This is a genomic window from Chryseobacterium flavum (assembly GCF_003385595.1).
Lineage (GTDB): Bacteria > Bacteroidota > Bacteroidia > Flavobacteriales > Weeksellaceae > Chryseobacterium > Chryseobacterium flavum.
The window spans coordinates 57,672-173,014 of record NZ_QNUE01000001.1; the positions used below are offsets into that span (position 1 = coordinate 57,672).

At 39.7% G+C, this 115,343-nt stretch carries 85 protein-coding genes and 1 pseudogene (2 of these 86 cut by a window edge); 22 read left to right on the top strand and 64 right to left on the bottom strand.

What is annotated here, in order from left to right; genetic code table 11:
* The 3 genes from DRF59_RS00280 to DRF59_RS00290 all read right to left on the bottom strand — a co-directional run.
* Window positions 1–1,596: the 5' portion of a reprolysin-like metallopeptidase gene (locus DRF59_RS00280; protein ID WP_115956305.1), read on the bottom strand. The gene continues 1,443 nt to the left of window position 1, outside the view; 1,596 of the gene's 3,039 nt are visible here — the first part of the coding sequence; the start codon lies at window positions 1,594–1,596; its stop codon lies beyond the left edge, outside the window.
* Window positions 1,597–2,291: 695 nt separating this feature from the next.
* On the bottom strand, window positions 2,292–3,713 hold the full coding sequence (locus DRF59_RS00285; protein ID WP_123873637.1) for a tetratricopeptide repeat protein: 1,422 nt from the start codon (window positions 3,711–3,713) through the stop codon (window positions 2,292–2,294).
* A 124-nt stretch (window positions 3,714–3,837) separates the two neighbouring features.
* Window positions 3,838–5,403: a tetratricopeptide repeat protein gene (locus DRF59_RS00290; protein ID WP_115956307.1), complete on the bottom strand. Its 1,566-nt coding sequence runs from the start codon at window positions 5,401–5,403 to the stop codon at window positions 3,838–3,840.
* 164 nt (window positions 5,404–5,567) lie between these two features.
* On the opposite strand from DRF59_RS00290, the gene DRF59_RS00295 reads away from it, so the two are divergent.
* Window positions 5,568–6,056 (top strand): GNAT family N-acetyltransferase, encoded by a 489-nt coding sequence (locus tag DRF59_RS00295; RefSeq protein ID WP_115956308.1) that lies wholly within the window; start codon window positions 5,568–5,570, stop codon window positions 6,054–6,056.
* 87 nt (window positions 6,057–6,143) lie between these two features.
* On the opposite strand, the pseudogene arr reads toward DRF59_RS00295, so the two are convergent.
* The 5 genes and pseudogenes from arr to DRF59_RS00320 all read right to left on the bottom strand — a co-directional run.
* Window positions 6,144–6,524: pseudogene (gene arr, locus DRF59_RS21245) on the bottom strand (NAD(+)--rifampin ADP-ribosyltransferase); the annotation flags it as partial.
* A gap of 494 nt (window positions 6,525–7,018) precedes the next feature.
* On the bottom strand, window positions 7,019–7,558 hold the full coding sequence (locus tag DRF59_RS00305; RefSeq protein WP_241505449.1) for an HD domain-containing protein: 540 nt from the start codon (window positions 7,556–7,558) through the stop codon (window positions 7,019–7,021).
* Window positions 7,559–7,949: 391 nt separating this feature from the next.
* Window positions 7,950–8,135 carry a hypothetical protein gene (locus tag DRF59_RS00310; RefSeq protein ID WP_115956311.1) on the bottom strand — a complete coding sequence of 62 codons (186 nt, stop codon included), beginning with the start codon at window positions 8,133–8,135 and terminating at the stop codon, window positions 7,950–7,952.
* A gap of 39 nt (window positions 8,136–8,174) precedes the next feature.
* Window positions 8,175–10,340 carry a DNA ligase D gene (gene ligD / locus DRF59_RS00315; RefSeq protein WP_206606734.1) on the bottom strand — a complete coding sequence of 722 codons (2,166 nt, stop codon included), beginning with the start codon at window positions 10,338–10,340 and terminating at the stop codon, window positions 8,175–8,177.
* 337 nt (window positions 10,341–10,677) lie between these two features.
* The gene (locus DRF59_RS00320) at window positions 10,678–11,127 is read right to left on the bottom strand and encodes an Hsp20/alpha crystallin family protein (RefSeq protein ID WP_115956312.1); all 450 of its coding nucleotides are present in this window, start codon (window positions 11,125–11,127) and stop codon (window positions 10,678–10,680) included.
* A gap of 308 nt (window positions 11,128–11,435) precedes the next feature.
* Between DRF59_RS00320 and DRF59_RS00325 the strand changes: the two genes are divergently transcribed.
* Window positions 11,436–12,005, top strand: coding sequence for a YciE/YciF ferroxidase family protein (locus DRF59_RS00325; RefSeq protein WP_115956313.1), 570 nt, complete (start codon window positions 11,436–11,438; stop codon window positions 12,003–12,005).
* Between the two features lie 413 nt (window positions 12,006–12,418).
* Here the strand turns inward: DRF59_RS00325 and DRF59_RS00330 are convergent, their stop codons facing one another.
* Together DRF59_RS00330 and DRF59_RS00335 are read right to left on the bottom strand one after the other, a co-directional pair.
* Window positions 12,419–13,018: a porin family protein gene (locus tag DRF59_RS00330; RefSeq protein WP_115956314.1), complete on the bottom strand. Its 600-nt coding sequence runs from the start codon at window positions 13,016–13,018 to the stop codon at window positions 12,419–12,421.
* Between the two features lie 824 nt (window positions 13,019–13,842).
* Window positions 13,843–14,229: a hypothetical protein gene (locus DRF59_RS00335; protein ID WP_115956315.1), complete on the bottom strand. Its 387-nt coding sequence runs from the start codon at window positions 14,227–14,229 to the stop codon at window positions 13,843–13,845.
* Between the two features lie 289 nt (window positions 14,230–14,518).
* On the opposite strand from DRF59_RS00335, the gene DRF59_RS00340 reads away from it, so the two are divergent.
* The 5 genes from DRF59_RS00340 to DRF59_RS00360 are packed head-to-tail and all read left to right on the top strand — an operon-like array spanning window position 14,519 to window position 20,026.
* Complete coding sequence (locus DRF59_RS00340; RefSeq protein WP_115956316.1) at window positions 14,519–15,526, top strand: LacI family DNA-binding transcriptional regulator; 1,008 nt, start codon at window positions 14,519–14,521, stop codon at window positions 15,524–15,526.
* 53 nt (window positions 15,527–15,579) lie between these two features.
* Window positions 15,580–16,494 (top strand): carbohydrate kinase family protein, encoded by a 915-nt coding sequence (locus tag DRF59_RS00345; RefSeq protein ID WP_115956317.1) that lies wholly within the window; start codon window positions 15,580–15,582, stop codon window positions 16,492–16,494.
* Between the two features lie 11 nt (window positions 16,495–16,505).
* Window positions 16,506–17,750, top strand: a complete 1,245-nt coding sequence (locus DRF59_RS00350; protein WP_115956318.1) for a sugar MFS transporter — start codon at window positions 16,506–16,508, stop codon at window positions 17,748–17,750.
* Between the two features lie 5 nt (window positions 17,751–17,755).
* The gene (locus DRF59_RS00355; protein WP_115956319.1) at window positions 17,756–19,165 is read left to right on the top strand and encodes a carbohydrate porin; all 1,410 of its coding nucleotides are present in this window, start codon (window positions 17,756–17,758) and stop codon (window positions 19,163–19,165) included.
* 18 nt (window positions 19,166–19,183) lie between these two features.
* Complete coding sequence (locus DRF59_RS00360; protein ID WP_115956320.1) at window positions 19,184–20,026, top strand: sugar phosphate isomerase/epimerase family protein; 843 nt, start codon at window positions 19,184–19,186, stop codon at window positions 20,024–20,026.
* Here DRF59_RS00360 and DRF59_RS00365 read toward each other — a convergent pair.
* On the bottom strand, window positions 20,023–20,688 hold the full coding sequence (locus DRF59_RS00365) for a Crp/Fnr family transcriptional regulator (protein ID WP_115956321.1): 666 nt from the start codon (window positions 20,686–20,688) through the stop codon (window positions 20,023–20,025). The two genes, DRF59_RS00360 and DRF59_RS00365, sit on opposite strands and share 4 nt — an antisense overlap.
* Before the next feature lie 261 nt (window positions 20,689–20,949).
* Here DRF59_RS00365 and DRF59_RS00370 point away from each other — a divergent pair, with 261 nt between their 5' ends.
* The 12 genes from DRF59_RS00370 (at window position 20,950) to DRF59_RS00425 (ending at window position 32,320) form a co-directional block, all read left to right on the top strand.
* Window positions 20,950–21,423 carry a Dps family protein gene (locus DRF59_RS00370; protein WP_115956322.1) on the top strand — a complete coding sequence of 158 codons (474 nt, stop codon included), beginning with the start codon at window positions 20,950–20,952 and terminating at the stop codon, window positions 21,421–21,423.
* A 54-nt stretch (window positions 21,424–21,477) separates the two neighbouring features.
* Window positions 21,478–22,173 (top strand): LytR/AlgR family response regulator transcription factor, encoded by a 696-nt coding sequence (locus tag DRF59_RS00375; protein WP_002978774.1) that lies wholly within the window; start codon window positions 21,478–21,480, stop codon window positions 22,171–22,173.
* Window positions 22,174–22,285: 112 nt separating this feature from the next.
* A complete protein-coding gene (locus tag DRF59_RS00380; RefSeq protein WP_115956323.1) occupies window positions 22,286–24,493 on the top strand; it encodes a hybrid sensor histidine kinase/response regulator in 2,208 nt (735 codons plus the stop codon).
* Window positions 24,494–24,505: 12 nt separating this feature from the next.
* Window positions 24,506–25,564: an NADH:flavin oxidoreductase/NADH oxidase gene (locus DRF59_RS00385; RefSeq protein WP_115956324.1), complete on the top strand. Its 1,059-nt coding sequence runs from the start codon at window positions 24,506–24,508 to the stop codon at window positions 25,562–25,564.
* Window positions 25,565–25,586: 22 nt separating this feature from the next.
* Entirely contained in the window at window positions 25,587–26,138 is a 552-nt protein-coding gene (locus tag DRF59_RS00390; RefSeq protein WP_241505450.1) for an antibiotic biosynthesis monooxygenase, read from the top strand.
* A 201-nt stretch (window positions 26,139–26,339) separates the two neighbouring features.
* The gene (locus tag DRF59_RS00395) at window positions 26,340–26,897 is read left to right on the top strand and encodes a hypothetical protein (RefSeq protein ID WP_115956325.1); all 558 of its coding nucleotides are present in this window, start codon (window positions 26,340–26,342) and stop codon (window positions 26,895–26,897) included.
* A gap of 125 nt (window positions 26,898–27,022) precedes the next feature.
* The gene (locus DRF59_RS00400) at window positions 27,023–28,069 is read left to right on the top strand and encodes a cupin domain-containing protein (RefSeq protein WP_115956326.1); all 1,047 of its coding nucleotides are present in this window, start codon (window positions 27,023–27,025) and stop codon (window positions 28,067–28,069) included.
* Window positions 28,070–28,074: 5 nt separating this feature from the next.
* A complete protein-coding gene (locus tag DRF59_RS00405) occupies window positions 28,075–28,767 on the top strand; it encodes a YoaK family protein (protein ID WP_157967424.1) in 693 nt (230 codons plus the stop codon).
* 4 nt (window positions 28,768–28,771) lie between these two features.
* Window positions 28,772–29,233, top strand: a complete 462-nt coding sequence (locus tag DRF59_RS00410; protein WP_110011604.1) for a redoxin domain-containing protein — start codon at window positions 28,772–28,774, stop codon at window positions 29,231–29,233.
* A 2-nt stretch (window positions 29,234–29,235) separates the two neighbouring features.
* A complete protein-coding gene (locus DRF59_RS00415) occupies window positions 29,236–29,754 on the top strand; it encodes a DsbA family protein (RefSeq protein ID WP_115956328.1) in 519 nt (172 codons plus the stop codon).
* Window positions 29,755–29,805: 51 nt separating this feature from the next.
* Window positions 29,806–30,627 (top strand): alpha/beta fold hydrolase, encoded by an 822-nt coding sequence (locus DRF59_RS00420; protein ID WP_115956329.1) that lies wholly within the window; start codon window positions 29,806–29,808, stop codon window positions 30,625–30,627.
* A gap of 133 nt (window positions 30,628–30,760) precedes the next feature.
* Window positions 30,761–32,320 (top strand): sigma-54 interaction domain-containing protein, encoded by a 1,560-nt coding sequence (locus DRF59_RS00425; RefSeq protein WP_115956330.1) that lies wholly within the window; start codon window positions 30,761–30,763, stop codon window positions 32,318–32,320.
* Here DRF59_RS00425 and DRF59_RS00430 read toward each other — a convergent pair.
* The 18 genes from DRF59_RS00430 to DRF59_RS00515 form a co-directional block, all read right to left on the bottom strand.
* Window positions 32,299–32,940: a TMEM175 family protein gene (locus DRF59_RS00430; RefSeq protein ID WP_115956331.1), complete on the bottom strand. Its 642-nt coding sequence runs from the start codon at window positions 32,938–32,940 to the stop codon at window positions 32,299–32,301. The two genes, DRF59_RS00425 and DRF59_RS00430, sit on opposite strands and share 22 nt — an antisense overlap.
* Before the next feature lie 122 nt (window positions 32,941–33,062).
* A complete protein-coding gene (locus DRF59_RS00435; protein ID WP_115956332.1) occupies window positions 33,063–34,415 on the bottom strand; it encodes a sigma-54-dependent transcriptional regulator in 1,353 nt (450 codons plus the stop codon).
* A 12-nt stretch (window positions 34,416–34,427) separates the two neighbouring features.
* Window positions 34,428–36,695: a tetratricopeptide repeat-containing sensor histidine kinase gene (locus DRF59_RS00440; protein WP_115956333.1), complete on the bottom strand. Its 2,268-nt coding sequence runs from the start codon at window positions 36,693–36,695 to the stop codon at window positions 34,428–34,430.
* A gap of 45 nt (window positions 36,696–36,740) precedes the next feature.
* Complete coding sequence (locus DRF59_RS00445) at window positions 36,741–37,406, bottom strand: YoaK family protein (protein WP_115956334.1); 666 nt, start codon at window positions 37,404–37,406, stop codon at window positions 36,741–36,743.
* Between the two features lie 4 nt (window positions 37,407–37,410).
* Entirely contained in the window at window positions 37,411–37,884 is a 474-nt protein-coding gene (locus tag DRF59_RS00450; RefSeq protein WP_115956335.1) for a Dps family protein, read from the bottom strand.
* Between the two features lies 1 nt (window position 37,885).
* A complete protein-coding gene (locus tag DRF59_RS00455; protein ID WP_002978758.1) occupies window positions 37,886–38,311 on the bottom strand; it encodes a DoxX family protein in 426 nt (141 codons plus the stop codon).
* A 12-nt stretch (window positions 38,312–38,323) separates the two neighbouring features.
* On the bottom strand, window positions 38,324–40,213 hold the full coding sequence (locus DRF59_RS00460) for an amidohydrolase (protein WP_115956336.1): 1,890 nt from the start codon (window positions 40,211–40,213) through the stop codon (window positions 38,324–38,326).
* A gap of 6 nt (window positions 40,214–40,219) precedes the next feature.
* On the bottom strand, window positions 40,220–40,963 hold the full coding sequence (locus DRF59_RS00465; protein ID WP_115956337.1) for a M17 family peptidase N-terminal domain-containing protein: 744 nt from the start codon (window positions 40,961–40,963) through the stop codon (window positions 40,220–40,222).
* Between the two features lie 20 nt (window positions 40,964–40,983).
* Window positions 40,984–42,327, bottom strand: coding sequence for an alginate export family protein (locus DRF59_RS00470; RefSeq protein WP_241505451.1), 1,344 nt, complete (start codon window positions 42,325–42,327; stop codon window positions 40,984–40,986).
* A gap of 64 nt (window positions 42,328–42,391) precedes the next feature.
* Entirely contained in the window at window positions 42,392–43,024 is a 633-nt protein-coding gene (locus tag DRF59_RS00475) for a hydrolase (protein ID WP_115956339.1), read from the bottom strand.
* Between the two features lie 32 nt (window positions 43,025–43,056).
* Window positions 43,057–43,968, bottom strand: coding sequence for an alpha/beta fold hydrolase (locus DRF59_RS00480; RefSeq protein ID WP_115956340.1), 912 nt, complete (start codon window positions 43,966–43,968; stop codon window positions 43,057–43,059).
* Window positions 43,969–44,101: 133 nt separating this feature from the next.
* Complete coding sequence (locus DRF59_RS00485) at window positions 44,102–44,590, bottom strand: MaoC family dehydratase (RefSeq protein WP_115956341.1); 489 nt, start codon at window positions 44,588–44,590, stop codon at window positions 44,102–44,104.
* A gap of 27 nt (window positions 44,591–44,617) precedes the next feature.
* On the bottom strand, window positions 44,618–45,439 hold the full coding sequence (locus DRF59_RS00490; protein ID WP_115956342.1) for an alpha/beta fold hydrolase: 822 nt from the start codon (window positions 45,437–45,439) through the stop codon (window positions 44,618–44,620).
* 311 nt (window positions 45,440–45,750) lie between these two features.
* The gene (locus tag DRF59_RS00495; RefSeq protein ID WP_115956343.1) at window positions 45,751–45,957 is read right to left on the bottom strand and encodes an ArsR family transcriptional regulator; all 207 of its coding nucleotides are present in this window, start codon (window positions 45,955–45,957) and stop codon (window positions 45,751–45,753) included.
* Window positions 45,958–45,998: 41 nt separating this feature from the next.
* Entirely contained in the window at window positions 45,999–46,799 is an 801-nt protein-coding gene (locus tag DRF59_RS00500) for an HAD family hydrolase (RefSeq protein WP_115956344.1), read from the bottom strand.
* 76 nt (window positions 46,800–46,875) lie between these two features.
* Window positions 46,876–47,925, bottom strand: coding sequence for a UDP-glucose--hexose-1-phosphate uridylyltransferase (locus tag DRF59_RS00505; protein WP_115956345.1), 1,050 nt, complete (start codon window positions 47,923–47,925; stop codon window positions 46,876–46,878).
* Complete coding sequence (galK, locus tag DRF59_RS00510) at window positions 47,909–49,093, bottom strand: galactokinase (RefSeq protein WP_115956346.1); 1,185 nt, start codon at window positions 49,091–49,093, stop codon at window positions 47,909–47,911. Before galK ends, DRF59_RS00505 begins: the two co-directional genes overlap by 17 nt.
* Before the next feature lie 167 nt (window positions 49,094–49,260).
* Window positions 49,261–50,133, bottom strand: coding sequence for an AraC family transcriptional regulator (locus DRF59_RS00515; protein ID WP_115956347.1), 873 nt, complete (start codon window positions 50,131–50,133; stop codon window positions 49,261–49,263).
* A gap of 156 nt (window positions 50,134–50,289) precedes the next feature.
* Between DRF59_RS00515 and DRF59_RS00520 the strand changes: the two genes are divergently transcribed.
* Window positions 50,290–50,886, top strand: a complete 597-nt coding sequence (locus DRF59_RS00520; protein WP_115956348.1) for a hypothetical protein — start codon at window positions 50,290–50,292, stop codon at window positions 50,884–50,886.
* Window positions 50,887–51,010: 124 nt separating this feature from the next.
* Here DRF59_RS00520 and DRF59_RS00525 read toward each other — a convergent pair whose 3' ends face one another.
* Genes DRF59_RS00525 through DRF59_RS00550 form a run of 6 tightly spaced genes read right to left on the bottom strand, consistent with a single transcriptional unit; the run spans window position 51,011 to window position 60,969 of the window.
* Window positions 51,011–53,044 (bottom strand): alpha-glucuronidase, encoded by a 2,034-nt coding sequence (locus DRF59_RS00525; RefSeq protein ID WP_115956349.1) that lies wholly within the window; start codon window positions 53,042–53,044, stop codon window positions 51,011–51,013.
* Between the two features lie 28 nt (window positions 53,045–53,072).
* Complete coding sequence (locus DRF59_RS00530; RefSeq protein WP_115956350.1) at window positions 53,073–54,047, bottom strand: glycoside hydrolase family 43 protein; 975 nt, start codon at window positions 54,045–54,047, stop codon at window positions 53,073–53,075.
* A 21-nt stretch (window positions 54,048–54,068) separates the two neighbouring features.
* On the bottom strand, window positions 54,069–55,178 hold the full coding sequence (locus tag DRF59_RS00535; protein ID WP_115956637.1) for an endo-1,4-beta-xylanase: 1,110 nt from the start codon (window positions 55,176–55,178) through the stop codon (window positions 54,069–54,071).
* A gap of 10 nt (window positions 55,179–55,188) precedes the next feature.
* Window positions 55,189–56,634 carry an MFS transporter gene (locus DRF59_RS00540; protein WP_115956351.1) on the bottom strand — a complete coding sequence of 482 codons (1,446 nt, stop codon included), beginning with the start codon at window positions 56,632–56,634 and terminating at the stop codon, window positions 55,189–55,191.
* A gap of 27 nt (window positions 56,635–56,661) precedes the next feature.
* Complete coding sequence (locus DRF59_RS00545) at window positions 56,662–58,566, bottom strand: sialate O-acetylesterase (RefSeq protein WP_115956352.1); 1,905 nt, start codon at window positions 58,564–58,566, stop codon at window positions 56,662–56,664.
* 27 nt (window positions 58,567–58,593) lie between these two features.
* A complete protein-coding gene (locus DRF59_RS00550) occupies window positions 58,594–60,969 on the bottom strand; it encodes a glycoside hydrolase family 127 protein (RefSeq protein WP_115956353.1) in 2,376 nt (791 codons plus the stop codon).
* Window positions 60,970–61,483: 514 nt separating this feature from the next.
* Between DRF59_RS00550 and DRF59_RS00555 the strand changes: the two genes are divergently transcribed.
* Together DRF59_RS00555 and DRF59_RS00560 are read left to right on the top strand one after the other, a co-directional pair.
* The gene (locus DRF59_RS00555) at window positions 61,484–62,170 is read left to right on the top strand and encodes an NUDIX hydrolase (protein ID WP_047422617.1); all 687 of its coding nucleotides are present in this window, start codon (window positions 61,484–61,486) and stop codon (window positions 62,168–62,170) included.
* 650 nt (window positions 62,171–62,820) lie between these two features.
* Entirely contained in the window at window positions 62,821–64,542 is a 1,722-nt protein-coding gene (locus DRF59_RS00560) for an RICIN domain-containing protein (RefSeq protein WP_115956354.1), read from the top strand.
* 405 nt (window positions 64,543–64,947) lie between these two features.
* Here DRF59_RS00560 and DRF59_RS00565 read toward each other — a convergent pair whose 3' ends face one another.
* The 29 genes from DRF59_RS00565 to xylA all read right to left on the bottom strand — a co-directional run.
* On the bottom strand, window positions 64,948–66,675 hold the full coding sequence (locus DRF59_RS00565; protein WP_115956355.1) for a sodium:solute symporter family transporter: 1,728 nt from the start codon (window positions 66,673–66,675) through the stop codon (window positions 64,948–64,950).
* Between the two features lie 3 nt (window positions 66,676–66,678).
* On the bottom strand, window positions 66,679–67,836 hold the full coding sequence (locus tag DRF59_RS00570) for an aldose epimerase family protein (RefSeq protein ID WP_115956356.1): 1,158 nt from the start codon (window positions 67,834–67,836) through the stop codon (window positions 66,679–66,681).
* 16 nt (window positions 67,837–67,852) lie between these two features.
* Window positions 67,853–69,349, bottom strand: coding sequence for an L-arabinose isomerase (araA, locus tag DRF59_RS00575; protein ID WP_115956357.1), 1,497 nt, complete (start codon window positions 69,347–69,349; stop codon window positions 67,853–67,855).
* A gap of 39 nt (window positions 69,350–69,388) precedes the next feature.
* Entirely contained in the window at window positions 69,389–70,099 is a 711-nt protein-coding gene (locus DRF59_RS00580) for an L-ribulose-5-phosphate 4-epimerase (RefSeq protein WP_115956358.1), read from the bottom strand.
* Window positions 70,100–70,126: 27 nt separating this feature from the next.
* Window positions 70,127–71,827 carry a ribulokinase gene (locus DRF59_RS00585; protein ID WP_115956359.1) on the bottom strand — a complete coding sequence of 567 codons (1,701 nt, stop codon included), beginning with the start codon at window positions 71,825–71,827 and terminating at the stop codon, window positions 70,127–70,129.
* A 128-nt stretch (window positions 71,828–71,955) separates the two neighbouring features.
* The gene (locus DRF59_RS00590) at window positions 71,956–73,944 is read right to left on the bottom strand and encodes an alpha-L-arabinofuranosidase C-terminal domain-containing protein (protein WP_115956360.1); all 1,989 of its coding nucleotides are present in this window, start codon (window positions 73,942–73,944) and stop codon (window positions 71,956–71,958) included.
* Window positions 73,945–74,006: 62 nt separating this feature from the next.
* Entirely contained in the window at window positions 74,007–76,640 is a 2,634-nt protein-coding gene (locus DRF59_RS00595) for a glycoside hydrolase family 3 C-terminal domain-containing protein (protein ID WP_115956361.1), read from the bottom strand.
* 398 nt (window positions 76,641–77,038) lie between these two features.
* Entirely contained in the window at window positions 77,039–79,777 is a 2,739-nt protein-coding gene (locus tag DRF59_RS00600; protein ID WP_115956362.1) for a T9SS type A sorting domain-containing protein, read from the bottom strand.
* A 270-nt stretch (window positions 79,778–80,047) separates the two neighbouring features.
* Window positions 80,048–82,570 (bottom strand): glycosyl hydrolase 115 family protein, encoded by a 2,523-nt coding sequence (locus DRF59_RS00605; RefSeq protein WP_115956363.1) that lies wholly within the window; start codon window positions 82,568–82,570, stop codon window positions 80,048–80,050.
* 17 nt (window positions 82,571–82,587) lie between these two features.
* The gene (locus DRF59_RS00610; RefSeq protein WP_115956364.1) at window positions 82,588–83,805 is read right to left on the bottom strand and encodes an SGNH/GDSL hydrolase family protein; all 1,218 of its coding nucleotides are present in this window, start codon (window positions 83,803–83,805) and stop codon (window positions 82,588–82,590) included.
* Between the two features lie 26 nt (window positions 83,806–83,831).
* Window positions 83,832–85,769, bottom strand: a complete 1,938-nt coding sequence (locus DRF59_RS00615; RefSeq protein WP_115956365.1) for a glycoside hydrolase family 97 protein — start codon at window positions 85,767–85,769, stop codon at window positions 83,832–83,834.
* A gap of 2 nt (window positions 85,770–85,771) precedes the next feature.
* On the bottom strand, window positions 85,772–87,148 hold the full coding sequence (locus tag DRF59_RS00620) for a glycoside hydrolase family 43 protein (protein ID WP_115956366.1): 1,377 nt from the start codon (window positions 87,146–87,148) through the stop codon (window positions 85,772–85,774).
* Window positions 87,149–87,316: 168 nt separating this feature from the next.
* On the bottom strand, window positions 87,317–88,723 hold the full coding sequence (locus DRF59_RS00625) for a glycoside hydrolase family 43 protein (protein WP_115956367.1): 1,407 nt from the start codon (window positions 88,721–88,723) through the stop codon (window positions 87,317–87,319).
* A 13-nt stretch (window positions 88,724–88,736) separates the two neighbouring features.
* Window positions 88,737–90,755, bottom strand: a complete 2,019-nt coding sequence (locus DRF59_RS00630; RefSeq protein WP_115956368.1) for an NPCBM/NEW2 domain-containing protein — start codon at window positions 90,753–90,755, stop codon at window positions 88,737–88,739.
* 131 nt (window positions 90,756–90,886) lie between these two features.
* Entirely contained in the window at window positions 90,887–92,260 is a 1,374-nt protein-coding gene (locus DRF59_RS00635; RefSeq protein ID WP_115956369.1) for a glycoside hydrolase family 43 protein, read from the bottom strand.
* A gap of 16 nt (window positions 92,261–92,276) precedes the next feature.
* Window positions 92,277–94,724: a glycoside hydrolase family 31 protein gene (locus tag DRF59_RS00640; protein WP_206606735.1), complete on the bottom strand. Its 2,448-nt coding sequence runs from the start codon at window positions 94,722–94,724 to the stop codon at window positions 92,277–92,279.
* Window positions 94,725–95,016: 292 nt separating this feature from the next.
* Complete coding sequence (locus DRF59_RS00645) at window positions 95,017–96,942, bottom strand: alpha/beta hydrolase-fold protein (RefSeq protein ID WP_115956370.1); 1,926 nt, start codon at window positions 96,940–96,942, stop codon at window positions 95,017–95,019.
* A gap of 93 nt (window positions 96,943–97,035) precedes the next feature.
* The gene (locus tag DRF59_RS00650) at window positions 97,036–98,640 is read right to left on the bottom strand and encodes a glycoside hydrolase family 43 protein (protein WP_185144892.1); all 1,605 of its coding nucleotides are present in this window, start codon (window positions 98,638–98,640) and stop codon (window positions 97,036–97,038) included.
* Window positions 98,641–98,727: 87 nt separating this feature from the next.
* Entirely contained in the window at window positions 98,728–100,446 is a 1,719-nt protein-coding gene (locus DRF59_RS00655; RefSeq protein WP_115956371.1) for a glycoside hydrolase family 43 protein, read from the bottom strand.
* A gap of 38 nt (window positions 100,447–100,484) precedes the next feature.
* Complete coding sequence (locus tag DRF59_RS00660; RefSeq protein WP_115956372.1) at window positions 100,485–102,968, bottom strand: glycoside hydrolase family 95 protein; 2,484 nt, start codon at window positions 102,966–102,968, stop codon at window positions 100,485–100,487.
* Window positions 102,969–103,005: 37 nt separating this feature from the next.
* Window positions 103,006–104,280, bottom strand: coding sequence for an MFS transporter (locus DRF59_RS00665; RefSeq protein WP_115956373.1), 1,275 nt, complete (start codon window positions 104,278–104,280; stop codon window positions 103,006–103,008).
* 4 nt (window positions 104,281–104,284) lie between these two features.
* Window positions 104,285–104,917, bottom strand: a complete 633-nt coding sequence (locus DRF59_RS00670) for a bifunctional 4-hydroxy-2-oxoglutarate aldolase/2-dehydro-3-deoxy-phosphogluconate aldolase (protein WP_115956374.1) — start codon at window positions 104,915–104,917, stop codon at window positions 104,285–104,287.
* Window positions 104,914–105,927, bottom strand: a complete 1,014-nt coding sequence (locus DRF59_RS00675) for a sugar kinase (protein ID WP_241505452.1) — start codon at window positions 105,925–105,927, stop codon at window positions 104,914–104,916. Before DRF59_RS00675 ends, DRF59_RS00670 begins: the two co-directional genes overlap by 4 nt.
* On the bottom strand, window positions 105,917–107,335 hold the full coding sequence (gene uxaC / locus DRF59_RS00680) for a glucuronate isomerase (RefSeq protein WP_115956375.1): 1,419 nt from the start codon (window positions 107,333–107,335) through the stop codon (window positions 105,917–105,919). The genes DRF59_RS00675 and uxaC overlap by 11 nt, the downstream gene beginning before the upstream one ends.
* 225 nt (window positions 107,336–107,560) lie before the next feature.
* Window positions 107,561–108,376, bottom strand: a complete 816-nt coding sequence (locus DRF59_RS00685; RefSeq protein ID WP_115956376.1) for an SDR family oxidoreductase — start codon at window positions 108,374–108,376, stop codon at window positions 107,561–107,563.
* Between the two features lie 32 nt (window positions 108,377–108,408).
* Complete coding sequence (gene uxuA, locus DRF59_RS00690) at window positions 108,409–109,584, bottom strand: mannonate dehydratase (RefSeq protein WP_115956377.1); 1,176 nt, start codon at window positions 109,582–109,584, stop codon at window positions 108,409–108,411.
* A 79-nt stretch (window positions 109,585–109,663) separates the two neighbouring features.
* A complete protein-coding gene (locus tag DRF59_RS00695) occupies window positions 109,664–111,622 on the bottom strand; it encodes a RagB/SusD family nutrient uptake outer membrane protein (protein ID WP_115956378.1) in 1,959 nt (652 codons plus the stop codon).
* Between the two features lie 12 nt (window positions 111,623–111,634).
* Window positions 111,635–114,529, bottom strand: a complete 2,895-nt coding sequence (locus DRF59_RS00700) for a SusC/RagA family TonB-linked outer membrane protein (protein WP_115956379.1) — start codon at window positions 114,527–114,529, stop codon at window positions 111,635–111,637.
* Between the two features lie 92 nt (window positions 114,530–114,621).
* A protein-coding gene (xylA, locus tag DRF59_RS00705; protein ID WP_115956380.1) for a xylose isomerase crosses the window boundary here: on the bottom strand, window positions 114,622–115,343 show its 3' portion. The gene runs 607 nt beyond the window's last position; 722 of the gene's 1,329 nt are visible here — the last part of the coding sequence; its start codon lies beyond the right edge, outside the window — the gene reads right to left on this strand; it ends in the stop codon at window positions 114,622–114,624.

Genomic DNA, 115,343 nt, shown 5'->3' on the forward strand with positions numbered 1-115,343 from the left:
TGCATAATTCAGTTCTCTTGGAATATAGGAAACGGTCTCCCAGCCCTGCTTGTCAGTCAATACACCATTCAGTACAGATTCCAGTTTAGGAAAATACCTTCTGCTGCTCGCTGTTCCGGGTAATGATCTTGCAATAGCTCCCTCAGCATTATACCCCCAGCCACTGTCTCCTGATATTGTATTTCTGTCTCCAACGCTGTTATATTGTTCCCAGGTATATTTTACAGGGTCATTTTCAGCATCTGTAACCGTAGCTTCCAGATAATAAGCAGTTCCTTTCGGGATATCATAGCTTGCCAGTGGCGTAATGACAGGGGGAGTATTTGTTGTAATATCTGTAGCTATACCACATCCGGGTTTATTTTCCAGATTATTCAACACCTGCGAAATAGATTTGTAGTGAAAATATCCATCCATATTAGCCTGAATATTATCCTGGGTAATTCCGGGATACCCCATAATGGTTGTTCCACCCCACGGTTCCACATTGGCTCCGGTAGCTTCAGTTCTCATAGAAAAAGTATGATTGGCTCCCAGCTGATGCCCCATTTCGTGTGCAGCCATTAAATCAAAAACTTCTCCTACCGGATCCGGGCTCATGGAAAAAGCAGATCCTTTTGCCAGTGCATTATTATTCGGAGGACTTGCACATATAATTCCTATTCCACCTGCATTTCCGTTTCTGCTTCCGCCTACATTCCTGTGAAATACGTGTCCTATGTCATAATTGGCATCCCCTATTTCGTTTGTCAGTAATCTCTGCAGCTGTAAATTAAGTGACGGATCACCTTGTGCTGCCGGCGGAGTATAAAAATCTGCTGCAGGATCTGTATAAAGTATTCCCGGAAGGTCCTGAACGATAAAATGCGCTCCGAAGTCTCTTTCAAACACTCCGTTTATTCTGGTCATTGTATTATTGATTGCAGTAAGTGCACCGGCAGCGTTTCCTCCATGAAACTGGGTATATTCCCCTGTCGCCGCCAATGCCATTCTGAATGTTCTGTATTTTGTATTGGCAGGCCTGTTTGTGATACCTACACCGGAAAGTGTTTGCTTCCCATTATATTCCAATGACTTTATAGCCTTAATATCATGCTCCTCTGTATCACATTCAAAACCATGAACTCCTCCCTCTTCTTTCGTTTTATAAAAAACACCATACGTTTTTTTATCTGTACTGATCGGCTCAATAAACTGAAATATTCCGTCTTTGATAATCATAGACTGCATTTCTGTCGGAGACGTACTGAATCTTACATACTTTCCGGGATCATCCACTCCAACTCCTACATATGAACCCAACTGATATTTATCAATCAGTGATTTTTCCATAACCGGGTTACTGTATACCGCAAATTTTTCAATCTTTCCTTCTGCTGTTGGCAGGGAAATAATAACTGCTCTTGCTCCCTTTCCTGTTTCTACAGCATCCTTTAACATATTTCTCAATGCCTGTAGGTCAACGTTATAAGAATATTGAACTTCAATGCCCCTTCTGATCTGCGAATCTTTTTGTGAAGCAGGTTCCCATCGTTGTCCAAACATGCTGGTAAGCCCTGCGGCTAGAGTACTAATCAATAGAATTTTTCTCTTCATAAATTTTTACCTGTTTTTGTTATATTAAAATAGTGGTTATACTTATCGGAATTTACTTATATTACCATTTAAACACGTAAATAGGCATTTTAATGTAAATTAATATCTAAAAAACTTAAATACATATATACTTAGCAAACAAATACATCACCAAATGATGATTAACAAAACTATATTTTATATTAAAAAAAGCATAAAAACAGAATACTACACACATACCTCATTACTTTAATTTACTGAATATCAGAAAATAATAAAATATTAATTTTTATTAAAAAACTTCTTTCCTACAATACTTTCTATATGGTCTGGTACTACTAAAGATTTAAATGATATCTGTTCAATCCTGAAATTCATTAGAAAAGAAAGCAAAAAATCAGACTAATCCGATAAATACAAACACAGAAATCACAATAAAAAGATTGCATTTCAATAAAAAACAGTTTATATTATTAATTTCAATAAAATTTACTGATTCATTTTCACGGTGAATAGAAATAAATACAACGGTGAATAGAAATAAATACAACACTGAAATTCAATGAATTAAACACATGTAGTACCTGTGTAGTATAGTTTTTTTTCCCCTTTTGTCAGAAAATCTTCAAATTTGAAACAAGACCACGAAAAACCAGGTGGCGAAAAAAGAATATTTCGAATAACTGTCTGACATGAGAAATCAGGCAGTTTTTTTATTAGTTTATATCATCAAAAAACTGATAAATATCTGTTTCGGCAGGAATATATAACCGCTTCCTGATTCTGTATTTTTTTTGCTGAACTGTTTTATGCTGAACAAATGTATAGCGTGCAATATCTTTAGAGGTAAAATGCAGCTTAAGCATGGCACAAAAGATAAGCTCTGAATTTTCAAGACCGGGATTAACCTCCAGAAGCTTACTGATAAAACCCGGATAAGCTTCTTTAAACTGAGCCAGAAAAGCCGGATCATTCTCTCTTGCCAGTTTTAAAATTTCTTCATGCTTTTTATCATTCATCAGAAACTTTAATTCCTCTGCTTCTATTTTAAGTACAGATCTCTTCTTGCGTAAGGAACTGATCACCCGCCAGGCATATACTCCTGAAAAAGAAACAATAAGAATTGTAAAGATGATTGTCCACCGAAGATTGTCAGCATATTCTTCTGAGTCTTCTTTTGCCATTTTTATAAAAGACTCCATATCCTGGTTGATGGTCTTTAATATGGAAAAATTATTTCTGTTCTTAGCCTCAGTATAAGCATTCAGATAGAAATAAGCGCTTTCTTTATCACCTTTTCTATCATACAGAGTCCGGAGGTCATTGTAGATATATTTACTGTAATATGCATAGATACGCTTTGTTTTTTTGTCTATTTCCAACGCTTTTTTTAAAGATTCCTCTGCTTTATCGTATTGTCCGTTTGTAATATAATACTCCCCTAATATGGTATAGGTATACAGTGCAATACCATCAGCTTTTCCTCTTATTTTTGTTTTATCCAGGGCCATCATGAGATATTTATATGCAGAATCCTTTTCCTGATGCATATATATATAATCACTAATGGCGCATTCTGCAAGGCCGGTATCGTCAAATTTTCTTGCTTTCTGAAAAAAGTGCAATGCCTGGCTATACTGTTTTTTTTGTATGAAATAAGTGCCTTGTCTGAGATAGATATTAAAAAGCAAATCGTCTTTTAAGGGTGAACTCCTCACATTTTTTATATGGCTTGCAGCTTCATTATTATATTCAAAAGCTTTATCAGGTCTTTTAAGTTCAAAATTGAAACGTCCATATACATTATAAAATCTGGCCTTATGAATATCATTTTTAGATTTTTTCAGAATATTCATGGCCTTATCAAAAAGGATCTGCGACTTTTGGTAATTTTCAAGAGAGATATTCACCTCAGCAAAGTTGATATAACACAATGCTTTTCCTTCATTATAATTTAATCTCTCCGCTGCCATATAATATTTCCTGTTAAGGCTGACCAGGGAATCATATTCGCCTGCAAGCCTGAACTTTTCATTCAGCTTCAATAAAGGGGTATCAAAGCTTTGCTCATATTTCCGGGGATCAGAGTTACATGAAAGAAAAATAGTGAATAATGTCAAAAGAAAAATACGCATCATCTTTTTATATTCTGTAATAAAGTATCTTATATCACTGTAAAAATCAGCTTTTATATATTGGTATTCATTTTTTATGTAATGTTTCAATGGAAACAAAATTTAATGTAAAAGCTGGTACAGACAGCTATGATCCAATTCTTTCGAAGAATTCATAAATATCTTCATCGGCAGGAATATTCAATCTTTTTCGTATCCTGTATTTTTTCTGCTGGGCAGATTTATGTTGTACAAAAGTATATTCTGCAATTTCTTTAGACGAAAAACGAAGTTTAAGCATAGCACAAAAAGTCAGTTCAGAGTTTTCAAGCTCAGGATTTATCTTTAAAAGTGTATTCACAAAATCCGGATATAACTCTTTAAATTTCAGCAGAAATGCAGAATCATTTTTCTGGGCCAGTTCAATAACTTCCTGCAGCATTTTCTGATACACATGGTCTTTCAGCTCATCAGTTTCCTCTTTGAGTACTTTCTTCTTCAGCCTGAGATGTTTAATGATCTTATGAATATAAATTCCGGAAACGGTAACAAAAGTGATGGATAATGCAATCAGTAAAGGAAGGTCATTTTTACGCCAGTCTGATTCTTTTTTCATCTCTGAAATCAGGCCTTCTGTGGTTTTGTTCATTGTGGCAAACCGTTCTGCATCCAGCCTTCCTTCTTCTTCCATATATTTCTTTAAATAGAAGTACGCTTTCCCTCCGTCATTTTTCTTTTTGTACAGTTCTGCCAGGGATTTGTACACCCCTTCTATATGAGAAGAATAGGTACGTCTTGTCTTTATATTGATTTCAAGAGCTTTTTTAAGGGCTTTTTCTGCAGCCTCATTATCATCAATCTCATTATAATAATATCCCATCGTATAATATACCCAGAGAGATTCCACATCACTTGTTTTTTCCTTTAACATCTTTTCCTTAGCTAACGAGATATAAGTTCCGGCAGCATCCGGCTGTTTGTTAAACAAATAATATTGGGCAACCATACAATTACTGTAAGCCGAATTTTCAAGGTTATTCCCTTTAAGAAAGCTTTTTATAGAGGTTCCGGACCATCCTTTCCAAGCGAAATAAATTCCCCGGTTTATATATACCCTTGCAATCAGTTTATCTCTGAGGTCTGATTTTTTTGCACGTTTCAGATAGTATAAAGCTTTATCATTATTCCGGATTGCTTTATCATATAATTTAAGATGTAAAAAATATAAGCTGTAATCATTAAAGAATCTGGCCCGGTGATAGGCATCATCTGAATGTTCGAGATCCCTGCCTGCCTTATTGAAGAAAAAAGAGGCTTTTTCATAGTTTCCGGAGGAAACATTCACTCCCGCAATATTAAGATAACAAAGCCCTTTACCTTCCTTATACTTCATTTTAGCGGCCTTTTTTAAATATTCTATATTGAGGCGGATCAAAGATTCATATTCACCGGAAAGCTGCAGTTCTTCATTCTGTGTTAACAGAGAAATATCAAAAGCTTTTTTTTCTTTATCCTGATTTGTCTTACGGCATGAAATTAAAAATAATAACCCTGTGAAAAGCATACAGATCACAGCTTTCCCTATCAGTTTCGAATATATTCTATTATTTTTAAACAGCAGTACTTCCAATTCTAATCTTTTCTTATCAACTATTGCGTATGTACAAATACCAACCTGGTCATACCATAGTGCAATAATACTAAAAACAACCATCTGACAAATCTTTATAATTATGATTTGTAATTTGTGTTATAAATATACATAATTATCACCCGAAATAAGAAAAAATAAACTAATTATATACATTATCTTGTTAAAATTACGGCTAATCGTATATAGTTCATAAACTAATTGCATATTTGTATAAATTTCCGGATATGAATATTGAATACCGTAATCTATTACCCGACGAAAGCAAAGTCTATAGAAAAATCAGGCTGGAAAGCCTGGAAAAATTTCCTGAAGCATTCGGAACAGCGTATAAAGATGCTTTGAAGACTGAGAAATTCCGTATTGAATCTGATATAGAACATCAGACCTTAGAAAGGTTTGTATTTGGAGCCTTCACAAATGGCCTGCTGGTAGGTATCTGTGCATTTGTTAAAGATGAAAACAATACCGGCAATATTTATCAGATGTATATTCAACAGGATTATCAGGGGAAGAGAATGGGACAAGGACTTATAGAGGCTGTTCTAAATGAAGCTTATAAAAGATTTAATGATATTGAAATTACGCTGGGGGTAACAAGCAGGAATAGTAAAGCCTACAACCTATACAGAAAAATAGGCTTCAGAGACATAACAAACAGTACTTCAAACGGTTCCGCCTGCAGTATAGTTATGAAGCATACTAAAAATACATAAGTATTCTTTAGCAGATAAAATAATCAGGAACAAAAATGGTTATATACAAATCAGGAATAAAAGATATGGCAATACTTTATTTCTGCCTTAGTTTATGATCTCACCTTTATTATCAGCCAGTTTTTCACGAAATTTTTGAAGCTCTTCGGGAGCCGGCCTAAGCCAATCCTTAACTTCCCCGACAATTTTAAGCGGTGATTCCGAACGATAGGAACGTGTAGGATTACCCGGGAATTTTTTATCTGTCAGGTTGGGGTCATTCTCATAATCACCGGTTGGTTCAACAATATACACTCGTTCAGGGGCCTCACCTTTGGCTAATGAGGCAGCAAGCCCGGCACCATTTACCAAACCTGTAAAATAAATATGATTCATTCTGAAATCAGATTTATAATTGGAATTTCCACCGGGAGTCAATACATCCCCAATATTTAAATCAGCCTTTGTTCCATGATAAAAAGGACCTTTATCAGAAGGATTGTTTTTAAATTTCTTTGCTGATTCTGCATTCTCTGTTGCTTTGGCTGTTTCTCCCAGTTCATTATAGCATTCAGAAATTTTGGTATAAAGAGAGGGTAAAGCACTGTTAACGGTATCATCTTTCATTTCCAGGGCGTATTTCAGAGCTTTCTTTAGCCATTGTAATCTGTCTGAAGCGGACTTCTGATGTCTGGATACATAATATGCGGCAAGAAATCTTTCAAGGTTATCTGCTGCTGCTTCCCAGCCTTGTAAGAAAAGCCGGTACGCTTCTTCAGGTCTGCCTTCATCTTCCATATTCATCCCCTGAATACATAGTTTAACCACATTATTGAATGGTGAAAATTCCATATTGTTATTTTTAATTCCTGATATTTTGTGAGCAATATCAGTCAGCTCCTACCTTGTTTTTTCAGGGTTAAAATTTAAGCAAAAATATTAAGCGGTAATCATCTTATTTTTCACATGATTTTACCGCTGTGCTATTTTGAATTCAACTTTCTGAGTTCTTCTCTAACCAAAGAAACAGCTTTTTCTCTAAGCTTATACTCCCCTTTTTTCAATGCGAGAAGAATATCGTCACATTCAGTTAAAAACCGTTTGGCAAACAACGGGTCATTTTGAGAAATTTCCCGGGCATTATCAATAATATCAGCATATTTTATGGTTTGGGCATCCGCACTGATTGTTTTAAGACGCTTTATTTCCAGGCGCTTCCGTTGAGATCTGTTCAATGCAGAGAAGTCTTTTTTCACATAAACATCGGTTAATTCAAGAACCATTTTTATGGTGAGGTTCTGATCTTCTGCATTCATGTAATGACTCAGGAAAAATAATATTTCATTGCCGGTAACCGGAGTATCCTCAATAACGTCATGTAATATTGCCGCAGCCAGTACCGGCAATTTATCCGTGTATGGTCTGCAAATCTCCATTACAATATAACGGTCCGTATTATATTTCCGGGTCTGCACTCCATGCGCCCTATCAGCAAATTCAATAATTTTTTGTATGACTTCCATTGTTTCCATACGATAAATGTGGGTGAAAAAGATAAACACTGTTATAACCGGATATTTCACCTTTTATGATTATGATCATAAAGTCTAGTATAGTCTATGCTTACATTTGTTCTAAGGAGTTAAAATTGATCTTATATTCTCAAGATCCAATAAACCTTCCGAACGGAGGGTTTATTGTTTTTACAACCATCAACACTACACCCCCGGTTTTCAGGCAACACAACTGCATCAATGTTATAAAATACTTCTCCTAATGATCAGGATCATAAAATTCATGAAAATATTAGTATAATTTAGATTTATCTTTAATACATGTTTTTATCTTACTTACATCCAATAAGCTTTCCGTTCAGGAAAGCTTATTTTCATAATCATTCATTCGCAGTTTTTGTCAGCTTTCATCTTTAGTATTCTTTACCAGGCTGATTCCTGCAAAAAAGAATAACAGACCAATGATCCCCACAACAATAAGGGTCATATTGCCTACACCTTTATTGATAAGGCCGTTTCCAACATATAAAAGACCTCCGATACCTAAAATAGTCAGTATGGTTCCAAATATCCGTTTTACATTCATGGTGATAAATATTTATGGTTTAGTATTACAATAACAGGTTTATTGAAAGTTTTCAATCACTTTTCTGAGATCGATTCCTTTTCCAAGTACAGGTTTAAAAATATCGCCCTCACTGTTCATCCGTTCAATGGCATTGAAAATATGGAAATCAGAGATCTTCAATCCCTTTTTCACTTCATCCCAATGAAGGGGCATAGATACTGTAGCTCCGGGTTTCGGCCGTACTGAATAGGCTGCCGCTATGGTTGCATGTGGCCTGTTTTGCAGAAAATCAAGGTACATTTTCCCTTTACGGTCTTTAATAGCACGTTCTATACTGGTATAATCCGGCAGCTCCCGGTTCACCAGCGTCACTATGATTCTTGCAAATTCCTTGGATTGCTCATAAGTGTACTTATTGCCCAGGGGAATATAGATATGAAGTCCTGTAGAACCACTTGTCTTACAATAACAGGGAACTCCCATTCCATCAAGGATCTCCTTTGTTACCTTTGCCGCTTCTATAACTTGTTCAAATGAATTTTTATCAGGGTCAAGATCAATGATACAAAATGTTGGATTGTCCGGTTTTTTGATCGTACTGTTCCAGGGATTCATCTCAATACACCCCAGGTTTGCCATATATAAAAGGGTTGCCTCATCTTTTCCTACAAGATAATGCCTGTCCCTTTCATCTGTTTCACTATGGTATAAGAAGGTTTCTGCCCAGTCAGGAGCAGTATTGGTTACATCTTTAAAGTAGAATCCCTCCTCTGTTATCCCATTGGGGAACCTGTTCATGCTCTGTGGCCGGTCTTTTAAATAAGGTAATATAAACGGAGCTGCCTGGTAATAATAATTGATAAGATCACGTTTTGTAATTCCTTCTTCCGGCCAGAAGATTTTATCAAGATTGGTGAATTTCAGTTCATGTTTACTGACCTTTCTCACCTGGCTTTTATCTTTTGGATTCAGCAAAGTTTTGCGGACAGGTTTTCCACGGGGTTTAATCAGATTGCCGGAAGGTCCGTGTAATAATTTTTCTGAAGACGATTCATGTTCAAGAACAACTTTATCTGCGCTTTTATCTTCTCTCATCCCATTAAAGGACGGATGCCTCATGACCCCATCTGCCGTTATCTCTGTAAAACTGACCTCACAGACCAGTTCGGGACGTAACCAGGTTACCGTGGCATGTGGAGGATCAGGTCTGAACCTGGAAGGTTTATTAACATCCGGCTCTCTGTCAAATGGAGTATTGCGGGTAATCAGGGGACTGAACATCGCCATCATTTCCTTCTGCAGTTTGCTATTAAACCCGGTACCAACTTTACCGGTATAGACCAGTTTTTTGCCTTCATAAACACCAACGAGAATGCTACTGAACAGTTTTTTGGAATCATCATTCAAAGTGTATCCGCCAATAACTACTTCCTGCCTCTTACTGGCTTTAATTTTTAACCAGTCCCTCGAACGGTTACCGGCATGGTAAATACTGTCGATACGCTTGGCCATAATTCCTTCCAGTCCAAGCTTTCTGGCTTCTTCCAAAAAAGTAATCCCTGATATTTTAAAGTATTCACTCAGCAGTATCACATTGCTTTTCGGAAGGACATCTTTCAGGATAATTTTGCGGTCAAGCAAGGGCAGCTCTTTCAGATTTTTACCCTCATACCACAAAATATCAAAAACGTAATAAACAAGATCACCGTCCGCCTCACTCCTCCAGTTCTGAAGAGAACCAAAATCAGCCGTTCCGGAGTGTCCCAGAACAACCAGCTCTCCATCCAGCACCGCTTTAATGTTAAGTTTCTGCAGTTCATTATAGACAGGATAGAACTTTTCGCTGAAGCTCTTATTATTTCTTGACTTCAGCTCAACCTGATCTCCGTTCATAAAGGCTACTGCACGGTAACCGTCCCATTTCAGTTCATAAATCCATCCATCATCATCAAATGGATTATCAATCAGGGTTGCAAGCATTGGTTCTACTTCAGTATAGAAAGCCTGTTCCGGTGCTTTTTTTAGCAAAGAAGACGTGATATTACTTTTGGTATTTTCCCGGACAGGTATTCCATCAAGCTGTCCGGCCATGATCTCCACTGCCTTTTTAGCTTTCTTTGTTTCAGCCGCCAGTATTGTCCTTTTCTTATCTGAAGATTTGCTTTGAGAACTTTTTTTTCGGTTTCCGGATACACTCATAAACATAATATTAGGATTGGACATTGATCTAAATTTATCATTCTAACCTAAAGTAATCATACTATAGCTCGAGCCGTTAAGTGGTCCGGTCAATGGTGCCCCAACCCTTAACTTATCCTTTAAATACCTGATTTATCTGCTTACAATCCAATGATCAGCACTGTACCTGATCTTTAATTATTTACATGGCAATGTATTATTTTACCCATGCGTGTATTATTAAAATTTTGCAAAAATTAAGCCGTTTACAAAACACATCGTCCAATTTTTTTTCAGCATCCTGGAACAAGCTGCCTGCAAAATAAAAAATTAGCCTCCTTAGAGGCTAATTACAATTTTATGATCATGACAGATTAATATCCTAGGATATTTCTATTAACCGTGGTGGTTTTTGCTTGGCTGTTTCTTTCTTCGGAATAGTTAAAAGCAGTAATCCATTCTCATATTTTGCCTGAATATTCTCCTGATCCACCACATCCCTCGGCAGTTCAAAACTTCTTTGAAAAGATTGGTAACTGAACTCCCTTCGGGTGTAATTTCCTTCTTCTGTTTCGTGATTATCTTCTTTTGAAGAAGAAATAGTAAGAAGGTTACCATCAAGTTTAATCTCAAAATCATTTTTTTCCATTCCGGGAGCAGCTACTTCCACTTCATAAGCATCTGCATTTTCCCTGATATTGACTGAAGGAACAGTCGTACTTGTCGATGAATAATTATTGTTTCCCCAATTAAAAAGTTCACGATTAAAAAAATCATCGAAAAGATTAGGAAAAACTGAAGAATTGTTCCAATTTCTTTTAATAAGATTCATAATAATGTTCTTTTACAGTTAAACAATTATTTATAAACACATCAGCCGGCCAGCTGTTTATATAATATAATCAAAAAAAATACCATAAAAAAAATGTGATTTTTTTTCAGAAAATCTGTCAAAATTTCACTTTATGTACACCTGTTATCAAACCCGCATTTAAACTACAAATCAGGCGGGCCAGCAACCGATGAAAGGACCTGATCTCTTACTCAATTACTTATGCAAACTATGAATACCTGTTTCCATCGTTTAAAAAATGGTCTTAGAATTGTAGCAATTAAAACAATCACACTAAATCTAATATTATGGCAACGAAAACTGTAACAAGAAAAAAAACAGCAAAAAGTTCAACGGCTAAACCGGCCGCAAAAACGCCAATGAAAAAAAATGCTTCAAAAGAATTGAAGGATCTCTTTGAGGATGGCCTGAAAGACATCTACTGGGCAGAAAAAGCATTGGTAAAAGCCCTGCCAAAAATGCAAAAAAATGCAACAGATAAAAAACTTAAGGCAGCCATTGAAAATCACCTGTTAGAAACAGAGGTTCATGTAAAAAGAATTGAAGAATGCTTCAAATCACTCAAGAAAAAAGCACAGGCTAAGAAATGTGATGCGATGCAGGGACTTCTTGATGAAGGAAAAAGTATCATGGAAGAAACGGCTCCCGGGGCTGTAAGGGATGCAGGTATAATAGCTGCTGCACAAAAAGTAGAACATTATGAAATTTCCAGCTACGGAACATTGGCAGCATATGCCAAGATTCTTAAAGAAAATACCTGCTTAAAAAATCTTCTGGCAACGCTTAATGAAGAGAAAAAATGTGATAAACTTCTGACAAAAGTGGCTGATACGGGATTAAATTCTAAAGCTTTGTAATAGCTGTATTATTTAAAAAACAAGTTTTTTTGTATAAGCTAAAAGAGCTGCCCTGTTTTCCGGCAGCTCTATGAGTATATAAGCGTATTAATTATTTCACGGGCTTTTCAGTTTTTGGAAACAAAATACTTACTGAAATTTATCCGCAGGTTTTATCATTAAATTTTCGTCTTTCCTTATAAACAATATCCAAATCCAGTCAACTGATGCTAAGCGGTCAGTTGTTACGGTCACAAATTTAGATTGAGGAGTGCTTAATAAATTTGCGTCTGTAACATTGAAAAAGTAACCTTTATAAAGTCCGAATACGCTGTCATTTGTTTTGTACCATCCAAGGTCTTTAGCAATTTTCTTTGCTTATGGAAAAATCATTTGTTATTAGTTTAGTAATAGTGTTCCCCTCTTAAACCTTCTTAAAAATAATAATTCAGGCCTAACTGGAAATTCGTGTTTTTAGTACCGTCGTCAAGTCCATTTTTTACAATATTTGACAAACCGGCAATGTAACGGACATTCACCCCTAAGTTTGAAGTAAATTTATATCCCAGACCTATTCCTAATCCGAAATTAAAAGTTTCAAAAGAGTCTTTATTATCTGCCTTATAGGTACTGCCATTAACATCTCCTTTAGCCTTGGCACTAACGAGCAGTCCAAACTCAGGACCTGCTTCAAGATAAAACTCAGGAGTGGCATTGTACTGAACCATTACGGGAACATTAATATAACCGAGGGTCTGCTTCATATTCGTTACAGTGATCCCTCCTGAACTGTAGCTGCCTTTTGCTTTTGCTCCCTGTTGACTGTACAGAACCTCGGGCTGAATACTGAATGCTTCAGAAACCGGGATATTTACAAATGCTCCGGCATGAAATCCGAATTGTGATTTAGAATCACTTGCAGTTACGCTCGAAAGGTTACCCCCAGCTTTAATACCGAAACGTGGTCCGTCTGTTAATTGAGCGAATGTCATAGTACCTATAACTATACATAAGCTTGATAATAGTTTTTTCATAGTTTATTTATAAAAATTAGTTTTAATATTTCTCATTATTTTTAATTTAAGGTATTATATCAACAACATGCTTTCTGGCTTAATAGTAATTGGTTCCGTATTAAATATTTAGTTTAATCTAGCATTATTTTTGTCATTCATATTTCTAGAAGTCATTCTATGTTCAAACATATGAGCTTATATTTAAATGGTATGTTGTCTGATTATAAGTCAGGTTAATTATGAAGTTTTGATAATATTTAAGGCCTTTATAACCCGCACAAAAGGTAGGGAATTTTCCTTTTTGTGTATAATCAGAATATAGTATGGGAAACGGTACTATTTCTTTTCTCTCATTACAGTTTTTTTGCTAGGCAAACTTATGGGATATAAAAATGCTCTGCAACCCGTAAAATCACGGAAATAAATTCAGGGTTTAAACGGGGAAAATATTAAATGGCTTCATTACTTTTATTTGTGTTATTTGAATTTCAGTTGTTTTTCTTTACAGTAAGTTTGGAGCTTCAATGCAACAAAGGCGTCGTATGAATTTTATAAAATATTATTAATATTTACAAATATTTCTTTGTTTGCAAATGTTTGTCTTGTTTTTTAGAATGGTCATAGGCAATTCCCTGACCGATCGTTTGGGTTTCCATAGGTGTTTTTTAGTTAAAAGATTTTTACAATATAGTCATTTTCTAAAATAAATAAAATACGGAAATCCATAACTAAAAAACGGACAAGTCATATTTTATGGTTGTCCGCTGATATATTACTACAATATCTAATCCTATATTGCTGTATCTGATGATAAAATAAAAATTTTTGAAGATCACATCTTATTAACGATTCTGTAAGCGTGTGGTTTTCGTACCCCGTGCCAGCCCGATACAATATAAACACATCCAGCGTCCTTCATTACTGGCTGCTTCGGAATCAAAAATATACATGCCTTTACTTGATATATATTCTCTCTGGCTCAGCGAATTTCCTCCTGATACATCAGTTATATAAATAATGGTTCCTTCCTGTTCCGCTCCATATAAATTATTTCCTTTGTCTGTAAGTTCTGCAAGTGTCAGCCTTGGAGGAAGTAATCCATCAATCATTAAAACCTCTTTCTTCGCAGTCACATCAAGGGTTGCTTTAGGCTTGTCGGTATTAATACCTGTCTGGGCATGCAAGAAAGAAGCGGTTACGAAAAAAGTAATGTTTAAAAAAGTCTTCATAGTTTTAGGTTCGTTATAGTTGGCTGTATAAAGTGTAAAATTTCTTACAATAGAACTATTTTAAAAATTTATTTGAATAAACGTTTAACCAAATTTAATACTGGCTGTATATAAATTTAACATTTCGTTCATACTAAAATCCATAAAATACACTAAACACATGTAAATCAATACGTTATTTTTCATCTAAAAAACCTGCCAAAATTACATTTTTTTTTAAAATTACCAAATAAAATGACCTATTGTTTTTTTACTATTTTCTGAAATATTTTTGTGCATTAAAAATTAAATGAAAAGGTCATCCATAAAAGATATTGCTAAGCTGGCAGGAGTTTCCGTAGCCACCGTATCTTATGTTCTTAACAGAAAGGAAGGACAGCGTATCAGTGAGGAGACCCGGAAAAAAATTTTTGAAATTGCTGAAACGATTAACTATACTCCCAATAAAATCGCAAAAAGCCTTAAAACCAATAAGACAAAGCTGCTGGGGCTCATCGTTGCAGATATTTCCAACGACTTCTATTCCCATATGGCAAGGAATCTGGAAGATAAAGCTTTAAAGTTGGGCTATACCCTGATCATCGGCAGTTCTGATGAAAATGCAGAAAAATTTGAAAGACTTACCCAACTATTTTCACAGCAGCAGGTAGACGGAATGATCGTTGCTCCTGTAGCAGGATCAGAAAAGACACTTGAAAACCTTATTGATATTAAATATCCTGTTGTAACGATTGACAGATATCTTAAAGGTGTTTCTGTTCCCGGAATTACCATTGATAACCAGGAGATTGCAGAAAGTACAGCCAGCCTGCTTCTTAATAAGAACTTTGACAAAATGATCTACGTTGGCTATGAAACTGATCTTCCACACCTTCTGGACCGCCAGCATGGCTTTGAGAAAGCGGTAAGTTCTTCCAGCAAAACAATTGAAATACAATATCTTCTGGTAGGATTGGAAAATATTGTACAGGAGGTACATTCTAAGCTTGAAAGTGCGTTGGGGAAAACTCCAGAAAATACTGCGTTATATTTTTCCAGTAATAAACTTGCGGTAGCAGGGCTTTCCTATCTCGTTAAAAACAATATAAAAGTCCCGGAACAGGTCTCAGTATTGGCATTTGATGAAACGGATGCCTATGACCTTTTCCCTACGGAGATTACCTACATCCAGCAGCCGATTGAAGAAATGGCTGAAGAGGCTATCAAGCTTCTGGACGGGCAAATCACTGATTATACGGCAACCGGAAAAAGAATAACATTATCCGCCAAACTGGTTGCCAAAGCATCTTTAAAATAATCAAATCTATATCAATCATTTTTTTAATTATCAACTTAAACGTTTAACCTATTATGACAAAAAATAAATTAAATCACGTGGTATGTTTCGGAGAGGTTCTGTGGGACATCTTCCCTTCCGGATCCAGAGCTGGCGGTGCGCCATTTAATGTTGCCTACAACCTTTTCAAAATGGGAATTGACACCAAAATGCTAAGCCGTATAGGAAATGATGAATTAGGGTACCGTCTTCTTAACCAAATTCAGGATTGGGGAATAACAACAGATTTCATCCAGGTAGACCAGGAAAAGGCTACAGGAACTGTAATTGCTGATTTTGATGAGCATGGAGAGGCTGCATATAATATTGTACAGGATGTTGCCTGGGATTATATTCAGCCACTGCCGGAGCATAAGGAACTGATACAAAATTCAGAAGCATTTGTTTTTGGAAGTCTGATCACAAGAAATGAAGCATCCCAAAATACACTATTGCAACTTTTGGAATATTCAAAGTTCAGGGTTTTTGATGTTAATTTCCGCCCTCCTTTCATCGATTTTGAATTCATTAAAAAATTATTGTACAAATCTGATCTTGTTAAAATGAATAAGGCAGAGCTCAGAACAATTCTTGAATATCTCGGTGAAGACTATATTGATGAAGATATCAGTATTAAACATCTTCAGGCTTATTTCAACCTGAATGAAATTGTCCTTACCAAAGGAAGTAAAGGCGCAAGATATTTTGTGGAGGATACTGCCTATAATTTTCCTGCTGTCCATATTGAAATTGCAGATACGGTAGGTAGTGGTGATTCTTTTCTGGCCGGCTTCCTGTCTAAAAGAATTCAGGGAAAATCTCCGGAAGAAATCATGAAACAGGCAACTTCACTGGGAGCCTTTATCACTTCGAAATCAGGAGCATGTCCGGATTATACCTATGAAGAATTCAAGGCATTCAGAGAAAAAAACAGCTGTAAAACCTCTTAAAAACATACGATATGAATACTCCAAAATTTACAGATAAGAAATACTATATCATCCTGTCCTTTGTTACCTCCTTATTCTTTTTCTGGGCTATTGCCCTTACCATGGGTGATGTTCTGAATAAGCATTTCCAGAACGTTCTTCACATTTCGAAGTCCAAATCAGGGCTGGTACAGCTTTCTATTTTTGGGGCATATGCATTGATGGGCGTTCCGGCAGGCCTGTTTATGAAAAAGTTCGGTTATAAATTAGGGGTCATCCTGGGACTTTCATTGTTTGCACTGGGATCTTTTTTGTTTATTCCGGCAGCCAATACTTCTTCTTTTAACTTTTTCAGATTGGCTCTTTTTGTTCTTGCAATGGGAATGGCAACCCTTGAAACAGTAGCCCACCCTTTTGTAGCCGCTTTGGGGGATGAAAGAACAAGTGATCAGAGAGTTAATTTCGCTCAGTCTTTTAATGGTTTGGGAGCCATTATCGGCCCTTTGTTGGGAGGATATTTCATTTTCGGGACGCCTGATTCCGGATCAGGATCTTTGGATTCAGTAAAAAATCTTTATACATGGATTGGGATTGTCATTCTCGCGATTACCATTATTTTCAGCTTTATCAGAGTGCCGGACCTTAAAGATCCTCATGCGGAAGATATCATCATTTCAGAAAATGAAAAAGGAGAAGATGTTTCCGTATCAGATCCTCATGCACCGCTTTATAAGCAGAGGCATTTTATATTTGCAGTCATTGCCCAGTTTTTCAATATTGCTGCACAGGGTGGAACATGGGCTTATTTTATCAATTACGGTGTCGAAAAAATGCACCTTCCGGAGATACAGGCTTCCTATTATTTTTCTTTGAGCATGGCAATGATGATGATCGGAAGATTTATCGGAACCTTCCTGATGAAATTCATTGCTCCCAACAAACTGCTGGCGATCTTTACAGCCTGTAATATCGTTCTGTGCCTTATTATTTCACAGAGTTTCGGATGGGTATCATTTATAAGCCTTATTTTGCTCAACCTTTTCCTCAGTGTGATGTATCCTACCATATTCAGTCTTGGGCTTAAAAGATTAGGATCTAAAGTTCAGCAGGCTTCCTCATTCCTGGTTATGGCAATGTTTGGAGGAGCTGTTTTCCCACCGATCATGGGAAGAATTGCTGAAAAAGATATTGCTCATGCATATCTGCTTCCTATTCTATGCTATGTTGTTATTTTATTATTTGCATTAAAGTACTACAAGCCTAAAACACTTAAATAATCCCTATGAAAACAAAGCTTTTATTAGCCTGGCTCATGTTACTTACATGTGCTGGCAGGGAAATTAATGCCCAGATCACGATAACCAATAAAAAATTTTCCTTCGGAACAACCGGAAGAATCGGAGCCGGTTATTCTCCGAATGCCGATGGAAAAACAGGAAGACAGCTGAATCTGAACAATCAGGGATCTTTAGGAGGCAGAATGGATCAGGGAGATTACGTAGATTTTTTACCAGCCTTCCATTTTAGCCCGGTGGTGAACGGTGACAGTACAAAAAGTACAAAGATCGATATGCAGGCAAGACTGAGCTTTTATTCAGGAGGGACTTTTCTGGGAAATGTAGACTCAAAATCTAATCAGGGGATGATTATTGCCTTGCCGGAAGCCTTTGTTGAAGCAAGAAACATTATGGGAAGTGACTGGGATGTCTGGGCGGGATCAAGATGGCTGAGATATGATGACATTCACATTGCAGATTACTTTTATTTTGATGACCATTCCGCAACCGGTTGGGGACTAAGACATAAAAACACAAGGTTTTCAATGTTTTTCCCGGCAGCTATTGATACTGCAGCCAGCAACTCCACTCCATATTCATACACCAATGTGATCAGCGGATCAAAAAACCTGATCTACAGACAGAGAGAAGTTTTTGTCCTTGAGCAGACCCTTCCATTTAAAAATACAAAGCAAAAGCTGAAATTACTGGCAGAATTTCATCATGTAGAAAAATCAGGGGAAAATTCTGTAGAGCAATATCCATCGGATCAGGGCTGGGTTTTTGGAGCTAAATTAAATTCAGATATTCCAATAACAATTCCGGGTTCATTCAATCAGATTTCTGTAAGATACGGGACAGGAATTGCCAATGGAGGTGATAATGGTAATACACAGACCTGGCGAACCTACGGAGCTCCTGATGAGATCACAAAAACATACAAAGGAGCTTACTCTTTTACGGTTGTTGAACATTTCCTCTGGAATATTTCAAACCGATGGTCGCTTAATCCCTATGCTGTTTTCACCAAAAGTAAGGGAGGATCAACCAGTACTGATAAAGCGATGGACTATTATAACCGTGAAATTTTCAACAAAAAAACAGAGTTTAATACGGGAATCAGAGCCACTTATTATTACAACAACTGGTTTCATATTCTCTCCGAGTTTCACTATGCAACCCGTAAAAACGGAACCCAGGATGCAGCATCAATGATGAAGCTGGTTTTAGCTCCTACCATCGTACCTACCGCTGAAAGAAGCGTCTGGGCAAGACCCCACATCCGTTTTATTGCAGAAGTATCAAGATATAATGATGAGGCTATGAAAAGTCTTTACTCACCGTTTTTACAGCAGTCAGGAGCCAAAAGATATGGGACTTATTTCGGAATACGAACAGAATGGTGGATTTTTTAAATTAAATAAAAAAAAATAATGAATATAAAATTAGGGGCTTCCCTACTCTCCTGGATCACTCCGTTATGGAATGCGGAATCAGGAAAATATGCGATAGAAAAAACGGCTCAGGCTGGCTTTGATCTGATCGAAATTCTGCTGCCCGGATCAATGGATTTTGATGCCAAAACCGTAAAAAAACAACTGAAAGACAACCATCTGGAAGCAGTATGCTCACTGAACCTTCCCAAAGATGCTCACATTGCGTTTTATCCCAAAGCAGCGGAAAAGCTTATCAAAAAAGCCATCGATAAAGTATATGAACTGGAAACCCATCTTCTGGCTGGTGTCCTGCATGGCGGAATCGGTGTTTTTACAGGAAAACCACTTACAGAAAACGAAAAAGAAATCATTGCTGATGTGTGGTGCCATGTGGCGGATTACGCCCAAACCAAAAGTATCGATATTGCCATAGAGCCTATTAACCGCTATGAATCCTATGTCTGCAATACGGCAGAAAATGTCCTGGAACTTATAAAGAAAACAGGCAAAAATAATCTTTTCCTCCACCTTGATACCTTTCATATGAATATTGAGGAAAATAATTTTTATGATCCGATTATCAATTCCGGAAAAATGCTGAAGCATATTCATGTTACAGAATCTCACCGGGGCATGCTGGGAGAAGGGACCATCAATTGGGAAGAGTTTTTCTCAGCATTGAAAAAAATCAATTTTGAAGGAAATCTGGTTCTTGAAAATTTCAGCTCTTCAATTCCGGGAATGCAGGAAAAGGTTTCACTATGGCAGAAATCCCCCTACAATGCTGAAGAGCTGGCTGAAGGCAGTCTTGTTTTTTTAAAGAAGCATTTAAAAAACTAATCAATATTCAATGATGATTCATTCCCATATTTCACGGCTATTATCTCAATAGCCGTTTTGTGTTGGATAATACGGCCTTCATTAACTAGCTTTTTAAGAACCCGGCTTATCACTTCTCTGGATGTTCCCAAAGCTGATGCAATATCTTTATGGGTAATTTTTACAGGATTATATCCGGTAATAACAGCACGCTGACTGATATAATTAAACACTCTGGTATCCAGTTTATGAAAAACAGCATCATTCACCATGTTCATCAATGCAGTAAAGCGGCTATCGTATTCGTTATAGAAAAAATTATTCATCCCCGGAAAACTGCTCATCAGCGTAAGCAGGCTGGAAACAGGAATCAACAGAGCCCTGGATGATTCTTCAGCGCAGGCATATATGGAACTTATACAGTTTTTGAATATAGAAGCAAAGGTCATAATACAGCTTTCACCCGGTTTCATATAATAATATAAGAGCTCTCTTCCTTCGTTAAGGGTAAAAACCTTTACAGAACCTTTGATCAGAATAGGTACATAATGAATTCTTTGTCCCGGGCTTACAATCTCTGTTTTAGATTTTATATCAGTGATTACACTGCATTTTTCAAGTTCACGGATAAAGTCTGATCCAAGGAATCCAAATTTTTCAGTAATAAACTGGTTATTTATCATAAAGTATTCTATTGCTTTAGTAATTTTTTATGTTCAAAGGTGAAAAAAGAATGCAAATTTATTTTTAAAGAGTATTTAAAGTACAATATACCGATAAGTTTTTTCTATTTCAGATATCAATGTACAAATGTCTAAAGAATTTTGCCCGCCCATTCAACGAGTCTTTCTGCCCGTTCATCGAAATTTCAGGCAGTTTTGTTGTGTTATTACAGACCTTTACATCAGAAAAAAGCAATAATGCCCAACTAAAATCTTATTATTATGAAAACAAAAATCGGAATTACAGAAAAAAACACAGAAGCTGTTGCAGAACAATTAGCAAAATTATTAGCAGACGAAACACTGCTTTACATCAAAACAAGAAATGCCCACTGGAATGTAACAGGAGATAACTTCCACGCCAATCACATTTTCTTTGAAGAACAGTACAAGCAACTGGATGAACTGATGGACAGCGTTGCAGAAAGAATGCGTAAAATCGGACATTATGCACCGGCGACTATGAAAATCTATCTGGAACTGACTCATTTAACGGAATACAGTGAAAGAACAAACGATGGCCTCGGATACATGAAAGATTTATTAAGTGACCATGAAAGCATCATTGAATTTCTCCGCGGAAACATCACTCCATTTGCAGAAAAGTACAAAGATTATGGTACCAGTGATTTTATTACAGGCCTGATGGAAACCCATGAAGAAATGGCCTGGATGATCCGCTCCTATTTCAGATAACATAAAATAAAAAAGTTATAATTATATTTGTGTGAATCATAAACAACTATACCTATGAAAGCCTTAATCGTGGATGATAATGATATTGCAAGAACAACATTAGCCCATCTCGCCAAACAGGTTCCGGATCTTTCCATTGTCAGCGAGTTTTCCAATGCTATAGAAGCTTACCATTATCTTCAGTCCAATTCCGTCGATCTGATATTCCTTGATATAGAAATGCCGGAAATGACAGGGATTGAACTCACGAAAACCCTTTCCGGTAAAGAGACCATCATCATTTTCACGACCTCAAAAAAGGAATATGCGCTGGAAGCGTTTGAACTTAATATTGCAGATTACCTTCTGAAGCCCATTATGCCGGTAAGATTTCTGCAGGCTGTAAGCAAGGCACAGACGATTCTTGAAAGCAGAAAAGAAAATGTGGAAATCACAAGGGATGAGTTTCTTTTTGTAAGGGATTCCAATATTACAAGGCGCTTAAAACTGGATGATATTTTCTACGCAGAAGCCATGGGTGATTATGTAAAATTTTACACCAAGGAAAAGATGTTTGCCATTCACGGTAAAATGAAAACTGCCGAAGAACGTCTTCCCAAGGATCATTTTATAAGAGTTCACCGTTCCTATATTGTTTCTGTAGGCAAAATTGACACCCTTCAGGACGGCGGTATTATGATCAACGGCAAATTCATTCCCGTAGCGGATGCGTACCGTAAGGCACTCAATACAAGAATGAATGTCTTTTAGCATGACAGATATATGGCATGTTTGTCCATCTTTTGATCTCTATTTTTGAATGGGCCCGGAGTAATCCCGGCTCTTCACCGGAACTTTTTATCTTAAAATCAGACCGTTATTTATGAAAAACATATCTTCAGTAATGGATAACAAACGATTCAGCTATTTTATTATCCTGACTTTTATTGCGGGCTCACTCCTATTGATAGCGGTTCAGCTCAATTCTGCAGGAAATACCAAAGCGCTGATTCAGAATAACAATACCTTGCTGAGCGAATTGCGTTCAAGCAATCATTTACGGGAGATTGACCGTGATATTCTGGGGGTGGAAAGCAGAATCAGAGCTTCCATTGCAACGAATGATACCACCCATCTTGAAGGCATCGACCAAAAAATCAGTCAGATTGAAAATTTCCTGGATTCTCTTTCCAAAGACAATGTAAACGCCGAAGAAGAAAAGCTGATCCACAGGTTAAGTGTTCTTGCCATGGAAAAGAAAACAACCAAAGATAAACTCCTGCACCGTTATCTTTCTGTTGGAAACATGGATGATAATACCTCCATTGCCAATCCGCGTGCAAGAAAAATTTCTAATGAAATCACCAGCATCACAGCTAAAATATATGAAAGCAGAAAGCTGAATATGGTTGAACTCAGCCAGAAAAGTGAGGAAATGGGGCAGAAAGCAAGATTTTATGACATTTCAATATTGGTCTTACTGATTTTGGGAGGTTCTGTCGTTGGATATCACATTCTTCGTCAGTTTAAACGCCAGAGATTACTCATAAGCGAACTTGATATTGCAGAGAAAAAAGCGTTGGTAGCAGCACAGACCAAAGAAAATTTCCTTGCCAATATGAGCCACGAAATCAGAACTCCTTTAAGCGGAATTCTCGGGTTTACCAATCTGCTGCAAAAACGCCCACTGGATGAAACTTCAGCAGAATTTGTTTCTTCAATACAACGTTCCGGGGAAAACCTGATGGCGATCATTAATGACATTCTGGATTTATCCAAAATAGAAGCCGGGATGATGCGCATTACCCCTGGAATTTTCAGCATCAACGGTCTGGTTAATTCCGTAGAAACATTTTTTACAGAACGGGCGAGAGAAAAAGGACTTACCATTTCCAGTACGATTGATCCTTCCATTCCTGACACATTGGTGGGAGATGCCACAAGACTGACCCAGATTTTAGTGAACCTCATCGGAAATGCCATAAAATTTACCCATCAGGGAAATATTTCTGTTGAAATCTACAGTAAGCAGCAAACAGAGAAGGAAGCTGTTCTGGGATTTAAAATTTCAGATACCGGAATTGGAATTGACAAAGAAAAGCTCACTGAAATCTTCGAAAGATTCAACCAGGGAGAAGATTCAACGACAAGAAATTACGGAGGAACAGGATTAGGCTTATCCATAGTGAAAAGCCTAATTGTACTGCAAAACGGAAACATCGAAGTAAGCAGTGAACAGGGCAAAGGAACTACATTCCATTTCTATATTCCTTACGGAATTGCTGAGGAACAGCTTACTGTCATTCCAACTGTTGATCCCCACTATTTTAAAGATAAATCCAATACGCCCCTGAAAGTACTGGTGGTTGATGATAATGTGATCAATCAAAGCCTGATGAAACATCTGCTCTCCCAGTGGAATATTGATTTTCATATTGCATCGAATGGTCTTGAAGGAGTAAGCTATCTCAAAAGCAATGCATGTGATCTGGTTTTAATGGATATACAGATGCCGCAGATGGACGGATATGCAGCTACCCAAAAAATACGGGAAGAACTCAGACTGGATATTCCGATCATCGCAATGACCGCCCATGCGCTGGCAGGGGAAAGAGAAAGATGCCTGAGCCGTGGGATGAGCGAATATATTCCTAAGCCTGTCAATGAAGAAGAGTTGTTTATGCTGATTTCGAAACTCGGGTTTAAAGAAAATAATAAAAACGAAAAGAAAACCGAAAATCCATCATCTGACCATCAGTATATTGATCTCACTTATATGCAGACGGTAAGCGGCGGCGATAAAAGCTTCGAACAAATGGTCACTCAACAGTTTATTGAGAATATTCCCGATCATCTACAGAAATTGACAACAGCTTATGAAAACCGGGATTTTCCAGGGATGAAACTGTGGGCTCATGATCTGAAATCCAGCATTGCAATCATGGGATTACATCCTCTGTTAAAGGAAAAACTTGATATTCTTGAAACAGCATCAGCAGAAAGCTCTGATCTGCAAAAAATACTGACAGTAGTACAGAACGTTTTGTTGAAAGCCGTTTCTGAAGCTGAAGCATTTTCAAAAACAATTTAAAAATAAGAAAAAATGAATTTATTCTCGCCTATACACATTCGCAATCTTACCTTAAAGAACAGGATTGCACTATCTCCTATGCAGCAATACAGCGCTAAAAACGGAATCCCGGGCAACTGGCATCTCGTTCACCTTGGAAGCAGGGCCGTTGGCGGTGCAGGATTGATTCTTACCGAATGTACAGCCGTTTCAGAAGAAGGTCTGGCTACATTATCCGATGTAGGGATCTGGAACGATGAACAGAAAAATGCCTGGAAAAACATCGTAAATTTTGTGCATGAACAGGATGCAAAAATAGGGGTTCAACTCTGGCATGCAGGAGGAAAGGGCAGCCTGAAACATCCCAATGAAAGAATGAAACCTCTCACTCCGGAAGAAGGAGGCTGGACGGTAAAATCATCTTCTGCCCAGGAATTCAACGGAGTTTTTGCAGAAGAGCTCACCATTGATGAGATACAGGAACTAAAGACTAAATTCGTTAAAGCAGCCCTTCGTGCCATTGAAGCAGGCTTTGATACCATTGAACTTCATGCGGCACATGGTTACCTGTTCCATCAGTTTTATTCCGCAGTGATCAACAAAAGACAGGATGAATATGGCGGAAGTTTTGAGAATAGGATCCGTTTTCTTGTAGAAACTGTTCAGGAAATCAGGAAAGTTATTCCTGCTGAAATGCCTCTGTTTGTAAGAATTTCTGCAGTTGATTATATAGAATCAGATGAAGCATGGGCTCTGGAAGACAGTATCAGGCTTTCGGAAATCCTTAAAGGAAATGGTGTAGATTTCATCACGGCATCCGGCGGAGGATTTACCAATGTAAGCAAGAATAAGGTATTTCCGGGATATCAGGTTCCTTTTGCAAAAGCGATTAAAGAACAGACCGGGATTTTAACAGGAGCTGTCGGAATGATTACCGAAGCAGAACAAGCCAATGGGATTATTACCAATGGGAATGCAGATCTGGTGATCATCGCCCGGGAACATCTGAGAGATCCTTATTTTGCCATTCATTCTGCTAAAGCATTAGGTGCTGAAACAGAAATTCCGTGGCAGTATAAAAGGGCATATTAAATTAACCAGTAAAAAATCAGTTATGGAAAATCAGGGTGCTTCAGTAGTCATTACCCATCATATTCTGGATGGAAAACAATCACAGTATGAAAAATGGCTGGACGAAATTATTCCTGTCACCAGGCATTCGGAAGGCTTTATTGATCTTCAGATCGTTCGTCCGATTCCTGATCTGACTTTTGTGTACACTGTCATTATCCGTTTTGATACGATTAACAACCTTAAAAGCTGGATGGAGTCGGATAACCGGAAAAAACTCATTGAGAAAGCCAATCCGATGTTCAGGAAAAACGACCATTACCAGATCAGATCCGGGCTTGATTTTCTTTTTACGACAGAAAATGAAGGGAATAAAGTTCCGGTACGCTGGAAACAGTTTCTGGCAACCTGGTCTGCCATTTATCCGCTGTCTGTTCTTATTCCTGCTTTGATCATTCCTTTTTTACGATTTTTACATATTCCGCCCAATCATTATTCTGATGGATTCATCAATTCCGGAATCATTGTTTTTCTGATGGTATTTGCTGTGATGCCCAATTATACCAGGCTGATCAAAAAATGGCTGTATCAATAACCCTATTTAAAAATTATCCTTCATCAATCACTGTAACCCACAGTGATTTTTTTGTTTTCATAGTGTTCACCCTGTTACCATTTGAACACCACCAGCTTATTCAACGATACTTTTCGCCTGTTGAGCGAACGGCAGGCAAAATTAAAATGACCGGTTTGTAGCTTTACATCATCAATAACATAACAATCAAAATCAATTATTATGGAAATCTTACAAACTCCCGAAAATGCCTTATCGCATTCAAGTGTAAACGCCATCATCAATGCACCCATTGAAAAAGTAAATATCGCAGACTGGCTGCTTAATCTGCCGGATGCGGAATACCAGCGCTGCTCTACCCAGCATATCGGAGCTGCTATTTCAGTTACTTTTGACGGTAAGCCAGTGTCTTTAAATGTAGAAACGATTGGAGATGCACTGATGGTTCAGCATTATGTTGCAGATGTTCACCGTCCCGATTACTGCCGCATGCTTTCGATCTCTGATTCAATTACAAAAAACGGACGTACAAAAGTTCAGGTCTTATGGGAACTGAAAGTAACAAAGATTGATGAAAAGACCTGTCTTTACACCAATGAAATTCATGCGACAGCCACTCCCGAAATGTTTGAATATCTGAAAGAACACGGAATCAACCTTGCAGATGCCGCTGCATCCAGACAGGCAGCTTCTGACGCCCATAATCATGAGGAAACCCCGAATTTTGCAAAAAGCATTGAAAATAAAGCACTGACAGGTCAATATAACCAGCCTTTTTAAAAAATGGCAGAACCTCTATATCCTCAACGACTCATTTTGCCTTTTCACCGAATGACATCAAGTAAAAGTAAAATTCAGGAGTAGCTTTACAATAGCAAAAAGAATTAATCACAAAAAACAATACTATGAATCCATCATCATTAAGTTTCAGATACGAATTAGAAAAAAAAGAACCGCGTACCAGTGACGGTGGAACAACAAGAGGTGCTTCCGTAAAAGAATTCCCTGCTTCTGTAGGTATTGCCGGAGTTTCCATGAGATTACAGCCCGGAAGCATGAGAGAACTTCACTGGCATGCCAATGCCGCAGAATGGGCGTATGTGATTTCAGGAACGGTACGTACCACCATTATCCATCCGGACGGACGAAGTTATACCGATAATTTTGAACCGGGTGATGTCTGGTATTTTCCAAAAGGTTACGGACACTCCATTCAGGCTACAGGAACAGAAGAATGTCATTTTATCCTGATTTTTGACAACGGTAATTTTTCAGAAGACCATACCTTCAGCGTTACAGATTTTGTTTCAAGTATGCCTCCTGAAATTGTTGCACAGAATTTAGGTCTGAGCCTTGAAGAAGTGGCAGAACTTCCGCAGAAAGAGGTTTACTTCGCAGCAGGAGTTGTTCCGGATGAACTGTCCGTGAATGCTGCAGCCCGTCCCGAGGAATCAGATATTGAACTGACTAGCCTGCACCGCTATCCTCTGCATTCCCAGCAGCCAAGAATCATTCCCGGTGGTGGTCTGCAAAGATTGGTTACCCGTAAGGAATTTCCGATCAGCACCACAATGGCGGGTTCTATATTGGAACTGCAGCCTGGTGCTTTAAGAGAAATGCACTGGCATCCCAATGCGGACGAATGGCAGTATTTTATCTCCGGACAGGCAGAAATGTCGGTGTTCCTGGCAGAAGGAGTTTCTGTGACGGAGCAGTTCAATGCAGGTGATGTTGGCTATGTGCCTATGGGAGCCGGGCATTATATCAAAAATACAGGAGATACGGTCTGTAAAGTCTTAATCGGATTTAATAACGGTACCTACGAATCCATTGATATCAGCGAATGGCTGGCAGGAAACCCTAAAGATGTGGTCATCACCAATTTCGGACTGAAGGAAGGAGAAATAGAAGAATTTCCCGAAAAGAAAATATTCATCAAACCTGGAAAATAGCGCCTGTGCTACCGGAAACAAAAATCCTGCTCACTAACAAGACCGTCAGAACGCAGGAGAAACTGGCAGTATTCCTTGCTTTTATCGCAGGATATACAGATGCTACAGGGCTGATACGATGGAAAACCTATGTTTCTTTTATGAGTGGCAATACGACCCAACTAGGAGCAGCTGTTTTCAGTGAAAAATATGGTGTTATCATCAGTTCTGCCATTGTAATCAGCTTTTTTCTGGCGGGGATTTATACAGGAACGTGTCTATCATTATCAAAGAAGCTCAGAAGCACAAAGATGATCTTCTATACGGTTTCCGGCATCATGATCCTTTACAGTATCACTGATTACTATGAGCATATTGCCAATGAAGTGTCTATAGCTGTTATCGGTTTCTCTATGGGTCTTATGAATACCATTGTCACATCGGTAGGTAACCAAAAGATCAACACCGATTTTGTGACAGGAACTTTAAACAGCCTGGCAAGAACAGCTGCTCTTTTTGTCATGAGTGATCAGGCAGAGGAGCGGAAGGAATACAAAATAAATATTTTTCATTTGTTATTCTTATGGATGGGTTTCCTCTCTGGTGCTTCAGTTGCTCCTTTCCTACTCTTTTATTTAGGAAACTGGACGTTGATGTTTCCGGCAGCCTTACTGCTCATCTGTGCATTCACAATACCAATTACAACGATTAAAAACTAATCCTATGCTAGAAAAAAATACGGTTGCTCCTGATTTTACATTATTTGCAACCCCGGATCAGAAGATTACCTTATCTGAATTCAGAGGACGAAACGTTATCCTTGCATTTTACCCCGCAGACTGGAGCCCGGTGTGCAGTGACCAGATGGCATTATACAACGAAATGCTGAAGTATTTCAAAAAATATGATGCAGAGATTTTCGGAATTTCCGTAGACAGCAAATGGTGCCACCTGGCATTTTCACAATCCAGAAACCTGCACTTTCCACTGCTTGCAGACTTTGAAGCCAAAGGAGAAACAGCCAGGAAATATGGTGTTTACAATGACGAAGAAGGAGAATGCAACAGAGCCCTTTTTGTCATCAATAAAGACGGCCTCATCGAATGGAGCTATCTCTCTCCCACCGCCATCAATCCTGGCGCGGACGGAATTTTAGAAGCATTAGAAAACCTTAACACGAAATAATTATGTCACTTAAACCATCAGTCAGCAATGCTGACCACACTCAGGGCAACTCAGATGCCAGCTTAGTCATTGTAGAATACGGGGATTATCAGTGTCCTTACTGCGGAGCAGCCTATCCGGTTCTTAAAGAATTAATGAAAGAATTCGGAGATCAGATCAGATTTGTATTCAGAAATTTTCCTCTGTCAGAAATGCATCAGTATGCAAGAACGGCAGCGCTGGCGGCAGAAGCGGCAGTTTTGCAGGGAAAATTCTGGGAAATGCATGATGCTATTTATGAAAACCAGGCTCATCTGGATGATAGTCTCCCGATAAAACTTGCGGAAAAACTGGGACTCAATGTCCCCCAGTTCAAAACGGATATCCATAAGCAGGAACTGGCAGAAAAAGTAGATACAGACTTTGAAAGCGGTATCATCAGCGGAGTGAACGGAACTCCTTCTTTTTTCATTAACGGAAACAAGTTCAACGGCGGTGCCGAAGACCTTTTTCAGTTGGTACGTGAAAACACAGCCTATTAATCAGAAAAATATTTAAATACAATCAATTCATAACATTAAAAATAAACAACAATGAGCACACTAACCTTAAAAGACGGAACAGAAATTTTTTACAAAGACCAGGGAGAAGGACCTGTATTAATGTTTCACCACGGATGGCCTTTATCATCTGATGACTGGGATGCACAGGTGATTTTCTTTTTACAGAAAGGCTACAGAGTGGTTACCCACGACAGAAGAGGCCACGGGCGTTCCAGCCAGAATATCTACAATCACACTATTGAACAGTATGCATCTGATGCCGCAGAACTGGTTGAATTTTTAGACCTGAAAGATGTTGTACACATCGGGCACTCAACAGGTGGCGGTGAAGTAATCCGTTATGTGAATAAATATTCCAATGGAAGAGCTAAGAAAGCGGTTCTGATCAGCGCCATTCCGCCGGTAATGGTTAAGAGTGAGAATAATCCTGATGGTGTTCCTATGGAAGTCTTCGACAATATCAGGGAACAGACGATGAACAACAGGAACCAGTTTTATTATGATCTTACTTTCCCTTTCTATGGCTACAACAGAGAAGGTGCAGATGTGAAAGATGGTGTTCAGAGAAACTGGTGGAGACAGGGGTTAATGGGAGGAATTGTTGCTCATTATGACGGTATCAAAGCCTTTTCAGAAACAGATTTAACGGAAGATCTGAAAGCAGTTGACATTCCTGTTCTGGTGATGCATGGCGAAGATGACCAGATCGTTCCTATTGCCAATGCTGCATTAAAATCAATTAAATTACTGAAGAACGGAAAACTGATCACGTATCCGGGATTCCCTCATGGTATGCCGACTACAGAACATGAGACGATCAACAAAGACCTTTTGGAATTTATCAGATCTTAAAAAACGATCTCTTTTAAATATATTGAAGATGAACTTTAATGGTTCATCTTTTTTTATTTCAGGTATTGTAACCACTCACATGCAGATCTTTTTCAATTTTTCCTATCTTTAAACTTTCAAGTAAGAATTTTCTATGAGTAAGCCTTCTGATCACAATGCAGAAATGATGAAACGCCTGCAGGAAATGCAGAAAGAACAGCTTATGATTTCCCGTTTAACCAAAGAGTTTTCTACCATTTTAGATAAGAAACAGCTTCAGCTTGTTATCCATAAATCTTTCAAAACTGAACTGGGATTCAATGATTGTATGATGATCAGGGATGTAAAAGGAAATATTGAAATACTCAGCAGCCGGAATGAAAATCAGAACCATATCACAGATCAACAGCTTGACAGGTATTTAAAAAACTGTCTTGATTCCGCAGAACCCCAGCTTTTTGATCTTAAAGAATTGTCATCACTTCCTTCTCGTTTTATCGAAGCTAAAAATTCCGGAATGCGGATGGCTGTCGGATTGGGACTGCCGGCTATCAGTGAAAGTAAAAATGTACTTTTCCTTTTCTACAGAAGCTTTATTTCAAGAGAGACTGTTCCGGAAAGAATTTTAAACGGTATTTCTCCCCAGCTTTCCATTACCCTTCATAACATTGATGTTCAGGAGCAATTGAAAACATTTCAGGGAAATATCCGGAATTTTCCGAAAGAAACTGAAGAAGAAAAGGAAAGCAGACACAGCTTTCATGGAATTGTGGGGCAAAGTGAAGCGATGCAGCTTATTTTCGAAAAGATTTCACAGGCAGCTCCATCACAATCCAATGTGATTATCTTTGGAGAAACGGGCACGGGAAAAGAGCTTATAGCACAGGCCATTCACGAGCTTTCAGAATTTTCGGGAAAGAAGATGATCAGGATAAACTGTGCGGCTATTCCTGCCAATTTAATAGAATCCGAACTTTTCGGGCATGAAAAAGGAAGCTTCACGGGAGCGACTGAACAGCGGAAAGGGAAGTTTGAACAGGCCCATAACAGCACTATTTTTCTGGACGAAATAGGAGAACTTCCCCTGGAATTACAAGCGAGGCTTCTGAGGGTTCTTCAGGAAAAAGAAATTGAAAGAATTGGTGGAAATAAAAGGATTAAAGTAAACGTACGGATCATTACGGCCACCAACAGGAATCTTGAAAGAGAAGTGGCGGAAGGACGGTTCAGAAGTGATCTTTTTTACAGACTGAATGTTTTTCCCATCCAACTTCCTGCCTTACGGGAAAGAAAAGAAGATATTCCTCTGCTGGCAGATTATTTCCTTGAGAAATTATACCCGAAAACAGGTAAAAAGATTAATGGTTTTTCTCAGAACGTGGTCAAAATGATGATGGCTAATCCATGGCTGGGTAATATCCGTGAACTGGAAAATATGGTTGAAAGAAGCATGCTGACAGCAAAAGGAGATATGATCAGGGAAATGGATTTTCCGAAAGTTATTAACTCTCAAAACACGGATCAGGATTTTCAGGTTAAAACGTTACAGGAATTTGAAAAGGAATATATTTTAAAAATAATCAAAAAATGTAACGGCCGTATTTTCGGGGAAACAGGTGCGGCGAAACTGCTGGGATTACCTCCAACCACGCTGATATCCAAAATGCAGAAACTTGGAATAGAGAAAAAGCACTATTTCAGGGAATCTGAATAATGTTTGTCAAGCCCCATTTCTATTTTCCCTGAAGACAACGCCCAGAAAATCCAAAGTCCTAAAATGATCATCAGGGAAACTGCCGGGATCCAGAATGAAAAAATTAATGCAATCACGTAAATAGGAAGTCCATACAGGTAATTATTATGGATCTTTTTTATAGCAGCATCGGTAATACCGGGGCGTAAAAGTTTTTTATTCCGGGTGGCCAGAAACCATAATAAATTGTAAGCAAGATTGATCATGACAAAAATACCGGTATAGAGCGCCACAACAACAGAAGAAGCTTCGCCGTCAAAATACCTTGCCAGCAAAGCGGTAGGATAAGAAACTGCCGAAACCAGGAAAAGAATCAGTCCATTGGCAAACATAATTGCTGAATTCCGGCTGTAGATCTGTTTGAAGATCTTATGATGATTCACCCACATGATGAAAATACTGAAAAATGAAAGGATAAATGCCAGAAATGCCGGCCATTGATTCTTCAGAAAGACCAGAAGATCATTCCCGTTTTGTATTGAATTTTCTTCAGGAAAGTGAAGATCCAGTACCAAAAGTGTAACGGCTATTGCAAAAACACCATCACTGAATCCTTCTATTCTGAGTGTTTCTTTTTCCATAATTACCTGATTGATTTATTATTGTATGGCATAATAATTTTATCCTCAAACTATTTGAAGAGTGATTATTAAAAAATTGAAATAAAAAATTAGCTTACGTTTTTTCTCAAAGCAGCTCCAGATTATTTATACCCTTTGTCAATTCCTAACTTCTTCATTTTGGAATATAAAGTCTGTGGCTGTATTTTCAACAGCTCTGCAGCCCCGCCCGGCCCGGAAACTTTTCCGCCGGAAGACTGAAGTGCATTCATAATATGATCTCTTTCCATATCTTCCAATGATTTCAGCGGTCCTTGTGTTTCTATAGGTTTTTCAACGATTTTAGGCAGATCAAAACTTTCTATTTCTGAGGTTTTGGTCAAAAGAACGCTTCGTTCGATCAAATGCTCCAGTTCACGGATATTTCCCGGCCAGTGATAATTAAGCAGCTGTTCCAGTGCTTTTTCACTGATAGAAGTGATGTTTCTTCTCGAAGCAGCGGCATATTTATTCAGGAAAAAATGGGCCAGCAATACGATATCTTCCTTTCTTTCTCTCAGCGGAGGCAGTTCAATAGGGAAAACATTCAAACGGTAATACAGATCCAGCCTGAACCTTCCTTCCGCCACTTCTTTTTCCAGGGAACGGTTGGTAGCTGCTACAATTCTTACGTTTACTTTAACCGTGTTGTTTCCTCCCAGTCTTTCAATTTCTTTTTCCTGTAAAACTCTCAGTAATTTAACCTGTGAGTCCAGTGGCAGCTCCCCTATTTCATCCAGGAAGACTGTTCCTCCGTTGGCCTGCTCAAATTTTCCGATTCTCAATGTATTGGCTCCGGTAAAGCTTCCTTTTTCGTGTCCGAAAAGCTCGGATTCGATAAGCGCATGCGGCAGTGCAGCACAGTTGACCACAACAATAGGATGAGCTTTACGCTCTGAAAGCTCATGAACGGAATGGGCTACTTTTTCCTTTCCTGTTCCGCTCTCTCCTACCACAAGAACAGAAGTATCTGTAGGAGCTACTACCCTTATTTTTTCAACGACATCCTGAAGAACCTTGCTTTTCCCGATAATTCCTTCAATGACTTCATGATTTCCGGTATCAGTACACAATTCACAGCCTCTTTCCATGTCATAACGGTATCTGGCAATGTCAAGCATAACAATCATATCACGCTCCCGGAAGGGTTTTACCATAAATCCGTAGGGCTGTGTCTCCTTCACGGCTTCCAGGGTAGACTGGTTGGTATTGGCTGAAATATAAAGAAAAGGAAGATTCATTTCACGCAGTTCCCAGGCAAGATCGATTCCTGTGAGGTCACCTTTTAAGATGATATCAAGAAGCACCCAATCCGGCTTATTATCTGCAATCAGTTTCCTGGCCTGAACCACTGAAGATGCAATACCTGTAACCTGATAACCGGCTTTCATCAGCATCAGTTTCAGATCATTGGCTACAATAAATTCATCTTCTACAATTAATATTTTTTCTTTCATAATAATCAGCCTTTAATTTGAAGGTGTTATTTCTGTATTTTTTCTGAAGGTAATTGTCACTTTTAAGCCCCCTTTGTTTTCGAGATTGAAGGTTCCGTCCAGCTGATCGGTAAGCCCGCGCATCAGATTCATTCCCAAAGATTCTGTTTCTTCAATATTGAAATCTTCCGGAAGCCCTACTCCATTATCTGATATAATCAGCTCACAAAGATGATCACCCGTATTTTTGAATGAAACTGAAACTTCGCCTTTCTGATCATCCGGAAATGCATATTTTACGGTGTTGTTGACTGCTTCATTAACGATCAGTCCCATAGGAACCGCCTGTGCCACATCAAGAAATACTTTATCGGTATCCACTGTAAAATTAATTTTCCTGTCAGATGAATAGCATTCTTTGATATAGGTAATCAGCTCATAAATATACCAGGACATGTCAATCATTGAAAGATTATCAGACTGATAAAGCTTCTGGTGGATCAGGGACATGGCATGCATTCTGTGCTGACTGTTCTGGATGGCCATCAAAGCATCTTCATTGTCCAGATAAGCCGACTGCGTATTGAGCAGGCTGATCACAATCTGCAGGTTATTTTTAACCCTGTGATGGATTTCCTTTAAAAGCCATTCTTTCTCAGAAAGTAATTTCTTCAGCTGTTCATTCTGTTCATCAATCTGCTTACGTTTCAGTTCCAGGTTTTTATTGGCATTGCTTTTTAATCTTGAGCGGTTATACAGCAAAGCAGCAAAAAGGATCAGCGCCAGAATGCTTCCGATGAAGACATATCTGATAAAGGTATCATTGGCAATCTTAATATCCTGCAGTTTTGCTTTATGGGTCAGCAGCTGAATGTTTTTATCCTTCTGTTCTGTCTCAAACTGAATTTTAAGGCTGTTGATCTGCTTGCTTTTTTCACCGTTAAAAACAGAATCGGAAAGCTTTTTGTACAGCTGATAATGCTGTATGGCATCAAGGTATTTTCCCTGTATGGAATCTGCTTTGAACCACATTAAATGGTTTTCCGAACGAAGCATATCATTTCCGTTATTTTTGGCTATCGAATCAAAAAGTCTGGCTTCACGATACATTTTATCAAAGTTCCGGGTCTGGTAATGATAGAAAACAAAGCTTCGCAGCAATGAGGCCTGCTGATTATTTTTTTCTGCATTTTCACCATAATAGGTCACCAGTTTTTTGTAGTAGGCTTCAGCTTCATTAAACTTCTTTAAAATAGTATAGGTGCTGAACAGAATATAGTTTTCTGACATTTCAAAATCCTTGTCTACTATGGGGTAACGTTCTCTGTACTCTTGTATCATGGTAATGGCCTGCTTAAACTTTTTCTGCCTGATCAGCATGGTAGAAATATTATTGGCCACCGTTCTGATGTAGGTGTTATCTTTGTTTTTCTTTGCTGTGGCCAGTGATTTTTCCCAATACTTCATGGCATCATCATTTTTACGGAGATAATAATACACCATTCCGATATTGCTGTAAATAGAGCACATCTGCAAAGAATAATCATTCACACTTTCGGCTGTTTTTTCTGCCAGAAGACCATATCGGAGTGCTTCCTCATAATCTGCCTTCTGAATTTCAACCTGGGAAATAAGGTTATAAACACTCTGTAATTCTCTGAATTTAACGGACTGATAAACAGACAGGGATTGTTTAAGCAAGCCCAGAGCCTTATCAGAATTTTCCTTAATATAGTAAAGCTCACCAAGATCTTTTAAAACGCCTGCCTGATTCAGTTTTGATCCTGAATTCTTAAATAGTTCCAACGCTTTTTCTTTCAGTTTAATTTTAGTATCAAAATACTCAGGGTTATTGTCATACATATACGATAGTTCGTTGTATGCTTCTCCGGCCTGCTCCTTAAATTGATGTTTTTCAAAATAAGAAAGAGCCTCTTTCATTCTGGAAAAAGCAATATTTTTACTGCCTCTTTCTTTATCTATTTTAGCCTCCAGAAATATGAGTTTTCCGGCAGACAACGGATCTCCGGATTTCACATTGAGTGCTTTTGCCTGTCTGTTCAGAATAGCGGCACTGTCGAGGTCAGCTTTCAGCTCTCCTTTTTTGGTAATGTAATAGTTACTCAGGCGCAGCAATAAAGCGATTTTCTGAGTAGTATTGGCGGAAGAGGAAATCTGTTTTCTCAACAGTGCAGGATTTTCTTTGGTCTGTGCTTTTATACTGCATGAAAACATCAAAACCAACGAAAAACATACTATCTTTAGTAGATTTTTAGATAAAAAATAAAGGCTGAAATTCATTTTTTAAAGGTAATCTATTATCCTGTAATCTGCCATAGTCCAGAGCTAGTTTTTACGGTGGTAAAAATAGCAGATGATCATTGCCAGTCCCGGTAAAATCAATGTTACCAACCCGAACTGTTTTCCTGCATAAGCTCCTAAAAAACAACCAACCAGAAATCCAAGAATGGTAATCAGCTGTTTCTTCAGACTTGCCCATGCTTCAGGGTGGTGAAAGCCGCTTGACAGAAGCGTTCCGAAATCCAGGGAAGCCTGGGTTACATTTCCTGTCATCATGGTAGTCGGGCCATGGGTTTCCTTTGCATAAAGTTTTCCGAAAGCATTCTGAAGTCCCATTGCAAAAACGGTAATCATAGCCACAGTATACATGATGACTTCTGAAAACATTCCGTAGTAACTGAGAACAGCAACAATAATTCCGGCTAAAAAAAGCAGCGCTCCTTCCCAGAATAACAGCGTATAATGATTGATGACCTTTCCAGCAATCCTCCCTCCTACCATAACCGCGAGAATAAATACCGGAAAAGTAAGCAGCTTTACCCACGCATGAATATCCGATCCCTTCACAAACTGATAGGCAAATACAATAAAGTTTCCCGTAACATGTGCCGAAAAAAGAGCATCTGCCGATACAAAAGTCACGGTATCGCAATATCCGGCAATCATGGTTAACAATAAGGTGACAAAACCGATATTATGTTTTACTTCCATTTTTTTATTTTAAATGTGAACGGAGCATCCAGGCCATTTTCTCATGGGTTTCCAGTAATCCAGTGATATAGTCGCTTGTCCCTGAATCACGGAATTCAACAGCGAAGTTTTCAATATTTTCACGAAGATGAATGATGATACTTTCGTGGTCGGAAAGAAGCTCTCTGATGTAAGCCAGGCTGTCATTCGATTCAAGATGGTGCTCAGACAGATGCGTTAATGCCAGATACTCCCTTAAAGTAGCTGGAGCGTAATGCCCAAGTGTTCTGATTCTTTCTGCCAGATCATCGATGATGTCGTCCAGCTGTCCGTATTGTGCCTCGAAAAACAGGTGTTTATTGTAAAAGTCCGGTCCTTCCACATTCCAATGCGCTTTTCTTGTTTTGGTATACAATACAAATTCGTCTGCTAAAGTGGTAACCAGTACTTCAGCAACTTTTGCTAAATTTTCGTTTTTAATTCCGATTGAAGTTTTCATTTTATAAAATATTTAATAAGTAATAATCAAGTGAATATCTTCCTGCTCCCAAGGCAAGAATCAGTAACAGGGACAACGTATACATAAAAGGAACGTCCCGTACTTCCAGTGAATCTTTTCTGTGAACTACAAAATATCCGATAGCCGTCACACCAATGGTCGGTAAAACTGCAAGCCTGGTTCCCAGTCCTAAAATAATCAGAAACGGAACCACCAGATCAGCAAATGAAGCAACTATCGCATTGAGTTGATCAGGTAATCCCAGAGGATTTGGAATGACTTCCCTTTGTCCGTTTTCCAGCCTGAATTTCTTTAAACCGTGCACTCTGAACAATTGAATCGCAAGGAGTACCCGGAAAACCAGGAATGAAGCATCATTGAATGGTGAACCTAAATCTGATGAAAGGATCTGTTTTAAAATTTCCATATGTATTGATAGTTAAAAAGCAAAGCACGAGCAGCCTAAAGCTCCCCAGAATGTGTGGTAATTATTAACCGGAACATTGCTCATTCTTGCCTGGTTATGGTTATGATGATGGATATCGCAGCTTCCTGCACAGCTATGAATTTGTGAAGCTAAAGGTGCTTTTAAATCCTGTTTTGCATTTTTCTCGATTTCTTTCTGGAAGTGTCCGCCTGCAGGATAATATCCGTTATAAAGATTGGTGGGAGACCAATCCGGAAGCACAGGAATAGATGGTGGTGCATAGGATGAGAATGTTCCTTTTGCATAGACTATTTTCCCGTCTACAATGGTCATTTCCGCTTCAATATTTTTGATCTCTTCATCATCAATCGTGAAATAATCCTGATCAAGAACTGCCAGATCAGCAAACATTCCTACTTTGATATCGCCTTTTTTCTGCTGTTCCTGAGAAAACCATGCGCTGCCTTTTGTATAGAGCTCCAATGCGGTTGATCTGTCCAGCTTTGTTTCATGATACAATTGAAGTCCGCCAACAGTTTTTCCTGCAGTCAGCCAATACATGGAAACCCATGGATTGTAGCTGCTTACTCTTGTAGCATCCGAACCTCCGCCTACAGGAACTCCCATTTCCAGCATTTTTTTTACGGGTGGTGTACTTTCTGCGGCACCAGAACCATAACGGTCTGCAAAATATTCTCCCTGGTAAGCCATTCTGCTCTGGATAGCGATTCCGCCGCCAAGCATTTTCACCCTTTCAATATTCTTTTCATCAATGGTTTCTGCATGATCAAAAATCCATGGAAGACCATTAAAGGGAATATCGCGGTTTACTTTTTCAAAAACATTTAAAAACCGGGTGATGCTTTCATTGTAGGTTGCATGAAGCCTGAATGGCCAGCGGTTTTCTACCAGTAAACGGACTACTTTTTCAAGATCTGCTTCCATGTTTTCAGGCAGATCCGGTCTTGGCTGAAGAAAATCTTCAAAATCGGCTGCCGAAAATACCAGCATCTCTCCTGCCCCGTTGTGACGGTACATGTCATCGCCCTGATATAATTTTACGGTGTCGATCCAATCGCTGAAATCTTCAAATTCATGCTTAGGTTTCTGGGTAAAAAGATTATAGGCGATCCTTACAGTAAGCTGTTTTTTCTCATTCAGTTCGTTCACCACCTTATAATCATCCGGGAAGTTCTGGAATCCTCCGCCGGCATCAATGACGCTGGTAATTCCGAAGCGGTTCAGTTCTGTCATAAAATGTCTGGTAGAATTCAGCTGGTGCTCGTAGGAAAGCTTCGGGCCTTTTGCTAATGTTGAATATAAGATCATGGCATTAGGTGTTGCTATAATCAGCCCTGTGGGTTCACCGTTAGAATCTCTTTCAATATGTCCGCCTGCCGGAGCCGGGGTGTCTTTGGTAAATCCTACCGCTTTCAATGCTGCCCTGTTCATTAAAGCCCTGTCGTATAAATGCAGGATAAAAACAGGTGTTTCCGGAGCAATGGCATTAATTTCCTCCAAAGTAGGCATCCTTCTTTCTGCAAACTGGAATTCGGACCACCCTCCCACGACACGAACCCATTGTGGGGAAGGCGTACGGTCTACCTGGTCTTTTAACATTCTGAGCGCATCGGCCAGTGACGGAACGCCGTCCCATCTTAATTCCAGGTTGTAATTCAATCCGCCACGGATCAGATGGATATGAGAATCATTGATTCCCGGCACCACTCTTTTCTTTTTAAGATCAATCAGTTCTGTGGATTCATCTGCGAACTGATCTGCCAGTCCGTCATTTCCAACTGCAATAATTTTCCCGTCTTTAATGGCCACTGCAGAAACTTCCGGAGTTTCTTTATTGAAAGTGTGGATTTTTCCGTTGTATACGATAAGGTCTGCTTTCATCTTTAATTATTTGGTGTTCAACTTTGAAATCGCCTCCTGAATTCCTCCTCCGGCAACAGTGAAAAAAGATGGCCCGGCCAATAGAATCAGTTTTTTTAATTTCATTTTATCGGATAAATGCTGAGTATTTAAATAAGACTGGGCACGATAGGCGTCAAAGGCACCCAAGACCACATTTTCTGCCACCAGAGCTGTCGGAGAATCGATTCCTGCATCTTTGATATCGCTGGCAAATGATGCAGTATGTACTTGCAGTTTCAAAGCTTCTCTCATGGCAACACTTCCTACTTCTTTCATGAGTCCGGCATCGAAAGAGTTTCTGTTCCCCAGGCCGATCAACAGCAGTTTTCCGGAGGCAAGGCTTCCTTTTGGAGGATTAATTAATAAGGTTTCCAAAGCGTGTCCTTTGAACTGTCCTTTTTTACGCACTTCTGTAATAATTCCTTTTAATGCTTCATCCAGATGAACCATGCCGTTCAGTTCTTTGGGAAGCGCCGGCGGATTGAAAATATCTCCTTCCGTATACTCGAAAACACAGGCGATCTGTAAATCTGCTTTGGCAGCAGAAGGTCCCTGCACCAGCCCTACAACGGAAATTCCGTCAACAGTTCCCCATGTTTTTGAGGTTCCAATAGCTGTTTTTTCTGCAACAGCCTGTGCTGAAACGAAGTTGGTTCCCGCAGTTGCCAACACCAATGCTGTAAAGATTGCTTTTGACCAATTGATGTATTTTGAAATTGAATTTTGCATAATAAATGATTTAGTAATGATTAAAATTTGAATCCCAGCCTGATATTCCAGAAAACACCGCTTTTTGCATCCTGAATGATATCTTCAATAAAAGGCCCTTTGTGGAAATACTGAAGTCCGCTCACCAAAGAAAAATGTTTGTTGAAATTATAGGTAAAGCTGGTTAAATAAGCCGTTCCGATATACCTTTTATCTGAGCTGCTTCCGGGACGGTTCAATGCTCCGCTTGGCCGGTAAACTCCGTCGTTCAGGGAATATCGCCAGTTGAAGACAACATCCATCTGCATTTTGAGTTTGGAAGTCAGATCAAGGGTCATATACGGATGAATATCAATTAAATTGACAGGACCCACCTGCGGACTGAAGCCGAAATACCCTCCTTTTGGATATAAAGGATTAAATGTACCGAGCTTTCCATCGTTTTTTGAATGATCTCCTGATATATAATCGTTTCTCAGATTGATACTTGGCTTGAATGTTAAGTTTTCAAAGAGATATCCTACATCCACAGAGCCCGTCCAGGCACTGATATTATCGTTTCCAAAACGTCCGAACTGATAGGCAGCTTCCAGGTTATAGATAAATCCGCCGCCATATTTCCAGAGTCTTCCGCCAACCGTATGCCTTTTTTCTCTGGCAGTTCCTGCTTCAAAAACAGATTCGTCTCTACGGATTCCGAGATAATACAGATCCAGATTTCCGGCTTCAGGAATAATAATTTTGGAATAAAGTCCCCAAAGGTTAAGCTGCTTTGAAATGGTATTATCAAAAACGCCGGTCTTTATAGAGTCTGCCATCATCGCAAAAGCATCTACGGAAATATTTTTATAGGAATACATGATTTTGGCTCCTGTAAAAGACAGCCTTGCATTCGGCCCTTCTCTCACAGAAATTAATCTTCCGGAACCGTAGTCCAGCTCCTGTCTTCCCAGTCTCACTATCAGCTTCTGATCTTCCATATTCACCAAACCTACATCCAGAAAGAGGTTCTGAATATTCATCTGGTCTTCATCAATGCCTCTTGAACCGTTTTTTCTTCCGTTTTGCAAAGCACTTCTGATCTGTGAAAATATTCTGAAGTTTTTCCCGAAATGCCAGTCTGCATGAAGATCATAGCGTTGGAGAAAAAAGTCGTTGTGTCCTATGTTAAGCCTTCCCCAATCTTCGTTGTTGAAATCCACATATTCATACCTTGCCTCACCACCCAATGAGAGATAGGTATCTTTCTTTTCATTGAGAGGGAGATATTTAATTTTATCATAAAAGCTTTTGGTGGAATCTTTCAGATATTCGTAATTTTCATCATACCGCAGAAGTTTAAAGCTCTGGGAGGAGAAAGTTTCAGAACATAAAAGAACTGTCATGATAAAAGCTTTTAAAAACAGTATTGAAGGTGCAGATTTCAACATTGAAAATGGTATATGGATTTTAGTGATTCAGCATATGGTGAGCATAGTGGATTCCCAATCCGTAAGAAGCACCATATTTTTTCATAAGGTCAGTTACAGGACCATATGTTTCCTGACGTGCCCAGTCTCTCTGAAGTTCCAGGATATACTGAATGGAAGTCATAGGCTTTACTCCTGAATGGATCATTCTCTGTACTGCTCTTTCGTGCGCCTCATCGCTTACATCGCCACAGGCATCGGTAATGACGTACACGTCATAGCCTTCCTCAAGTGCAGATAATGCCGGCCCCACAATACAAACGCCTGTCCATAATCCTGCGAGAACCAGTTTTTGCTTCTTGGTTCCTGTAATGGCTTTATAAGCGGCTTCATCTTCCCATGTATTCATCGTTGTTCTGTCTATATAGCCTGAGGTTGCCATAGGATATGCTTCCTCGATTTCCGGGAAAACAGGACCTGAAAAGCTTTGTTCTGCAACCGTAGTAACGATGGTCGGAACATTGAATATTTTGGATGCTCCACACAGTACTGCTACATTGTTACGCAGTTCGTTCATAGAGATACTTTTGGTTGCAAATGCCATTTGTCCTTCAAAATCAATCAGTACCAGTGCATGATTTTCAGGAGAAAGGAGTTTTGATGATGGTTTCATAAAGTTTATTTAGATGTTATTGAGTTTGAATTTTATTGCTTAAGAAATTTTAATAATTCTTCATTGAATTTGTCTTTTTCTTCGAGGAACAGTGCATGTCCGCTGTTTTCAAAAGGAATAAGCTTAGATCCTTTAATAGCTTTGTTCATTTGCTCTGCTAAAGCATAAGCCACTATCTTGTCCTGCTTTGCCTGCATGATAAGGGTCGGAATCTTGATTTTCGGTAAATCCCCACGAAGATCTTCGTCTCTTAAGGCGATTAAAGCCTGCTCCATTGCATAAGCGGATGACTGCATTTCAATCCCTCCCAGCCAGGTACCTACCCCTGGTGAAACAGAAGTTGCGGATAAAACAAATCTTTCACCTATTGTGTTCAGTAACCCCGGTCTGTCTACGCTTACAAGGTCTACCCATTTGGTAATGTCTTCTTTTGTAAATAAAGGATAAGGATAATCCGGTTTTTTGGTATGAACAGGGGCAGCAGCAGCGAACAATGCCAATTTACTGACATGGGCACTGTTGTATTTCGCCACGTAATGCAAAGCAATTGCACCACCCATGGAATGGCCGCCCAACGTAGCATCTTTGATATCCAATTTGTCTAAAACAGTTTTGATATCAGAAGCAAACTGGTCATAATCATATTTTCCATAAGGCTTGTCCGACTGTCCGAACCCTCTCAGAGTGATTCCTATAACCCGATACCCAGCTTTGATTAAAGGAAGATACTGGTACTCCCATGAAGCATCACTTACAGGATAACCATGAATTAAAACAACCGGTTTTCCTTCTCCAAGGTCAGAAACATGAAGTCTTACATTAGGTTCCACTTCGATATATTCTGCTCTGGCTTTTGTAGATTTTGCCGTATTTTGTGCATTAATATTGGTAAGGAATACCGCTGATAAAAAAACAGCAGTACCAAAAATTGATTTTAGTTTCATTATGATGATATTTAATGGCTGATTTTTGACGGGTTTATTGTAAACATGTCAAGTGGTGATAAAGTATTGAATCAGCCGCCTTCCTTAAAAAGGGTTTCCGTTTAAAAAGAAGACAGCAGATTCAAAAAAGAAATTATCTTTTTAGTAAATATTTATGCTGCCCTTCAAGAACGAGTTCAGATTTTTGGTTATACACTCTCACTTTTGTGGTCACTATACCTTTGCCTTCCTGTGGCGTCAAATCGGTAATTTCCAACGAAGAATACAACGTATCTCCTGAATGTACCTCCTTCAAAAAATGACATGATAATTCTAAAAAGGCAATAAAAACATTTCCAAAGTAATGAGGCAAAAGAGTTGCCCCCGGTGCGGTAAAAGCCAATACCTGCAAACCGTGGACTACCGGAGCTTCATGACCGTATCTTTTTGCATATTCCACATCGTAATGAATCGGATGATTATCACAGGAAACCGTTTGAAAAGCTGAAGCATGTGCATCGGTAAGAGTCCTGCTTGGCGCTCTGAACACTTCACCTAATTTCAGTTCATCGAACGTACGGGCCGGAACAATAGCAAAATCTTCAGGATTGAATGCCGGTTCGTGAGTTTTTGAGTTTTCCATATTTTTTGGATTTGAATGGAATGATGATTATTCAGTAATAAATTCAAGAATGTCTTTGTTGATGGTCTGATGCTCAGTAGTCGGCATACCGTGAGGGAATCCCGGATACGTGATCAGTTTTCCGTTCTTCAGTAATTTGGCTGATTTTATCGCTGAATTTTCAATCGGTACAATCTGGTCATCCTCACCGTGAAGAACCAATACCGGAATGTCAACAGCTTTTAAATCTTCAGTTAAATCTGTTTCTGAAAAGGCTTTGATACCATCATAATGAGCAACAATTCCTCCCATTAATCCCTGTCTCCACCAGTTTCTCTGTACTCCGTCCTTTACGTTCGCACCTTCTCTGTTGTAGCCGTAGAAAGGGAAAGTCAGATCATAATAAAACTGGTTTCTGTTGTTCATCGTCTGTTCTCTGATATTGTCGAAGACTTCCATAGGAACACCGTCAGGATTATTCTCACTCTTAACCATTACCGGTGGAATGGCACTTATCAGAACTGCTTTCTTAGCTCTTCCATTCGAGTATTTATTTACATAACGGATTACTTCACCGCCACCTGTTGAGTGCCCGATGTGTACAACATCTTTCAGGTCTAAAAATTCAACCAGTTCTGCAGCATCAGAAGCATACTGTTCAATAGTGTGGTTGTAGATATTCTGGCTGGAACGCCCGTGGCCTCTTCTGTCATGGGTAACCACCCTGTAGCCTTTCTGTAAAAAGAAAATCACCTGTGCATCCCAGTCATCAGATGATAAAGGCCATCCGTGGTGAAACATTAATACAGGTCCTTCTCCCTGGTCTTTGTAAAAAATTTCTGTTCCGTCTTTTAATGTTAATGTGCTCATTGTTGTACTATTTTTTTGAATTAAACTTATGAGCATAATGCCAAAAAATAACCCAAAACAATAAAGCAATTGATTTTCAATATATTGATAAAAACAGCCAGTAAATTACACTACGAAATACCGTAGTTTTATGATTCAGCTATCAGTATTTATATAAAACATATAAAATGTAAGCATAGAAAACATCCAAAAACATGCGGTACAAATCTAAAATTCATGCTTACATACGATTAAAAACAAAAAAAAATCAGACTCAGGTCTGATTTTTTAAATATATACTATTTGTAATACCGGAAAGTTATGATGAGTCGTTATTCTGCCTTTATTTGTGACAGATCAATACCCAGTTTTGTAAATTCTTCCTGTCCTTTATCTGTAATATAATAGTGACGGTCTGCAGGATTTTCCTTGGCAATCCAGCCTTTCTCAACGAATTGTTCTAAAAGAAGCTGTCCCAGTTTTCCGCCGATATGCTCATAGCATGTTTTGGCTGGCTTTCTGCCAGTTGATGTATTCATATTATTAGTTTATTAGTTTAAATTGGTGTTATATGGATGTACTAATTCAAATGCAGATAATCCTTAATCGTTTTCAGAACTCCGAAGCTGTCATTGGTACATGCTTCAAAATTAGCCACCTGCTTTACATTCGGATGGGCATTTTGCATGGCGTATGAATATTTTGCATTCTTCAGCATTTCTATATCGTTCATATAATCCCCGAAAGCCATCGTATTTTCAGGAGAGATGCCCAGCGATTTCTGGAGAATTTTCAGGGCATTTCCTTTATTGATATCCTTATTCATAACATCCAGCCAATATGCTCCTGAAACCACTACTTCCAGACCGAATTCTTCAAATCTTTTCAGCGCCGGATACAGATATTTTTCCGAGCCATCCGGATGGTATACTGCTATTTTGAAGGCGGTATCATCAATTCTTTCTGTAAGATCGTCTTTTTTCATATTTTCAGTATAGTACTTTGAGAAAAAGTCTACAAACTGCTGATCTTCAGTTTCATAATACGCCATTTTTTTAGCTGATAATACGGCTTTGGCACCCGGTATTTCACGGACCGCTTTAATGATGTCAACAATATATTTGTATTCCAGCGTATCAGCGAAAAGCTCCTGATCTTTATAGATGACATAGCCTCCGTTTTCAGCAATAAAACCGATCTCACTTTCTATTTCTCCGAAATAATGGGTAATTCCCGGCATCTGTCTTCCGCTTGCCGGCACAAATACAATATTTCTTTTTTTCAGTTCTTTATAAACTTCTGAAAACTCGGGGCTCATTTCATGGCTGGAGTTGAGAAACGTTCCATCCATGTCCGTCACAATTAATTTAATCTGTTCCATAATTTTATCGGGAAAAGCGAAATTCTGTACCTGACAGCATCATAATTTGCTTATTCTTTTCAAAGATATTGATTTATTATTTTTTCTTGTAATGAATGGTGGAAAGGTTTCTTAATATTGCGGCACTTTGTTCCGGGGTGATATCCCGTTGAGGCTCAGCCAGCATTTCGTATCCTACCATAAATTTTTTAACTTCCGCACTTCTGAGCAGCGGAGGATAAAAGTGCATATGAAAATGCCATTCCGGATGTTCTTTGCCATCTGTAGGAGACTGGTGAATTCCTGCAGAATAAGGAAATGACGTTTCAAAAAGGTTGTCATATATTGTGGTCAGATCCTTGAGTATGGCTGCAAAAGATTCTTTTTCCGCTTCAGAAAATGCCGCAATATTTTCTCTTTTCTGTTTGCTGATCATCATTGTTTCGTATGGCCACGATGCCCAAAACGGTACCAATGCGGCAAAGTGTTCATTTTCTGTGACAATGCGCTCACCAGCTGTTATTTCCTGCTCAAGATAGTCTTCCAGTAATGTTCTTTTATTTTTTTCAAAATACGATTTCAGCTGATCCTGGGTTTTCTGAACCATTGCCGGAATGGACGACTGTGCCCATATCTGACCATGTGGATGAGGGTTGCTGCAGCCCATGATGCTTCCTTTATTTTCAAAAATCTGAACATAATTGATATGATCCAGAGCGGACAGCTCATTGAACTGCTCCTGCCATACATCCACTACATTTTTGATGTGTTCCACAGACATTTCCGGCAAGGTAAGGCTGTGATTTTCAGAAAAACAAACCACCCTGTTGATCCCGCGTTCCGGAAGAAGGGTAAAAAATCCGGAATGATTTCCAGAAAACTCAACTTCTTCATTCAGCAATGCTCCAAAGTCATTGTTAAAGACATAGGTTCCCTTGTACTCAGGGTTGCGGTCTCCGTTAGCACGGATATTTCCTGAACAGAGATAGCAGTCCGGATCATATTCGGGACGGTTTTCTTCTGCTGATTCTTCTCTCTGCCCCTGCCATGGACGGTTTGCCCGCTGTGGAGAAACCAGTAACCATTCATCCAAAAGAGGATTGTATCTTCTGTGGGGATGTTTTTTAGGGTCAAATGATGTATTCATTGGTGTATTCTTTTATCCCGTCTGAAATTTTAACCTGATAAACTTTCATCTGGATATTAAAACTTTCCAGATATTTTTCACTGATAGCCTGAATTACTTTTTCAGCTTTATCTTCCTGAATCAGGTTGATGCTGCACCCTCCGAAACCTCCTCCCATCATTCTTGCTCCCAGCACACCTTCCTGCTGCAATGTGTTTTCAACCAAAAAATCAAGCTCATTACAGCTGACCTCAAATTCAGTGGACAGCCCGGCATGGGTCTCTGTGAGAAGTGTTCCCAGGTATTCAACATTTCCTGCTGAAATAGCTTTTGCCGCCATTTCTACCCTCTTTATTTCTTTCAGTAAGTAGAGGCATCTTTTGTGTGAAACACTTCCCATTTGCTCTTTAACACTGTCAAGCATAGTCGTGGTAAAATCCCGGAACTTCTCTACTTCGGGGAATTTTTTCCATAAGACTTTTTTACCGTGTTCTACATCTTTACGCCTCTCATTATATCCGGATGTCAGATGACTATGTTTTACACAGCTGTCAAAAAGCAATAAGCTGTATCCTTTAAGGTCAGCATCAAAATATTGATGTTCCAGGGAATTACAGTCGAGCATAATGACCTTATTTTCCTTTCCGAAAACGGAGGCAAACTGATCCATAATTCCGCACTGAACTCCTGCAAAAGTATGTTCTGATTTTTGCCCGATCACCGCGATTTCTTTCTTGGTAAGATGCAAATCAAAAAGTTCATTGAGGATATAGGCAAACCCGCATTCAAGAGCTGCTGAAGAAGAAAGTCCGGAGCCCATCGGAATGGTGCTGCTGAAAACAATTTCCATTCCGCAAAACGGGTTTTCCTTTTGCTGCAGCTGGCTGAAAACGCCCAGAATATAATTCATCCACATCTGCTGGACCGGCTTTACCTCCTTTGTAACATCAAATGTATATTCTTCTCCGAGATCCTTGGCTATGATTGTACAAAGGCTTGTCTGAGGAAGTTTACGGACAGCAAAACAGATGTATTTATCTATAGCAGCAGGAAGTACAAATCCATCGCTATAGTCTACATGCTCACCAATAATATTAATTCTTCCGGGAGAAAGGAAAATGTGTTCAGGCTCTTCTCTGAATTCGGCTCTAAACTTTTCTAGGGTTGGGTTGATTAACTGTTCATGCATATCAATCTTATCTGATCAAACAGATCCTGGGGATCTCAAGTATAAAACTACTGAATTTATAACAGAGAAATTTATACTTTTTAAAAATATTATTTATAAGTGTTAAATATACACTTATATTTTAATACATCATAATGCTTCACAGAAATTTTAGATAAGCTTATCAATTACTCCATGAAGTAATTAAATTCTTTACGGTATTGTGAGGGGCTTTTTTGGATATATTCTTTAAAAGTCCTGTTAAAATAGCTGAAGTTATTGAACCCCGATTCAAAGCAGACTTCCGTAATACTCAAAGGCTGTTCTGCCAGAAGCTTAAGGGCATGGGTAATTCTGTATTCGTTGACAAACTGTGTAAAGGTTTTATTGGTAATTTTTTTAAAGTAACGGCAAAAAGACGGTACTTTCATATTGGCAAGATCAGCCATCTCTTCGAGGGTTATGGCTTCTTTGAAATGGTCTTTAACGTAATTGAATATGAGATTGATTCTTTCATTGTCTTCAATCTGTGTCTGCAGGTAATATTTTCCTGCATTTAAGATCCTGTAATCCTGAGTCACAGACAGTTCATCCAAAATTTTCAGAAACCTGCACAGCTTGTCGAGGGAGCAAGCATCATGCATCTCCGTAATCTCTTTCCCGATTGTTTTCTTCACCTCTTCCCCGAATACGATTCCTGCTTTTGACTTTTCAAGCAGTGCAGAAATCCTTTGCATCTCCGGAATATTCCAGATCGGTTCTCCTAAAAAATCAGGCTTAAACTGAATCACCATTTCATACTCATTATGCGTACTTTCATTGGTCAGTCCGCAATGCGGAAGATTGCTTCCTATCAGTACAAGATCTCCTTCTGAAAAATAAGTGATACTGCTTCCGATCTGTCTTTTCCCGGAACCTTTGCATACAAAAATCAACTCAATCTCAGGATGGTAATGCCAGACATGTGATTTTATATTCTCATTAGTCAGAAATTTAAGGCTGGTAAAACTGCTTCCTATAGTAGGTCTTACCGCCTCAAAAGAAGGATTTACATGTTTCATAGGCCAAATACAAATAATTTCATATGCAAAATTAACAAATAATATAACAATATCATTAAACAAGGTTAATATAGTACATCAATATGAAAATTTAATTATAGCCTGAGAATTATTGCTGCCATAGCTTTGCAATAGTAATCCTAAAAGCCTTAACCCATGAGCACATTATTAAAAGCCGTATTTTTTGCAGGGGCCTTATTGGTTTCAGCAAATGTAATGAGTAAGGACAGAGATTTTTCCCTTTCCTTTGGAAACATACAAGACAAAACCTTGAATTTTGAGCTTTCAAATGCTAAAAGTGTTTCTGTTTTTGTTTATAACACTGCCCATGACGAACTATTTTCCGAAAATCTTGCAGATGGAGATCATGTGATCAAGACTTATGACTTCCAGAGTTTTACACCCGGAACGTATTATCTGGTAGCAGAATCAGAAGCAAAAATTGAAAAATACAAGATAAAAATTAACGCTGAAAATGTAATGGAGGTGGAAAAAACACCTGTAAGCGCTGTGCATAAGCCTGAATATACGATTTCCGGTCATATGGCCAAGCTTCACATGTCTGATGTAAAAGGACCCGTAAGCATTTCAGTATATGATCTTTCCAATACAACATATTATACTTCGAACAAAAAATATGCTGACGGCAAGGTGGATATCACTTTTGATCTTGATCCTAAAACAGCAGATCAGTATATTATCCAGGTTGAAGAAAACGGAAATGTTTTTAATAAGATAATTTCTCTCCGATAAAGCGGAATATATACAGATAGATTGACCTATCGATCATTCCAATTATTTTGGATTAAAATTTTACTTACAGTTTATTGTTTTGAGGCAGCTCATTTCCAATCAGGAAAAAGAGCTGCCTCATTTTTTAATTGTGATGACCCATGTTCAGTTTAATCTTTTTCAGATCTTCCAGTTCGTGAACAGGACGTTCTATATCATAAGGTATAGGTCTTTTGGAAAAAGTCTGGAAATACAGCAGGCAGGCATCTTTCCACCATACCGCATCTTTAGATTGAATTCTAAGTTTTGACTGAACATCGGCAAATCTCTGTTCATCAATATACGGTTCCATTCTATCCCAGATTTTCTGATAATCCCTTACTTTTTTTACTCCTGAATCATACGTATAGCACAGCTCATCCCACAAAGATTTTCCATCTTTCATTGTATAATCCCACGGAACATGATGAAACCAAAGAATAAGATTCTCCGGGCAGGTTGAGATATTTCCGTATCTTTCATTCAGTGGCGGAAAATACTGTGAAACGGCATTACTTCCTGTTTTTGTCCTGTTAAAACCTACTCCTTTAGCATCAGCCTGATGGTAATAGACAGGGGACCAGTCCGGTCTTCCGCCTTTATAATCTCCCCACGGTTCAGGGCCGTAGTGATGACCTCCTGCAAAGATATGATGAAGTCCTAAAGGCATCATGTAATCCACAGCAGTTTCTCTGGAAGAAAGCATCATTTCTTTTACCGGATTCAGGAAGTTCTGATCGTCTGTGAAGGTCATTTTAATCCATTCATCAGCAATCTGCTCTGAACTCAGCTGATGATTCCATGCTAATCTGCCGAATGCATACCAGTTGGCCTGTGCAAAATGATGTCCGGTCCAGTTCGTGTTTTCCCCGATATTGGCAACGGCTGAAATGGCTGTCAATTTTGCAGGTCTTAAGGTGCCGTCTGTAATTTTTGCAATCGTGGATCCCTGTCCGTCAGAATAGGTGTCGCTATCCAGTGTTTCTTTGAATAAAGGTGCCAGAAAAACCAGATGATTTGAAAAGCCCAGATATTCCTGAGTGATCTGAAACTCTACCATTTCAGAAGTTTTTCTCAAAGCTCCGAAAAGTGGATTAAAAGCTTCACGCGGCTGGAAATCAACCGGCCCGTTTTTGATCTGAATAATCACATTATCCCTGAATTTACCGTCCAGAGGGACAAACTCCAGATAAGCCTGTTTGGCTCTGTCGTCTTTGCTCGGACTGTAGACAAAGGCTCTCCACATGACGATCCCGTTGTAAGGTTTCAGGGCATCAGCCATCATATTGGCTCCGTCTGCATGGGTTCTTCCGTAATCCTGAGGACCCGGCTGTCCTTCGGAATTGGCTTTCACCAAAAACCCGCCGAAATCAGGAATTAATCTGTAAATTTCAGCTGCTTTATCTTTCCACCACTTTTGTACGTCTTTATTCAATGGATCTGAATTTTGTAATCCGCCCAGCACTTTAGGTGAAGAAAAATTCACGGAAAGATATACCTTGATGCCATAAGGCCTGAAAATATCGGCCAGAACCTTTACTTTTTTAAGATAATCTTCCCTAAGCATATTGGGTGATGCATTCACATTATTCAAAACAACGGAATTGATTCCTACAGAAGCATTGGCTCTTGCATATTCTTCATAACGCAGCGAAACTTTCCCGGGTAAATCTTCCCATTTCCAGAGTGATCTTCCGGCATAGCCTCTTTCAATACTTCCATCCAGATTATCCCAATGATCCAGAACCCTTACATCGTATGAGGGCTTTTCTATCGTATTTAAATGAGACAGGTCGGCTTTTGTCTGCTGTAATCTTAAAATATGATAGACTCCATACAACAGTCCTATTTCTTTGCCCGCAGAAATAACAATTTTTTCAGGCGTGGAAACAATCCTGTAACCGTCTTTCAGGTTTTTTTCTTTGTTTTCGGTACGAAGTTCCACCGTCTGTCCCTGCCAGTGGCTGCCCAGCTCTTTTCTGGCAATATTCAGGGTTGGACTGCTGCCTTTGGAAATAATTTTATCTGCTGATATTCCGTTTTTTGCAGGAAACCGAAGCCAGAGCTGACTTCCGTCCTCCGCGAAAACCAGTAAAGGAAATATCAGAAAAAATAGAATGTTGAGTCTCAGATATCGCATTGAAAAATTTTAAATTAATTAAAGATGGCTATGACTGGTCATCAAGACCTTCAATCGTTTTGATTTTACCTTCGTGATCATATTCCAGTTCAACAACCTTCATACTTCTCAGCCATGTTTTACCACCACTCGGAACAGAATCATGGAAAAACAGATACCATTTTCCTTTGAACTCCACGATGCTGTGATGGGTTGTCCATCCTACCACCGGAGTAAGAATTTCCCCCTGAAAAGTAAACGGTCCGTAAGGATTATCCCCGGTTGCATAGCAAATCAGGTGGGTGTCTCCTGTAGAATAAGAAAAATAATATTTACCGTTGTACTGATGCATCCATGATGCTTCAAAAAAACGGTGCTTATCCCCATGAAGCAGCGGTTTTCCGTTTTCATCGATGATGACAACGTCTTTAGGAGCTTCCGCAAATTCAAGCATATCATCGCTCAGCAGAGCTACCTTTGAATGGATTGCGGGTTCATCATTTTCTGGAATTATAGCAGATTCAAGTGCCTTATTATCTCTGTAACGCTGCAATTGTCCGCCCCAGATCCCTCCGAAATACATATAATATTTTCCTTTATCTTCAAAAATGCAGGGATCGATGCTGTAGCTTCCCATCATCGGATGTTTTTCAGGGATGAAAGGTCCGTAAGGTTTATCACTCACGGCAACACCGATTCTGAAGATATCATTCTGATCCTTCAAAGGAAAGTACATATAATACTTCCCTTCTTTAAAGGCTACGTCGCAATCCCAAAGCTGTCTCCCTGCCCATGGAATATCTTTTACCGAAAGCACTACGCCATGATCTTTAATTTCTCCGCTGTCTACATCATCCATTGAGAAAACATGGTAATCATTCATGTCAAAATGGTCTCCGTTATCGTTTTCTTCAATTCCGCTTTCGCGGTCGTGAGAAGGATAAATATAGATTTTATCTTCAAAAACGTGAACGGAAGGATCTGCCATATAATCTTCCGGGAATAAATATTTTGATTTTTTCATTAAGTAAAAATTCTATTGATTTTAATTTTTCTCTGCCAGTTTTATTATTTTTTGTACTACAGGTTTTTCCTGATCTTTCCTGTCAAACAGCAACGGGTAATCTGTTCTTCCTTTCACCGGAAAATCGTTTTTCCAGGACTGCTTATCGGTAACTCCCCATAAGGTCACCCTTCTTATTTTATCTTTATGTTGCAAGAACAAGCCAAAGAAATCAAGGTAACGTTTTTCCCATTTCATTTCTACTTCCCTGGGAAGTCCTTTGGTATAAGGATTCATTTCTTTCTGATAAGCAACAGTATCCGAAACATTGGCAGAGCTTCCCCATGGAGAAGGCAGTGCACTGATTTCCAGTTCTGTAATATTGACTTTAACTCCGGCATTGGAATAAGCCAGAATTGCTTTTCCATATTCATCGATAGAAGGGTTATCCATTCCGACATGGGCCTGCATTCCTACTCCGTCAATACGAATTCCTCTTGATTTAAGTTTTTCAACCATTGTAATGACTGTTTTTACCTTTTCAGGATACCATTCATTATAATCGTTGTAGTATAATTCTGCATTGGGATCGGCTTCCTGTGCATACTGAAATGCCAAAGGAATAAAATCTTCACCCAGGATTTCGTAAAATTTACTTTTTCTATAGGTTCCGTCTTCAAGAATGGCTTCATTCACCACATCCCATCCTTTTACTTTCCCTTTGTAACGGGAAACTACCGTTGTAATATGGCTTTTCATGCGCTGTTTCAATACTTCCGGAGAAACATCCTTTCCGTTACTGTCTAAAAAGAACCATTTTGGAAGCTGTGAATGCCAGATTAATGTATGCCCGATGATGAACATATTGTTTTTTATTCCGAAATCAACAAATTTATCGGCGTCATCAAAGAAGAACTTTCCTTCCTGAGGCTGCAGGAACATAGATTTCATACAGTTTTCAGCGACAACAGAGCTGAACTGATTTCTGATAATGGCTACCGCTTTTTTATCTGTCCCGTCAATCTGGGGAAGGCTCATGGCAGTTCCGATATAGAATTTATCCTGAAATGCTTTTTTTAAAGTACCGTCAGATTTCTGCGCCGACAGCCCGGAAGCGGTAAGAGCCGCCAAACCAATTAAAATACGTTTCATAGTAATTTTTTTATTTTCTTCTTTCAGCCAGATCTTTTTCAATCTGAACTTCCATTTTTTTATTGATTTTGTAAAATAAAAGCAGTCCGCAGGCAATGAAGAACGGAATAGACGGGAATATGCTCACGAGCATTTTCGCTCCTGCTGCCACTGTTTCAGGCTGAATCACCTGTTCGCTCCCGTGTACGGAAATGTATCCGTATTTTCCAATGATCAATGCCACCAGAGAGCTTCCTATGCTGAGACCTACTTTCAGTCCTACCATCATGGCAGAAAAGATGATAGCGGTAGCCCTGCGGTTGTTCTTCCATTCCGAATAGTCGGCCACATCAGCAATCATCGCCCACAAAAGCGGCGTGCTGATTCCGTAAAAGAACCCGTGTAAAATCTGTGACAGGAACATAACCCCCACTGCTTTCGGAGGATAAAATATAAAGAACAGGATAAACAGTGTAGAGATGAACAATGAGGCGATAAAAGTGTCCCTTTTTCCAAATCTGTCTGCCAGTTTTTTAGAGAAGGTAATGCCGACAATCATCATCACAATTCCTCCTGCATTAAACAATCCGAATCCTGCAGACTTGGGATCTTCTCCAAAGAAATTCATCCCTGCAGAATTAAAAAATGCTGTAATAGGTGATATAAAGTTCTTCAATGCATTTTCATCCACATAGTTGTTAAAATAATATACGTAAGATCCTCCTTTCATGGCCAGCGTGATGAATATAAATGCTGTCACGGTAAGCATAATAATCCACGGTCTGTTCTGGAATAAATCTTTTAAATCTTCTTTCAGACTTGATTTCTGCTCCGGCTTGGGAATGATTCTTTCTTTGGTCGTAAAAAAGGTAATCAAAAGCATGATGGATCCGATCACCGCCAGCCATGTCATAACGGTCTCAATTCCCTGTGCTTTGTCTCCATGTCCTACATATAAAATGATAGGAAGCATAAATACCTGTACAAAGAACTGTGCAAACATCACCGCTACAAAACGGTACGAAGAAATACTGTTTCTTTCTCCCATATCTCCCGTGATAACGCCACTCAGAGCAGCATATGGCAAATTATTGGAAGCATATAATAACAATAATAATGAATAGGTAACCGCAGCATAGATCATTTTACCCTGATAGGAAAAGTGAGGTGTACTGAAGGCTAACAGAGCTGCAATACCAAGCGGTACAGCGGTAAATAAAATCCATGGACGGAATTTCCCCCATCGTGAGCTTGTACGGTCTGCCAACGCTCCGATAAGCGGGTTAAAGCCAAACCCAGCAATTAAACCTACCGTAAGGGTGATAACAGAAGCATCTTCTGCTTTGAGTCCGTAAATATCCGTATAAAAATAGGTCAGGTAGGTGACTAATGTCTGAAAAACAAGGTTGGCTGCCAGATCTCCCAGGCTATACCCTACTTTTTCTATTACCGATATTTTTTGTGGCTGATGATCCATTGATTGTAATAAGGTTTTCTATGTTAATTAATTTTTTTCTGTTGTAAAAGGTGAAGCAGGAAGTCCGCTTTTATTTTTAAGGTTGCCGTCCGGGTTGTCTGCCCAGTCGTAACGTACATTAACAGGACTGGTGACCTGATCATTCCATACCATCACTTTATTTCCTTTTGCTTCTGCTTTTGCCCATTGGTAGCTGCCATCTTTCTGTTGTATGGCAAAACCTTTCAGTTCTCCCTGTACCAGATCATCTGTTCCGGTTTTAAAGGATAAAATAATGGTATTGCCTTCTGTCTTCATCGACTGATAAACGGGTCCATCAGCTATGATTTTTTTGCCCTCCCCGATTTTCAGGGCCTGCAAAGCCAACCTGTCACCTACTGCTTTTTTATTGAGCGGATGAATATCGTTCCATTCTCCCACATCAATCGTTACCGCAAGTCCTGAATAAGGAACATTAAGAGAAACCTGTCTCTGCTGTTCTCTCAGTTCAGCCCAGTTGCTTTCAATCGGTTCATCTTTTTTCTCCATGAAATTGGCCAGCTGCACAATGAAGAACGGCAGATCATTCTTATTCCATTTTGAACGCCAGTCTGAAATCATTGTTGACAATAAATCTCCATATTCTTTTGGTTTCCCGGTATTGCTTTCACCCTGGTACCAGATAAATCCTTTGATTTTATAATTGATCAGCGGATTAATCATCGCATTGTAAAGACCTACCGGTTTCCAGCGGATAAATGTTTGTCCGGGAGCCATTTTTTCCATTCTTGCTCCTATTTTATATTTCCACTCGCCTTTAAGGTCTGTTTTTTGTCCGTCAATTTCCAGATAATACGGTTTATCAGCAATAAACTGTCCTTTTCCGCTGCCGTTGATGACTCTTACCGTAATGATATTCTTTCCTTCTTTTAAAACACCCTTCGGAATGTCGTACCAGCGTGGCGGATATTCGTAGGTTACATTTCCTACTTTTACTCCATTAATGTAGGTAATATCAGCATCTTTTATTCTTCCCAGATTGAGAAATGCTGTTTTCTGATCCACTCCTTTTGGCAGGATAATTTCTTTACGGAACCATACCGAACCGTCAAACGAATCTTCCTGATCTTCCCATGATCCCGGAACCATCATGGTCTTCCATCCGGAATCATTGGCGTTATCTTTTTCCCAGTGCTGATTGAACCCAATATCACTCTGATCCAGCTCTGCATACCATGCTTTGCTCAATGATCTTTCCTGGGATTCTGTAGATTGTATGAGGTCATCATTTTTCCATTTTTCTGCTTCCGCAAGATATCCCGGATACTTTTTCAGTGATTTTTCATCCATCCAGGCCTGAACCGGAGAACCTCCCAGACTGGTATGAATGATTCCTACCGGGACTTTATTTTTTTCATTCAGTTCTTTGGCAAAGAAATAGGCAACCCCGGAAAAATCAAGAATAGTCTGAGGATTGGTACTTTCCCACTTCCCTCCGTCAAGATCATTTTGCGGAGCTTTAAAATTGTATTTCTGCGGAACTGTGAAGAATCTTATATTCTGATTATTGGCGTTTTTAATTTCGCTTTCATAAAGAGGTGTCAGCCTGCGCATCGGAAGCTCCATATTGGATTGTCCTGAAGCTACCCATACATCACCAATGAGAATATCTTTAAGGGTGATCTCATTAATCGTCATGGTATATGGGCCTCCGGCATTAAGCTTTGGAAGCATAAGAGCCCAGTTCCCATTCTGGTCTGCTGTTGTATGATACGCTTTATTGACAAATTTAACCGTAATTTTTTCTCCTGCATCTGCATATCCCCAGATCTTAAGATCCTGGTTTCTCTGAAGGATCATTCCGTCTGAAACCAAAGCAGGCAGCCTTACTTTTGCATCAAAACCGCAAATGGCTGCAAGAAAAAATAATAAGTATAAGGTTCTATTTTTCATGGGAAAAATCTGTTTTTAATTCTGTATTTATTTCTTTTCGTAATTTTCTGTCAGTAAACGGAGTTCAATGACTTTAGCAGTCATCAGTTTTTCGTCTGCCAGGAATTTTACCGTGAGATTTTCTTTATTCTTTTCCGAATTCGGTATCGGAATGACCAGATATTGAGATAAGGCTCCGGACTTTCCTTCCAGATTTTGGGTAATGATTTTTTTACCGTTGATCTCAATATTCAGCGTACGGCTGGTATTCGCATCAAAGTACAGCAGGTAAAGATATGAAGCATTTTTTCCGTTATTTTTCATCTGGTAACTGAACCAGCCTTTGGCATCACGGAAATGGCGGTCTTCCATATACCCTGTACCTGAGTCTTTGCTTTCTATAAAATGATCTGATTCCGGTTGCTGTTCTCCCAGCTGGATCTTATCTGTGGTGATCATATCCAGTTTTCTGGTTTCTGCTTCTTCTTTTGCCCTTTGCTTCAATGTATTTTCTATTCCGTTTTTGTCAGCCTGAGGCCAGTATAAAATATATCTTTCTGCCTGAATACTGTAAAACGGTACAAGATCTAAACCTTTCCCAAATTTTTCAGACGGATAAAGACCTGTAACGGCAAAGGTGAGCGGTTTATTGTTCAAAGGTGTAGCATGGCTGACCACCTCAGAAGGATTTCCAAGGATAACTGGAATTTCGTTTAAAGGAATCTGCGGACCATGAGCAATATGGCCGCCTCTGCTATCGTCCGCAAGAAGTCCCTGTTGGTTTTCGGTCCCGTATGTTGCGGCAAGCACTACAGGACCGTATTTAAATGCATAATAATTGGAATGGTCAGGAAGTTGTTCTGCAGAAAGTTGCATCGGCAAGGTCATTTTCACAACATCACCTTTTTTCCATTTTTTAGTCAGCGTAAAATAGCCGTCGGAACCACGCTGTACTTTTTCCTGTTTTCCGTTGACCAGAATTTTTACTTCCGAAGGTGTGGTCCATTCGGGACATCTAAGTTTTAAATCAAATTCTGATTTTCCTGCAGCATCAAAGATTAATGTTGTTTCAGGAACTTCCGGAAAATTATTAACCTGACGGAGCACTACATTTTGCTGTTTCCATGTCAATGTGGAAGGAATAAACAGGTTCACATATAAATCCTTATCTGACCGGGCATAAATCATTTCCCCATATTTGGCATGATTTTCCATTCCGGATCCTACACAGCACCAGAAGCTGGTCTGAGGCTGTGAATACACACGGTAATGTCCGGGACGCATTGGCGTAAAGTACACAAAGCCTCCCTGATCATGATTTTCTGTGGAAAGAATATGATTGTATAATGCTTTTTCGTAATAATCTATGTAGTAAGATTCGGGTAGTGTTGCATAAAGCTCTTTGGTCAGCTTAAGCATATTATAGGTATTGCAGGTTTCGGGACCTTCAATACTTTTTATCATACTGCTGAAATCATTAACAGGGTTAAAGTGCTCACTGACACTGTTACCTCCAATAACTGACGATCTTTTCTCTGTAACGTTATGCCAGAAAAAATCAGCAGCATTACTCCAGGACGTATTATTCTCAAGATCGGCAATACGCTTATAGCCGATTACTTTTGGAATCTGTGTATTGGCATGAAGTCCTGTAAGCTTATCTTCTCCCGATAAGAGCGGCGTAAGAATAGCCTGATGGGAAAATCGGTGAGCCAGTTTCAGATACTTTTTATCGTGAGTAATGTCATAAACATCTGCAAAAACTTCGTTAAGCCCTCCATGTTCACTACGCAGCATATCCTGTATCTGCTCATCAGAAAGGTCTGAAACTTCATTTACCATCCAATCTGTAAGCTTTATAAGCATTGCCTTTGCTTTTTCATTTTTCGCATACCAATAGACATCGCGTAACCCTGAGTACAGTTTGTGAATATTATATAAAGGTACCCAACGGTCGTTCAAACCGAAGCCCGAAGCGCGAATATTTCCCTGTTTTATTTCTTTCCATATCTTTTTCCCGTTGGGAATCCCAGAAATATATCCGTCCGGAGAGGCTTTCTGGCATCTTTCCAATTCATTGATCATATAATCAATTCTCTGTTGTATTGCGGTATCTCCTGTAGAGGCATACATTAAAGATAATGCAGAAATATAATGACCTCCTATGTGCCCGTCCAGTCCGGTATTTTCCCAATTAGGATAATTATCTGCCTTGGGTTTCAGCCCGGCTTCTTTAAGATAAGGAGCCAGCAGCCTGTCAGGTTCCATAGCCATGAGATATTGACGGTCTGCTATCATAGCTTTATTGAAAACACTCTCTGATAACTTTACAGTTTCCAAAGGGAAATAATGAATTTTCTTATTCATCTGCGCTGAGGCAAATGAAGCAAAACACAATAAAATAACCGAAAGTTTTGGGGTCATGGATAAATGTTAATTCAACATTTCTAAAATAACAGAAAGAATCTATATACGAAACATTTCCTGAGTCTGAATCCATTATTTTTTCATTTAAAACTCCCGGTAAAGCCCTGAAAATAACAAAAAGAACACTACCTTATCATAAAAAGTAAGATATTCAAATACCATGAAAACAAAACTTTAAAATCATAACATTCCCTATAAAAATGACTTCAGGACGTGTTTTGAAAGAAATTTCAACAATATAACAAATACCTTATCGTATTTTTAACGTTAAGTCCTGTTTATTAATCATTATCAACATTAATTTGTATTTTAACATAATTTTAACATTCAATTCATGTATGATTAACCTGATTTTAATAATATTTTCCGGTTTTGATGACGGTTTTATCTCCCAAAATATCCTTTAGGAATAATTTTAATGAAATAAATCATTCAGATTTAAAAGTGTATGAATCACATTTATATAATATCGTATTTATAAAAGCTTTACCTTTGTAGTAAAATATAAAAGATGACTGAGGATTACTCCCAATATCCCAAACACCTTGTTGCTGTTGACTGTATCATTTTCGGTTTTGACGGCGAAAATCTTAAAATCCTTTTGGTAAAAAGAAATTTTGAACCTCAGATGGGCGAATGGTCATTGATGGGTGGCTTCGTTGGCAGTGAGGAAACCTCTGATGAGGCGGCTAACAGAGTTCTGTGTACATTGACAGGTCTTGAAAATATTTATCTTGAACAGCTGAAATGTTATACGGAAATTAACCGTGAGCCGACGGCCAGAATCATGTCTATCTCCTATTATGCACTGATCAATATTGAGAAAGATATCCAGATCAATGAGCAGTACAGTGCAAAATGGGTGGAACTTCAGAAAGCTCCTGACCTTATTTTCGATCATAACGAAATGGTAAAGGATGCTGTAGCAAGATTAAGAAGAAGAGCTTCCACAGGACCTATAGGATTTGAGCTTCTTCCTGAGAAGTTCACAATGAAAGATCTTCAGAATCTGTATGAAGCTATTTTTGATGAAAAATTTGACAAGCGGAATTTTACCAGCAAGATCAACAGTATGGATATCCTTGTGAATACGAATAAAAAGGATATGACGTCATCCAGAAAAGGATCTTTTCTTTACCGGTTTGATGAAAAAAAATACAATAAAAAAATCTCGCGGGGATTTATGTTTAAAATCTGATAGACCAGCCTGTTTAATTTTGGAAAAAGTATTCCAGAAAATTAATATTTTAACATTATACAAAATTCAGCATACTCTTATTAAAATCTCACTTTTGTGAGATTTTTTTGTGTTCCTGGCGGAAATTTCAAGCAAGCCAAACAGTTATTTTGTCTTTTTTCAGAATGATCGTAATAAAAATTTATGATAAGGTTTTTTCTTTTCTCCTACCACACAATGCATTATAATTATATGGTTTATAATCTTATTTATGATATGTAATTTTTTGTTAATTTTTGATAAAATATTGATTTATATTTAATATTATGTGTATTTTTATACAAAGCTAATAACCATATTTAATAACAACTCAAATTTTCACAAACCCCGAACTTAACTTCGTGGGAACCAGAAAAAGAGAGAAAAAGATTTTCAAATTGCAACTGAATAGAAATGATTCCATTATTCTACCTGAAACCAGTATTGAAAAATCAGGTAAGGAAATATGGGGACAAGCAGATTAACCGGTTTAGTAATCTGAAATCAATCCTTATTCAAATCCACCGTTAATAAAATTAAGAAGTTCTTATCTACGCAACACTCCTGCGCAGAATGGAGAATCAAAATATTGACGGCTAAATAATAAGACCAAACTTTAAATATATCAAATTATGAAAGCAAACAAAATGTGGCTTTTTCTGGCCTTTCTGTTAATCATTCTTTCCAGCTGTTCTACGATGGATGAAAAAAATTTACTAGAAGAACCTGAAACCAATTTAAGTACCAGCGGTAGTGCAAGAGCATTGGCAGCAACACCAATGCTGCATGTCGGAGGCAAATACCTTAAAGACCCCTGTAACAATAATGTTGTCTTACATGGTGTCGCCATAACTCCAAGCCCCTGGTTCAATGGCTGTCAGTATGGCGCCAATTCCGGCTACTGTACCTGGGATAATTACAATGTGCAGGGCGCACTGAACTATAATAAAGCTGTTATGAACAAGCTCAGCAGCGCTGCTGATGGCTGGTATCTCAATTACATCCGCCTTCATATTGACCCGTATTGGACCAATGATCCCGGGCCGGCTATCCCTGAGAACGATATCTCAAGATTCAATTATAACCGCCTGGTAACTTATACAGATCAGGTGATAATCCCACTGATCAACCATGCCCGCAGCCTGGGAATGTATGTCATCCTACGTCCGCCAGGTGTATGTCCGAGCCGTATTGCAGTGAATGATGCGTACCATAGCTATCTTAAGACGGTATGGACTTTCCTTTCTCAACATCCCGGATTGAAGAACGCTGACAATGTAATGTTCGAATTAGCCAACGAACCTGTTGAGATTCTGGGTACAAATGGCACATGGGGATCGACAGGAAACGAGCACTTTGCAGCACTTAAAAACTTCTTCCAGCCATTGGTTAACATTATTCGCAACAATGGAGCCAATAATGTTTGCTGGATACCGGGTACAGGCTGGCAATCACATTATCAAGGCTATGTCAATAACCAGATTACGGGTGGTAATATTGGTTATGCTGTTCATATCTATCCGGGTTACTGGGGTGGTGTCAACAACTATCAAGCCTTTCAGAATGCATGGAATATCAATGTTAAACCAATCGCAGACATTGCACCAATTGCCATTACCGAGACCGACTGGGCACCTCAGGGATATGGTACCTTCGGCATCGGTACAACAGGTACGGCAGGCGGAAGCGGATTTGGTGCCAATTTAAAATATATCGTGGATCAGTCAGGCAATGTAAGCTGGAATGTTCTTGCCCCGGATAATCTCCTCCACAAAGGCGATCCTAATGCAGGAACAGCCTACAACAACGATTGGGAAGCCTGCGCCGCACCAGTTAAACAGTGGTTCCAGCAATATGCATCCTCCAATTATCCTGTTGGAAACTGTAATACAACCAGCAGCCTGGTTAATAATGGTATTTACGAGATCGAGTTTCAGACCGATGCCAATAAAGTAGTTGATCTAAAATCCGGAGAGGATGCTAATGGCGCAGTGTTAAGACCATGGACAAGGAATGGTGCTGCTGCACAACGCTGGGTTGCAATTGACGCCGGCAATGGTTACTGGCGTTTTGTATCCAAAGCGAGTGCAACCAATCGCTGTATTGATCTAGCCAGCAATAGTAATACACTGGGAACCTCAATCAGGCTTTGGCAAAACTATGGTAATGATGCACAAGCCTGGCAGGTAGTCGCTGTCTCCAATGGTTATTATAAAATTCTGTCCAAGGTGGACCCTACACGTGGCTGGGATATTCCCAACTGTACCATGGATGGCAATTCAAACTTACACCTTTGGGATTATTACGGTACTTCATGTCAATTGTTCAAGTTTAAATATATTGGAATGAACTAATTGTCAGGAGACATAATAAAAAAACCAGAATGCTTTTTAAGCATTCTGGTTTTTTTATTGATGTGAAAAGTCAATTTGCTTCGCAAGTCAATGATGAGTTTCTAAAATTGACAGTAAAACGAATTCACTATTGACTATTCACTTTTGTCATATATTCAATCTACACAAAATAATCGGTAAAAGCATTGCATACGATCAAAGCTAAAGTTCAGATTCAAATATATTGAGATGAACTAAGCGCAATAGAAGTGCATATAGCTAATTCTGAAACAAAAAAATAGGATGCTCAAAAAGCATCCTATTTTTAATAATGTGTGAAAAGCCAATTTTGCTTCACAAGATAATTCTAAAATTGACAGTGAAACAAATTCAATATTGACTATTCACTTATAGCATATTCAACGTTTACCAGAACCTTACATACAAGGCAGTCAGTAAAAGCAGTGTCATCACGATCAAAACTAAAGTTCTGTTATCCACTTTAAACATGGTCACATCAATAGCAAAAGCTTTAGGATTTACCTTCGGACCTGCAAGACTGATCAGGATCATGGCGATTATCGTGATAAAGAACGACCATCCCATATTGATCAGGAAAGGAATTTCGGTAATGGTATGCACTACTCCGTTCTCAAGCTTTTCATAAGTGAACGCGGTATACATCCAGGTTTCTTTCCCGAAAATTCCCACGGCAAAGCTGTTGAAGAAAATGGCAAGAACAAAACCTAAAATTACTCCTACCAAAGCCGCTGTACCTGTTGTTCTTTTCCAGAACATTCCCAGAAGGAACATAGCAAAAACTCCCGGACTGATAAAGCCTGTATATTTCTGGATGAATGTAAAACCTCCTTCACCTCCAATTCCTAAAACGTCAGTCCAGGTAAAGGCCAATGCTGCCATCATTGCGATAATGATAACCCAGCGGCCTGTTCTCACCATCTGAATTTCGGTGGCGTCTGTTTTAAGGTATTTTTTATAGATATCCAGCGTAAAAATGGTTGAGATACTGTTTACTTTTCCTGCCAGTGAAGCTACAATCGCTGCTGTCAACGCTGCAATGGCCAATCCTTTTAATCCCACTGGTAAGAATCCTAATATCGCAGAGTATGCTCCGTCTTTCACTCCGTTGAATCCCGGAAGGTGTCCTTTTGAATATAAAACATAAGCGGCAATTCCCGGAAGCATTACGATGACAGGCATGAATAATTTCAGAAAACCAGCAAACAGAATCCCTGTTCTTGCCGTCTTCAGATCTGCCCCCAAAGCTCTCTGGGTGATGTACTGATTACAGCCCCAATAGTTCAGGTTAACAATCCATTGACCTGCAAAATACATGGCCAAACCTGGTAACACGACATACTTCTGTACATCAAGGTTTTGAGGCATTGCCAACGTAGTGGTCGTAGTTGTTGGTTTTTGTAGAATCAGCTTAAAGTGCTGCGGAGCCTCATTGATCAGGGTATTAAATCCTGCTAAAGCATTTCCTACAGCCTCTCCGTTGATTCTCTGGTCCACAATCTGCAAAGCCATATACACCGTTGCAAAACCGCCGATAATAAGGACAGCCACCTGGATAACGTCTGTATATCCTATCACTTTCATCCCTCCAAGACCAATCAGAAGAGCCATAAGCAAAAGAGCGATCATAATCCCGTGAAGATGTTCTCCTCCCAGTAAAGTATCGATGGCAAGAGCTCCAAGGTAAAGAATGGAAGTAAGATTCACAATAACATACAGAAACAGCCAGAAGACTGCCATGATCAATGAAACAGATTTGTTATACCTTCTTTCCAGAAACTGGGGCATGGTATAAATCTTATTTTTAAGATAGATTGGAATAAACCAGACTGCAATAATGATCAGCGCAACGGCAGCAATCCATTCATAAGCGGCAACAGCGATTCCGACAAAGAAACCTTCACCGCTCATCCCGATAAACTGTTCAGCAGAAATATTGGAAGCGATTAAGCTGGCTCCGATCGCCCACCAGGTCAAAGATCCTTCGGCAAGGAAATAATCTTTACTTCCTGTAGATTCAGATTTTTTCTTTTTATAGATCCATAGTCCGTAGGAAGCTACTACTACGAAATAGATCAGGAATATGATGATATCAATAGTTGCTAATTTTCCCATAGTTTAGTTTTTAACGGAGAATTTATAGATAGTTTTCGAGTGGTATTTCTGTCCGGGCTTCAGTTCTGTAGAAGGGAAAGAAGGCTGGTTTGGTGAATCCGGGAAATGCTGCGTCTCTAAGCAGAACCCTGTTCTGAATTCATTTTTGCCGCCAGTTTTGGTATCAAACTTTCCGTCAAGAAAATTTCCGGAATAAAACTGCACACCGGGTTCATCCGTGAAGACTTCCATTAATCTTCCTGTTCCCTGATGATACACTTTCGCGATACTTCTCAAACCTTTTCCATTTAAAATCCAGTTATGGTCATATCCTTTTCCTTTTTTCAGCTGATCATCTTCTGCATTGATATCTTTTCCGATAGGCTTTGAAATCGTAAAATCAAAAGGAGTTCCTTTTACAGCTTTCTGCTCACCGGTAGGAATTAAGGTTTCGTTCACCGGAAGAAAATGATCTGCATTAATCTGCAGTTCATGATCGGTAATCGTTTTTGTAAAATTTCCTGACAGGTTAAAATAGGAATGCTGGGTGAGATTCACTACAGTAGGCTTATCTGTTTCAGCTTCATAGGAAATTTCCAATGCATTGTCGTCTGTAAGGGTGTAGAAAACAGTTGTTGTTAACTTCCCCGGATATCCTTCCTCACCGTCTGCGCTGGTATAGGATAATTTCAATGTCGGAAATTTTGCATCCTTTACTATCTCAATATTCCAGAATCTGGTATGAAATCCCTCCTTTCCTCCGTGAAGGCTGTTGGGGCCATCATTTTTGTTGATTTCATAGGTTTTGCCATCGACTGTAAATTTGGCATTGCCAATTCTGTTGCCGTATCTTCCGATCAAAGCCCCGAAATAATAAGGGTTTCCATCGAAATATCCTTCAGGTTTTGTAAAACCCAGAACCACGTCTTCATATTTCCCGTTCTTATCAGGAGCGGTTAAAGAAGTGATAATCCCGCCGAAGTTGATGACTTCAACTTTCATCCCGTTTTTATTGCTTAATGTGTATTTTTTAATAGAATCGCCTTTGGGCGTCACTCCATAGTCTGAAGTTTGAACATTCTCCATTTTTCCTGAAATATCCTGTTTGTTATTTTCTTTTCTGCAGCCGAAAATAATTAAAAATAATAAAATAAAAATGCCGTTATATGTTGTTTTTTTCATAATTATTTACAATTAATTAACGATAATACATTTCATTCCAACGAAGTGTATTTTTAAAATCACGCATTCTGGTATCTTCATCAATGACTAATGATTCAATTCCTGCTATCTCAGCAAAATCTTCCAGCTGTTCTGCCGAAATATTTTCACTGTAACATGTATGGTGTGCCCCTCCTGCCAGTATCCAGGCTTCTGCAGCTGTATATAAATCAGGAAGAGGTTTCCATAAAACTCTTGCTACCGGAAGTTTTGGCAGCTCTTCTGTAATTTCCAATGCTCTGGTTTTGTTGATCAGCAGTCTGAAATGGTTTCCAAAGTCCATCAATGCAGCGTTCAGAGAGTCAATATTTCCTCTGGAATTAAAAACAAGACGAACCGGATCTGCTTTTCCTCCGATTCCCAGCGGATGGATCTCACACGAAGGTTTTCCGGCGGCCAGCACAGGATCTACTTCCAGCATATGGGAGCCCAGAATAGAAGGATTGGAAGGATCTAAATGATAGGTATAATCTTCCATAAAAGCATTTCCTCCTTCAAGGCCCTGCCCCATTGTTTTCATGGCACGTACCAGTGCCGCTGTTTTCCAGTCTCCTTCGCCTGCAAATCCGTATCCTTTCTGCATCAGGCGCTGTACTGCAATTCCCGGCAGCTGCTCCAGCCCGTGAAGGTCTTCAAAAGTATCAGAGAATCCTTTAAATCCTCCGTCTTTTAAAAACTTCTCAAGGCCCAATTCAATTTTTGCAGCGGTGTGCAGCGAACTTCTGTTGGCTCCTCCTTCCAAAAGGGAGGCTGCCATGTGATAAGAAGATTCATATTCTTCCATCAGGCTTTTTATTTCTCCTTCGCTTATTGAATTGATAACGCCTACAAGATCACCGATTCCCCAGGTATTGACTGAAAAACCGAACTGGGTTTCAGCTTCCACTTTATCTCCATCTGTAACAGCTACAAATCGCATATTATCTCCGAAACGTGCAAATTTAGCTCCCTGCCAGTCGTCCCAGCCTGCAGCAACACGACTCCAGTCACCGATCTGTTTCTGAACTCTTTCTTCCGACCAGTGCCCTACCACGACTTTTCTGTTCTTTCGGAGCCTGCTTACCATAAAACCAAATTCACGGTCCCCGTGGGCCGCCTGGTTAAGGTTCATAAAATCCATATCCATGGTAGACCACGGAATATCTCTGTTGAATTGGGTATGCAGATGCAGAAGAGGTTTCTGTAAAATTTTTAATCCTCTGATCCACATTTTAGCGGGTGAAAAAGTATGCATCCAGGTAATTACTCCTATGCAGTTTTCTGCATGATTAGCTGCGGCAATGGTTTCAAATATCTCTTCGGTAGTTTTTACCGTTGGCTTTACAATGACTCTTACCGGAATGAAAGAAGATTTTTCAAGTTCTGCCACTATTTTCTGTGAGTGTTCTGCCACCTGGGCAAGTGTTTCGGGTCCGTATAGATGCTGACTTCCTGTGATGAACCATACTTCTTTAGTATTGAGAGGTGTTAACATAATTTTGTTGATCGTTAATAGTTGTTTATGTTGAAGTGTTTAGTGTTTAAATTCCTGTCCGTAGTAGGCGTTCTTGCCATGCTTACGTTCATAGTGTTTTTTGATGAGCGAATCTTTCAGACGTTCTGCATCAGGATTAATCTGCCTGGTGAGATAAGCCATTTCGGCAATGGTTTCCAGCACTTTGCTGTTGTAGACTGCTTTCTCCGCATTTTTTCCCCAGGTAAACGGACCGTGATTGCCGATCAGGACCATTTCTACTTCTTCCGGAGAGAGCTGTTTTTCTTTAAAGCATTCCAGAATCTGTATTCCTGTATTGTATTCGTAGTTTCCTTCAATCAGTTCATCCCGCATAGGCGGAGCGCAGGGAATATCTGTCGTAAGATGGTCCGCATGGGTGGTCCCGAAAACAGGGATATCCATTTGTGCCTGTGCCCATGCCACGGAATAGATGGCGTGTGTGTGGGAAATTCCACCGATATTTTCCCAGTTTTTATACAGATAAGCATGGGTCTTGGTATCGGAAGAGGGTCTGAGCCTGCCTTCAATGATATTGGCATCAAAGTCCAGAATCACCATATCTTCCGGCTTTAAAATGTCGTAGGGAACACCGCTTGGTTTAATGGCAAAAACACCTTTATCACGGTCTACAGCACTCACATTCCCGAAGGTATAGACCACCAGCTTCAGCGCATCCAGCTGCATATTCGCTTCATAGCATTCTCTTTGGAGTTCTTTATAAGTATTCATTTTGAGTATCATTCAAAAGGTTAATATTCAGGAGTTCTGAAGTTCTTTCCTGTTGTTTTTCAGTCTGGTATTATATTCTACAAAATCAGCAAGCTTCTGGTATTGCTGCATTAGTTCTCTGTAGTGCTGCACTTCTTCGGCTTTCGGCTGGTATTCCGCTTCAAATCCGGAGCCCATTTTCATACTGGCTTCCTGAACGGTCGGATAAATTCCTGCTGACACGGCCGCATAAACAGCAGCTCCCAAAGCAGGAGTCTGGTCTGAAGCGGCAACAACAATCGGCATATCCAGAACATTAGCGAGGGTCTGCATGATAAATGGTGATTTCCTTGCGACTCCTCCGATTCCGATCACTTTATTGATTTTCACACCTTCCTCTTCAAAACGGTCTACGATCTTTTTAGCTCCGAAGCAAATGGCATTCACCAAAGCTTTAAAAACATGGGGAGCTTTTGTTCCCAAAGAAAGCTGAGTGATCGCTGCTTTAAGTTCCTGATCTGCATCCGGTGTTCTTCTTCCGTTTACCCAGTCTAAGGCAACCGGAACCGCATCGGAAAGAGGAATTTTTTCTGCTTCAAGGGTCAATTTTCTGATAAGCCCGTCCTCCATTTCTTCAGTAAGCTTTGTCTTCTGCTCCTCTGAAATACTTTCGGAATGTATCATCACCTGGTGAACCGGCCACATCAGAATATCTTTATACCATGCCAGCACATCTCCAAAGGCAGACTGTCCTGCTTCAAGCCCTATCAATCCTGGAATTACGGAACCCTCAACCTGTCCGCATATTCCTTTTACGGTTGTATCCCCGATAGCTTCCTGTGAGGCTACCATAATATCGCAGGTGGAAGTTCCCATGATTCTGATCAGTGTATTTTCTTCCACTCTGGCTCCTACAGCTCCTGAATGGGCATCAAAGGTTCCTACGGTAATGATGGTTTTGGTGGTAAGACCGGTTTTTGCGGCCCATTCTTCATTCAGGTAGCCGGCAATTTCATCTGAAGTATAGGTTTCACGGTATAATCTTGCTCTGAGCGCTCCCAGAGAAGGATCAAGCCTGTTGAGGAATTCTTCGGAAGGCAGACCGTCCCACGAGTCATGCCACATGGCTTTATGGCCGGCAGCACAACGGCTTCTTTTGAACGTGGCCAGGTCTTTATGATCTGATAAAAGGAAAGTCAGATAATCACAGTGTTCCATCCAGCTATAAGCTGCATTTTTTACTTCTGCATCAGCTCTGCTGATGTGCAGTATTTTAGCCCAGAACCATTCTGAAGAGTAAATACCGCCTTCATATTTTGTATAATCTTCACCACCCCATGTTCTTGCCAGCATATTGATTTCTTCAGCTTCACGGATAGCGGTATGATCTTTCCATAAAACCATCATGGCATTCGGATTTTCTTCAAATCCAGGAACCAGGGCCAGGGCTGTTCCGTCACTTGTTACTGGTAACGGTGAAGAGCCTGTGGTATCAATACAAATACTGACGATCTGCTCTGCCGGTATCCCGCTTTCTCTTACTATTCCTGAAATAGTCTTTTCCAGGCCTTCAATATGATCTGAAGGATGCTGTCTGAAACTGTTGGTTGAGGGATTACAAAATTTACCTTCCTTCCATCTCTGGTAGTAGCTGACTGAAGAAGTTATTTCGGAACCGTTTTCAGTATCAATAAGGACGGCCCGTACGGAATCTGTACCATAGTCCAGCCCTATAACATATTTTTTCATGGTGGTGAAACGTTTTTGATTGTTGAGATTTTAATTTCTCCTGATGAGATAAAAACAAATATAAGATTCTATATTAAATAAATGTAAAAATAACACTTATTTTTAATAAAATACTGAATTACAGTTAATTAAATTGTTTTTAACTTTAAAACCACCAAAGAATTGACCGGAATTTCCGTTGAAATTTCCCCATTTTTGGCTTCATAAATCTCTTCTTTAGGTTTTATAGGCTCAGCATCGAAATTATTTTCAGTAGAAAGCTGTGGCGCAGACAGAAGGATTTTGGTTATTTTCTTACCTGTTTTCAGAGTTCCGGGTTTGATATTTATTGTTTTAGCCTGAGTATCAGCATTAACTATTTTAATAATGATTTCATGAGTTTTCGCGTCTTTTGCTGCCGTAGCGTATAATTTTTCCTGGCCGGATACTGCTTTTCCGTTGCTCTCTATTTTCAGTACATCCGTTCCTTTATTGTTGGAAAATAATTTCTGAACATAATAATTCGGAGTCGCGTAGGATTTCAGATTATTGAACCAGATGAGATCGGGTGTCCACTGCCAGCCGTCAGCATGGGCAAAAAGCGGTGCGTACGAAGTCATATAGACCACATCTGCATTTCTTTCAAGACCGGTCATAAAAGCGGCTTCCGAAAGGGCCGTAAGCCAGTTATTTTTATTATCAGGTTTTACCACACCTACAGACTGGGCTGCATATTCTCCGGCAAAAACTTTTGGTCCTGAACGGTCATATTCGTCATACCTTCCGGCATTTTTCATGAACCATTCGGGAGAGTTGTAATAATGTTCATCTACAATCTGTGCATTGAGCTGTTTCAGCTCTTTCCAGCCATATTCGAAGAATTCGCCATCGGGTGACGGCCCGCTTCCGGAGATGATCTTCATATCAGGATATTTTGTGTGAATGGCTTTTTCAAATACTTTATAACGTTCAATATAATCTGCTCCCCACTGTTCATTTCCTACTCCGATAAATTTTAGATTAAAAGGCTTTGGATGTCCCATTTCAGTACGGATTCTTCCCCATTTTGTTCCGGAATCTCCGTTGGCAAATTCAATAAGGTCCAGGGCATCCTGAATATAAGGATCCAGATCTTCCATTTTCACCAGCTCTGCGGTATTGAACTGGCATGCCATTCCACAGCTCAGAATAGGAACAGGTTCTGCGCCAAGATCTTCGGAAAGCTGGAAATATTCAAAAAATCCTAACCCGAAAGACTGTCCGTAATCCGGTGTAAGCCTGTGCGGAAATCCTGTACTCCATTTATTGATAAGATATTCGCGGTCTGCTATATTTCCTATTGTTTTTTTCCACTGATAGCGTTCTGCCAAAGTTCTTCCCTCTACAATACAGCCACCCGGAAACCTTAAAAATCCGGGCTGCAGATCATATAATTTCTGAACGAGGTCTTTTCGCAAGCCGCCTTTTCTGCCTTTCCAGGTATCCTGCGGGAAGAGTGAGATCATATCCATGTTGACAATGCCTTTTCCGGTAAATGTAATCCGCAGTTTTGCTTTTTCTACGGTTTTTGGTGATTTGAAAACTGCAGTATACTTCTGCCATCCTTTTCCTTTGATGAGTGTGGAAACTGAAGAAATTTCCTTTCCATTTTCATCAACAAGACTTGCATTTACCGCAGCAACATTTCCTGAAACATTCTCCAGATCAAAGCTGAAATCATATTGTTCTCCCTGATGAAGACCTATTCCCCTGAATCCTTCATTCTCTAGAATATAATTTTTATCGTTCAGGACAGTAATTCTCGCGTAATTCTTATTGGTTTTGGCAGGATCAGAATAAATGGTCAGAAATCCGGAATCCAGATTAGGAGAAAGTGTTTTTGTGTTGGGCTGTTTCCAGCCTGTGAAAGGTTCGTCAAATTCAAAGCTGCGGTTTTTAATCAGTTCCGCATACAATCCGCCATCAGCTGCAAAATTGATGTCTTCAAAGAAAATCCCGTACATGGTAGGTTGTATTTTAACAGGTGCCGGAGTTTCTTTCAGATCCAGATTAAAAGTACGGACTGTATTATTCTGAGCCGAAAAAAAAGCAGCACTAAGGGAAATCGCGATGAAAAATATTTTATTTTTTGTTGTCATAGGTCATATATTTTTGAAAGCTATTGTAGGCTTGCAATGGTTTCAATTGTTCCGAATCAATTTTATTTTACTGTTAACGGAATACTTTTCAACCCTGCATCATCAGAAGTTCCGCCATAAAAAATGGTATACTCACCGGGTTTTGAAACCAGGTCATCTGCTTTTTCATCATAGAAGGCAAATGAGTCTTTAGAGAGGGTTAGCTGCATATTTTTTGTTTCTTTAGATTTGATTAAAACTCTTTCAAAAGCTCTTAATGTTTTTACTGGTGCCTGGGCATCATTATTTCTTTTGATATAGACCTGAACGACTTCTTCACCATCCCTTTCTGAAACATTGGTTACCGGAATTGTGATCGTTACATTTTCGTTTGTATTGATCATATTTTTGCTCAGCTTTGAATCTCCGTAAACAAATTTTGAATAGCTCAAACCATGCCCGAACGGATAAAGAGGCTTTTCCGTCATATAACGGTACGTTCTTCCCTGCATATCATAATTTTCAAATCCTTCGTGTTTACTTGTCTTTGAAAGAGCATTGTCCAGCTGTTCAAGGTTTTTGTAAAAGGTAATGGGTAATTTTCCGGAAGGGTTATAATCACCTGCCAAAACATCTGCTACGGCTGTTCCTCCTGATTGTCCGCCATACCAGGCATTCAACAGGGCATCATAATTTTTCTCATCCTGTTCCAGTCCCAGCGCACTTCCGGTACAAAGAACAAAAACAACAGGCTTTCCGGTTTTTCTAAGCTCCGCTAACAGTTCCCGCTGGACTTTAGGAAGGGCAATCGAAGTTTTGTCTCCTCCTTTGAAGCCTTCTGCATTCACCATCATCTCTTCGCCTTCCAGACTTGGAGAAAGTCCGCCTGCAAAGACAATGACGTCCGCACTTTTCACCTTTTCTCTGACCGAAGCAAAATTAACAGGGTCTTCTCTGTAGACTTCAAAGGTGATGCTTACATATTTTCCTTTTTGTGTATGACGCAGCTCTATCTGATATTCTTTTCCTTTTTCCATTTTTACAGGAAACTCTGAAGGATGTCTTGCATCCGGTCCTTTTCTTGTTGCGATTTCTTTTCCGTCCACGAAAAGGGTATAGACATCGGAAGTGGAAGCAGAAAACACGACCTCTCCTGTATAGGTACTTTTGAAAATCCCTGAAATGATCGCTGAGGTATTTTCTCTTCCTACATTGGGTGCCAACTGGGTTCCTCCAAAACTGTTGTAGCTGATGGCGGTTGAATTTACGGAAGTATTGGCCGGCTGCCCTTTGAATTCATTGTTATTAAAGAACTCTACTTTCATTCCTTTCGCGCCGTTTTTATGACTGATGAAATTCTGATAGAGTGACGTCCTGGACGAAGGATCTGTGACTTCACTTCCCTTTTCATATATAATTTCAGCATTCGGGAATTTGGTTTTGATTCCATCTAAAATCGTTACAATGGAAGAAGGAGTTCCGTTATAGTTTCCTAACTGCATCAATCCGTCATCAGCATTCGGACCTACAACGGCAATTTTTTTAATACTTCTGCTGAGAGGTAAAATATTCTTTTCATTTTTCATAAGCACAATTGATTTTTGTGCCATTTTCAGTGCCTGCTTTTTATGTTCTTCAGAATCGACTACAGAATACGGAATTGCATTCCAGTGAACGGAAGATTTCGGATCAAGCATTCCCAGCTCAAACCAGCCTTTCAGGATTCTGCGCATCGACGCATCAATATCCTTTTCGGTAATCAGTCCGCTGGCCAGAGATTTGTTCAGATTGTTATAGGTATCTCCGCATTCCAGATCCGTGGAGTGTTTCAGGGCATCTGCTGCGGTTGTTTTTTCATCAGGATGAGTGCCATGGTATTTTTTCTGAAAGAAATCGGCCAGTGCCCAGCAGTCTGAGACCACCATTCCGTCATACTTCCATTTTCCACGGAGAATTTCAGTAAGTAAAGTATTGTTTGCACAACATGGCTGCCCGTCAAAAGCATTGTAGGCACACATTACTTCTCTTACATTTCCTTCCTGAACCAATGCTTTGAAAGCAGGAAGATACGTTTCATACAGATCTCTTTTTGAAATTTCTGCATTGTAGGAATGGCGGTTCCATTCCGGTCCGCTGTGTACTGCAAAATGTTTGGCACAAGCGTGGGTTTTAAAATATTTCGGGTCGTTTCCCTGCAGACCTTTTACTGCTGCAACGCCCAGAACAGAGGTCAGATATGGGTCTTCGCCATAAGTTTCCTGGCCTCTTCCCCATCTTGGGTCACGGAAAATATTGATATTGGGTGTCCAGAAGGTCAGTCCTTCGTACCGTCCTGTTTTCAGAGCTTCATCAAAAGATCTGTTGTATTTTGCCCGTGCTTCATCAGAAATCATTTCAAAAGTTTTAAAATGCTCCGGAACATCCCATGTGGCTGCCATCCCGATCGCCTGAGGGAAAACAGTAGCTGTTCCTGCTCTGGCAACTCCATGAAGTGCTTCATTCCACCATCCGTAGGCTGGAATTTCCAGACGGGGAACTGCCTGGGAGTTATCCATCATCATTCCTATCTTTTCTTCTGTTGTCAATAAAAAAAGAAGGTTCTCTATTCTTTCATTAACCGGAAGATCCGGGTTTCTGAACGGGTATTTATAATGGCTCTGAGCAAAAAATAAAGGTGCTGCCAGGGTTGCACATAGGATTAATATGATTCTTTTCATAGGTAGTATGGTTTCGATAAAGTCCTAAGACTTTGTGGATTCTGTAAATAATGATTTCTAACCACAGATTTCACGGATTTTCACAGATGACTGCGCATATTTCTTTATAATAATTAGAGGTCAGTAAAGTCCTAAAAACTTTTGTGGATTCTGCAAATAATGATTTAACCACTGATTTCACATATCTTCATGGATAATTATGTTTTCATTCTTATTTTTTACACATTGCCTTATCATTGGGCAGCAATGCAATAAAAAACAAATATAACGTTCTATTTTAAATAAATGTAAATAATACACTTAAATTAAGAATAAATCCTACTTACTTTGGTTTTCATCTACTAAATTGTGGAAATAAAGCCACCATAAGCAGTGCTCATGATGGCTTCGGATTCAGTTTACTCTTTGATGAATTTTTGTTTTACGACTGTATTATTTTTTTGAGTAACCTCAATAAAGTAAATACCGGCCGGGAAATCTCCCACATTAATTTGGTTTTTCCCTGAATTTATTTTCAATCCGGATCTGATGACACTTCCCCTACCGTCAAAAATGGTGGCAGCTGCTTCTGACAGATCAGAATCAATGAAAAGTTCTGCTTTTACCGGGTTGGGATATATTTTTATCCCTTCTTTTTTAGCTTCAGCAGAAATGTTTCTGGCACTTAACGATCCGAAATTTAAAGGAAGAACATTAGCTGAATAGGCATTTTCTTCTGTAAGATATGCTTTGAAAGATCCTATTGCAGGTTCACTTCCGGCAGTTACTTTATAGAAGCCTGTTACTCCGTTCTCAGTTTTCAGCACATAGGCATTCGCCGGAACTTTGATACTCTGATATACTCCGTTCATCTGGTTGACTGTGATAGCTTTCGGGGTAGAAACATTTCCTGAACCGTTGAAAGTAATATTCCCTGTCGCATTGATGATTACCGGAGTATTCGCAGGAATGATCCCGTTTGAAATTGCAGTACAGTTGATATTACCTACATCCGGAGACATCATAAAAGCAGTAACTCCTGAAGGTATATTAGCCTGGAATGGTAAGATCAGCACGTCATAACCATTAAATGTACGGCTGTAAGAAGCTGTATTGGCTGTGAAGTTAAACGGCACCTGAAAATCCTTACCCTGACCGGAAAGGACAAGATTTGAACATGCTGTACCTGCAATCACATTATTGGCAGATGAGCTTACGTTTGAATTTACATAATAAATGCTGTTAGTGTTGGCGCTCATAGGCTGCCAGTTATTGGAGGATGTAACTCCTGATGCATTTCTGAAGTCTACTGAGGTATAGTAACCATTTTCCAGTGCATCCATCAGATAGCTGTCGCTTGCAGAATAGGTTCCTCCGAATTTAGAAGCAATTTCATTACCTACATTGAAATAAACATCACCCAGATTAAGGGTCAGAACAGAGCTGTAATTGGAATTTCTCAGTCCTAAAATTCCTTTGCATCCGTCTGTAAGAACCTGTCTTGAAATATCTAATGTGATATCGAAGTTTCCTCCCTGCGGAAAATTAATCTTGCCATAATTATATGATTTTGTTACGCCCTGATTGTTGATGTAGTATAAAGTCGTATTGTCCGAATAGCTTTGTCCCGCTGTTGTATAGCTGTTTACATGCAGGATCAGTTTATTGTACCTGTCATTAAGCTGAAGATACCCGTTAGCAGCAGTCATGTTATTACTGATAAGAGGGCTTGGATTGGAGAACGTCACCGTTGTATTGCTGATATTGAATCCTGTCCCAAAAGCTGTATTGGTGGGAGTTTGTGTTTCAATTTTATTATAATGAATATCTCCGCCTGTCATCAGAGAAGCAGGTCTGTCACCGCTTTTATTGAAAACAAAAGTCATGACACTGGAAGGGCTGATATCAGCGGTAGGCCGGAACGTTGCTGTACTCAAAGAAATAGGTGTGCTCACCATATTGGATTGCGTGTTGGTCAATACTTTTGTTCCTGAAGTCGTGTAAAAAGGCAGGTCAACCTTTAAACTATAGGAGTTCTGAGAAGGATTAATGACCATAAGAACAACCTGGTTTCCATCCTGGGAAATATAGGAAGAGCCTTGTAACACTCCGGTTTTGTCATCCCATTTTGCATCTATTCTCGTCTTTCCTATTGTGTATTTGGCATAATGAGAAAGGATGTAACCTCTTTTGGTCATTACACCTGCAGGAGTTCCGTAAGTTCCGTCCCCCATTAATCCGTAATACCGTTTGGCAGAATAATGGATCCAGGCATTGATATTACCCAATAATGCATTGTTGACACTGCTGGCAAAGGTAAATGCATCTGTATTCCAACTGAAGTCACGGGCCGGCTGGGTAGATGAAGAGTTCCAGTTAATCAGATATTCTGTCTGCCAGATTTCTTTGTTGTAATTCTGAAATTGTTTGTAGGTAGACTGCATAAGTCCATATTGATGACCTCCATACACTTCAAAATTAGCCATTGCCGCAGGATCCAGCAAAGCACTGGCAAAATTATCCGTAAATCCCACACTTTCCGGGGCAATCACTTTACAGTTGATGAGCTGCCCATAGTTCTTGATGAAAGTGGTAATTTGTGCAGGAGTCCAGATACATCCCTGATACTGAGCCATTTCATCCGGTTCATTCTGAATGGAGATATAATCAAGCTCTACTCCGTTGTTCTGGAGATAGGTAACAAAACTGTTAAGATAAAGGGCATAATCCTGGTAATTTTCCGGTTTTAAATATCCGATCTGCTGTACTCCGTTAGCATCAGTATACACTGCATTGACATGGTTATTGGTTTTCCAGGCTGCGGGCATTGTCCAAGGCGAAGCAAAAATGGTAAGTCCCATAGATTTGGCGAGCTGTGCTGTAGCTAATACAGAACTCCAGTTGCTGCTGTTCTCGGGAATATACAATCTCATAATATTATATCCACCTTCACTTGAAGCTCCCCAAAGCGTCTGAATCTCTGATATAGACATATGATTATAAGCAAACTGAGGACTGCAGACAAATCCACCGAACCCTTTTATTTTCTGATAAGATGTGTTCTTATCAATTTTTACAGTAGTAAGCTGCCCATACACCAGACAGCTGAAAAACAAACATATAGAATGAATGCTGAAAAGATTTAAAAGTTTTTTCATAATGGTTTAGTTTTAGATAGTCGTGATTTTGATCGTAAACAATTAAAGTAAGGGCAATAGATTCCCCATCAAGACGGTTGATTTTCAAAAAACCGTCAGGAAAATACCCTGAATTATATCAGGCAGCGATCTGTTAAATAAAGTTGCTTACAAAATCATTCGCTGTTCTTTCTCTTCATTCTCTGTGAGGGAACTGTATTTCAGATTGGAATGTGAATTAAGATTAGTGTTTCATAATTAAAGTGTTGTTTGTGATGAGTATTGGGTCACTCAGTGAAGCATTTCGCTTTCAGGAGCGCCCAGGTAAGAGGGTTGTAATCCTCCGGTGTTGATCAGGAGTTTTTCAAGGACAATGCCGGGTTCCAGCACTCTGAAACGTAATGTATGTTTTCCAGCCTGCTGAACCGAATGTTTTGTAACGGATTTAATAATATGTTCTGACTGCCATCTTCCCAATTCTCCTTTGTAATGTCCATTGAAGTTGACAATTTGCGGAGTTTCGTTGTCAAAAGAAATTTCATAGCGGAGTCCTTTATTATGATTAAAATTTAAAGTCGGAGCTAATAATAACTGGACTTCAAACTCCCCTTTTGATTCAAAATTGATATCATATTCCAGCCAGATATTTTCATCAGCTTTTGGATAGGCATTCTGCGGAAATGTTGTCACTCCCGACCTTGTTTTTCCAAAGTCAGGAATTACTTCCCAATGGATTCTGTCTGAACCGTTCATTCTTGCAAAATTTTCTGCTTCAATGGAAACATAGCCGTTTTTCTCCTGAAATATTTTTTCTTTGGGAACCTCAGCTTCGGAAATATAGGTAACTTCAGGCATTATATTTTCTTTTCCGTCTGCCCAGCTTTTATATCCTATCCTCATTTGATCCATCATATGCTTCCATTTTCCTCCGGCGATCACATTATTGTATTGATTATCCAGATAAGCGTTTCTTTCAAAACATGTCTTCGCTTTATCCGCATAGAAATTGGCTTCCGGATCTTTTTTCGCTGCCAGTTCCCTGTTTTTTGCTACCGCATAGTACATTTCGTATAAATTACTGCACGCATCTATTGGATACAAAACCAATTGATAATAGGCATCCTGGTATTCTGCCGGAATCTGTTCTTTTAACCGTAAAGCTTCTACTGCCAATGCTCTGTAATCATTTAAAACCGTTTCAAATTCATGGTAATTCTGAAGACTATATGTTTTACTGTCAAGGGTTTCAGGGGTTACTCTTCTGTTGTATTTGGAATACAGATTAATCATCCTCGCAATTTCTTTGGCGTGTTTTTCACCAAACTGCTGCGCAGCCCATTTTTCAGTATATTCCAAAAGGTTTTTAGCATTAAACTGCTTTGGATTCCAGGCCATTTCCAGGAAAAAACTGATTGGAAACTCCATGGGTTTTAAATCTCCTACATTCACGACCCAAAGCTTATCTACTTTATGTTCATAAGAAAGATTCATCTGTTCCCAGACTCTCTGGATGGGGCTTATGTTGATCCATTTGGAATTTCTCGGGCCGCCTACATAATCGAAGTGGTAATAGATTCCATAGCCTCCTTTATGCAAAGGTTTTGAAAGATCAGGGAGCTTTCTTACATTTCCCCAGTTATCATCACAGAACAGCAGGATCACATCATCCGGAACCCTCATTCCTTTATCATAATAGTCCTGAACTTCTTTATACAATGCCCAGACCTGAGGTGTTTTCTCAGCCTTTTTCCCGGTAACATCAGCGATGATTTTGCGCTGGTCTTTTACAATTTTTTCCAGCAGGGAAATATTGGTTCCCTCTCCCATCGCTTCGTCACCATCACCCCGCATTCCTACTGTAACAAGCTTTTCCCAATTTTTGCTTCTTTCGAGTCCGGATTTCCAGAATTTCTGTAAAACCTCCGCATTTTTAGCATAATCCCAGACATTCGGGAGGTTATTTTTTTTGATATACCTGTGCCAGTCGGTTTGTGCCAAAGCCATAGGTTCATGGTGTGAAGTTCCCATGACAATACCCATTTCATTCGCTAATGGCCCGCTCAGAGCATCATCATCATAAAACGCTTTCCCCCACATTGCCGGCCAGATATAATTTCCTTTAAGGCGCAGGATCAGCTCAAAAACTTTCTCATAAAACATACTGTTTACTCCGCCAAATGTAGCTCTTGCCCAGCCTCCGAGTGAAGGTTCTTCATCATTAAGGAAAATACCACGATACTCTACAGCAGGCTCGCCATCGGTATAAATTCCTTTTTTAAAGTATACATTATCTTTTTTCTCAACCGGAACGTCAGCCCAATAATACCAAGGCGAAATACCTATCTGCTGAGACATTTCATAGATCCCATAAATGGTTCCTCTTTTATCGCTTCCTGCAATCACAATGGCTTCAGAAACGCCCGGAAAAGGATTGCTGACATTCTGAATGATATATTTTTCCCTTTTCCCTGCCAATGCTTTTCCATCCAGTTTTTTTTGCCTGATTAAACCATCAATGGTTTTGCTTTTACCTGCTTCACCAATAATGATGATCATTCCGTTCACACCAGAGTTTTGGGAAACCAGATGAGGCTGAACACCGGTTACTTTTTGAAAATCGGATTGAAGATTCGCAACGGCACGTAAAATTCCTTTGTCTGAATCGCTATCTGAAAACAGCATCAAACTTGAATTGTGCTCTTTCAATACTATTGAATTTTCTGTCTTAGCAAAAGAAATAAAAGGTTCGGCTGCTTTTACAAAAAATATAAACAACAATGTAAGAAACAGCGAAATGTTTTTTGTAAAATTCATACTATATCTTTTTGATTTTAATTTTTAAATAAGTTCAGATCAACAAATTCTCCCATTCTCCTGTAGCCGGCCTCATTGGGGTGAAGAAAATCATGGTCGTGCATATCGTTTAAGATGACTTCCGGATTTTCACTCTGCATATGTTGGGCAAAATCGATGACGGCATCAAACTTTCCGCTGTTCCTGATCCAGTCGTTTACTTTTTTCCAGGCCTCGATACGGAAAGGTTTGTCGTAGAACGACTTTGCAAAAGGAAGAATCGTTGCTCCGTACACTTTGATTCCGTTAGCATGTGCCTTATCGATCATCACCTGATAAGCGGCAATCAGTTCTTCTGTTCTTTTGGAAGCGTCATCAGGATCTCTTGTTCCTCCCAGATCATTCACTCCTTCCAGAATAATAAGCCATTTTACGCCCTGCTGACTGAGGATATTATAATCAAAACGGTCGAGTGCTGTTGGGCCTAAGCCACCGCGCACTACACAATTCCCACCAATCCCAAAATTAAGGACACTTACATTCCTGGTAGAAGGATTCGCCAGTAACCGCTGAGAAAAAATATCCGGCCAGCGATTCTGTCTGTTGGTTCCCGATCCTCTTCCGTCGGTAATGGAATTTCCCATAATAGCCACCGCATACGATGGTTCACCGGTCTTTACATCGATGTTAAAAAGCGAATACCAATGATCTGTTTTTACAGGATCTTTAAATACCGTTGAACTCGCCTGCTCACCTTTAACAATAAAAGAGGTTGTTCTTGACCCCGGATGTCCGGTGACAGATTGGGTTACTTTTCCATAGGAAATGGTAATGGCCAGCAACGAATTAGGCTTCAGATTAAAGTTCACTTCATCAGAATAAATATCAGATCCGGGAGCAATTTTAAAACTGTTTTTCTTCTCAAACGTTAATGATCTGATGCTGGTTGCATCCACATTACTGCTATCGGACGGCACGGCAATAGAAACGGCTTTTACCTCCAGGCTATCCATGGAATATTTGTTGGAGAAACGTAACCGCAGTTTTTTCCCACCTACAAATACACGCACAATCTGACGCAGGGTGTTCCCCGAAAGCCCTGGTTCCGGAAGGTTTTTAGGTTCCACCAATTGGGGAGCCGTTGCCCAGGTAGTGAGCCACCGATCTTTGGAAAACTGCTTTTCCAAACTCTGTGAGGAAGAGCAGGAAACCAAAAATCCCGAAATGATAAAGATATATAAGTTTTTGAAGCGCATTTTTCCTGTTTTTATTATATTAATCTCTAATTTCTTATTACAAATCCTCCGTTCGGCTGAATTTCAATTGTAAAGTCGCCTTTTACATTTACTTTTATTTCTTTCTCTGATGAGCTTCCTTTTGCATCATCATTGATAAGCTTTACGGTTCTCCCGGCAAACATCGGAAGTTTTATTTTCAGTTTCCGGGATTGTTTTTCAGCATTTACACCAGCCACATACCATTGATCTGCATGTCTTCTCGCCACCACAGCATATTTTCCGGGATAACCGTCGATGAAAACTATTTCATCCCAAAGGGTCGGGATTTCTTTCATAAAATCCAGCTGAAACTCCGGAGCATCGGTCAGGTTATTCGGCATGATACCAAACATCTGAACGGGATTCTGAAACAGCACTGCCGTAGCCAGCTGAAAGCCGTCTGTGGTATGTCTTTTATTTTTATCCCTGTTGGATTTTGTTAAATATTTGTTGAGGAAAGTCCCGCCAAACTCCATACTTCCCACCGTATTCCTGATAAAAGGATGAAGCGTGGCAAAAAAAGCTTCCTGTTTCCGTACATCTTCTGAGAAATAGAGCATTTCTGAGGCTAGAACAGCTTCACTTCCTGTATAATTCGGGTACATTACTTCCCAGCCTCTCGGCAAAGTGGCTCCGTGAAAAATAATGGTTAATCCATAATCATTGGCATCTGATAAAATATCTTCATAAAGACGCATGGTTTCCTGTTTGTCTCCTCCGAAGAAATCCACTTTCAGTCCTTTTACGCCTGTCTCTTTCAGCCATTTCATTTCTTTTTTCCGTTCAATGGATGAGCTCATTTTGTTTCTCGGTCCCATCGGTGCGTCATTGGCTGCCCCATTGGAATTGTACCAAAGTAATACTCCCACGTTTTTCGATTTTGCATATTGAATAAGGTTTTTCATTCGTTCTTTTCCAATATTTTTATCCCAAAGCGCATCCATAAGAATAAACTGATATTTCAACGCAGCAGCAAGGTCTATGAATTTCACCTGATCATCATAGTTCATACTTTTGTCCTGCCAAAGAATCCAGCTCCAGGTAGATTTTCCGAACTGATACTCCTGTGAAGGCTCATACATCGGATCTACCACATCAAAAGGAATGGTAGTTTCTACGATGGGTTTCAGGGAGCTGCCTACTGTAATTGTTCTCCACGGTGTTTTTCCGGGAAGAGAAACGGCTGCTCCGGTACTTCCGAAACCGTTGTTTTCAGCAATATTCGGATAGGCTACTTTGTAAAGGCTTTTTTCTGCTGTGGTTTCAAGGTGTGAAGCACAATATGTACTGTTCACTCCAGTCTCAGAAAGTAATACCCAGCCTTCATTTCCGATATGGAAAAGACCAGGGAAAACGTATCCGTAATCGGATGGTATTCCCAGCTCAGCATCAGCTTTATAGCCACTTTCATAGCTTGGTGCGGTACGGGCAAATCCCGTCATCGGCTTCATCATAGGTGAAAGAAAAGTAGTGGTTTGTGACGGGAATCTGTATCCTGTAGTTTCTGACTGTACCACAACACTCAGCCGTTCTTTCATTGGTGGAATATTATAGCGGAAAGCAATATTATTATTGCTCACCTGAAATTCGATGCTGATCTGATGCTGGTCTGTATTGGTGAAATTAACGGTTAAAGTATTCGCATTATAATGAACCTCAGATTTTTTGATTTTTTCGTTCGTATATTTCTTAGAAACGAAATCTTTTTTGCTGTCCACAAATTTCAGATTCTTTGAAAAATCGGACTCATTGGTTACCAGGCCCAGCGGGGATTTTTCAAGCATTGCTTTTCCCTGAAGGATAACATTATACGATGCTTTTCCCTCTTCTGAAAAAACCTGAAGCTTCGTATGCCCATCAGGGCTTGAAATTTCTGCTACCTGCGCAAAGCTTTTGTTGATAAGAAACAGGCTGAATACGATATATAAAACTTTTTTTCTCATAATTAATTATTTTCAAGAAAGGTCCAGTAATCGAAATACATAATATCTGTTGAGGCTTTTCCATTGAATACAAAGTACAGATCATGAATACCGGTAATCTTTTCAGCCATCTGAACTTTTACGGTTTCCCAGCGGTCATCTCCTCCCGTCATCGGAACCTTTACTGTTGTGGCAACCGGTCCGTTCACAGCATCCAGATGAACGGTCATTGTTACGTCACTGTTATGGGTAGTCCCTACTCTTGCAGAAAAAGAACTAGCTCCTTTTTTCCGGAAATCAACGTTCTTTACACTGGTATACGCTCCATTTTTCTTTGCTTTGATGAAAACACCAGCCTCTTTATTCTGATACGATTTTACATTTTCTGACCAGGCAATCATTTCTGCCTGATTGAATGAATAAGGATTAACTGCTGCGATAGCTTTTGTAATTCCATTAGTCATTTTAAATGGTGAAATGGAACCGTCCTTATTGAATGTAAGCTCTTCCAGACTTACCGATCTTGTAAAACCGCTTCCGCCCGGCAATGCACCATTGTGATAAAAGAAATAGGTTTTCCCCCGGAAATCAACAACACCAGGATGATTGGTGAATGACTTTCCTTCAGTAGGCATTACAATTCCTCCATATTTCCATGGTCCCTGTGCTGTTTTTCCTGTAGAATAGCCTATGAATTCAGGAAGCGGGCCACCCGGCCAGAAAAGATAATACAGGTTTTTCCTTTTGTACAGCCACGGGCCTTCCTCGTATTTTGTGGGTCTTTCCGGATTGGGTTTTCCATCCCTTTTGCCAAATGATTCTTCGGTCATCGGAACTTCTGTAATATTCCCGGAATAGGAGATCATATCTTCGTTTAGCTTTACGTATTTAAGCTTGGGATTTCCCCAATACATATGAGCCTGTCCGTCATCATCTACAAAAACGGTGGGATCAATATCTCCCCATTCGCTCTGAACAAGAGGTTTTCCTAGCGGATCATGAAAAGGCCCCAACGGACTGTCGCCAACGGCAACCCCTATAGCGCCTTTGTTATTGGTTTTGGACCACATTGGAACGTATAAAAAAAACTTTCCGTTTCTTTCTACACATTGTGCGGCCCAGGCATCGCGTTTTGCCCAATCGAAATTTTTATACGAGAGAATTGTTCCGTGATCTGTCCAGTTGACCATATCATTGGTGGAATACACTTTCCAGTCGTTCATGGTAAACCAGGTGGAATCATCCTCATCGTGTGTGGTGTACACGTACAGTCTGTCATTGTACACCATTGGTGCCGGGTCTGCAGTATAATTGGTCTGAATAATAGGGTTCTGAGAAAGTAATATTCCCGAATATCCTGTTAAACAGAGATTAAGTATTGCCTTTATTGTTTTTTTCATATTTAACTTTTATTTGAGCAGTAAGGCCGCTATCACCTGTAGGAGCTAAATGGTTGAATTATTAAGGTTTTCGAAATTTGGTTTCTCATATTTTTATAGCCATTTTAACCACCCCGTCAAAAAATCTTCGATTTTTTGCCACCCCTCCAAAAGAGGAGGATTTTAATCTTATTTTTTCTGAAAGCTCCAGTAATCGAAATTAAATAACTTTCTTCCTGCCGTAATATTTTTCCCCTGGAACACAAAATAGACATCGTGAACACCGGAAACAGATTCTGAAATTTTTGAGGTCAGGGTTTTGAACTCTTCCCAGCCACCGGTTCTCGGAATTTCAATCTCGGCTATTTTTGGCCCTTTAACATCATCCAGATGAACTTCCAGAATTCCGCCATCAATTCCTGCGGCAACGGAAGCTGAAAATCCTGAAGTTCCCTTTTCAAAATCTACCGAACGGACCCTGATATACCCTCCTGCTCTGGCATCGGAGACATACACTCCGGTTTTTCTGTTTTCGGAAGTGCTGCATTTTTCCGACCATGCCATAGTTTCGGCTTCGGTTCTCTGATATGGATTTAAGGTTCCAGCCGGAGCTACACCTTCTTTGGTCATGGTGATCTTCGGAATAGTCCCGTCAGCATTATATCTGAATTCTTCTACAGCAGTTGAGCGTCCGTAGCTTCCTCCGGCCGGCAATAGTCCGGTATGGTAAAACAGGTAGGACTTTCCTTTGAAATCGATAATTCCGCCATGGTTGGTAAAGCTGTTAGTAGGCTGGTCGGTCATTATTTTCCCCTGATATTTCCACGGCCCGGTTGGAGATGGACTGGTTGAATAGGATAAACATTCTGTTCTTCCGGTCATTCCGGCGTACATCATATAGTATTGATTGTTGCGCTTGTAAAGCCATGGTCCTTCTACGTACACGTCATCAAATTTTTCCTGCTTTTGCAGAACTTCATCAGCTTTTCCGGGACGTCTCAGCCCACCGAAAGCTTCTACCGATTGCGGAACTTCTGTGATTTGTCCCTGATAAGAAGTCATGTCTTTATTAAGTTTCACATAAAATAATTTACTGTTTCCCCAGTACAGATAAGCCTGTCCGTCATCATCTGTAAAAACCGTCGGGTCAATATTATCCCAGGTTCCGGTTGAAATCAGAGGTTTCCCCAAAGCATCTCTGAAAGGCCCGGTAGGACTGTCAGACACCGCAACCCCAATAGCCATATTATTGTCAACAGTCTGTACACAGATATACCAGTAGAATTTACCGTTTCTTTCAATACACTGTGCTGCCCAGGCTCTGTCCCGCGCCCAGCTGAAAGACTCTAAAGAAATAGGCGAACCATGGTCTGTATAATTGACCATATCTTCCGTGGAATACACCCGCCATTTGGTCATCGTATAAAAATCAAATCCCGGCTGATCATCCCCTGTATAAACATACATTTTCCCTTTATAGACCATGGGAGCAGGATCTGGTGTAAAATGGGTCTGAATAACCGGATTCTGCGCAGAAATACCAATCCCTGCCAACAGAAAAGAAAGTGTGATATATTTAAAGTTTCGTTGATTCATATCTTAATCTTATTTATTTGAGTGAAATGAATTTATAATAGGCAACACCATGTGCCGGAATGTCCAATGAAAGACCTTTTTTGTCCGTATTGATTTCTGCAATATCCTTCTGTCTCCAAAGGTCACGAACCGTCTGAACACCTGAAATCCCTAATTTTTTGAAATCTTTATAGGGTAGCGTCACTTTTTCTCTTCCGAAATTGGCAAAAGCCACAGCTTTGCTTCCGTCCTCCAAATCTTTGACATAAATTCTGAGCTCACCAATGGTCTGCAAACAAACACCCTGTTTTCCCAAAGCATCCTGATTGACGGCAATAACCTCATCATTCGTCAGAAGGTTTAAAGTGAAATCATCCAGTTTCTCAAGGTCACAGCCAATCAGCAACGGGGCTGAAAAAATACTCCACAGACTCATATGAAGATACTGTTCATCAGGCTTCAGCCGGCTCTGATGTGGATTTCCCCAGCCGACAACGCCAACAACCAGCATATCCGGATCGTTCCGGTTTCCGGGTTTCGCAAAAGGAGCTGCCTTGTCCTGAGCAAGGGCAATATTCTTTACGCTTGACCAGGTATCTGTAATATCGTTGGTGGTACGCCAGGATTGTGCACTGACCTCATCACCCCACTTCCATACATCACCCATTCCGTATTGGCAGAGGTTATACACGATGTCTCTCGGCTGCTGCTTCAAAAGACTTCCCATCAGTTTGAATGGTTTCACGCCTTTATCCGGATCCCCACCACCTTCAAAAGCAAGAGAAGGAACTTTATTGGGATCATTATCCGGCAGCCCGTCAATCACTCCGCCATAACTGCACCAGTCGTATTTCAGGTAATCAACGCCCCATTTGGTATAGCTTTCAGCATCCTGTTTTTCGTAACCGTAGCTTCCGGCACATCCGCCACAGGTCCATGGACCGGGGGAAGAATAAATTCCCATTTTCAGGCCATTGTTATGCATGTAGTCTGCAAGGCCTTTCATATCAGGAAATTTGGAATTGGTCAGGATATAACCGTTTTCATTACGCATTTTTCCCTGGAATGAAGGGTCTTTTCCATCTCTGTTATACTGCCAGGAATCATCGATATTGATATAATTCCATCCGTGATTGATTAGTCCCGACTTTATAAGAGCATCTGCTGCACGTTTCACTTTATCGGCAGAAACTTCATGTCCGAAGCAGTTCCAGCTATTCCAGCCCATTGTAGGCGTGAGAGCGATTCTGTCTCCGCTTTCTATTTTTAATTTTTTTGAAACTGAACCTTTCGCATTTTTAGCATTCAAAGTCACTTCATAACTTCCTTTAGAATCTATTTTTCCAGTGATGATTCCGGTCTGTGAATCTATTGTTAAACCTTTCGGAAGATTTTTTGCCGTAAAAGTCATTGGTCTGTCACCCGTTGCTGCAACCCTGAACAAAAAAGGTGAGCCAGGACGAACTCCGTAAACGCCTGCTGAATTAATTTTTGGAGTTGCCGCAGGTTTTGGCGTCAAAATATAAGGTACTGATGAAATCGGATTAAATGTTATCAGTTTTGCACCGTTTGCTGTTTCAAACTTAGCATCTGCCCAATCGGCGTGATCATAATAAGGTCCGTTTCCGCCGTCTGTTACGACTAATTCTAATTGTTTTACACCTTCCAGCAAAACGGAAACAGGCTTTGCTTTATCGCCTAATTTCATGACCCCGCTTGACCAAAGTTTTTTGTTGTCGCCGTAAATTTCAAATTCGGCAGCGGGATTCTGCCCTTTGATTTCATCATCCATTCCCACCATTGCGGTAAAGCTTTTTGCTTTGCCATTTAATCTAATCAACAAAGAACTTTCAGCATGGGTTCCAAAGCCTCTTTTGAAAACTTCGCCTGCAATGGTTATAGGTTTTCCGTCCACCGAAGTATTGATGCCCGGTTTTCCGTGCCCCTGTGTTACAACGCTCAAATCCAACTGGTCTAACCAAACGGTTGACTGCGCATTTAAACAGTATCCGGCAATTAAAAAACTGAAAATAAAGAGTTTAAATCTGAACATTTTTTAAATTGTAACTGATATATTAATTATAACTCATAACAAATGACTTAAGTTTTGGCTAAAGCCACCTATATTTCTTTCTTTATAAAATGGGCTAAAGCCCATTCCTGTTGATATTCCTGAATTCAGCTTTAATTTTCATTAAATTTCCACCAATCGAAATAGAAAAGGTCTTTTTCTCCCTTAAAAACAAAATATAAATCGTGGATTCCCCTTACATTTTTAAGAGGTGTATTAATAGTCTTATATAATTCACCCTCACCTTTTCCTGTAACGTTAACAACGCCAAGCACAGGCCCATTAAGAGCATCTGAACGTACTTCTATTTTTCCTCCATAGAGAGAAGCAACATTCACATCTAAAGATTTTACGCCTTTGGAAAAATCTACTCCCTGGATTTTAATATAATCACCATTGTTAATTGAGGTAACGATGATACGGTCTGTGATTTTTTTGCCTCTGTTATAGGGTTGATTGCGTTCCCATTCTGTGACCATTTCTGTTTTCAGGCCTTCGCTGTAAGCCATCGTTTCTGCTTCAACTTTTTTATAAGGATCCAGAGTACCCGTTCTTTTTGCGCCATCCGCTGTCCAGAAAGGAAGCTTCTGAATGGTTCCATCTGCATTATAGATAATTTCTGTGACACTGACAGACCGGCGTTCGTAATGCTTGCTCATGGTCTGCATCCTAAGCATATGGTTGAATCCGAAAACATAAGATCTGCCTTTGAAATCTATAATACCGGGATGATTTCCGCTGGATCTCTGGTCGCCATCCATAATCACGCCTCCATAATTCCAGGGTCCTGTAGGTGATTTTGCCATAGCGTAACCAATCCCTTCCGGGCAACATTTTGATGCGTAAGCCATATAATAATGGTTATCTTTTTTCCAAACCCAAGGTCCTTCCTGATACTTGAAAGGATCTGGCTGGTCTTTCACCTTCGCAAACGAAGGGTCTTTGGTGATTGGTCCGGCAAGAGATATCATATCTTCATTCAGTTTAGCATACCAAAGATTCGGATTTCCCCAGTACAGATAAGCCTGCCCGTCGTCGTCAATTAAAACTGTGGGATCGATATCATCCAGAGAATTTTTGATCAACGGCTTGCCAATAGGATCGGTGAAAGGACCATACGGACTGTCCGCCACTAAAACACCAATCCCCATATTGTTCGGCATTGGACAATACATATAGAATTTACCGTTTCTTTCGACAACCTGTGGTGCCCAGGCACCGTTGTCGGTATTTACCCATTTAAAGTCTTTGAGCGAAGCCACTACACCGTGGTCTGTCCAGTTGACCATGTCTGTGGAAGTGTATAGTAACCAGTCTTTCATTTTGAATCCGAAAGCATCGTCCTCATCATGGCTCGTATAAAGATAAACCGTATCCTTATAAACCATCGGTGCAGGGTCTGCAGTATACTTGGTTTGGATAATCGGATTTTGGCCAAAACAAACCTGGAAAAACCCTAATGCTATTATTAAACTTAAATTTTTCATATTCAATATTTTAAGTTTATTTAAAATGAATATCTGTTTTTTGCCCTGAATAATTTACCGTTTTCTGTCGGCCATCAGGAAGAACCAGGTTAAAACTCCTTGTCTCAATCATTCCTTTGTACTTCCCTTTCCGGGCAGCTATCGTCAATGTTTTTGATTTTTCGTTCCAGTGAAAAGGTATTTCTGTATAGAATCCTTTTTCGTAATTATAGTTATCGAATTCATCTTCGTATACAATGAAATCGGTATCGCTTCCCGGATAAACTTTTATGGTAAGATGATCCCATTTTTTCTCCGTTGCATATTGTACATCTGGCCCCAACGGAATGATGCTTCCTGCTTTTACATACAAAGGAATACTCTGAAGATTAACAGATTTCCGAATTTCTTTCCCTCCACTGTGTTTTTCATTGGTCCAGAAGTCGAACCAATCTGTTCCTTCCGGGAGATAAACTTTCACGCTTTTGTTTTGAGTAAAATCTATATTTGAAACCGAATTATCCTTATTGCTGTCGGTTTTATTCCAATCTTCATTTTCATCGGTTTTAACTGTCTTTTCAGGAGTATACTGGGCATTGAGAACCGGCGCCACCAGCAATGATTTTCCAAAAAGATATTCATTATTCATATCCCATGTTTTTTTGTCTGAAGGAAAATCCATGGAAAGAGGTCTCATAAAGCTGGACCCGTTTTTTGAAACATCATGGGAAACAGAATAGATATACGGTAACATGCTGTAACGCAGTCTGATGAATTTTTCTATCGCATCATAAACAACGTCTCCTTTATTCCCAAACTGATAAATTTCTCTCGCAACATCGGTTCCATGCGAGCGCATCATTGGTGTAAAGGTTCCATACTGCAGCCATCGGACATACAGTTCCTGGAACATTGGATTTTTTGAACCTCCATTTCTTTTGTAAGTACCAGCAAAGAAACCACCGATGTCAGAGTTGAAATTCGGATTTCCGGTTAGACTGAAATTCAATCCTGCCGGCACCTGTTTGCGCAATGTTTCCCAGGAAGAATTGACATCTCCGGACCAGGTGTTGGCTGCATATCTCTGCTGGCCTGCAAAAGCTGATCTTGTTAAAATAAAAACCCTTTTATCACTGGTGGTTTCACGCTGATGATCGTAAACACCGCCTACCGTCATCAGCGGATAAGCATTTCTTACTTTTCTGAATGAGCCAAGGTAGGTTTTAGTGTCCAGATCTTCTGCTTTCTGGCTGAGATGATCAGGTTCTGTTGAATCCATCCACCAGGAATCTACACCAAGGCTGAAAACGCCTTTGTTCAGATATTTCCAATAAATATTTCTGGCTTCAGGATTGTAAGCATCATAAACACGGACACCGGAAGGATAATTCATATCCGGAGGCCAGACATCACGGCCTGATTCAGGCCATGTACTTATATTGAAAAGCATACCCTTTGAATCCATTTCACGATATTGCCTGGTCATTGGCCCGAATGATGACCAGATGGAAACCGAAAGATGGGCATTCATATCATGGATATCCTGTATCATTTTTTTAGCATCCGGATAATCGGGGCTGATGAAGTCCATGGCATTCCACTGGTAATTATTTCCCCAGTATTGCCAATCCTGTATGATTCCGTCTAAAGGAACTTTCAGATCACGGTATTTTTTAACCACCTCTGTCAGCTCATCCTGGTTTTTGTAACGTTCTTTGCTTTGCCAGTAGCCATATGTCCATAAAGGAAGCATGGGTACATTTCCTGTGAGATCACGCATTCCGGCCACTACTCCATCTGCATTTTTACCGTAGATAAAGTAATAATCTATACCATCTCCCACTTCAGATGAGAAAGAGGTTTTCTGAGGTGTATCGGTAAATTGTGTGGGTGAATAGTTGTCCCAAAAAATGCCATACCCTTTTACAGACTGGAAAAAAGGCACAAAATCCCAGGTGTTATTCTGAATCATTTTTACATCGGTATTCCGCTGGGACATTTTTTCATTTTGCAGAATTCCCAGACCGTAGATCGGCTCGTCCTTTTCAAGCTGAAAATCCTGTCTTACGGAATAAGTCTGTGTTCCGGCATCATTGAATGGTTTGAAATCATTTGCGGTTTCTTTCAAAAGCTCTTTTCCGGATGGCAATGCATAAGTGATCACTCCATTTTTAGTATTAATGGAAAGCAGAAGGTCATTTGTTTTTAATGAAATAACATTATTTTTTTCTGAAACGGAGAATCTGATTTTCTGCTCCTGTTTAATGACCGACAAACTATTTTTGACAAATGATTTTCCGGCGGGATATTTAATAACCCTGATCGTATTTTCTCCATAAAATTTCACTTCAACATTCATATGATCAGCGAAAAACTTCAATCCTGAATCTGTTTTCTGATAAGACTGCGCACTGACATTTACCATTCCGGAAAACATAATGACTGTAATAATGGAAGTTTTGATGTTCATCTTTGTAAAGCTCATTTCATTTTAAATTTGAATTATTATATCATTACCTTAAAACATTGAAGCTGTTGCAACTTTTACATTTATTGTTTTTAACCACAAAAGACACAAAAGTTTTAAACACTTAAGTTTTTTCAGAGCCAGGCCTTATGCGTAATAAGTACACCTAAGTTTTTGTGAAAATCTTTGATTTTCGTCTTATGTGAACTTTTCTGCGGTCCCATTTTTAAACTTACTTAAGTGAGCTCAAGTGTTTTAAAATGGAAACCTTTTGTGACTTTTGTGGTTTTATAAAGTTTAAGCCACTTTATTATTTAAAAAGTACCTGGGCAAACTGATGCAGACTATTTCTCCAAACCGGCCATGTGTGGCCTCCCGGATAATCTGTGTACGTATATTTAATTCCGGTTTTATCCAGTTCTTTCAGCATTTTCTGACCGTTTTCATAAGCAATATCATCTTTTCCACCCATTGAAATCCAGAAATTTCTGATGTTGGATGAAAAAGCAGATTTATTTTCATTTAAAAATCTGTATTGCTTATCAGCAACATCCTGAAGCATTGGTAACATATATCCTGAGCTGAAAACTCCCAAACCGGAAAACATATCAGAATTCTGAATTCCGGCATACAGCGTATAAATTCCACCCATGGAAAGTCCTGCCAACGCACGGTTTTCTTTACCTTTTTTTATCCTGTAATTAGATTCGGCAAACGGAATGATGGATTCTTTCAGCTCTTTTTCAAACATCTGAAGATTGCGCTCTCCAAAGTTCCGGATTCCGCCTTGTCCGATATTTGCATCCGGCATAATGATGACCATTTTTTTTGCTTTTCCTTCTGCGATCAGATTATCCAGAATCAGATTGGTCTTGCCCTGGTTTGCCCAGCCGCTTTCATCTTCACCTCCGCCATGTAAAATATACAGTGCAGGATAAGATTCAGCAGGATTCTGATCGTAACCCGGTGGCGTGTAAATAAAAACTCTTCTCCAGGAATTGGTGACTTTGGAATAGAAATTTTTAATACGGATATCTCCATGAGGGACGTCTTTTAATGCATAGAAATCATCTCCTTCGAAAGGAATATCTATTCCACTGGCATACCTTCCCATTCCGTAGAATGTTTCGCTGGATGGGTCAGCAACCGCAACCCCGTCAATCAGAAGTGAATAATAATGGAAGCTTCCGCTTTGCGGATCAGTTGTACCTGTCCAGAAGCCATCAGCATCTTTTTTCAGGTCATATTTTTTCCCTAAATCGATCTGAACTTTTTGCGCTTCTGGTGCCTTCACTTTGAACATTACTCTTCCGTCGGGAAGGATTTGAGGATACTGGGCATTTCTTATATTAGTTGCTGCGGGAGTTCCCAAAACGGTAAATCCTTCAAACTTAGTTTTATCAACAGGCTTGAACAACAGCTGTGAAAAGATGTACAAATCATTTTTCCAGACCTTAAAATCATGGCCGCCCGGTTCTATATAAAAGATATGAGGGATTTTATTTTTTCTCAGATAATCGCTTGTTCTCTTGCTGAAAGGCATCAGCCCGTCTGCATCGCCACAGGAAATAAAGATCAGCTTCAGCTTTAATGCATCCTGTGGATTGGGTAAAAGCTTATTGGGCTCTTTTGTATTGGGTGCAGAAGAAAATGCTCCTAGCCAGGCAAACTTATCAATGTTTCCGAAAGCAAAATTCTGTGTCTGTCCGCCTCCCATTGACAATCCTGCCAAAGCACGGTTTTCACGGTCTTTTTTAACCGGATATTTTTTCTCTACAAACGGGATCAGGTCAGTCAGTAAATCTTTTTCAAAAGTTGCAAAAGCTTCCACTTTATCCGGAGCCATTATATTTCCCGTCGCTCTGTCATCCTTCATCGCACGGCCGTTGGGAAGTACAACAATCATCGGCTGCAGTTTTCCCTGTGCGTACAGATTATCCAGAATAATATTGGGTTTTCCCTGATTGAACCATTCTTTTTCATCCCCACCAATGCCGTGAAGAAGATAAAGAACAGGATATTTTTCACTTTTTTTAAATCCCGGCGGTGTGTAAACCAAAGCTTTTCTTGTTGTTCCAACGGTTTTTGACGGATACTGAATCGTGTCAATTTTCCCGTGGGAAACAGCAGCGTTTTCTACATCGAAACCCTGCGGCGCCTGTTGATCAAAAGTTTGTGCGGAAACTAACATTCCCGACAAAACAAGTCCTAAAGCCCATATAACTGATTTATTCATGATTTTTATTTGTATTTTTTACACTTATTAATTGAGATAAAAAAATAATAGGTATATTTTACTTACTGTTTACAACAGACTTTTATCTGATTCTTATTTTCCGGCTTCAGTGACTCTGAAAAAATCCACATCTACAAATCCTCCAGTATTTTTAGTAGCATAATTGAAAACTGCGAATTTTGATCCCATAAAAAATCTACGGTAATCAAAGATCATTTTGTAATCTTTTGCCATTTCCGTCCAGTTCTTCTTATCAGTACTGTAATAAAAGTCTGCAAGATCTTTCCCGAGGTTAAAATCAGCATCGATACGGAGGAAAATCTTATCAGAATTAAGAGGAATCCGTTTTTTTTCTTCCTTTTTAACTCCAGTAATGGCTTTTGTCTTATTGTCCAGACTCACTTCGTTGGTTGAAAAAACAATGAATTTTTCTTCACCTTCCTTTACTACTGACAAGATCCCGGAATCCCCGTTGAAGGCACTGAAACCCGCTACATCTCCATCTTTCATTCCTTTAAGATCCATTGCGACAACTGCTGAAGAAGTCGGACCCTCCATTCTCTGGGTCAAAGTGTTGGGAGCCGCGTACAGATTGTCTACTACCCTGCTGGTTTTCAGTCTCAGAAAGCCTTTTCTTTCAGATAAAGACCATGCTTCATTCACCGGATTATGATTCCATTGCCACTGGATTTTCATTGTTTTATCAGAGAACTCATCGCTTTCCACCAGATGATTTTTGGGTTTGAACGGCGGAAGCGGAACTTCTCCTTTCAAAGGAACTTTTCCGTTATCCCCCAGTACTGGCCAGTCATTTTCCCATTGTACAGGCAGAAGCAGCGGAACTCGTCCCACTCCGTTTCTGTCCTGGAAAATAAGAGAATACCAGTTTCCGTTTTTATCATCTATCAAAGCGCCCTGACCTGCATAGGAAAATCCTAAAAAATTATCTTCCAGAATTACTTTTTTCTCGTAAGGACCTGTCACTTTATTTGCTCTGTAAACTACCTGGCGGCGTTTCCCGTTTCTTGGCCATGATATCATCATCATATAATATTTTCCGTTTCTTTTGATGATCTGATTACCTTCCAGAAGTCCGGTTTCCGAAGCATCTTTCTGAAATACCTCAGTTCCATCCGGATTTCCGATCACTTCTTTAAAATCAGGACTCAGTTCAAAAACTTTGTTGGAAGTAAAAACGTATATCCTGTCATCATCAAAAAATAAAGAAGCATCATGAAAATGCCGTGTTCTGGTGATGAGTTTCCATTTTCCCTTTTCGGGATGATCAGTTACATAGAAATAAGATTTGAAAGGTTCATCATTCGGAGAAAACAAAACATAATATTTCCCTTTATGGTAGCGAATTGATGAAGCCCATTGGCCCCTGCCGTAAACGGTTCCGTTCAATAAATCATATTTTGAGTTGTCATTCAAAGTGTCAAAAACATACCCGGACATTTCCCAATGTACCAGATCCCTGGAATGCATTACCGGAGCTCCGGGCATCAGATGCATGGTGGTACTGATCAGGTAAAAATCATTTCCGTTTCTGGTAATGGATAAATCCGGTGCATCTGCCCAGATGATGGGATTGGTAAATGCAGTACTCTGTTTTCCGGAAGGATTTACCTGGGCTGAAAGAAGATTCAGCCCGATAAATCCCAATAAAGAAACTATATAAGATTTTTTGATTTTCACGTTTTTGATATTTTGGTTCGATTTGATTCTTTTCAGTCTTAAAAGGAAACACTTCGACAAGCTCAGTGTGACATTGCTAATACTAACTTAATTCGGTACAATATCATTGGAAGAGGTGCTGTAAAGCCCGATAAGGCTTCCTGTAAAACCTCCTGCTACATCAGTAGAAAGTATATCTCCTGAAACCGGCCCGCCAAGATTTTTGAAGTTTTTGCCATCCAAAGAATAATTGAAGCTATGTTCATCTTTATCGGCAACAACCTGCAGTTTAACCGGTTTGGATAATGAAATTTTCTCGCTGGCGATCAGCTTTGATTGTCCTTTTTCTGTTCTTTCCAATACGATGTAGAAATCTTTATCTTTTTTCGTGATTCCGAAAACATAATTGAATGTTTCACTTTGATAACAGGTAATTCCTGCCAGCTCTTTTTCTGATTTAGGTTTGAAATCCAGGGTTACAGAGGTTTCAAAGTCTTCGTGCTGCAATCTGTGAAATAATGCCGAAACCGGAGCCAACGATTTGATATTAGTCTCCATAGGATTCACTTTTACGCCATTTTTCGTGGCAGTAATGAAATTCTCACGCGGTCCGCGCATCGCAATCCATCGGAAATCAAGATTTTTATCGGTTAATTTGTCGTTATAGGTAAAGTTTCCGTTCGGAAAAAATCCGTTTTGCCCGGCTTGGTTCTGAACGCCCTGTGGCATTTTCAATTTTGGTTTCATCGGAACCAGGCCATTTTGGAACACAGGATACGTTCCACTCCAGTCTACAGGAAGAATGAACGTTTCACGGCCTTTGGTAACACGGTTGCTGACGTTCGGACGAATTGCTAAAAATACGCCATACCATTGTCCGTCCGGACCTTCCACCAAATCTGCGTGACCTGCCCAATCCACTTTTTCCTTTCTGTCTCTCGGAAAATATCTTTGCGTAAGAATTGGATTATTTTTAGCGGGAACAAACGGTCCTTTCGGAGAATCTGCCATAAAAATCACTTCGCTATGGTTACCTCCGGTTCCGCCTTCTGCACACATCAGGTAGTATTTACCGTTCTTTTTGTAAATATGGGGACCTTCAATCCAGATGGGTTTTTGGGAAAGATCCACGCCTCCGTTTACAATAATCTTATCCGAGCCCGCAACTACCTGGTCTTTTTCGAGATCATAGTCCCAAATCTTAATAACACGGTGGCCGTTGTACTGCTCAGTACCTTTCGGCGGAGCATCATTGTGAACGATATATGCTTTCCCATCATCATCAAAGAAAATAGAGGGATCAATACCATCAAAATTCAGTTTCTGAACTTCGCTCCATCCTTTTGCCGGATCTTTGGTTTTTACGACCATATTTCCAATACCACCTGCAAACTGGGTAGTAATCATATAAAAAGTATCGTTGTGCTTATTGTATTTGATATCCGGTGCATAAATTCCATGCGAAACGCCCGAATTTTCAACTTTAAGCTGGGAAGGCCTGTCCAAAACGTGTCCCACCTGCTTCCAGTTTACCAGATCTTTAGACGTGAAAATCGGAACGCCCGGAAACATTGAGAAAGAAGAGTTTACCAGGTAATAATCTTCGCCTTTTTTGGTGATGCTTGGGTCGGGATAACAGCCCTGTAAAATCGGGGAATAGAACTCGTCAGGTTTAAGAGGGTTGTCATTATATATTTTATCGTTTCCACGGTAATTAAAGTCGGAAAAAGTCTGTGCAGAGATGTTACTGATGGAAAGTAAAGCTGCCACTGCAATAACATGGGTTTTATTTCTTAAAAAAACAGGATTCATTAGACTCTTTTTCATATATAGATTTTTTAGTTTTTATTGTAATAGATTTAATTTCAGATAGTCTCTTCAGAGCTTTTATCACTCCATCTTAATGTATACACCTTCCCTGCTTCAGTAGGGAAATCATAGATAAGATCGGCTTTAATTTCAACAGAATTCAATTTTGCCTGATCAGAAATCAACGGTTTTGGAGTTTCCGGAATTTCAAATAAAGAATTCGGATTTTTACCTTCTGCTTTTCTCAGTTTTGTGTTTCCGGAAAGCTGCATTTCATTCGGAAGCCTTATTCTGCAGTTTCCTCCCGATCCGGATTTTATGGTAATTTCTTTTGCTTTATTATTTTCCCAGATAATACTGACTTCGAAACCTCCATAGGCTTTCAGCCCGGAAATGCTGCCGTTTTTCCACTCAACCGGAAGTGCGGGAAGAATGTCTATAAAACCGTTTTGAGTCTGCAGAAGCATTTCGGTAATCCCGGAAGTGCAGCCGAAATTTCCATCAATCTGGAATGGCGGATGGGCATCGAAAAGATTCGGATACGTTCCGCCTTTGCTGCCCCAACCGTCTTTTTCTACCAGCGTTAACTGATCTTTGATTAATTTATTGGCGTGATTCCCGTCTAATAATTTAGCCCAAAGATTGACTTTCCAGCCCATTGACCAGCCTGTGGACACGTCTCCGCGGTGAACGAGTACGGTTCTGGAAGCATCCAGCAATTCCGGTGTAGTAAACGGACTGATCTGGTTGGAAGGAAATAATCCGTACAAATGAGAAACATGCCTGTGGTTGTCTTTAGGATCGTCCAGGTCTTCCATCCATTCCTGCAATTGTCCATAGTTTCCGATTTTCATCGGTGGTAATTTTGAAATAATAGTGTTCCAGACCTGAATTTTGTCTGAATCTGTATTGAGAATCTGTGCCGCCTTTTTTGTCTTGGTGAACAGGTCGAACATCAACTGATTGTCCATTGTATTTCCCGCTGCCAGAGCACTTCCCTGGTGTCCCTGCGGAATATTTTCGGGAGACATAGACGGGCTTGCTACCAGCCAGTGATGCGCAGGCTCTTCAATCAGAAAATCTTCATAGAACAGTGCTGCAGATTTCAGAACAGGATAAATGGTTCGCAGATAGTTTTTGTCTCCGCTGTATAAATATTTTTCCCACAAATGTTGTGAAAGCCAGGCTCCGCCCATCGGCCACATTCCTGCATTGGCAAAATCCACCACTCCTGTTATTCTCCAGATATCGGTATTATGATGTGCTACCCAGCCACGGCTGTTGTACATTGTTTTTGCCGTTTCTTTTCCTGTTTCGCTCAAATCTTTTATCATCCGGATCAGCGGTTCATGCATTTCAGGAAGATTGGTTTTTTCTGCCGGCCAGTAATTCATTTCCGTATTAATGTTAATGGTATACTTGCTGTCCCAGGCCGGTTTATTGGAATTGTTCCAGATCCCCTGCAAATTCGCGGGCTGGCCACCCGGCTGAGAGGAAGAAATCAGGAGATAACGCCCGAACTGATAATATAATGAAACAAGTTCCGGATCATAATCTTTTGCAAAATTTTTAATCCTGATATCCGTTGGATTTTTTGAAGCTTCAGAAGTTCCTAAATCCAGATCTACTCTTTTAAAATAGTTCTGATAAACACTCAGATGGTTTTGAACTAAAGTTTTGAAACTTTTATTTGCCGCTGTTTCAATATACTTTCTGGCTTTTGCAACTTCGTCTGTATTTAAATTTTTATAGTCTGTAAAATTAGTCGCAATGGAAATTAGAATCATGACCTCATGAGCATTGCTTACTGAAATTCCGTCTTCTGAGATCTGGGTTTTGCCACCTTTGGTAATGAGTTTTGCCAGCGCATTGAATTTCACCTGTCCCTGAATGCCATCTAATGTGGAAGAAATCCCATCCATCTGTAAAGTATTGGCATCAATAGCTTTGACGTTCTTTTTAAGCTCGCTGTTGAATTTTGCTTTAAAATTCAGAGCATTTTTGTGATCTGAACTTAATTTAATAACGATTACATGATCAGGAATTGAGGCAAAAACTTCTCTTTTAAAATTAATGCCACCAGAGGTAAATGTAGTGGTTGCGATTGCTTTTTCAATGTCCAGTTCTCTGTAATAATTTCTGATACCCTTAAGATTATTCATATCCAGCGTAAAATCACCAATATTCTGAAATGCCGAACCATGAACTGTTTTTGCTGTTAACCCTTTATCAGCAAGGATCTGGGCTCTTTTATAATTTCCGTTAAATAAATAATATCGGATGGAATCAAGAACTTTTGGAGCATCCGGATTATCATTCCGGGAAGGACCTCCGGACCAGAATGTCCCTTCATTCAGCTGAAGTTTTTCCTGATAAGGGTCTCCATAGACCATAGCTGCCATGTTTCCGTTTCCTATGGGTAAAGCTTCCACCCATTGTTTTGCGGGTTTATCATACCACAGTTTATACTTTCCTCCTTTCTGGGCAAAGGAAAATATACTGATCAGAAGACCTGTGGTTATGTAAAGCCCGGATTTCATTTTTATTTTTTAAATTTCAAACTGTATTACTTTTATATTAAGCTGTTTTCTTTCTGTTCATCAACGAAATGAGTCCCCAGGCTGCAACATATGAAATTCCTGCAATAAAGAAAATAATATTGTAACCGCCATTGACGTTTCCTGCCTTTTTGAATGTATCCAAAACAATCCCGATGAACAACGGAAAAATAATTCCTGCCGCAGAACCGAGCATTCCTCCAAAACCAATGACAGAGCTGACATAGCTGTTAGGCAACTGATCTCCGACCGTGGTCATAAGATTGGCTCCCCAACCCTGGTGTGCGGCTGTTGCAAAAGCAATGATAATCGTGATCATCCACATATTATCTACATATTTTGAGAACATGACCGGAACCACCATCAAAGCAAACAATAACATGGTAATGCTTCTGGCCCTTCCAATAGCCCATCCTTTTTTGATCAGAAATGATGAGAGATAACCTCCGCCAATACTTCCGATGGTAGTTCCACTGTAAATAATAATCAATGGAAGGGATGGTTTTGTTAAATCCATTTTGAATACATCCGAGAAATAGGCCGGCAGCCAGAACATAAAGAAATACCAGATAGGATCGGTTAACATTTTACCGATGGCAAATGACCATGTTACTTTATATTTCAGTAATTCCGATAAAGGAATTTTGGTTTTTTCCTCTGCTTTTTCAGCCTGATCACTTTTTATGTACTGCAGTTCTTCCTTGCTGATATTTTTGGCTTTTTCCGGTACGGTATAAAATTTCCACCAAAGAACAATCCAAACCATACCCAAAGCACCAATCCACACAAAGGTCTGTCTCCAGCCGTAATGCCCAAGAATGAACGGAACCAATAGCGGCGCCAAAATGGCTCCCACCGTTGCTCCTGAGTTAAAAATTCCCGTTGCCAGTGCTCTTTCTTTTTTGGGAAACCATTCAGCCACTGATTTGATGGCAGCAGGGAAATTTCCTGCTTCACTGATGCCTAAGGTACTTCTCGCAATGATAAACCCGATGGTACTTTTTACAAAACCGTGTCCTATAGAGGCCAAACTCCATACAATAAGGGAAACTGCATACCCGATTTTGGTTCCCACCCTGTCTATAAACCTTCCCATGGCCATATAACCGATGGCATAAGTCGTGGTAAAAGCCATGACGATATAACTGTAATCTTTTTCATCCCAGCTGAATTCTTTTTCCAGCACAGGTTTCAGCAAACCCATTACCTGACGGTCAAGGTAATTGATCGTAGTGGCGAGAAAGACAAGGGACAGCATCCACCATCTTATATTACGGTTTTGAGGAGCCTGCATTGAGTTATTGATTAAGTTGTTGTAATAAATGTTTTGTTTTCAGAGTCAGTTCTTCTTCATTAACATCTTTTCCGATGAGAGAGCTTCCCAATCCTGCTGCTATGGCGCCCCCATTGAGCCATCCTCTGATATCTTCAGTTTCAGCATGGATTCCTCCGGTTGGCATAAAATTCATTCCCGGAAAAACAGGTTTCACAGATTTTATGTAGTTCTTCCCTAAAGCATCTGCCGGGAATATTTTAACCAGTGTTAACCCATTCTGATGCGCAATATTGATATCGGAAGGGGTAAAGCAGCCCGGAATCAGAAGGATATTTTTTTCGAGAGCATGTTTCACCAATGCCTCATTGATAACAGGTGTGATGATAAAATCTGCTTTTACGTTAGCATAATCATCCATTTCCTGTATGTTTTTTACCGTCCCGATTCCTAACAGAAGACCAGGAAATTCAATATGGGAAATTTCTTTCAGCTTAGTGAAGTTTTCCAGTGCCTGATGACCGCGGTTGGTATATTCTATCACACGGATTCCTGCTTCGTATAAAGCTTCTACGATATTTTTTGAGGCTTCATACGATTCGTTATAAAACAACGGAACTATTTTCTGGTCTTTTATTTTTTGTAGTATTTCACTCATAATGTTTCGATATTAATGCTTTCATTAATGGTATCTCCCTTTACAAAAAGCTTTTTAAAAGCAACTTTTGTAGCATCCTCCAGAATCTGCTGATCAGAATTTCCTTTTAAAATTCCATGAATCAAAGCGGCCATGAAAGAATCACCACTGCCTACTCTTTCTTCAATTTTATCTGAATTATATTTTTCTGAAATCAAAAGCTGTTCATCAGCAAATAAGGTGGCAAAATAATTGACCTGTTCCCCGTTTGTAAAGCGGAAGGTATTCGCAATTTTTTCCACCTCCGGGAATTGTCTTCTGATTTCCAATGCTGTTTTTTCTGCTTGTTTCAGAAGGTTTTCATCATCAAAATTTCCGTTAAGTTCATATTCAACCTGAATATCCAGAAACTGCCCGACAGACCAGATATTTCCCATAAGAACATTCACAAAAGGTATCAGCTCTTTAATTTTGTGAGGATTCTGATTTTGCCAAAGCAACGCCCTGTAATTCAGGTCGAGTGAAACCGTGATATTTCTTGTTCTGGCTTCTTTCATGATCTGTAAACATTTGCGAAATGCATGGTCACTCAAAGCCGGTGTGATGGTACTGATATGCAGCCATTTTACCTCTGAAAATATCTCATCATCACTGAAATTTACAAAATCCGATTGGGTAAAAACAGACGGAAAACGGTCGTACACTACTGAAGCGTTCTGCATATCTCCATCAGAAGAAAGGTAAAATGTTCCTATTCTCCCTTGAGTTTTTTCTGCAAGGACTTCAATTCCTTTATTGTTAAGCTGGGATTCCAGCTGGTTTCCTACGAAATTCTCCGGTAAAGCTGATAATAGTTTCACAGGATTCTTCCACTGGGAAAGTGCTGCTGCCACATTATATTCAGCGCCGCCAACATACATCTTCAAAGACTGCTCATTCAACCAGTTTCCTTCGGAATCCGGGGCAAAGTGGAGAAGCAGTTCCCCGAAACATAGTATTTTTGCTGAACCCTGCATGGTATTAGATTTCAAAATAATTTTTTGTATTGTGATAACAGATATCCTGAATAATTTTTCCGACCCATTTTTCATCATCGGGAAGAAGCCCTCTTTCCATTTCACTTCCGAACAGACTGCACAAAAGTCTTCTGAAATAATCGTGTCTTGAGAATGACAGTAAGCTTCGGGAATCGGTCAACATGCCGACAAAAGTGCTGATCAGACCAATATTGGAGAGTGTATTCATCTGTTTGGTCATCCCGTCGAGCTGATCAAGAAACCACCAGGCTGCTCCAAACTGTACTTTAGATTTGATTCCTCCTTCATTGAAATTTCCGGCAAGAGTCGCCAGAACTTCATTAAGTGCCGGATTCAGATTGTATATAATGGTTTTGGCCAGTTTTCCTTCTGAATTCAATGCATCCAGCAAAACGCTCAATCGCTGTGCATAATATGGTTCTCCAATGGCATCGTATCCTGCATTGGCACCCATTTTTCTGAACATTTCTGAATTGTTATTCCGGGTTGCCCCTACATGAAACTGCTGTACCCAGCCTTTTTCTGCGTACATTTTGCAAAGCTCTTTCAGCATATAGCCGCATAATGCATCCGGATCGGAAAATGTTGAGAGATTACCTTTCAGGAATCCGGAAAACTCTTTTTCAAGGTTTTGATTCCACTTTGTGGTATCCGGAAAATATTCAAAGCCGTGATCGGCCACTTTTGCTCCTGCTTCCACAAAATAATTGATTCTGGACTGAAGCGCATTTAACAGATCAGAAGCTGACACGATGGAAAATCCACAGACTTTTTCAAGCTTTTTAATTCCTGAAAGATACTGTTCGGGATTAATCATATTGATATAGGCATCAGGTCGGAAAGCAGGAAGAACAGCTGTTTGAAAGCTGCTGCTTTTTAAAGCTTTATGATGAACCAGATCATCAGCAGGATCATCTGTTGTACATAAGGCTTCTACTTTAAAATTTTCAATAATGGATTGTGGTAAAAAACCAGGTGTCTGCAGACTTTCATTCATCTGATGATACACCGTATCTGCATTATTGGGTGATAAATATTCGTTGATACCAAAAGGATTTTTGAGTTCCAGATGCGTCCAGTGAAACAGCGGATTGCGAAGGGTATACGGCACCACTTCGGCCCATTTCATGAATTTTTCATAATCTGAAGCATTTCCGGAAATAAACTGTTCATCAATGCCAAAATTTCTCATGGCTCTCCATTTGTAATGGTCACCATCCAGCCAGATAGCGGTTGGAGAACGGAAATTCTGATTGGCCGCAATAACGTCCGGCTCCAAATGATTGTGGTAATCTATAACCGGCATATCTTTAGCATAACCGAAATACAGATTCTTTGCCTTTGCTGATTCAAGCAAAAACAATTCTCCGAAAACGTTTTTATTTTTAATGGAATTACTCATTATTTATTTTTACAATCCTGGATTTTAATTAACTTGTTTACACTCTGCAAAACCACAAAAGTCACAAAAGCTTTGTTTTTAGAACACTTCAATTATGATTATGCAGAAAAGTTCACATAAGATGAAAATCAATGATTTTCACAACACTTAGGTGTCTACATTTAAAAACAGAACCCTTAATGAAACCACTAAGGTCCTGTTTGATGATATGAAGAAATTAGCTTTTTATACTCCGCTGAATGCGCTGAAACCTCCATCAACAGGAATCAGTGCTCCTGTGATAAAACTTGCTGCATCGGAACACAGAAACTGTATAACCCCGTTCAGTTCTTCTACTTCTCCAAATCTCTGCATAGGTGTTTTCGCCATTACTTTTTTACTTCTTTCCGTTAAGCTTCCATCCGGATTCAGAAGGATTGCGCGGTTCTGATCTCCAATGAAAAATCCGGGAGCCACGGCATTAACGCGTATTTTATCTCCAAATTTCAATGCCAGGTCAGAAGCCAGCCATTGCGTAAAATTGGTAATTGCTGATTTGGCGGCAGAATATCCGGCCACTCTTGTAATTGCTGAATAGGCGGCCATGGAAGAAATATTAATAATGTTTCCGCTCCCCTGCTCAGCCATTACTTTTCCGAAAACATAGCTCGGATAAACAGTTCCGTTGATATTCAGATCTGTAACCTCTGCCCATCCTTTCATATTCATATCGAAAAATGACTGTTCGGGAGATAAGGTTGCTGACGGAATATTTCCACCCGCTATATTGAGCAGAATATCAATACGGCCATACTTTTCCTTTATTTTCACTGAAGCGGCTTCAAGGCTTTCAATATCCATCACATTGGCTTCTACAGCAAGTGCATCCCCGCCCAAATCTGTCAGTTCTTTTACCCGGGCATCCAATGTTTCCTGGTTTCTTCCCAGTGCAACAACTTTTGCTCCGGCCTCTATAAAACTTTTGGCAAGGCTGCCTCCCAAAACGCCCGAAGCCCCTGTGATGACTGCTACTTTGTTTTCAATACTAAACAGGTCTTTCATTTTACTTTTTTATTATTTATTACAAACGCAGATTAATTTTTTTGTAATTCCGACTGTACTGCAGCCATTACTCCTTCGATCTGGCCCAATGCCAGCATTCTTCCTAAAAATGAATAGCCGGGATTATATCCTTTGTCAATATCTTCTGTTAAAAGTCTACCATGGTCAATCCTCATAGGAAGATCAGGATTTTCTTTTTCAAATACACGGATTACTTCAATGAGTTTTCCTCTTCCTCCCAGGTGATGAGCCTCGATAAAATCACCGTTTTCAAAGACATTTGTACTTCTCAGGTGAACGAATTTGGTACGGTGAGCAAATTTTTGCGCAAGCTTTGGAACATCATTCTGAAGGTTGGCGCTTAAAGATCCGGCACAGAATGTTAATCCGTTGTGAGGATTATCAACAGCTTTCAGAAGCCAGTCGATATCTTCTTCATTGGTTACTATTCTGGGTAAGCCCAGTAATGAAAAAGGCGGATCATCAGGATGTACACACATCTGGATATTCCATTTTTCGCATACAGGCATTATTTTTTCAAGGAAATATTTCATGTTTTGGCGAAGCTGATGCTTATCTATACCATCGTACAAAGCCAGCAGACTGTTGAACTTTTCTACAGGATTCAATTCGCCTTCTCTGATATTTCCGTTAACGAAGCCCTGTGTTTTTACAATGACTGAATCTATCAGGTCATGATTATCTTTTTCCGTTAAGGTATTTTTTAATTCTTCTACCTTCTGAAGGATTTCCGGGTTATAGTCGTTTTCTGCTCCCTCTCTTTTAAGGATATGAATTTCGAAGTACGCAAACTTGGCTTTGTCAAAATAAAGTGAGGATGAACCGTCTTTCCATTCGTGAAAAAGGTCGGTGCGTGCCCAGTCGAGAACAGGCATAAAGTTGTAGCAAACTGTTGTAACCCCCGCTTTACCCAGATTCTCAAGGCTCGTGATATAATTTTCTATTAAAGAGTCACGGTCTTCACCTCCGTATTTGATCGCCTCACTCACAGGAAGACTTTCAACAACAGACCAACGAAGTCCGTGGCTTTCTATATAGTTTTTATAATCATTGATGGCCTCCAGATTCCAGATTTCTCCGTTTGGGATATCATGCAGTGCAGAAACAATTCCTTCTACTCCTATTTGACGAAGTGTACTCAGCTGTATTTTGTCTTTTTTTCCAAACCAACGCCAGGTTTTTTCCATAATGTAAAGTTTTAATTCAGATAAACAAAGCAGGTGCTTTTCACACCTACTCTGTTACTGATATGAATGTAGAAAATAATTAATTGTATCCTGGATTCTGATATTTTGCTTTAATATCTGCCGATACTTCCATCGCATCAATCTGATTCTGAGGAATGGGTCTCAGATAGTGAAAGGGTTTTATCGTTCTTGTAACCGTTTGTGGGGCATGATCTCCATAAGAAGCTCCTCCTATCTGATAGGTTGCTGCATAGTCTCCCCACTTCTGTGTACGTACCAGATCATACCATCTGTAGAATTCCCCGTAGTATTCACGGGATCTTTCTGCAAGAATATAATCAATGGTAATTACGGATGGTGTAGCAGCAGTCATTGCAGCACTGTTATCTGCTACATAAGCAGTATTTTCAGCATTATTGAACTTCCATTTTCCGGCACGGGCACGGATCACATTGATAAGATCTCTGGCTGTCCTGGCTCCTGACGCTCCTTTCACTGCTGCTTCCGCTGCAATAAAATAGAATTCTGAAAACTTAGCGACACTGAAAGGGCGGGTTAATCCCGCATTCGGATATCCTAACCCGTTCGGATCATCGGTACGGTAAGTTCCTATTTTCCATAATCCAGGATATACAATTCTGCTGATTCCGTTCGGTGCAATGACCCAGTCTGCTCTCCCCGGAAGGGTTCCTGCTCCTACACCGCTTTGTCCGGATCCTGTAGGATAAGAAGGAGTCTGGCTGTCATCATTCAGGAAGCTTAAGATTGCTCCTCCCGGCTGCACAGGTAAATTATTGGCGTTATAAAGTACAGGAACCGTTGTAAGGCCTGTTCCATTCTTGTTCCAGTTTCCTCTGTAGGTGGTTACAAAAGTTCCATCATAACGGGAATCGTTGGTTTTATCTGCAAAAGTATTTTTAATAACTCCCAACGTAGGACACATACGAACCCAAGGACGTCCCAGTGACTGTGCTGCTTCTCTCTGTACTGAACTTACAACGTCTGCTCCAACCCATGCTGTTGTTTTACTACTTTTGATGGCAGTATAGTTCCAGGTCTGCATCCATGCTGCAAAATTATCCGGGGCCCAGCCTGAACCAAATCCTACAGGGTCACTTTCGTTGTAATAAGTACTTGACTGTGTATGGTCTGCATAAAGCATCGATTCGGTATTCCTGTCATTTGAACCTACATTGACATCATAGAAGGTAGGCTGAAGCGCGTAAGGTCCAGGATTGTTAATTCCTTCCATAGCGATATCATAAGCCTGCTGGAAATACCACTGGGCATTGTGCCCGTCAGGATCAGTCCTTGCCACTTCAGGGTAAGTTGGAATCCCGTTTGGATTCTGCAGCCACCATCCATAAGTAAGGTAAGCTTTGGCAAGCATCAATCTTGCAACATTTTTGGTTACCCCTCCGGTTACCCTTGGTGATGCAGGCAGATTTTCTATTGCTTTTTTAAGGTCAGCAAAAACTGTTTTTGTGTATACTTCCGGCACAGTATTTCTTGCAGAAGTTGTGGATGGCAGCGTATTGTATTTCAATTCTCCTGCTCCCAAATCCAGAGGAACTCCTCCATAGGTCTGTACGAGCATGAAGTAATAAAATCCACGGAAGAAACGGGCTTCAGAGATCATAGATTCTGCAATTCCGAATCCTGGTCCTTTTTCAATAATTCCGTTGGCTGTATTGATATACGGGAATACAGAGTTCCAGACCATACTTGTAGGAAAAGTATTGGAATTGATATTCCCGTTTCCGGACATATCGAGTTCTTTAAAGTTACCATCAGCACTTTGAGCCCAGGTAGATTCATCTGTACCATTCTGGCAATTGCTCATAAAATATCCGTTACCGTACAATAAACGCATCTGTCTGTATAAGGCTGTAAAGCCCTGGTTAACTCCGTCTGCTGTATTAAAATAGTCAGCCGTATATATTGATCTTGGCTGCTCATCAAGAATTTCATTACAACCTGTAAATGTTAAGGATAAAAAGAGAGCTCCCAATAGCAGTTTTTTGTTAAAATTTATCATGACTGTACAGTTTTAAAAGGTTAAGTTTAGTCCCATTAAGTAATTTCTTGTGGAAGGATTATTGGTTCCTATAACAAGCTGGCGGCTCTGATATCCGCTAACCGCCTGGTTCTCATTCCCAAAAGAGTTAGGCTCCGGATCCATTCCTGAGAATTTATGATAAGGGGAGAATAATACCACAGGGTTGGTTACGGTAAAGTAGATTCTAAGACTATTGATTTTCAGATCTTTCAGTAATTCTTTATTAACATTATAGCCTAATGTAATGGTACGAAGCTTAAGGTAAGAAGCATCAAACATCGCTAATGTAGAGGAATACTTTGGATTATCACCACTCAAGTGACGGCCCGGACGCGGAAAATAAGCACCGGTATTATCTTCTGTCCAGTAATCCACATCCACGTTATTCCCTCTTCCGGTTAATCTGTTAAGATAACTTGCTGATCCGTAAATCGTACTCACCAGGATTCCTCCGTGCTGGAAAGCCCCTACGGTACTTAGTTCAAAATTCTTGTAGGCAAAGCGCATATTGAATCCTCCCTGGAATTTCGGAGCAGTATCAAAAATCTGTCTGTCATCCGGTCCTATTGCTCTCATCGGAGTCCCGTCAGCATTATAACCTCCTGTGTAAAGAACTTTAATAGATCCTATAACATCTGCCGGAGTTCCGGGCTCCAGAATACTCTGGTAAGGGTCACCAGCCTGCCAAAGACCTATATACTGATAATCATATAATGAATTGATATTATGACCTACAAACCATAAGTTATTAACGTCACGATCTGTTCCGGATGCAAGAGATAAAATTTTGTTTTTATTGGTATAAAAATTAACTCCGGCTTCCCATGTAAACCCATCCGGATTGTCAAAAATGGTACCATTTAAAGAAACCTCCAATCCTTTATTTTCTGTTTCTGCTACATTGGAAACAATGGATGACCAACCGCTTGATGCCGGAAGACTTTTTTGTGTCAACAGGTCATAGGTATGGGTTTTGTAATATTCCACACTTCCCGTAAGACGGTTATTCAGTATTCCGAAATCAACCCCGTAGTTTTGTGTTTTTGAATATTCCCATCCTAAATTCGGGTTTGGAGGCTGACTTCCGTAAATCCCTGTACTTCCTGCAAGTCCATAATTATAAGGAGCGACATTAAATCTTCCCATCGTAGTGTATGGATCTACTGCCTGATTGGAAGTCTGCCCCCATCCTGCTCTGAATTTAAGGAGATTAATCACTTTGATATTCTGCATGAAGGATTCATTGGTAACATTCCATCCTAATGATAATGCGGGATACGTATGCCATTTGTTTCCCGGAGCAAGCCTGGAAGAACCGTCTCCACGAAGAGTGGCGGTCAGCATATATTTATTATCATAAGTATACATTACTCTTCCCATCGCTGAAAGCAGGCCGGTTTTCCAATATATCTGGTCTTCTGGTCTTACTGTAATATCCGCCTGTGGTGACTGTCCCAGGTTATAATACTGGAAGAAATCTGCAGGGACGTTCTTTGCGCTCATGTATGAACTTGTATATTTATTACCCTCCGCAGAATATAATGCTACAGCATTAATCTTGTGTTTTCCAAATGTACGGTCGTACGTCAAAAGGTTTTCCAATACCCAATGGTAGGTCTGATTATTTCCTCTTCCTGCAGCTGAAGGCCCTTGAGGGTTTGTATTAAAGACTCCTACACCGGCATAGTTGCCACTGTTTGAGGTACGGAAATCCAAACCAACATTTAACCTGTATTTCAATCCTTTAATTGGCAGGCTTGCCTCCCCGTAAAGGTTGTTGTATGATGCAAAAGATTTGGTTTCATCTATATATTTATCCCCTAAGCTTTCCAAGCTTCTTCTGGTATAGATCCATGTCTGATCAATTCCTCCTGCAGTACTCATTACTCTTTTCGGGCTTCCGTCCGGATTATAAGGATTGGCAATAGGAGAATATCCCAGAACCGCTCCCGGATTTACTCCGTTCCCTTCTGAGATGGAATAATTGGAATTGGTTGTAAAACCAAACTTAAAAATAGAGCCCACCTGTTGGTCAATAGCCATCCTAAGGGCGAATCTTTCATAACTCTGAACAGGGATTAATGCATTTTGTTTGAAATATGACAAACCTACATTATAATTCCCACCTTCTGTTCCTCCTGAAACTCCTACATCATGACTGGTCATCATTGCCGGCTTATAAAACAGGCTTTGCCAATCTGTATTCACACTGTTATTTTCATCAGCACCGTTTGAATACAAAGGTGTTGTATTTCCGGCAGGAATTGCATAAGCACGCAACTGTGCAAACTTAGGCCCGTCCATCATAGGATATTTTGAAAACAAGGTCTGCACTCCTGTAAATGTATTGTAGGTGAATCTGGGCCTCTGCCCTTTTGCTCCTCTGTTTGTGGTAACGAGAATAACACCGTTTGCTCCTCTGGAACCGTAGATGGCGGTGGCAGAGGCATCTTTCAGGATATCAATACTTTTAATATCGCTGGAGCTTATATCTCCCAGTGACCCTACAAAAGGAATACCGTCCAATACAATCAGCGGATTGTTATCTCCCGTAAGAGATCTTGTTCCCCTGATACGGATCTGCATGGCTGCGCCCGGTTTGGTAGAAGTCTGTGAGATATCTACCCCCGCAGTTCTTCCCTGTAATGCCTGGGTAATATTGGCAGAAGGTACTTCACGCAGGGCATCTCCTTTTACAGTGGCTACAGAACCTGTCACAGCTTCTTTTCTCTGGGTTCCATATCCTATCACAACAACTTCATCTATTTTATTTTCTTTAGCTACTGTATCTTTCTTAACCTGTGAATATGCTATGCCGGAAGGCAATAAAGTCATTGCAAAGAATAATGCGGCTCTATTGCTCTTATTGAAATAAAATCGGTTCATAATTATTATTTTAATATTAGTTGTTGAATAAAAGGCTGTTTAATAATTATAATTTCTAAAATCCTTAGTGTTTATGAGCCTTTTATTTTTTATTATATATACATATTCACGATAGCTTCAAACAGCTCCTGCTTTCCGCTTTTTGGCTGTGGTTCACCGATTTCGTGAGCTATTCTCTGCAGATCTTCCAGTGTAAGCGAGCCTTCTTCAAATGCTTTTCCGTTACCATTATCAAAAGAAGCGTAACGATCTGTTCTCAGTTTTTTGTAATCCGAATTTTCAAGAATATCAGCCGCTGCCAGAAGACCTTTTGCGAATACATCCATTCCTGAAATGTGTGAAATGAATAAATCTTCAGCATCAATAGAATTTCTTCTGATTTTAGCGTCAAAATTTACTCCTCCTGTTCCCAGACCTCCTGCCGGAAGCAATACAAGCCATGCCTGAACCATGTCGTAGTAATCAATCGGGAACTGGTCCGTATCCCATCCGTTCTGGTAGTCTCCCCTGTTGGCATCAATGCTTCCTAAAAGTCCTGCATCTACTGCAACCTGAAGTTCATGCTCGAATGTGTGACCTGCCAATGTAGCATGGTTTACTTCGATATTCAGTTTAAAGTCTTTATCTAATCCGTAATGTCTCAGGAATCCGATTACAGTTTCAGAATCATAATCGTACTGGTGTTTGGTAGGTTCCATTGGTTTTGGTTCAATCAGGAAAGTTCCTTTAAAGCCTTGCTGACGTGCATAGTCTCTCGACATGGAAAGGAAACGTGCAAGATGATCTTTTTCACGTTTCATATCCGTGTTCAAAA

Excerpts from the sequence above, each read along its gene's own strand:
- DRF59_RS00285 (WP_123873637.1), bottom strand. The coding sequence starts at position 3,713 with ATGATGCGTATTTTTCTTTTGACATTATTCACTATTTTTCTTTCATGT.
- DRF59_RS00290 (WP_115956307.1), bottom strand. The coding sequence starts at position 5,403 with ATGGTTGTTTTTAGTATTATTGCACTATGGTATGACCAGGTTGGTATT.
- DRF59_RS00295 (WP_115956308.1), top strand. The coding sequence starts at position 5,568 with ATGAATATTGAATACCGTAATCTATTACCCGACGAAAGCAAAGTCTAT.
- DRF59_RS00305 (WP_241505449.1), bottom strand. The coding sequence starts at position 7,558 with ATGGAAGTCATACAAAAAATTATTGAATTTGCTGATAGGGCGCATGGA.
- DRF59_RS00310 (WP_115956311.1), bottom strand. The coding sequence starts at position 8,135 with ATGAATGTAAAACGGATATTTGGAACCATACTGACTATTTTAGGTATC.
- ligD (WP_206606734.1), bottom strand. The coding sequence starts at position 10,340 with ATGTCCAATCCTAATATTATGTTTATGAGTGTATCCGGAAACCGAAAA.
- DRF59_RS00320 (WP_115956312.1), bottom strand. The coding sequence starts at position 11,127 with ATGAATCTTATTAAAAGAAATTGGAACAATTCTTCAGTTTTTCCTAAT.
- DRF59_RS00325 (WP_115956313.1), top strand. The coding sequence starts at position 11,436 with ATGGCAACGAAAACTGTAACAAGAAAAAAAACAGCAAAAAGTTCAACG.
- DRF59_RS00330 (WP_115956314.1), bottom strand. The coding sequence starts at position 13,018 with ATGAAAAAACTATTATCAAGCTTATGTATAGTTATAGGTACTATGACA.
- DRF59_RS00335 (WP_115956315.1), bottom strand. The coding sequence starts at position 14,229 with ATGAAGACTTTTTTAAACATTACTTTTTTCGTAACCGCTTCTTTCTTG.
- DRF59_RS00340 (WP_115956316.1), top strand. The coding sequence starts at position 14,519 with ATGAAAAGGTCATCCATAAAAGATATTGCTAAGCTGGCAGGAGTTTCC.
- DRF59_RS00345 (WP_115956317.1), top strand. The coding sequence starts at position 15,580 with ATGACAAAAAATAAATTAAATCACGTGGTATGTTTCGGAGAGGTTCTG.
- DRF59_RS00350 (WP_115956318.1), top strand. The coding sequence starts at position 16,506 with ATGAATACTCCAAAATTTACAGATAAGAAATACTATATCATCCTGTCC.
- DRF59_RS00355 (WP_115956319.1), top strand. The coding sequence starts at position 17,756 with ATGAAAACAAAGCTTTTATTAGCCTGGCTCATGTTACTTACATGTGCT.
- DRF59_RS00360 (WP_115956320.1), top strand. The coding sequence starts at position 19,184 with ATGAATATAAAATTAGGGGCTTCCCTACTCTCCTGGATCACTCCGTTA.
- DRF59_RS00365 (WP_115956321.1), bottom strand. The coding sequence starts at position 20,688 with ATGATAAATAACCAGTTTATTACTGAAAAATTTGGATTCCTTGGATCA.
- DRF59_RS00370 (WP_115956322.1), top strand. The coding sequence starts at position 20,950 with ATGAAAACAAAAATCGGAATTACAGAAAAAAACACAGAAGCTGTTGCA.
- DRF59_RS00375 (WP_002978774.1), top strand. The coding sequence starts at position 21,478 with ATGAAAGCCTTAATCGTGGATGATAATGATATTGCAAGAACAACATTA.
- DRF59_RS00380 (WP_115956323.1), top strand. The coding sequence starts at position 22,286 with ATGAAAAACATATCTTCAGTAATGGATAACAAACGATTCAGCTATTTT.
- DRF59_RS00385 (WP_115956324.1), top strand. The coding sequence starts at position 24,506 with ATGAATTTATTCTCGCCTATACACATTCGCAATCTTACCTTAAAGAAC.
- DRF59_RS00390 (WP_241505450.1), top strand. The coding sequence starts at position 25,587 with ATGGAAAATCAGGGTGCTTCAGTAGTCATTACCCATCATATTCTGGAT.
- DRF59_RS00395 (WP_115956325.1), top strand. The coding sequence starts at position 26,340 with ATGGAAATCTTACAAACTCCCGAAAATGCCTTATCGCATTCAAGTGTA.
- DRF59_RS00400 (WP_115956326.1), top strand. The coding sequence starts at position 27,023 with ATGAATCCATCATCATTAAGTTTCAGATACGAATTAGAAAAAAAAGAA.
- DRF59_RS00410 (WP_110011604.1), top strand. The coding sequence starts at position 28,772 with ATGCTAGAAAAAAATACGGTTGCTCCTGATTTTACATTATTTGCAACC.
- DRF59_RS00415 (WP_115956328.1), top strand. The coding sequence starts at position 29,236 with ATGTCACTTAAACCATCAGTCAGCAATGCTGACCACACTCAGGGCAAC.
- DRF59_RS00420 (WP_115956329.1), top strand. The coding sequence starts at position 29,806 with ATGAGCACACTAACCTTAAAAGACGGAACAGAAATTTTTTACAAAGAC.
- DRF59_RS00425 (WP_115956330.1), top strand. The coding sequence starts at position 30,761 with ATGAGTAAGCCTTCTGATCACAATGCAGAAATGATGAAACGCCTGCAG.
- DRF59_RS00430 (WP_115956331.1), bottom strand. The coding sequence starts at position 32,940 with ATGGAAAAAGAAACACTCAGAATAGAAGGATTCAGTGATGGTGTTTTT.
- DRF59_RS00435 (WP_115956332.1), bottom strand. The coding sequence starts at position 34,415 with ATGAAAGAAAAAATATTAATTGTAGAAGATGAATTTATTGTAGCCAAT.
- DRF59_RS00440 (WP_115956333.1), bottom strand. The coding sequence starts at position 36,695 with ATGAATTTCAGCCTTTATTTTTTATCTAAAAATCTACTAAAGATAGTA.
- DRF59_RS00445 (WP_115956334.1), bottom strand. The coding sequence starts at position 37,406 with ATGGAAGTAAAACATAATATCGGTTTTGTCACCTTATTGTTAACCATG.
- DRF59_RS00450 (WP_115956335.1), bottom strand. The coding sequence starts at position 37,884 with ATGAAAACTTCAATCGGAATTAAAAACGAAAATTTAGCAAAAGTTGCT.
- DRF59_RS00455 (WP_002978758.1), bottom strand. The coding sequence starts at position 38,311 with ATGGAAATTTTAAAACAGATCCTTTCATCAGATTTAGGTTCACCATTC.
- DRF59_RS00460 (WP_115956336.1), bottom strand. The coding sequence starts at position 40,213 with ATGAAAGCAGACCTTATCGTATACAACGGAAAAATCCACACTTTCAAT.
- DRF59_RS00465 (WP_115956337.1), bottom strand. The coding sequence starts at position 40,963 with ATGCAAAATTCAATTTCAAAATACATCAATTGGTCAAAAGCAATCTTT.
- DRF59_RS00470 (WP_241505451.1), bottom strand. The coding sequence starts at position 42,327 with ATGACAGTTCTTTTATGTTCTGAAACTTTCTCCTCCCAGAGCTTTAAA.
- DRF59_RS00475 (WP_115956339.1), bottom strand. The coding sequence starts at position 43,024 with ATGAAACCATCATCAAAACTCCTTTCTCCTGAAAATCATGCACTGGTA.
- DRF59_RS00480 (WP_115956340.1), bottom strand. The coding sequence starts at position 43,968 with ATGAAACTAAAATCAATTTTTGGTACTGCTGTTTTTTTATCAGCGGTA.
- DRF59_RS00485 (WP_115956341.1), bottom strand. The coding sequence starts at position 44,590 with ATGGAAAACTCAAAAACTCACGAACCGGCATTCAATCCTGAAGATTTT.
- DRF59_RS00490 (WP_115956342.1), bottom strand. The coding sequence starts at position 45,439 with ATGAGCACATTAACATTAAAAGACGGAACAGAAATTTTTTACAAAGAC.
- DRF59_RS00495 (WP_115956343.1), bottom strand. The coding sequence starts at position 45,957 with ATGAATACATCAACTGGCAGAAAGCCAGCCAAAACATGCTATGAGCAT.
- DRF59_RS00500 (WP_115956344.1), bottom strand. The coding sequence starts at position 46,799 with ATGGAACAGATTAAATTAATTGTGACGGACATGGATGGAACGTTTCTC.
- DRF59_RS00505 (WP_115956345.1), bottom strand. The coding sequence starts at position 47,925 with ATGAATACATCATTTGACCCTAAAAAACATCCCCACAGAAGATACAAT.
- galK (WP_115956346.1), bottom strand. The coding sequence starts at position 49,093 with ATGCATGAACAGTTAATCAACCCAACCCTAGAAAAGTTTAGAGCCGAA.
- DRF59_RS00515 (WP_115956347.1), bottom strand. The coding sequence starts at position 50,133 with ATGAAACATGTAAATCCTTCTTTTGAGGCGGTAAGACCTACTATAGGA.
- DRF59_RS00520 (WP_115956348.1), top strand. The coding sequence starts at position 50,290 with ATGAGCACATTATTAAAAGCCGTATTTTTTGCAGGGGCCTTATTGGTT.
- DRF59_RS00525 (WP_115956349.1), bottom strand. The coding sequence starts at position 53,044 with ATGCGATATCTGAGACTCAACATTCTATTTTTTCTGATATTTCCTTTA.
- DRF59_RS00530 (WP_115956350.1), bottom strand. The coding sequence starts at position 54,047 with ATGAAAAAATCAAAATATTTATTCCCGGAAGATTATATGGCAGATCCT.
- DRF59_RS00535 (WP_115956637.1), bottom strand. The coding sequence starts at position 55,178 with ATGAAACGTATTTTAATTGGTTTGGCGGCTCTTACCGCTTCCGGGCTG.
- DRF59_RS00540 (WP_115956351.1), bottom strand. The coding sequence starts at position 56,634 with ATGGATCATCAGCCACAAAAAATATCGGTAATAGAAAAAGTAGGGTAT.
- DRF59_RS00545 (WP_115956352.1), bottom strand. The coding sequence starts at position 58,566 with ATGAAAAATAGAACCTTATACTTATTATTTTTTCTTGCAGCCATTTGC.
- DRF59_RS00550 (WP_115956353.1), bottom strand. The coding sequence starts at position 60,969 with ATGACCCCAAAACTTTCGGTTATTTTATTGTGTTTTGCTTCATTTGCC.
- DRF59_RS00555 (WP_047422617.1), top strand. The coding sequence starts at position 61,484 with ATGACTGAGGATTACTCCCAATATCCCAAACACCTTGTTGCTGTTGAC.
- DRF59_RS00560 (WP_115956354.1), top strand. The coding sequence starts at position 62,821 with ATGAAAGCAAACAAAATGTGGCTTTTTCTGGCCTTTCTGTTAATCATT.
- DRF59_RS00565 (WP_115956355.1), bottom strand. The coding sequence starts at position 66,675 with ATGGGAAAATTAGCAACTATTGATATCATCATATTCCTGATCTATTTC.
- DRF59_RS00570 (WP_115956356.1), bottom strand. The coding sequence starts at position 67,836 with ATGAAAAAAACAACATATAACGGCATTTTTATTTTATTATTTTTAATT.
- araA (WP_115956357.1), bottom strand. The coding sequence starts at position 69,349 with ATGTTAACACCTCTCAATACTAAAGAAGTATGGTTCATCACAGGAAGT.
- DRF59_RS00580 (WP_115956358.1), bottom strand. The coding sequence starts at position 70,099 with ATGAATACTTATAAAGAACTCCAAAGAGAATGCTATGAAGCGAATATG.
- DRF59_RS00585 (WP_115956359.1), bottom strand. The coding sequence starts at position 71,827 with ATGAAAAAATATGTTATAGGGCTGGACTATGGTACAGATTCCGTACGG.
- DRF59_RS00590 (WP_115956360.1), bottom strand. The coding sequence starts at position 73,944 with ATGACAACAAAAAATAAAATATTTTTCATCGCGATTTCCCTTAGTGCT.
- DRF59_RS00595 (WP_115956361.1), bottom strand. The coding sequence starts at position 76,640 with ATGAAAAGAATCATATTAATCCTATGTGCAACCCTGGCAGCACCTTTA.
- DRF59_RS00600 (WP_115956362.1), bottom strand. The coding sequence starts at position 79,777 with ATGAAAAAACTTTTAAATCTTTTCAGCATTCATTCTATATGTTTGTTT.
- DRF59_RS00605 (WP_115956363.1), bottom strand. The coding sequence starts at position 82,570 with ATGAATTTTACAAAAAACATTTCGCTGTTTCTTACATTGTTGTTTATA.
- DRF59_RS00610 (WP_115956364.1), bottom strand. The coding sequence starts at position 83,805 with ATGCGCTTCAAAAACTTATATATCTTTATCATTTCGGGATTTTTGGTT.
- DRF59_RS00615 (WP_115956365.1), bottom strand. The coding sequence starts at position 85,769 with ATGAGAAAAAAAGTTTTATATATCGTATTCAGCCTGTTTCTTATCAAC.
- DRF59_RS00620 (WP_115956366.1), bottom strand. The coding sequence starts at position 87,148 with ATGAAAAAAACAATAAAGGCAATACTTAATCTCTGTTTAACAGGATAT.
- DRF59_RS00625 (WP_115956367.1), bottom strand. The coding sequence starts at position 88,723 with ATGAATCAACGAAACTTTAAATATATCACACTTTCTTTTCTGTTGGCA.
- DRF59_RS00630 (WP_115956368.1), bottom strand. The coding sequence starts at position 90,755 with ATGTTCAGATTTAAACTCTTTATTTTCAGTTTTTTAATTGCCGGATAC.
- DRF59_RS00635 (WP_115956369.1), bottom strand. The coding sequence starts at position 92,260 with ATGAAAAATTTAAGTTTAATAATAGCATTAGGGTTTTTCCAGGTTTGT.
- DRF59_RS00640 (WP_206606735.1), bottom strand. The coding sequence starts at position 94,724 with ATGAGCTTTACAAAGATGAACATCAAAACTTCCATTATTACAGTCATT.
- DRF59_RS00645 (WP_115956370.1), bottom strand. The coding sequence starts at position 96,942 with ATGAATAAATCAGTTATATGGGCTTTAGGACTTGTTTTGTCGGGAATG.
- DRF59_RS00655 (WP_115956371.1), bottom strand. The coding sequence starts at position 100,446 with ATGAAAAAGAGTCTAATGAATCCTGTTTTTTTAAGAAATAAAACCCAT.
- DRF59_RS00660 (WP_115956372.1), bottom strand. The coding sequence starts at position 102,968 with ATGAAATCCGGGCTTTACATAACCACAGGTCTTCTGATCAGTATATTT.
- DRF59_RS00665 (WP_115956373.1), bottom strand. The coding sequence starts at position 104,280 with ATGCAGGCTCCTCAAAACCGTAATATAAGATGGTGGATGCTGTCCCTT.
- DRF59_RS00670 (WP_115956374.1), bottom strand. The coding sequence starts at position 104,917 with ATGAGTGAAATACTACAAAAAATAAAAGACCAGAAAATAGTTCCGTTG.
- uxaC (WP_115956375.1), bottom strand. The coding sequence starts at position 107,335 with ATGAGTAATTCCATTAAAAATAAAAACGTTTTCGGAGAATTGTTTTTG.
- DRF59_RS00685 (WP_115956376.1), bottom strand. The coding sequence starts at position 108,376 with ATGAAAGACCTGTTTAGTATTGAAAACAAAGTAGCAGTCATCACAGGG.
- uxuA (WP_115956377.1), bottom strand. The coding sequence starts at position 109,584 with ATGGAAAAAACCTGGCGTTGGTTTGGAAAAAAAGACAAAATACAGCTG.
- DRF59_RS00695 (WP_115956378.1), bottom strand. The coding sequence starts at position 111,622 with ATGATAAATTTTAACAAAAAACTGCTATTGGGAGCTCTCTTTTTATCC.
- DRF59_RS00700 (WP_115956379.1), bottom strand. The coding sequence starts at position 114,529 with ATGAACCGATTTTATTTCAATAAGAGCAATAGAGCCGCATTATTCTTT.